74 protein-coding genes, 2 pseudogenes and 1 riboswitch (1 of these 77 only partly in view) are annotated in these 110,134 nt (G+C 72.8%); of the genes and pseudogenes, 30 read left to right on the forward strand and 46 right to left on the reverse strand.

All coding sequences use genetic code 11. From position 1 onward, the window contains the following. The 5 genes from ACFYX4_RS21425 to ACFYX4_RS21445 all read right to left on the reverse strand — a co-directional run. A protein-coding gene (locus tag ACFYX4_RS21425) for a DUF2264 domain-containing protein (protein WP_389335381.1) crosses the window boundary here: on the reverse strand, nucleotides 1-789 show its beginning. 1,236 nt of this gene lie to the left of the window's left edge; only the first 789 of its 2,025 coding nucleotides appear in the window; its start codon is at nucleotides 787-789; its stop codon lies beyond the left edge, outside the window. Nucleotides 790-802: 13 nt separating this feature from the next. Then, nucleotides 803-1,867 carry a LacI family DNA-binding transcriptional regulator gene (locus ACFYX4_RS21430; RefSeq protein WP_389335384.1) on the reverse strand — a complete coding sequence of 355 codons (1,065 nt, stop codon included), beginning with the start codon at nucleotides 1,865-1,867 and terminating at the stop codon, nucleotides 803-805. Between the two features lie 99 nt (nucleotides 1,868-1,966). Continuing rightward, nucleotides 1,967-3,634, reverse strand: a complete 1,668-nt coding sequence (locus ACFYX4_RS21435) for a sugar ABC transporter substrate-binding protein (protein ID WP_389335387.1) — start codon at nucleotides 3,632-3,634, stop codon at nucleotides 1,967-1,969. A 76-nt stretch (nucleotides 3,635-3,710) separates the two neighbouring features. Further along, entirely contained in the window at nucleotides 3,711-4,571 is an 861-nt protein-coding gene (locus tag ACFYX4_RS21440) for a carbohydrate ABC transporter permease (protein ID WP_389335390.1), read from the reverse strand. A gap of 71 nt (nucleotides 4,572-4,642) precedes the next feature. Continuing rightward, complete coding sequence (locus ACFYX4_RS21445; RefSeq protein WP_389335393.1) at nucleotides 4,643-5,497, reverse strand: ABC transporter permease; 855 nt, start codon at nucleotides 5,495-5,497, stop codon at nucleotides 4,643-4,645. A gap of 316 nt (nucleotides 5,498-5,813) precedes the next feature. Here ACFYX4_RS21445 and ACFYX4_RS21450 point away from each other — a divergent pair, with 316 nt between their 5' ends. Then, on the forward strand, nucleotides 5,814-6,740 hold the full coding sequence (locus ACFYX4_RS21450) for an alpha/beta hydrolase (RefSeq protein WP_389335396.1): 927 nt from the start codon (nucleotides 5,814-5,816) through the stop codon (nucleotides 6,738-6,740). 52 nt (nucleotides 6,741-6,792) lie between these two features. Here the strand turns inward: ACFYX4_RS21450 and ACFYX4_RS21455 are convergent, their stop codons facing one another. Next, nucleotides 6,793-7,707: a DMT family transporter gene (locus tag ACFYX4_RS21455; RefSeq protein WP_389335922.1), complete on the reverse strand. Its 915-nt coding sequence runs from the start codon at nucleotides 7,705-7,707 to the stop codon at nucleotides 6,793-6,795. A gap of 197 nt (nucleotides 7,708-7,904) precedes the next feature. Between ACFYX4_RS21455 and ACFYX4_RS21460 the strand changes: the two genes are divergently transcribed. Next, nucleotides 7,905-8,792 (forward strand): LysR family transcriptional regulator, encoded by an 888-nt coding sequence (locus ACFYX4_RS21460; RefSeq protein WP_389335399.1) that lies wholly within the window; start codon nucleotides 7,905-7,907, stop codon nucleotides 8,790-8,792. Nucleotides 8,793-8,883: 91 nt separating this feature from the next. Here the strand turns inward: ACFYX4_RS21460 and ACFYX4_RS21465 are convergent, their stop codons facing one another. Continuing rightward, a complete protein-coding gene (locus tag ACFYX4_RS21465; RefSeq protein ID WP_389335402.1) occupies nucleotides 8,884-9,345 on the reverse strand; it encodes a PPOX class F420-dependent oxidoreductase in 462 nt (153 codons plus the stop codon). 104 nt (nucleotides 9,346-9,449) lie between these two features. On the opposite strand from ACFYX4_RS21465, the gene ACFYX4_RS21470 reads away from it, so the two are divergent. Then, nucleotides 9,450-10,115 (forward strand): hypothetical protein, encoded by a 666-nt coding sequence (locus ACFYX4_RS21470; protein WP_389335405.1) that lies wholly within the window; start codon nucleotides 9,450-9,452, stop codon nucleotides 10,113-10,115. A gap of 178 nt (nucleotides 10,116-10,293) precedes the next feature. Here ACFYX4_RS21470 and ACFYX4_RS21475 read toward each other — a convergent pair whose 3' ends face one another. Continuing rightward, nucleotides 10,294-10,950: a maleylpyruvate isomerase N-terminal domain-containing protein gene (locus tag ACFYX4_RS21475; RefSeq protein ID WP_389335408.1), complete on the reverse strand. Its 657-nt coding sequence runs from the start codon at nucleotides 10,948-10,950 to the stop codon at nucleotides 10,294-10,296. 123 nt (nucleotides 10,951-11,073) lie between these two features. Here ACFYX4_RS21475 and ACFYX4_RS21480 point away from each other — a divergent pair, with 123 nt between their 5' ends. Next, complete coding sequence (locus ACFYX4_RS21480; RefSeq protein WP_389335411.1) at nucleotides 11,074-11,556, forward strand: hypothetical protein; 483 nt, start codon at nucleotides 11,074-11,076, stop codon at nucleotides 11,554-11,556. Between the two features lie 5 nt (nucleotides 11,557-11,561). Beyond that, a pseudogene (locus ACFYX4_RS21485) lies at nucleotides 11,562-12,511 on the forward strand (IS5 family transposase). A gap of 19 nt (nucleotides 12,512-12,530) precedes the next feature. Here the strand turns inward: ACFYX4_RS21485 and ACFYX4_RS21490 are convergent. Both ACFYX4_RS21490 and ACFYX4_RS21495 read right to left on the reverse strand, forming a co-directional pair. After that, nucleotides 12,531-13,211 carry a response regulator gene (locus ACFYX4_RS21490; protein WP_389335414.1) on the reverse strand — a complete coding sequence of 227 codons (681 nt, stop codon included), beginning with the start codon at nucleotides 13,209-13,211 and terminating at the stop codon, nucleotides 12,531-12,533. Then, a complete protein-coding gene (locus ACFYX4_RS21495) occupies nucleotides 13,208-14,329 on the reverse strand; it encodes a sensor histidine kinase (protein WP_389335417.1) in 1,122 nt (373 codons plus the stop codon). The genes ACFYX4_RS21490 and ACFYX4_RS21495 overlap by 4 nt, the downstream gene beginning before the upstream one ends. A gap of 187 nt (nucleotides 14,330-14,516) precedes the next feature. Here ACFYX4_RS21495 and ACFYX4_RS21500 point away from each other — a divergent pair, with 187 nt between their 5' ends. Continuing rightward, nucleotides 14,517-15,161 carry a hypothetical protein gene (locus tag ACFYX4_RS21500; protein ID WP_389335420.1) on the forward strand — a complete coding sequence of 215 codons (645 nt, stop codon included), beginning with the start codon at nucleotides 14,517-14,519 and terminating at the stop codon, nucleotides 15,159-15,161. Then, a complete protein-coding gene (locus tag ACFYX4_RS21505; protein WP_389335423.1) occupies nucleotides 15,154-15,702 on the forward strand; it encodes a hypothetical protein in 549 nt (182 codons plus the stop codon). Before ACFYX4_RS21500 ends, ACFYX4_RS21505 begins: the two co-directional genes overlap by 8 nt. A 148-nt stretch (nucleotides 15,703-15,850) precedes the next feature. On the opposite strand, the pseudogene ACFYX4_RS21510 reads toward ACFYX4_RS21505, so the two are convergent. The 4 genes and pseudogenes from ACFYX4_RS21510 to ACFYX4_RS21525 all read right to left on the reverse strand — a co-directional run. Continuing rightward, nucleotides 15,851-16,261: pseudogene (locus ACFYX4_RS21510) on the reverse strand (LuxR C-terminal-related transcriptional regulator); the annotation flags it as partial. A gap of 31 nt (nucleotides 16,262-16,292) precedes the next feature. Next, nucleotides 16,293-16,820, reverse strand: coding sequence for a hypothetical protein (locus ACFYX4_RS21515; RefSeq protein ID WP_389335426.1), 528 nt, complete (start codon nucleotides 16,818-16,820; stop codon nucleotides 16,293-16,295). A 193-nt stretch (nucleotides 16,821-17,013) separates the two neighbouring features. Further along, nucleotides 17,014-18,132, reverse strand: a complete 1,119-nt coding sequence (locus ACFYX4_RS21520) for a sensor histidine kinase (RefSeq protein ID WP_389335429.1) — start codon at nucleotides 18,130-18,132, stop codon at nucleotides 17,014-17,016. After that, nucleotides 18,129-18,791: a response regulator gene (locus tag ACFYX4_RS21525; protein WP_389335925.1), complete on the reverse strand. Its 663-nt coding sequence runs from the start codon at nucleotides 18,789-18,791 to the stop codon at nucleotides 18,129-18,131. The genes ACFYX4_RS21520 and ACFYX4_RS21525 overlap by 4 nt, the downstream gene beginning before the upstream one ends. A gap of 301 nt (nucleotides 18,792-19,092) precedes the next feature. Here ACFYX4_RS21525 and ACFYX4_RS21530 point away from each other — a divergent pair, with 301 nt between their 5' ends. Next, on the forward strand, nucleotides 19,093-20,397 hold the full coding sequence (locus ACFYX4_RS21530; RefSeq protein WP_389335432.1) for a DUF418 domain-containing protein: 1,305 nt from the start codon (nucleotides 19,093-19,095) through the stop codon (nucleotides 20,395-20,397). Between the two features lie 176 nt (nucleotides 20,398-20,573). On the opposite strand, the gene ACFYX4_RS21535 is transcribed toward ACFYX4_RS21530, so the two are convergent. From ACFYX4_RS21535 to ACFYX4_RS21545, 3 genes are all read right to left on the reverse strand, one after another. After that, nucleotides 20,574-22,055 carry an APC family permease gene (locus ACFYX4_RS21535; RefSeq protein WP_389335435.1) on the reverse strand — a complete coding sequence of 494 codons (1,482 nt, stop codon included), beginning with the start codon at nucleotides 22,053-22,055 and terminating at the stop codon, nucleotides 20,574-20,576. Further along, on the reverse strand, nucleotides 22,052-23,623 hold the full coding sequence (locus ACFYX4_RS21540) for a GMC family oxidoreductase (protein WP_389335438.1): 1,572 nt from the start codon (nucleotides 23,621-23,623) through the stop codon (nucleotides 22,052-22,054). The genes ACFYX4_RS21535 and ACFYX4_RS21540 overlap by 4 nt, the downstream gene beginning before the upstream one ends. An 80-nt stretch (nucleotides 23,624-23,703) precedes the next feature. Then, entirely contained in the window at nucleotides 23,704-25,170 is a 1,467-nt protein-coding gene (locus ACFYX4_RS21545; RefSeq protein ID WP_389335441.1) for an aldehyde dehydrogenase family protein, read from the reverse strand. Between the two features lie 309 nt (nucleotides 25,171-25,479). Here ACFYX4_RS21545 and ACFYX4_RS21550 point away from each other — a divergent pair, with 309 nt between their 5' ends. From ACFYX4_RS21550 to ACFYX4_RS21595, 10 genes are all read left to right on the forward strand, one after another. After that, nucleotides 25,480-33,219 carry an amino acid adenylation domain-containing protein gene (locus ACFYX4_RS21550; protein WP_389335444.1) on the forward strand — a complete coding sequence of 2,580 codons (7,740 nt, stop codon included), beginning with the start codon at nucleotides 25,480-25,482 and terminating at the stop codon, nucleotides 33,217-33,219. An 88-nt stretch (nucleotides 33,220-33,307) separates the two neighbouring features. Beyond that, nucleotides 33,308-34,912, forward strand: a complete 1,605-nt coding sequence (locus tag ACFYX4_RS21555) for an argininosuccinate lyase (protein WP_389335447.1) — start codon at nucleotides 33,308-33,310, stop codon at nucleotides 34,910-34,912. Further along, nucleotides 34,912-36,069, forward strand: a complete 1,158-nt coding sequence (locus tag ACFYX4_RS21560; RefSeq protein ID WP_389335450.1) for a kinase — start codon at nucleotides 34,912-34,914, stop codon at nucleotides 36,067-36,069. The genes ACFYX4_RS21555 and ACFYX4_RS21560 overlap by 1 nt, the downstream gene beginning before the upstream one ends. A gap of 2 nt (nucleotides 36,070-36,071) precedes the next feature. Beyond that, on the forward strand, nucleotides 36,072-38,348 hold the full coding sequence (locus ACFYX4_RS21565; RefSeq protein ID WP_389335453.1) for a pyridoxal-phosphate dependent enzyme: 2,277 nt from the start codon (nucleotides 36,072-36,074) through the stop codon (nucleotides 38,346-38,348). Between the two features lie 105 nt (nucleotides 38,349-38,453). Further along, entirely contained in the window at nucleotides 38,454-38,678 is a 225-nt protein-coding gene (locus ACFYX4_RS21570) for an MbtH family protein (protein ID WP_389335456.1), read from the forward strand. Then, nucleotides 38,671-40,509, forward strand: coding sequence for a condensation domain-containing protein (locus tag ACFYX4_RS21575; RefSeq protein WP_389335460.1), 1,839 nt, complete (start codon nucleotides 38,671-38,673; stop codon nucleotides 40,507-40,509). The genes ACFYX4_RS21570 and ACFYX4_RS21575 overlap by 8 nt, the downstream gene beginning before the upstream one ends. Continuing rightward, on the forward strand, nucleotides 40,506-43,763 hold the full coding sequence (locus ACFYX4_RS21580) for an amino acid adenylation domain-containing protein (protein WP_389335463.1): 3,258 nt from the start codon (nucleotides 40,506-40,508) through the stop codon (nucleotides 43,761-43,763). Before ACFYX4_RS21575 ends, ACFYX4_RS21580 begins: the two co-directional genes overlap by 4 nt. A gap of 62 nt (nucleotides 43,764-43,825) precedes the next feature. After that, a complete protein-coding gene (locus tag ACFYX4_RS21585; protein ID WP_389335466.1) occupies nucleotides 43,826-47,170 on the forward strand; it encodes an amino acid adenylation domain-containing protein in 3,345 nt (1,114 codons plus the stop codon). Between the two features lie 233 nt (nucleotides 47,171-47,403). Continuing rightward, nucleotides 47,404-49,080, forward strand: a complete 1,677-nt coding sequence (locus ACFYX4_RS21590; protein WP_389335469.1) for an amino acid adenylation domain-containing protein — start codon at nucleotides 47,404-47,406, stop codon at nucleotides 49,078-49,080. Nucleotides 49,081-49,148: 68 nt separating this feature from the next. Beyond that, on the forward strand, nucleotides 49,149-50,465 hold the full coding sequence (locus ACFYX4_RS21595; protein ID WP_389335472.1) for an MFS transporter: 1,317 nt from the start codon (nucleotides 49,149-49,151) through the stop codon (nucleotides 50,463-50,465). Here the strand turns inward: ACFYX4_RS21595 and ACFYX4_RS21600 are convergent. Next, a complete protein-coding gene (locus ACFYX4_RS21600; protein ID WP_389335475.1) occupies nucleotides 50,459-50,692 on the reverse strand; it encodes a response regulator transcription factor in 234 nt (77 codons plus the stop codon). The genes ACFYX4_RS21595 and ACFYX4_RS21600 overlap by 7 nt on opposite strands. A gap of 272 nt (nucleotides 50,693-50,964) precedes the next feature. Here ACFYX4_RS21600 and ACFYX4_RS21605 point away from each other — a divergent pair, with 272 nt between their 5' ends. After that, nucleotides 50,965-51,981: a LuxR C-terminal-related transcriptional regulator gene (locus tag ACFYX4_RS21605; protein WP_389335478.1), complete on the forward strand. Its 1,017-nt coding sequence runs from the start codon at nucleotides 50,965-50,967 to the stop codon at nucleotides 51,979-51,981. Nucleotides 51,982-52,150: 169 nt separating this feature from the next. Then, the gene (locus ACFYX4_RS21610; RefSeq protein ID WP_389335481.1) at nucleotides 52,151-52,720 is read left to right on the forward strand and encodes a hypothetical protein; all 570 of its coding nucleotides are present in this window, start codon (nucleotides 52,151-52,153) and stop codon (nucleotides 52,718-52,720) included. A 154-nt stretch (nucleotides 52,721-52,874) separates the two neighbouring features. On the opposite strand, the gene ACFYX4_RS21615 is transcribed toward ACFYX4_RS21610, so the two are convergent. The 5 genes from ACFYX4_RS21615 to ACFYX4_RS21635 form a co-directional block, all read right to left on the reverse strand. Further along, nucleotides 52,875-53,087, reverse strand: coding sequence for a hypothetical protein (locus ACFYX4_RS21615; RefSeq protein ID WP_389335484.1), 213 nt, complete (start codon nucleotides 53,085-53,087; stop codon nucleotides 52,875-52,877). A 136-nt stretch (nucleotides 53,088-53,223) separates the two neighbouring features. Continuing rightward, on the reverse strand, nucleotides 53,224-54,552 hold the full coding sequence (locus ACFYX4_RS21620) for an MFS transporter (RefSeq protein WP_389335487.1): 1,329 nt from the start codon (nucleotides 54,550-54,552) through the stop codon (nucleotides 53,224-53,226). Nucleotides 54,553-54,645: 93 nt separating this feature from the next. Beyond that, the gene (locus ACFYX4_RS21625; protein WP_355999330.1) at nucleotides 54,646-54,846 is read right to left on the reverse strand and encodes an MbtH family protein; all 201 of its coding nucleotides are present in this window, start codon (nucleotides 54,844-54,846) and stop codon (nucleotides 54,646-54,648) included. Between the two features lie 98 nt (nucleotides 54,847-54,944). Beyond that, complete coding sequence (locus ACFYX4_RS21630; RefSeq protein WP_389335491.1) at nucleotides 54,945-65,630, reverse strand: amino acid adenylation domain-containing protein; 10,686 nt, start codon at nucleotides 65,628-65,630, stop codon at nucleotides 54,945-54,947. After that, nucleotides 65,627-73,765 carry an amino acid adenylation domain-containing protein gene (locus ACFYX4_RS21635; RefSeq protein WP_389335493.1) on the reverse strand — a complete coding sequence of 2,713 codons (8,139 nt, stop codon included), beginning with the start codon at nucleotides 73,763-73,765 and terminating at the stop codon, nucleotides 65,627-65,629. Before ACFYX4_RS21635 ends, ACFYX4_RS21630 begins: the two co-directional genes overlap by 4 nt. Before the next feature lie 420 nt (nucleotides 73,766-74,185). Here ACFYX4_RS21635 and ACFYX4_RS21640 point away from each other — a divergent pair, with 420 nt between their 5' ends. Then, a complete protein-coding gene (locus ACFYX4_RS21640) occupies nucleotides 74,186-74,494 on the forward strand; it encodes a hypothetical protein (protein WP_389335496.1) in 309 nt (102 codons plus the stop codon). A 148-nt stretch (nucleotides 74,495-74,642) separates the two neighbouring features. On the opposite strand, the gene ACFYX4_RS21645 is transcribed toward ACFYX4_RS21640, so the two are convergent. From ACFYX4_RS21645 to ACFYX4_RS21725, 17 genes are all read right to left on the reverse strand, one after another. Further along, entirely contained in the window at nucleotides 74,643-75,038 is a 396-nt protein-coding gene (locus ACFYX4_RS21645; RefSeq protein ID WP_389335499.1) for an Imm7 family immunity protein, read from the reverse strand. 29 nt (nucleotides 75,039-75,067) lie between these two features. Beyond that, a complete protein-coding gene (locus ACFYX4_RS21650) occupies nucleotides 75,068-75,892 on the reverse strand; it encodes a DUF1684 domain-containing protein (protein ID WP_389335502.1) in 825 nt (274 codons plus the stop codon). After that, on the reverse strand, nucleotides 75,889-77,094 hold the full coding sequence (locus ACFYX4_RS21655) for a homoserine O-acetyltransferase (RefSeq protein WP_389335505.1): 1,206 nt from the start codon (nucleotides 77,092-77,094) through the stop codon (nucleotides 75,889-75,891). The genes ACFYX4_RS21650 and ACFYX4_RS21655 overlap by 4 nt, the downstream gene beginning before the upstream one ends. Further along, a complete protein-coding gene (locus ACFYX4_RS21660) occupies nucleotides 77,095-78,453 on the reverse strand; it encodes a bifunctional o-acetylhomoserine/o-acetylserine sulfhydrylase (RefSeq protein WP_389335508.1) in 1,359 nt (452 codons plus the stop codon). 395 nt (nucleotides 78,454-78,848) lie between these two features. Beyond that, entirely contained in the window at nucleotides 78,849-80,075 is a 1,227-nt protein-coding gene (locus ACFYX4_RS21665) for a serine hydrolase domain-containing protein (RefSeq protein ID WP_389335511.1), read from the reverse strand. A gap of 147 nt (nucleotides 80,076-80,222) precedes the next feature. After that, complete coding sequence (locus ACFYX4_RS21670) at nucleotides 80,223-81,518, reverse strand: acyltransferase family protein (protein ID WP_389335514.1); 1,296 nt, start codon at nucleotides 81,516-81,518, stop codon at nucleotides 80,223-80,225. A gap of 157 nt (nucleotides 81,519-81,675) precedes the next feature. Next, nucleotides 81,676-82,743: an LLM class flavin-dependent oxidoreductase gene (locus ACFYX4_RS21675; RefSeq protein ID WP_389335517.1), complete on the reverse strand. Its 1,068-nt coding sequence runs from the start codon at nucleotides 82,741-82,743 to the stop codon at nucleotides 81,676-81,678. Nucleotides 82,744-82,756: 13 nt separating this feature from the next. After that, a complete protein-coding gene (locus tag ACFYX4_RS21680) occupies nucleotides 82,757-84,508 on the reverse strand; it encodes a dipeptide ABC transporter ATP-binding protein (RefSeq protein ID WP_389335520.1) in 1,752 nt (583 codons plus the stop codon). Then, complete coding sequence (locus ACFYX4_RS21685) at nucleotides 84,505-85,425, reverse strand: ABC transporter permease (RefSeq protein ID WP_389335928.1); 921 nt, start codon at nucleotides 85,423-85,425, stop codon at nucleotides 84,505-84,507. Before ACFYX4_RS21685 ends, ACFYX4_RS21680 begins: the two co-directional genes overlap by 4 nt. 5 nt (nucleotides 85,426-85,430) lie before the next feature. Beyond that, nucleotides 85,431-86,390 (reverse strand): ABC transporter permease, encoded by a 960-nt coding sequence (locus ACFYX4_RS21690; RefSeq protein WP_389335523.1) that lies wholly within the window; start codon nucleotides 86,388-86,390, stop codon nucleotides 85,431-85,433. 3 nt (nucleotides 86,391-86,393) lie between these two features. Further along, a complete protein-coding gene (locus tag ACFYX4_RS21695) occupies nucleotides 86,394-87,941 on the reverse strand; it encodes an ABC transporter substrate-binding protein (protein ID WP_389335931.1) in 1,548 nt (515 codons plus the stop codon). 393 nt (nucleotides 87,942-88,334) lie between these two features. Beyond that, nucleotides 88,335-88,451: a putative leader peptide gene (locus tag ACFYX4_RS21700; protein WP_389335526.1), complete on the reverse strand. Its 117-nt coding sequence runs from the start codon at nucleotides 88,449-88,451 to the stop codon at nucleotides 88,335-88,337. 32 nt (nucleotides 88,452-88,483) lie between these two features. Next, nucleotides 88,484-88,597, reverse strand: a riboswitch (SAM riboswitch). 51 nt (nucleotides 88,598-88,648) lie between these two features. Further along, nucleotides 88,649-89,725 (reverse strand): phosphotransferase enzyme family protein, encoded by a 1,077-nt coding sequence (locus ACFYX4_RS21705; protein WP_389335529.1) that lies wholly within the window; start codon nucleotides 89,723-89,725, stop codon nucleotides 88,649-88,651. Continuing rightward, entirely contained in the window at nucleotides 89,722-90,483 is a 762-nt protein-coding gene (locus ACFYX4_RS21710) for an ABC transporter ATP-binding protein (protein ID WP_389335532.1), read from the reverse strand. Before ACFYX4_RS21710 ends, ACFYX4_RS21705 begins: the two co-directional genes overlap by 4 nt. Next, complete coding sequence (locus ACFYX4_RS21715) at nucleotides 90,480-91,241, reverse strand: ABC transporter permease (RefSeq protein WP_389335535.1); 762 nt, start codon at nucleotides 91,239-91,241, stop codon at nucleotides 90,480-90,482. The genes ACFYX4_RS21710 and ACFYX4_RS21715 overlap by 4 nt, the downstream gene beginning before the upstream one ends. Then, nucleotides 91,238-92,269, reverse strand: a complete 1,032-nt coding sequence (locus ACFYX4_RS21720; RefSeq protein WP_389335539.1) for an ABC transporter substrate-binding protein — start codon at nucleotides 92,267-92,269, stop codon at nucleotides 91,238-91,240. Before ACFYX4_RS21720 ends, ACFYX4_RS21715 begins: the two co-directional genes overlap by 4 nt. 111 nt (nucleotides 92,270-92,380) lie before the next feature. Further along, the gene (locus tag ACFYX4_RS21725) at nucleotides 92,381-93,283 is read right to left on the reverse strand and encodes an ABC transporter substrate-binding protein (protein WP_389335542.1); all 903 of its coding nucleotides are present in this window, start codon (nucleotides 93,281-93,283) and stop codon (nucleotides 92,381-92,383) included. 391 nt (nucleotides 93,284-93,674) lie between these two features. Between ACFYX4_RS21725 and ACFYX4_RS21730 the strand changes: the two genes are divergently transcribed. Together ACFYX4_RS21730 and ACFYX4_RS21735 are read left to right on the forward strand one after the other, a co-directional pair. Next, nucleotides 93,675-94,556 (forward strand): sulfurtransferase, encoded by an 882-nt coding sequence (locus ACFYX4_RS21730; RefSeq protein WP_389335545.1) that lies wholly within the window; start codon nucleotides 93,675-93,677, stop codon nucleotides 94,554-94,556. Between the two features lie 57 nt (nucleotides 94,557-94,613). Further along, nucleotides 94,614-95,066 (forward strand): hypothetical protein, encoded by a 453-nt coding sequence (locus ACFYX4_RS21735; protein WP_389335548.1) that lies wholly within the window; start codon nucleotides 94,614-94,616, stop codon nucleotides 95,064-95,066. A gap of 16 nt (nucleotides 95,067-95,082) precedes the next feature. Here ACFYX4_RS21735 and ACFYX4_RS21740 read toward each other — a convergent pair whose 3' ends face one another. Further along, the gene (locus ACFYX4_RS21740) at nucleotides 95,083-95,655 is read right to left on the reverse strand and encodes a hypothetical protein (RefSeq protein ID WP_389335551.1); all 573 of its coding nucleotides are present in this window, start codon (nucleotides 95,653-95,655) and stop codon (nucleotides 95,083-95,085) included. A gap of 280 nt (nucleotides 95,656-95,935) precedes the next feature. Here ACFYX4_RS21740 and ACFYX4_RS21745 point away from each other — a divergent pair, with 280 nt between their 5' ends. Together ACFYX4_RS21745 and ACFYX4_RS21750 are read left to right on the forward strand one after the other, a co-directional pair. After that, a complete protein-coding gene (locus tag ACFYX4_RS21745; RefSeq protein WP_389335554.1) occupies nucleotides 95,936-98,950 on the forward strand; it encodes a family 16 glycoside hydrolase in 3,015 nt (1,004 codons plus the stop codon). A 207-nt stretch (nucleotides 98,951-99,157) separates the two neighbouring features. After that, nucleotides 99,158-100,573 carry a DEAD/DEAH box helicase gene (locus ACFYX4_RS21750; RefSeq protein WP_389335557.1) on the forward strand — a complete coding sequence of 472 codons (1,416 nt, stop codon included), beginning with the start codon at nucleotides 99,158-99,160 and terminating at the stop codon, nucleotides 100,571-100,573. Nucleotides 100,574-100,648: 75 nt separating this feature from the next. Here ACFYX4_RS21750 and ACFYX4_RS21755 read toward each other — a convergent pair whose 3' ends face one another. Next, nucleotides 100,649-100,894, reverse strand: coding sequence for a DUF5302 domain-containing protein (locus tag ACFYX4_RS21755; protein ID WP_389335560.1), 246 nt, complete (start codon nucleotides 100,892-100,894; stop codon nucleotides 100,649-100,651). A gap of 226 nt (nucleotides 100,895-101,120) precedes the next feature. Between ACFYX4_RS21755 and ACFYX4_RS21760 the strand changes: the two genes are divergently transcribed. Both ACFYX4_RS21760 and ACFYX4_RS21765 read left to right on the forward strand, forming a co-directional pair. Beyond that, nucleotides 101,121-101,570 (forward strand): spore-associated protein, encoded by a 450-nt coding sequence (locus tag ACFYX4_RS21760; RefSeq protein ID WP_389335563.1) that lies wholly within the window; start codon nucleotides 101,121-101,123, stop codon nucleotides 101,568-101,570. A gap of 206 nt (nucleotides 101,571-101,776) precedes the next feature. Continuing rightward, the gene (locus ACFYX4_RS21765) at nucleotides 101,777-102,376 is read left to right on the forward strand and encodes a lytic transglycosylase domain-containing protein (RefSeq protein ID WP_389335566.1); all 600 of its coding nucleotides are present in this window, start codon (nucleotides 101,777-101,779) and stop codon (nucleotides 102,374-102,376) included. A gap of 36 nt (nucleotides 102,377-102,412) precedes the next feature. Here the strand turns inward: ACFYX4_RS21765 and ACFYX4_RS21770 are convergent, their stop codons facing one another. After that, a complete protein-coding gene (locus ACFYX4_RS21770; protein ID WP_389335568.1) occupies nucleotides 102,413-102,691 on the reverse strand; it encodes a DUF397 domain-containing protein in 279 nt (92 codons plus the stop codon). 185 nt (nucleotides 102,692-102,876) lie between these two features. Beyond that, a complete protein-coding gene (locus ACFYX4_RS21775) occupies nucleotides 102,877-103,533 on the reverse strand; it encodes a hypothetical protein (RefSeq protein WP_389335571.1) in 657 nt (218 codons plus the stop codon). A 638-nt stretch (nucleotides 103,534-104,171) separates the two neighbouring features. Between ACFYX4_RS21775 and ACFYX4_RS21780 the strand changes: the two genes are divergently transcribed. Beyond that, on the forward strand, nucleotides 104,172-105,032 hold the full coding sequence (locus ACFYX4_RS21780) for an alpha/beta fold hydrolase (RefSeq protein ID WP_389335934.1): 861 nt from the start codon (nucleotides 104,172-104,174) through the stop codon (nucleotides 105,030-105,032). A gap of 833 nt (nucleotides 105,033-105,865) precedes the next feature. On the opposite strand, the gene ACFYX4_RS21785 is transcribed toward ACFYX4_RS21780, so the two are convergent. Beyond that, a complete protein-coding gene (locus ACFYX4_RS21785; protein WP_389335573.1) occupies nucleotides 105,866-106,051 on the reverse strand; it encodes a hypothetical protein in 186 nt (61 codons plus the stop codon). A 102-nt stretch (nucleotides 106,052-106,153) separates the two neighbouring features. Beyond that, entirely contained in the window at nucleotides 106,154-106,918 is a 765-nt protein-coding gene (locus ACFYX4_RS21790; protein ID WP_389335576.1) for an SDR family NAD(P)-dependent oxidoreductase, read from the reverse strand. Between the two features lie 558 nt (nucleotides 106,919-107,476). On the opposite strand from ACFYX4_RS21790, the gene ACFYX4_RS21795 reads away from it, so the two are divergent. Continuing rightward, entirely contained in the window at nucleotides 107,477-108,289 is an 813-nt protein-coding gene (locus ACFYX4_RS21795; RefSeq protein WP_389335579.1) for an HAD family hydrolase, read from the forward strand. An 831-nt stretch (nucleotides 108,290-109,120) separates the two neighbouring features. Beyond that, on the forward strand, nucleotides 109,121-109,768 hold the full coding sequence (locus tag ACFYX4_RS21800) for a ScbR family autoregulator-binding transcription factor (RefSeq protein ID WP_389335581.1): 648 nt from the start codon (nucleotides 109,121-109,123) through the stop codon (nucleotides 109,766-109,768). Nucleotides 109,769-110,134 lie beyond the last annotated feature (366 nt).

The following is a 110,134-nucleotide window of genomic DNA, read 5'->3' on the forward strand; positions in this document are numbered from 1 at the left end:
CACGGACGGATCTGCCCTGGCTCCGGCGATTCTCGCCCACAGCACCGGGTAGAGGTGCAGCGCCCAGGCGTTGTAGTAGTCGAACTTGCGGCCGTCGCCGTCCGTGTACCAGCCGCCGCCCCGGTACCAGTCGTCCAGACGGGCCAGTCCCGCTTCGATTTCCGTACGGCTGTGGGGCGCGTCGACGGAGGCGAGGAACTCCTCGGCGACGACCTGGAACAGCCGCCAGTTGGAGTCGTTGACGTCGGCCCCGATGAACCCGCCCAGCCATGCCGCCACGTTCTGCCGCACGGTGTCGGGCAGCCGGTCCCAGATCCAGGGGCGCGTCTCGTGCATGGCGACGGCGACGGAGGCCGCCTCGACCATGGGCTGGCCGCGGTCGGTGACCGGCGGCCAGTGCTCGGGGTGGCCGGGGTCCGTACCGGCGGCGAGGCCGGTGGCATAGCGCTCGATCAGATCGCCGACGACCGTGCTGCCGGGTGCGTCGACGCCGCCGGCGCCGGCGATGCGGAACGCGGCGAGCAGGAACGAGCGGGCGTACCCCTCCACCCCGTCGGACCACTCGCCGGAGTAGCCGGTGCGCCCCGCCAATCGGTACTGGGCCAAGTGGGGGGTGGCGTACGGGAGGAGGGCGGTGAGCAGACGGTCCGCGGCCGCTTCCCAGTGGGCGCGCGTGTAGCCGGTGTACGGCGACAGTCGCCGGTCGGCCGGGGGGAGTTGTGTGGTGGAGGCGAGGCGGGTGGCGGGTCGCGGGTGGCCGGCGTCGGCAGGGAGGTGCGGCGCGGACATACGGAGTGGGTCCTCACTTCGGTCGGTGGGCGCGCTCCGGTCGGGGAGCCGCCACGCTGTCGCGTACGACGATGTGGGTGCCGAGCAAGTGGTATGCCCCGGCAGCGTGTTCGGGATCGCGCAGGGCCAGGCGCACGGCGGCGCGGCCGAGTTCCTCGGAGGGGGTGCGGACGGTGGTCAGCGGGGGGTTGAAGTCCTCGGCGAGCGGGATGTCGTTGTAGCCGACGACGGAGACATCGCCCGGGACGGTCAGGCCGGCCTCGGCGACGGCGCGGATGACGCCGGCGGCGACCATGTCGTCACCGGCCACGACGGCGGTGAACTCCCGCGTCTGTGACAGGAGTTCCGTCATGGCTCGATGCCCGGCGGCGCGGCCGAGGCCGCAGTCGACGACCCGTGCGGCCTCGGGCGGCAGTCCGTGGTCGGCCAGCGCTGCCCGGTATCCGGCGACCCGGGCGTCCAGGGCGGTGTTGCCGGGCAGGCCGCCCAGGAAGACGATCCGGCGGTGACCGGCCGAGAGCAGATGGCCGGTGACGGCGCGGGCGCCCGCCTCGTTGTCGAACTCGACCACGAGCGCCGGGAGTCGGGGCTCGGGAGCGGGCCGGCCGCACAGCACGAGTCGTGCTCCGTCGGCGTCGAGGGCCTGGGCGTAGTGGGCGACGCGCTCACGGTACGCGTTGTCCTCGACGACACCGCCGACCAGGATGACCAGCCGGGCGCCCTCCTCCCGCATCAGCTGCACGAACTCCAGCTCCCGCGCCGGATCGCCGCCGGTGGCGCCGACCACGCACAGCCAGCCGCGTTCGGCCGCCTCCGCCTCGACGCCCTCGGCGACCTGCGCGTAGAAGGGGCTGGTGACCTGGCGCAGGACGACGGCCACCATCTTGCGGCCGCCGCCGACCAGGGCACGGGCGTGGGCATTGGCGACGTAGTCCAGGGCGTGGGCGGCGCGCAGAACTCGCGCCCGAGTGGCGGGCGGTACCGGGTAGTTGCCGCTCAGCACGCGGGAGACCGTGGCGACGGACACCCCTGCCCGCTCGGCCACCTCCCGGATCGTGACCCGTCCCTTTGCCGTCATGACGCTCCTCGTCCCTGCCGCCGTGTTCCCGTACCGCCGTCCGGCGTCCGCCACGCGCCCGGTGTTCACCGCGCCCGGTGTCCGCCGTGTCCGGTGGCGTCACGAGTTGGCGGCGTGCTCCTTGGCGTATTCCTCGGCCATTTTGTCGCCGCCGCGGGAGCGCCAGGTCTTCACGGCGGCGTCGTAGTCGGACATGGGGGCGCGACCTGCGATGACGGCGGTGACCGTGTCGTCCATCAGGGCCTTCAAAGTCGTGCCCTGGCTGGTGTAGGTGCCGGACTGCAATCCGTAGGAGGCGTTGCGGACGGCGTGCGGCACCACCTTCTGCTGCCAGGCGTGCAGGGCCCGTACGGCGTCGGGCCGGCCCGGCACGAAGAGTACTTGGGGGCCTTCGGCGAGGTACCGGAACGGCAGGTTGGTGATGTTCTCGACGTCGCCGAGTTCGTTGGACGCGGGGGAGCCGTCCTGGGCGCGGGTGAAGTGGGTTCCCTCGACGCCGTGGTGGAGCAGTTCCCATTCCTTCGACCCGAAAGGCGCGGCCAGATGGTCCAGCACCCGCAGCAGCAGTTCGACGCGCTCCTTCTTGGCCTTCTTCAGGATCGTGTAGCCGAAGGATCGGCGGGCCGCGACGATGCCGCCGGGCTGCCCGCCGACGCCGTACGGCAGGGCGGGCGCGGGGGACATGAGGCCCTCGGAGTCCGGATAGAGCGACGTGTAGGCGCCGAAGCCCTGCTGCATGGAGCCGACCGTCCCGTTCAGGAACAGCGTGGTCAGGTCCGGTGAGGACAGCGAGGTGGCGTCCGGATGGTACGAGCCGTTCTTGCGCAGCTGCGCCTGGAAGGCGACGGCCGCCTTGTAGCGCTCATCGGTGAAGTGCGCGCGGAAGGTGCCGTCGTCCTCCACCGCCCAGGCGTTCGGGGCCCGGTGGGCGGCGGCGTGCACGGCGTTGCCGAAGAGGGAGCCGGTGGCGGCTCCGAGCGCGTACCGCTTGCCGCTCGTGCCCTTCCGAACGACCGCGGCGAAATCCTGCGAAGTCCATCCCTCGCGCATCCCCGCGCCGGCGAAGAGGTCCTCGTTGACGTACAACGTCGAGCCGGGCAGCGGGCGTTCGAGGGGGATGCCGTAGACGCGCCCGGCGATGCGGCCCATGTCGCGCCAGGCGTGGGTGGGGATGCCGGCCAGATTGGGGTAGGCCGTGACGGCCTCGCCGGACAGGAACGGGGTGAGGTCCTCGGCGCGCTTCTGCACGAACTGCGCCTCGCGGGGCAGGGCGACGCCGGTGAAGATGTTGATGATGTCGGGCAGGGAGTCGGGGTCGCCCGCCATCACCGTGGCCATCTTCTTCTGGTAGTCGGCCTGCGAGACGACGGTGAAGTCGACGGAGACGCCGAGGGCCTGCTCCACGGCCTTCCAATACCGGTTCTGGGCACGCCCCTTCGGGGGAACGCCGAAGGTGACCGACAGGACCTTGACCGTGGAGCCGTCGCCCGGGGTGCGCGCCACCGACGTGATCAGGTCCGCGGGATAGGCGGTGTAGCCGGCCTGGACGCCGTCGGCGGTGGGGGCGAGGTCCGGCTTCGGCCCGGCGACCGCCCGGTAGGCCGGCCAAGGGGCCAGCTTCTTGCCGGAGTTGGAGACATCGCTGCCGCCGCTGCCGCTGGAGCACGCGGTGAGCGCCCCGGGGGCGGCGAGCGCGGCTCCGCCGACGGCGACGGAACGCAGCAGGGTGCGCCGGGACATGGACGGTTTCGAGGGGGTGGAGGACATGAGTCGACCGACCTTCTTGAGGGCACGGCTGCACGCGAGCCGTGACACGCGGCTCTGGACGAGGACCGGGTGGTGATCAGCTCTTGACGGCGCCGGTGAGCACGCCCTTGGTGAAGTACCGCTGGAGAAAGGGGTAGACGAGCAGGATCGGCACGGTGGCGATGACGAGGACCGCCATCTGGATCGTCTGCGGCGCGTTGACCCGCGCCTCGCCGACGGTGGTGTCGGTGAGTCCGGACCCGGCCACCACGTAGGTGCGCAGGACCTGTTGGAGCGGCCAGTGCTCGCTCTCCAAGTAGAGCGAGGCGTAGAACCAGGAGTTCCAGTAGGCGACGGCGTAGAAGAGGCCGACGACGGCGAGCGCCGCTTTGGAGAGGGGCAGGACGACCGACCACAGGACGCGCCAGTCGCCGGCGCCGTCCAACCGGGCGGCCTCGTACAGCTCTTCGGGGATGCCTTGGAAGAAGCCGCGCAGCACGACCAGGTTGAACACGTTGACCAGCACGGGCAGGACGAGCGAGGCGTACGAGTCGAGCAGGCCGAGCTCCTTGACCAGCAGGAAGCTCGGGATCATGCCGGGCGGGAACAGGAACGTGAACAGGATCAGCAGCAGGAGGGGCTTGCCGCCGAAGACCCCTGGGCGGGACAGGGCGTAGGCGAGGGCGACGGTGCAGGCGAGGCTGAGGAGCGTGCCGACCAGGGTCACGCCGGTGCTGACACCGAGGGCGTGGGTGACGATGCCGCCGTCGAGGATGTCGCGGTATGCCTTGAGCGTCGGGTTCTCGGGCCACAGGACCCAGCCGCCGTTGTCCACCACCTCCTGCTGGGAGGCGATCGACGTCGAGAGGATCACGAGGAAGGGCACGCACACCAGGGCCACGACCGCGACCAGGGCGAGTGCCTTGGCGGCCTGGGTGACGGGCTTGGGCTTCTCCATCCAGCGGGGCCGGTCTTGCGCTCGGGGCCGGATGCTCGCTCGGCGCCGGACCTGCGCTCGGGTGCGGGCGCTCACCTGTAGACCCCCTGTTCGCCGAGACGGTGGGCGACCTTGTTGGCCGCGAAGACGAGGAGCGCTCCGATGACGCCCTTGAACAGGCCCGCGGCGGCGGCGAATCCGTAGTCGCCGCCGACGATGCCCTGGTAGTAGACGAAGGTGTCGAGGATCTCGGCGGCCTCCGGTCCGACCGCGTCCCGCTGGAGCAGCATCTGCTCGAAGCCGACGGAGAGGATGTCGCCGAGCCGCATGATGAGCAGGAGCACGATCACCGGGCGGATCGCGGGCAGGGTGATGTGCCAGAAGCGCCGCCAGGGGCCCGCTCCGTCGATCGCCGCGGCCTCGTACTGCTGCTCGTCGACCTGGGCGAGCGCGGCGAGGAAGATGATCGTGCCCCAGCCGGCGTCCTTCCAGATCACCTGGGCGACGACGAGCGGCTTGAAGGCGTCCGGGTTGCCGACGACGTCGACGGTGTGCCAACCCATGTCGTCCAGCGAGGAGTTGAGCAGTCCGGTGTCGCCCAGCACCTGCTGGAAGAGGGCGACGACGATCACCCACGAGATGAAGTGCGGCAGGTAGGCCACCGACTGCACGAACCGGCGCACCGAACTCCAGGTGAGGCTGTGCAGGAGCAGGGCGAGCGCGAGCGGAACCGGGAAGTAGAAGGCCAGTTGGAGGATCGCGATCCACAGTGTGTTGAGCACGGCGTCCCAGAAGGCGCCGTCCTCGAACATCCGCCGGAAGTTCCCCACGCCCACCCAGGGACTGCCCCAGATCCCGTCGAAGGGGACGTACTCCTTGAAGGCGATGAGGTTGCCGAGCAGGGTGCCGTAGTGGAAGAGCAGGAAGTAGACCAGGCCCGGGAGCATGAGCAGTAACAGCGTCTTGCCGCGTCGTTCGTTGAAACGTTTTCGCTCGGCGGTGGCACCGGGTGGTCGGCGAGAAGAGTGGTTATCCGCCGATTTTCCGGAGCGCTCACGTATCAGCACGGCCACGAAGCCTCCTCGGCTGTGGATGCGGCGTCAGGTGAAGTTAAAACGTTTTCAGTGACGGGTCAACAGTTTTGACATGCCTATGTCGAGGTGTGATCCGCGGGGTGGAGGCGTCGGGCATTGCGTGATGCGCGCCGAGGTCTCATTATCAGGAAACCTGTTATTTTAAACTTGCAGCGATAGGGGTCGGCCCATGCTCTTCAGTCCCGGCGTCCAGGCCAGAGGCATTCAGTTGCTGCTCAGCGGAATGATGACCCGCGTGCACGAGGAACTGCGGTTCACCGACATCCCCGCGCACACCGAAACCCTCCAAGTGCCCACGAGCGCCGGCCCGGTGACCTGCACCGTGTACCGCCCGCCGACCGCCGGAGGGGCGACCTCCGCCCCCGACTCCGCCCCCACCCCCGACCCCGCACCGGTGTACGTCAACTTCCACGGCGGCGGATTCATCGTGGCCCGCCCCGAGCAGGACGACCACATCTGCCGCTACATCGCGGCCCACGCCGGCTGCGTCGTGATCAACGTGGACTACGCCGTCGCCCCGCAGCGGCCGTTCCCCGCTCCCGTCACCCAGGCGTACGAGGTCTGCGCGTGGGTCGCCGACAACGGTGCTGCGGGCGGCTGGGACGGTGCGCGACTCGCCGTGGGCGGGCACAGCGCCGGAGCCAACCTCACCGCCGCGGTGTGCCGCACGGCCCGCGACCGCGGCACCTTCACTCCCCGGCTCCAGATCATCGACTCCGCACCGCTCGACCAGGCGGCCGACCCCTCCACCAAGCTCTCGCCCATCGCCAAGCCGCTGCTCAACCCCCGCTTCATCCGGATCTTCACCGCCGCCTACGTCCCCGCCCAGGCCGACCGCACGCACCCCCTGGTCTCACCCGCACTGGCCGACGACCTCGCCGGTCTCCCGCCGGCGCTGGTCATCACCGCGGAGCACGACCGTCTGCGCGACGAGGGCGACGCGTACGCCAAGTCCCTGGACGCCGCGGGCGTTCCGGTCACCCACCGCGTCTTCGAGGGCGTCGACCACTACTTCACGCACACCGGGCCGGTGCCCGCCGCGAAGGAGGCGATCGAACTGATGGCGTCCGCCTTGCGCACCGCGCTCCAGGCGTGAGGTCGGCGGGCGACCAGCAGCAGGGCCGGCGGGGTGCGGCTGCCGTCGGGTCCTACGACGGCGAAGACGAAGGCGAGGGTGACGAGGGCGAGGGTGACGACGTCGAGGACGACGGTGACGGCAAGGGTGAGGGCGAGGGCGAGGACGGGTGAGCAGCCCGGCCTCTGGGTGAAGTCGCCGTGACGGCAACGGCGTTGGAGCCGACGATCACGCAGACGGCAGCCCAGGCAGCCGCGTCGAGACGCTCGTCGAGCACGAGGAAGCCGACGACGGCGGCGAAGACCGGGTTGACGCTCATGAACACGCCGAAGAAGTGCGCCGGGACGCGTCGCAGCGCCAGCAGATCGGCGAGGAACGGCACCGCCGAGGACAACGCCCCGGCCGCCAGCGCGCAGGCGAGGGCGGTCAGGGTGGGCGGACGCTGCCAGAGCACCACGGCGCCGACCGGGACGTAGAGGACACCGGAGACGGCCGCGGCGGCGGCCGAGCCCTCCAGGCCGGGCAGGCGGCGGCCGACGGTGCGGTTCAGCAGGATGTAGCAGCCCCAGCACGTCGCGGCCAGCAGCGCCAGGCCGATGCCCAGGTAGTCGGTGGCAGGGGAGGGGCGGGTGAGCACGACGACGGCCGCCGCGGCGGCCAGCGCGCACACCGCGTCGATCCGGCGGCGGGAGCCGGCCAGGGCCACCGTCAGCGGGCCGAGGAACTCCAGCGTGACGGCCAGTCCGAGGCCGACGCGGTCGATGGCCGTGTACAGGGACAGGTTCATCACGGCGAACACCAGCGCCAGCCCCAGCACCGGCCGCCACTGCGCCGCGGTGAAGGACCGCAGGCGGGGCCGGCCGGCCGCCCACAGCACCACGGCGGCCACCCACTGGCGGACCGCGACCACCCCCACCGGGCCGATCACCGGGAAGGCCAGCGCCGCCACCGATGCCCCGACCTGGTTGGACAGCCCGCTGCCCAGCATCAACGCCACCCCGGCGCGGCGACTCCAGCCTCGGGTGCTGCCACCCCGGTGGCCCCCGCCCCGGCCCGGTGTGTCGCCGTCGGCGGCGAGGGCTTGCCCGGCGTCCTGTGAGGTCGTCTCCATCACCATGGCCTCACCGTGGGGCCTCCCCGCGGATACGCAAAATGCATCCACAGCGCTGTCTATACGCTGAGCGCATGGACGGACGCCGAGGAGAACCTACCGGACTGGAGCTGCGACACCTGCGCTGCCTGGTCGCCATCGTCGACACCGGCAGCTTCACGGACGCGGCGCTCGAACTGGGCATCTCCCAGGCCGCCGTCTCCCGGAACCTGCTCGCCCTGGAGAAGATCCTCGGAGTGCGACTGCTGCACCGCACCAGCCGCATGGTCGCTCCCACCACGGCCGGCGTGCAGGTTCTCGCCCGCGCACGCCCCCTGCTCTCGAGTGCCGACGAACTCGTCACCGAAGCCGCCGCCGGCCACAGCCGCCTGCACATCGGCCACGCCTGGTCCGCGTTCGGCCGTCACACCACCGAGTTCCAGCGGCGCTGGCACCGCGACCACCCCGGGACCGAGCTCCGGCTCATCCGCCACAACTCCTCAACCGCCGGACTCGCCGAAGGACTGTGCGACCTCGCCGTCGTCCGTGCCCCGCTCGATCTCAAACCCTGGTCGCACGCCGTCGTCGGCCAGGAGCATCGCTACTTGGCCCTGGCCTCCGACGACCCGTGGGCCCGCCGGCGCAGCATCCGCCTGGCCGAAGTCGCCACGCGCACCCTCGCCCTCGACCGCCGCACCGGCACCACCACCGTGAACCTGTGGCCCGAAGACCAACGGCCCGACGTCGAGTACATCCACGACATCGACGACTGGCTCGCCGCCATCGCCTCCGGCCGCTGCGTCGGCGTCACCCCCCAGGCCACCGCCGCGCAGTACCGCCGCGACGGCATCACCTATCGCCCCCTGCGCGACGCCGCCCCCGTCCCCGTCCACCTCATCTGGCGCGCCCAGGACCCCCACCCGGCCACCCACGCCGCGGTCGCTCTCGCCATCGACCTGTACCGCGAGGACCGAGCACGATGAGACGTCGGGGACGCCACCTACGGGCACCCCGAGGCCGACGCACCGCAACCAGCACAGCCGACACTGCCGGCACAGACGGACCGGATGCCGACTACGCGTCGTCGACGTCGAGTGCCGTCCCGTACAACCGGTCCACCTTCAGCCGGACGACCACCCGCCGTTCGGCGACCAGCCGCTCCAAGAACGCCTCCTCGTCCTCCGGCTTCGCGGTCTCCGGGACGATCCCGAGCAGCTCCCGCCCGACCGCGTCACCCGCGACCGCCGTGACCTCGGAAACCTCGGCCTCTCCCTCGGCGACGGCGAACGACCACACATCACCGCCCAGCACGTGCAGCGCCGCACGCGGATCGCGGCGCAGGTGCCTGACCTTGACCCGGTCGGCCGTAGTCGAGAACCGCAGCACACGGGCTTCGGCGTCCCAGCTGTAGACCATGGTCGTCAGATGGGGCCGCCCGTCACGCTTGACGGTGGCGAGGGTGCCGAACTGCTGCTCACCGAGCAGACGCGAGAGAGCTTCGTCGGACAAGGGGCGAGGTGCCGGTCCTTGAGTCATGACCGGCTCAACATCTTTACGTGGCCCGGGAATTCCCCCACAGACGCCGAGTTCCGAAACAACCGCCCGCGGTGCTCCCCAGCCTTGTCACTAAACTCCGTGCCATGACGACCGCCCCTCGCGCTTCGACGATCCCCGTTGCGCCTGCCGGCTTGAGCGACAGAGCCAAGAGGTTCGTCGAGGTGGACGGCATCAGCCTTCCCAGGCAAGAGATACGGCGTCACCGCGACGCGTGGCTCGGACACGGGATTCCGGCCGCGGAGATCGATCGTGCCGCGGCCTTTCAGGACCGCTGGGGCGGCCTCGCCCTGCCACCCGCGCCCGTCTACGAGGGCGGTCCACGCGTCCTGGCCGCCGACTGTCCGAAGGGCTCGGCCGATGGTGGCTGGTCGTTTCCCGCGGGGAGTTGCCGGGTGTCCATGGCCTACGGATTCGTGATCGGCCCCGACGGCGCGTTCGGGATCGACGCCTACCGCTGGACGCCCCTGCATGCCAGCACAGACGGATGGGTGGAGTCCTTGGCACTCGCCGCCCATGCCGGGCGCTGGGCCAAGACCGTCACGAGGATCAAGGGCAGGGCCGTCGAGTCGGTGGACCTCAACGGCTACGAACCCGTGCCTGAAGTGCAGGGTCTGACCGACTCCTGGTGGCGCGGCAATGACTCGCTCATCGCCCTGTACCGAGGCGAGGCCACGGGCCTTGACGCCCCGCAATGCCTGGAAGCCCATATCTACGGCGGCCTCGACGAGTGGGGTCTTCACGGCGACTGAGTCACGAGCACCGGATCGGATGGCGTGGGACAGTTCGCGGGTGAGGAACGTCGTCGCGGTGATCGTCAGATCGGGAGCGGGCACAGCAAGCATCCGCTGGGGCGGCCGACCGATCTCAGCAGCAGCCTGACCAGCCAACTCCGGCCGAGCCTCTCCTTCGCTGCGGAGGGGCCTGGGCCTATGGCCGGGGTGTGCCGTCCCAGCGCCATGTGGTGAGACGAGGGTGTCCGGGTAGTGCGGCGCGCCCGGTGGCCCACAAGAGGGTGGGCCAGGGATCCGTGGACGCCGGTGCGTCCGGAAACAGCCGGACGAGCACCCGGGAGCACAGATCGGCAGGCGGGCTCCATGCGAGACCGAGCCCGTGTGCCAGGTCGTGCGTGTGCACCAGGGTCTCCACGATTCCCATCGCGGCGAAGCCCTCGGGGTCCGAGACGCCGAAGACGTGGTGAGCGCGGGTCTGCGGAGGCGTCGTGCGCACCATGGCGACCAGCAGCGCACCGCTCGCTTCCAGGACCTGCAGCAGGCCGGCGGGCCCCGCCTCGCGGTTCGCGTGAATGGCGTTCGCCGGGCCGCCGGGCCGTCGCCTCTCCCACACGAAGGGCACCTCGCCATCCAAGGGCGGTGTTCTGGGGCCCAGTTGTGCGGCGTAGGCGAAGAGGTCGTCGCAGAGGTGCTCGACGGTTTCCCAGCAGTCCCATTCGAGCGAACCGGCCTTGCCCTCCCAAGCCGCTGGGGGCACCTCGCGAAGGACTGCCACGGCGAGTTGCACGGCGAGGCCGAGGTCATCGGCGGTGACGGGTGGCTGGGAGAGGTCAGTATTTGCTGATCGGGACATGGCAGGACCGTACCGCGACCGGAAGGAGCCACCCCGCACCTCGGTCGCAGCCGGTTGGGGACAAGAAGGGTGATGAGCACGGCTCCGGGTCGTCGGAGCGGCTTCGAGCATCTGCTTTCAGACATGAGGGGGATCACGTTGGAGCGACGGAAGCTGTTCGGGATCGGGGCGGGGCTGGCGGTCCTACCCGCCTGGTGGGCCCTGCGTCAGGTGGCGAACGGCGCAAAGCGTGACTGGCACACCGACACCGCACCGCTGGAGCGGGCATTCCCGCTGCTGGGCCCGCTCACCGACGCCAAGTGGGTGAGCAGCAGGGACGAGGACGACCGGAGCGTACCGTCGCCGGAGTTGGTGATCTCGGGCTTCGCCCGGCTGGCACCGGGGAAGCTTGCCGAGCTGACGGCGGCCCACGCCTTCGTCTCCGAGGGTCCGGCCGATGACTTCTCCTCGTCGTTCGAGAAGCCACTCAAGGGTGAGGGGCCGGAGAACCCGCAATGGATCCGGTCGCACAGACTCGACCGCGACGGCAGCGGCTACTCCACCAACCTGTGGTTCGACCGTCGCACCGACACCGTCCGCTTCTGGGCACTCAACCCGTACGGATAGGGGATGTGACGCGAGTACAACTGACAGACAGCGAATGGAAGTTCATCGAGCCGTACCTCCCAGATCGGCGACTACGGCCCGTACCCGGAGCGTCTGCGGCAGCAGTTCGAAGGCGTGTTCTGGCGGTTTCGGGCGGGCAGCCAGTGGCGGGAGATGCCGCGGGAGTTCGGTGCCTGGTCGACGGTCCACATATCGCGGAGGCCGCGAAGCGGGGTGAGGTGGACCTGTCGCTGGTCAGCGTGGATTTCACCACCGTCCGGGCCCACCACGACGCCGCTGGGATGCACCTCGCCCCAGACACGCTCGCCGACTTGGAGAAGGCCGTCGAGGAGGCGGAAAGGCCTGGCAAAGGGGGTGACCGGGACAGGCAAGACGGGCAGGACACCGCACACGACCCCCCGAACGGGAAAAGCGGCGACGTGTCCGACGTGGGCGCAAGCTCCGCCTGAAGGCCGCCCTGCTCGGGCGCTCCGGAGGCGGTCAGACCAGCAAGGTCCACATCGTCGGCGAGCGCAAGTGCTGCCCGCTGGTGCTCGTTCTGACCGCAGGACAGGCCGCCGACAGCCCCCAGTTCATCCCCGTGCCGGAGAAGGTGCGGATACGCGGGCCGGTCGGCCGCCCCCGCACCCGACCCGACGCGGTCGCCGGAGACAAGGCCTACTCGTCCCGCGACAACCGCGCCCACCTGCGCAAACGCGGCATGCAGACAGTCATCCTGGAGAAGAAGAACCGGGCCGCCAACCGGAAGAAGAGAGGCTCCGCAGGCGGCCGGCCCGTCACCCACGACGCCGACCTCTACAGGGAGCGGAACACCATCGAGCGCCTGATCGACAAACTGAAGGCCTGGCGAGGCATTACCACTCGCTACGACAAGACCCCCGCGAGCTACCTCGCCGGCCTCCACCTTCGCGGCGCGATGCTCTGGATCAAGGACCTCACCAAGACCGCCCCTTGATCACGACCGAATGCTCGCCCTATTGCTCAGGGGTGAGGCCGGGGAGATTGTTCCTCCAGGCCCAGGCGGCGATGCCGACGCGGTTGCGGGCTTTGAGTTTGGCTTGGATGTTGGCGATGTGGGTTTTGGCGGTGCCTGCCGAGATGAAGAGCTTCTCGCCGATCTCGGCGTTGGTGAGGCCTTCGGCGACCAGGCGGGTGATGTCGAGTTCTCGGGTGGTGAGGGGTGAGGAGAGGGCGGGGGTTGCCGGGGCGGGGGTGGGGGCGGGAGTTCGGAGGAGGCGGACGGTGATCTGGGGGCTGATGAGGATGTCTCCTGCCATCGCCGCTCTCACGCCCTCGATGAGCAGCGTGGGGCCTGAGCGTTTGAGGAGGAAGCCGCAGGCGCCGTCATGGAGTGCGGTGCGTACGTAGTCGTCGTGGTCGAAGGTGGTGACGACGAGCACCCGGATCGGGTCGGGTGCGTCGGGGCCGGCGAGGCGGCGGGTGAGTTCGAGGCCGTCCAGGCCCGGCATGCGGATGTCGGCGAGGACGAGGTCGGGCTTGAGGGTGTGGGCCAGGCGGAGCGCGGTGAGGCCGTCGGCCGCCTCGCCGATGACGGTCATGTCGGGTTGGCTGTCCAGGATGAGACGGAAGCCGCTTCGGACGTCGTCCTGGTCGTCGGCGATGAGGATGCGCGTCGCGGCGGAGGCGGCGGTCACGGTGTCTCCATGGTGGGTGTGGTGGGCAGGACGGCGGTGAGCTGCCAGCCGCCGTTGCCGTGCGGGCCCGCGGAGAGCGTCCCGCCGAGGGCTCGGGCATGTTCGGTGAGGGAGTTCAGGCCGAGGCCGCCCGGGGTGGCGCGTCGGCGCGCCGGGGCGGTGCGGGCGCCACGGTCGTTGGTGACCTGGATTCTCACCGTGGTGGCTGTCGGCGTGAGCACGACGGTGGCTCGGGGGGCGGCGGGGGCGTGTCGGCGGATGTTGGTCAGCGCCTCGACGACGATGCGGTAGGCGACCGCGCCCGCCTCACGGGTGAGTGCCTGCGCGGTCTCGGGCGGCATGACCAGCTCTGCTTCGGTTGCTCCTGCGGCGGTGAAGTCCGCTATCAAAGTAGGGAGTTGGGAGATGTCGGGGAGTGGCGCGGTGGCGTGTGCCTCCGGGCCGTGCAGCATCTGCACCGTGCGGTCCATCGCGGCCAGGGCGTTCAGGCCCGCCTTCTCGATGCGTTCCAGGGCGAGCACGGCATGGGAGGGGTCGGTGGCCGCCACGAAGCGGGCCGCCTGGGCCTGGACGACGATCCCGCTGACGTCATGGGCGACGAAGTCGTGCAGATCACGGGCCAGTTGCAGACGCTGGGCGCTGCGGGCCTCCGTCACGGCGTGCCGGCGACGCAGTTCCTGGCGGCGGGGGTAGGCGCCGGCCGCCACCGCGGCGACGGCGGGAAGCAGCCAGAAGGCTGCGATGCCGACGGCTTCGAGGAAGGACTCGCCCGTCACCAGGGGCAAGGGCCACAGGGCCACCGCGAGGACGATCAGCGCGAGGGCCGCTGCGAGTTCGCGCGGTGGTGACCAGCGGGTGATCGCGGACAGGAGGAGCAGGAGGAGAGCGACTTCCGCCAGTTTCCATCCGGCGTCGACCCCGGTCGCGGGCGCGGTGAAGCTGGTGACCAGGGAGAGGGCCGCGCACGCTGCGGCCGGGCGACCGAGACGGCTGAGATGGTCGCGACGCCGACGTGAGTCACCGCGGTGGCGGGCGACCGCCCACACCAGCGTGCCGGCTGCCGCCAACGTCGGTAGAGCTCCAAGTGCGGTTGCGATAAATCCCGTTGATGCCCCCATGGTGATCAGCCTACGGGCGGTCGGCCCGTCGGGGATCTCTGCCGAACGGCATAGGGGAGCGGTGCGGCGGCATGTTTCTGTGCCGATCGGCGGATGGGATCGCGAGGGTCGTCAGGGCGAAGCTTGAGCCGTTCAGCCGACCACGGCAGCAAGACCCCTTCCCCCCTTCCAGACAAGGGAGTTCATCATGCGCAACACCGTCATAGGCGCCGCGGCAGCCCTCTCCGTCCTCGTCGGGCTGATCGGTGCTGCGGGGCCTGCCCCCGCAGCACCGACCCCCGCCGCCGAGAAGAAGCCGGCGAAGACGGCGAGCGTCCACGGGGCGGCGCGCGTCTGGTACGTCGAGTCGCCCGACCATGACATCCGCTTCACCATCCACGCCGAACAGAAGCCGTTCACACGGCCGTTGCCCCCTTCGGCCCCCTCGGGACTGGCCACGGACGCCGTGGGCACGCTGAAGATCTCCCACACGCTTCCCGGGGGAGAGGTGGGATGGGCGGACGGGCAGGTGAACTGCCTGGTCACCAGCGGCCGGACGGCCACCCTGACCGCGGTCGTGACGAAGTCGAACATCTACCGGACCGGCGACCGGCTGGGCATCAGCGTCCAGCAGGGCGCCGGGGGTGAGCCGGACCGGCTCGGCTTCTCCTGGGGAGTGGCGAACGTCGACCCCGGCCTGGTGGACGAGGACGGCTATCTCGTCAGGCCGCAGGCCGGTACGTGCATGGCCCCCGCGCCCTTCACGACGGTGATCAGGGGTGGCTACGAGGTCGTCCACGCCGAGATCACGAAGTCTCCCGAGCAGCCCGAGGCGGCGGTCCGCCGTGGCTGACACCCTGATCGTCGGATCGTCCGCGCCGGCCGCCGCGCCGCAGGTGTCCGCCGCCGTCCGCCTGGCGGCGCACCTCGCCGCCCTGACCCCGCTGCCGTCCGGGCTGTGGCGTATCGCGCTCGCCCTGGGCTGGGACTCCGGCTTCACCGACGAGGTCCTGCGACCCGAGAACTTCCCCGGCGAGGGGTCCGCGTATCTGATCGGGCTCAGTCTGATCGCCGAGGCGCTCGGGCTGCTCACCCTGGGCCTCGTCCACGGTTGGGGCGAAAGGCTCCCCCGGTGGGTGCCGATCCTGGGCGACCGGAGGATTCCGGTACCGGCCGCGGTGATCCCCGCCTCGCTCGGCGCGGCGTTCGTCACCCTCATCACGTTCACCGGTGCCTTCGGCTGGAACGACGCGGACAACATGGGCGCCGCCGGATCCCCCGACGGCGGCCGGTACTGGGTGATGACCGGCTGCTACATGCCGCTGCTGGCCTGGGGACCGCTGCTCGCGGTGGTCACCGTGGCGTACTACCGGCGCAGGCGCCGGGAGCGCTGAGCGCGGCCGAAGGAGCGAACAACTGCCTGGCCGGACGGGTCGGTCGACGCCCCGGTCTCCAGGGTCCCTCACCGGCTTGCTCTTCGTGTCCACGCGCGTTCTCCCGAGTTCTCCAAGATTCTGTCGCCGGAGTCTCTCCGGGGCTGGTCTACGTCGGGGGCGTGACGTGGACGAGGCGGGTCTGGGAGGCGATGACGACCAGTTGGGCGCGGTCGCGGGCGCCGAGTTTGGTCATGGCCCGGTGGATGTGGGTGCGGATGGTGAGAGGGGTGAGGTGGAGCTCGCCGGCGATGTCGTCGTTGGTGAGGCCTTGGGCGGCGAGGGCCATGACCTCGCGTTCGCGGGTGGTGAGCGTGGCGAGCTGTTCTGGGGCGGTGAGGGGGTTGTGCGGGGTCGGCGTGGTGAGGAAGCGGGTGATGAGGGTGCGGGTGGCGGTGGGGGAGAGGAGGGAGTCGCCGGCGGCGATGGTGCGGATGGCGTCGAGGAGCGCGTCGGCGGTGACGTCCTTGCCGAGGAAGCCGCTCGCGCCGCCGCGCAGCGCCTGGGCGACGTACTCGTCGTTCGAGCGGTCAGGCGGTCGGCGCGCGCGTTCAGGCGGTGCGGCAGAGTGCCGCCGGGTCGACGGGCGCGGCGCCGCGGATCACGGCCGTGTGCACGGCAGGGCTGGTACGGCGGGCTGCCGCCGTGCCCTGCGGGCGCTTCAATGCGAAGACGACGAGGCGCAGCACCACGAACCGCGCGCCGCCGGCGAGCGCGGAGGCGGACAGGTAGACGACCTGTTCGAGCATCGCGCCCGGCGCGTCGACCGACTGCCGCAGGACCAGCATCGCCACGCAGGTCACCGCGTACGCGGCTGCCGCGGACCCGGCCGACTGCACATGCTGGCGTGAGGTCGCGCGCCCGCCCGCGCCGAAGGTGAAGCGGGCGTGCAGCTCGGTCGCGAGGAGCGTGGAAGCCACCGTGACCAGGGCGTTGGCCAGGGCCCAGGGAATCCAGGAGGCGAGCGCCGCCACCGCGAAGCTGGAGGCGATCCCCACCCCGCCGCCGCACAGCACGAAGCGGGCGAAGGCGCCGAACGCGCCGGGCGCCGCCTGCCGTCTGCTCTGCGCTGTCTCCATGATCCCCGTCCCCCTCGATCGCCCCTTTGTTTCCTACATTCGAAACGCTACGTTGCGTTCACGGATTGGGCAACTCATTTATTGCGAAGATGGAGTGTTCATGCAGCTAGACGCCGTAAAATCGTTGCAACGATCGCCATTCAACGCAACAACCGGAACCTGGCTTGTTGCAATAAAGGGACGTCTCCGTGTGTCAGTCCGTGTGGGTCGGGATGCGGAGGCTGACCTCGTAGCCGCCGTCGGCGGTCGGGCCGGACGCGAACGTTCCGTGGAGGAGTTCGGCGCGTTCCTTGAGCCCGACGAGCCCCTGGTGGGAGCCGGGCAGGGCGAGGGACGGGCGGGTGGAACGCGTGTTCGTCACCGTCACGCCGAACGCGTCGTCCGCATGCCACAGCCGTACGGTCGCGCGGGCGCCCGGCGCGTGCTTGCGGACGTTGGTGAGTGCTTCCTGAACCGTGCGGTAGAGGGCGCGTTGCGCGGGCGTGCCGATGTCCTGCGGGAGTTCGCCGGTCAGCTCGGTGTCGATGCCGCTGGTCGCGAGGAGCTGGTCGAGGTCGGCCAGGGTGGGCTGGGGGGTGAGTTCGGTGGAGCGGCCACCGGAGGCCCGGAGCAGGTTGACCATATGGCGCAGCTCGTCCAGGGTGGCGACGCTGAGGGCGCGGATGGTGCGGGCGCCCGCTTCGAAGTCGGGTTCCCTGGCGGCGACTTGGAGGGCCCCGGCCTGTACGGCGATCAGGCTGACCTGGTGGGAGACGACGTCGTGCATCTCGCGGGCCAGCTGGGCGCGTTCGCGCGCGAGGACGGCCTGGGAGTGCAACAGGCGTTCGTGCTCCCGCGCTTCCTCGATTTCGACGAGACGGCGGGCCAAGTCACGTCTCGCCTGGAGGAGTTGGCCGAGCAGCACGGGCGCCGCCGCGGCGGCGAGCGTGTAGAAGAAGTACACGGCCGTCCAGGTGCGCTCATGTCCGGTGAGGTTGTTCAGCGGCCAGGGGGCGGCGGAGGCCAGCGCGGACGCCACCGCGCACGCGACGAGCAGACGGCGGTCGCGGGAGCGCTCGGCCAGTGTGAACAGCGCGGCGAACGGGGCGAAGACGATGTCCAGCATCAGGCTGGCGGGGAGGGTGAGCAGGAAGACCGGGAGGGGAAAACGCCGGCGCACGGCGAGCGCGGCGCAGGCCAGCGCGCCCATGGCCTTCGCCACCGGCCCGGAGTCCTCCAGGTTGAGCAGGACGTCCCCGAGGGCGACCACGACGACCACGGCGTCGACGACCGGGGCGGGGATCCGCTCCCACCGGACCCTCGCGGCGGTCATCGCCCGGACCCCGAGGGCCGCGGCCCGCCGTCGAGCAGTCCCGCCCGCTGCGCGAGCAGCGCGGCCTGGACCCTGCTGCCCACCCGCAGCTTGGTGAGGATCGCGCTGACGTGGTCTTTGACGGTGCCCGCGCTGAGGTGGATGCGGGCGCCGATGTCGGCGTTGGACAGGCCTTCCGCGATCAGGACGAGCACGTCGCGTTCGCGTTCGGTGAGCCGTCCGACACGGGCGGCCTCCTCGTCGACGGGCGCGGTCGCCCCGGGGTGGCTCTGCCAGACGGCCCTGGACGCCTTCGGTGACATCACCACCCCGCCCGCGGCCAACGTCCGCACCAGCTGGGCGAGTTGGTCGGGCTCGGTGTCCTTGAGCAGGAATCCGGCCGCGCCGGAGCGCAGCGCGGTCAGGACGTACTCGTCGGCGTCGAAGGTGGTCAGCATCGCCACCACCGGCGGCACGGGCAGGGCGCGCAGCTGCCTCAGCACGGTCAGGCCGTCGACGTCCGGCATCCGGATGTCGAGCAGCACGACGTCCGGAGCCGCACGCCGCACGGTGTCGACGGCCTCGGCGCCGGTCGTGGTCGCGACGACCTCGATGTCGTCGGCGGCGCTCAGGATCAGCTTGAAGCCGGAGCGCACCAACGCCTCGTCGTCCACCACCATGACCCGGATCACTCGCGTCCCGCCTCGCCGTCGCTGTGGGTACGGCTCCGGCCGCACGTCGATGTCGATTGTCACCGTTCCGACCGTAGATCGGGGGATGTCGTCCGGGGCCGGGTGGCGGGCGGGTCCCGCCGGTCGGGGGGAGGGTTCCAGCCGGACGGGGGGGGCCGGGGGCCGCGGACACGGGCCGCTCACCGGGTAGGTCACCCGGCAGAAGCGCCGTCCCACCCCGCCGGGTGGCGGGGTGGAAGTGGACACCTGCCGGATACTGCCCGCCCGGCGAGTTTTCCAGCCTGGAAGCATGCAGCAGCACGCAGACCGCACGGCGCTCGTGGCGCCCGCCGCCACCGGCGGCCCCGAAGACGTCCGGAGAGCCGTCCCGACAGCCGTCCCGACAGCCGTCCCGACAGCCGTTCCGACAGCCGTCCGGCGAGAACGGTCCGACGCGGCGGAGAGCGGACGGTCCTCGGGGGGACGCCTGATCGGCGCGGACCTGGCGCGAGGGCTGGCGGTCCTCGGCATGTACGCGGCCCACGTCGGACCCGACCCCTCACGGGGCGGCACGATCGGCTTCCTCCTGGAACTGTCGCACGGCCGGGCCTCCGCGCTCTTCGCCTTCCTGGCCGGCTTCTCGATCATCCTGATGACCGGGCGCGGCGCGCCGAAGAAGGGCCGGGCGGGCCGCCAGGCCGTCGCCAAGATCGTGATCCGGGCGCTGGTGCTGCTGGCCGTGGGCACCGCGCTGACCATGACCGGCACACCGGTCGAGGTGATCCTCGCCTTCTACGGCCTGTTCTTCCTGCTGGTCCTGCCGCTGTACCGGCTCGCCGCCCGCCCCCTGGCGATCATTGCCGTGGCCGGCGCCCTGGTCCTGCCGCAGGTGCTGTACGTCGTCCAGCACGCGCTGCCCGCCGAGGGCGCGGAAGGCGTCTGGGCCTGGCCCGCGGACGCCGACGGCATCGTCTCGCTGCTGTTCACCGGCAGTTACCCGGCCCTGACGTGGCTCCCCTTCGTCGTCGCCGGCATGGCTGTGGGCCGCCTCGACCTGTCCGCGACCGCCGTCCGCACCCGCCTGGCGATCACCGGCGTCGGGCTCGCCGTGCTCGGCTACGGCGGCTCCTGGCTGGCCCTGCACCTGGTTCCGGGCGCTCTGACGGCGCTCAGCTCCTCCGTCCACGACGGTGGCGGTTCGGCGTCCTCGACCTGGTGGTCCGACACGTGGGGTTACCCGAGCGGCGACACCCCGGCCGGCCTGCTGATCGCCTCCCCGCACAGCGAGACCACCCTGTCCATCCTCGGCAACACCGGTGTGGCGATCGTGGTTCTCGTGGCCTGCCTGGCCGCCGTCGACGCCTTCCCCCGCTTCCGCCGCCTGGCCCGCCCGGTCATCGCGGTCGGCACGATGTCCCTGACCGCGTACGTCCTCCACATCGTCGGCATTCACCTGCTCGGCATCGATGAACTGCCGGGCGCGTCGCTGCGGGTTCTCGTGGGCTTCATCGTGGCCGTGACCGTGTTCGCGACGCTGTGGTCCCGCTTCTTCCGCCGAGGCCCCCTGGAGTGGCTGCTCGGCAAGGCGACGAAGCCCGCAGCACTGGTGCGCTGAACGGCTGTCCTGATCCGGTTCCGGGGCTCCCCGACGGTCCGCCGTCAGGGCAAGGCAGGCCTCGACCCCGTCCTGGCGGGCCGGCTGTGGGACGCGACCGCCGACCTCGTCGGGCGGGCTTCCGATGAACAGCCGCCCGTCGTGGTGCGCGGTCGCCTCCCACACGCCGGCGGTCGCTACTCCTTCCGCGCGGCCCCGTGCTCCGGCACCGCGTCGCCCGCGGGTGCGTCGCTTCTGCCGTAGTGGTGGGTCGTGAACATGTAGAGCAGGCCCGTTCCGACCACCACCGCTCCGCAGAGCAGGACGATCCAGTTCTCGTACCACGGCTTCTCCGGGCTGCGGGCCCAGCAGATGTTGACGATGGCGAAGATGCCGTAGGCCAGCGCCGCGATGTTCACCGCGAGGCCCCGGCGGCCGAGGGTGAACTCGCCCGCCGGACGCCAGCCCTTGAGGCGGGCGCGCAGTGCGGCCAGGACGACCATCTGGAACGAGCCGTAGATGCCGAGGATCGCGAACGACACGATGTTGGTGAGGGCGTCCTCGGAGAGCAGCGAGGCGAAGGCGATGAGCAGCGGCACCGCCGCGGACACGAACAGCGCCCAGCTGGGCACCGCGCGGGCATGGGCGAACCGGCGCAGCAACCGGTGGCCGGCGATCATCTCGTCGCGGGCGTAGGAGTAGATGAGCCGCCCGGCCGCCGCCTGGAGGCTGATCGTGCAGGACAGGAAGGAGATCAGCACCACGGCCATCACCATCCTGGCCCCGGTCTCGCCCATGGCGTCGTACAGCACGGTCACCACCGGGTCGGCCTGCTCGCCCGAGATGATCGCGTTGAAGTCGGTGACCGACAGCAGCAGCGACATACAGGTGAACGTGGCGGCGGCGCCGCCGATGTAGATGGTGCGGCGCATCGCGCGCGGGATGACACGGCCCGGGTGGGCGACCTCCTCGGCGGTGTCGCCGCACGCCTCGAAACCGTAGTACTGGTAGAAGCCGATGATGGCCGCTGCCAGGAACGCGGGCAGGTAGGAGCCGTCTCCCTGGGTGCCGTAGGTGTCGAAGACGATGCTCAGGTTGTGGTGACGGTGGGTCGCCAGCAGGTAGATGCCGACGACGAGGGCGCCGATGAGTTCGCCGGCGAAGCCGATGATGGCCGCCGCCGACAGGGCCTTGGTGCCCATGTAGTTGATGAGGACGGCGACGACGATGAGCACGGCGGTGCACAGCACGGTGGTGTGCACGGTGGGGTCGAAGCCGAAGAGGATGGCGATGTAGGGGCCGGCGCCGTAGGCGACGGAGGTGATGGTCACCAGCAGCGCCCACATGTACACCCAGCCTGTCATCCACGCCCAGCGCTTGCCCCACAGCCGCCGGGCCCAGGGGTAGACGCCGCCGGCGATGGGATACTGGGCGACGATCTCCCCGAAGACCAGCGCGACGAGGAACTGGCCGCACCCGGCGAGCACGAACGCCCAGACCATCGGCGGTCCGCCCGCCATGATCGCGGTGCCGAAGAGGGTGTAGGTGCTCACGACCGGGGAGAGGTAGGTGAAGCCGAGGGCGAAGTTGGCCCAAGGACCCATGTCCTTGCGGAACTCCGAGCCGGGCTCCCCTCCCGGCGCGCCGTCGGCCGGTGCGGGAGGCTGCGAGCCGGTCACTGTCCAGTCCTCCCTTCCGCGGCCCCCGTGCGGCCGCTGATCAGGTCGGCGGCGCGTTCGGCGACGAGCAGCACGGTCACCATCGGGTTGATCGTCGGCATCGTCGGGAGCACGGACGCGTCGACGATCCGCACGCCCTCGAAGCCCCGCAGTCTCAACTCCGGGTCACAGACGGCCATTCGGTCGTCCGGGGCGCCCATCCGGCAGGTGCCCGCCGGGTGGTAGACGGTGTGCGCCGCGCGACGGCCGTACTCCGACAGCTCGGCGTCGGAGGCCACCTCCGGGCCGGGCGCGACCTCGCGGACCAGCCAGTCGCGCAGCGGGGCGGTCGCGGCGACCTCGCGGGCGATCCGCAGACCGTCCACGATGGTGCGCTCGTCATGGCCCTCCGGATCGGTGAAGTACCGGAAATCCAGGGCGGGATGCTCGGCGGGGTCTGCGCTGCGCAGCCACATGCGGCCGGTGGAACGGGCGCGCGGCACGTTCGGCGTCATGCACACCCCGTGCCGCGGCACGGGGTAGCCCAGCCGTTCGGTGTTGACGGTGAACGGCACTTGATAGAAGTGGAACATCAGGTCGGGCCGCGGCTGGCCCTTGTCGAGACGCAGGAACAGGCCGGCGTCGGAGTCCATCGCGGAGTTGGGCGGCAGCGGGCCGTCGGTCTCCCACACGATCACCGACTCCGGGTGGTCCAGCAGATTCTCGCCCACGCCGGGCAGATCGGCCCGTACGTCGATGCCCAGGCCGCGCAGGTCGTCGGCCGGCCCGATGCCGGAGAGCATCAGCAGACGCGGGGTGTCGATCGCCCCCGCGCACAGCAGGAGTTCGCGTTCGGCGCGCACGGTGGCGGGCTGCCCGTCGGCGCCGCGCACGGCGACCCGGGTCAGCCGCCCCGCGTCGTCGGTGAGCAGCCGGTGCGCCCAAGTCTCCAGCAGGAGAGTGAGGTTGGGCCGGTCCAGGATCGGGTGGAGGTAGGCGACGGACGCGGAGGAACGCAGGTTGCCCTCCGGTTCGTAGGCCAGCGAGAAGAAGCCGGCGCCGTCGGCGAAGGGCTCGGCGTTGAAGTCGTCGACGACGGGGACGCCGAGGGCGCGGGAGGCCGCGGCGACGAAGTCCTTCGCGATGGGATTGCGGTCGGCCTCGGCCACCGGGACGATCCGCGTGCGCAGCCGGTCCCGGTAGGGGAGGACCGTCGCCGGGTCCCAGCCGGTGCAGCCCCGGGCCACCCAGTCGTCGAGGTCCTGCGGCAGCGGCAGAAAGCTGATCAGCGTGTTGTGGGAGGAGCAGCCGCCGAGCACGCGGGCCCGTGAGTGCAGGATGTGCGAGTTGCCGCGCGGCTGTTCGACGGTGGTGTACCCGTAGTCGAGGTCCGAGCCGAGCAGGTTGATCCAGTTGCGCAGCCGCAGGACGCGCTCGTCGCCCACGTCGCTGGGGCCGCCCTCGATGACGCAGACACGGCAGTCGGGATCCTCGCTCAGACGGGCGGCGAGCACGCAGCCTGCGGTGCCGCCGCCGACGATGACGTAGTCGTAGGCGGACTCGGCGCCGTGCGCGGAGGTGGGGGCCATGCGGTGCCCTGCTTTCTTGTTCTCTTCTCGTGCTTCTGTGTCGCTTCGAACGTTTCGCTGCCGGGGGTCAGCGCCGGGGGTCAGCCCTTGAACCAGCCCGACGGGGCGGGGGCCAGGTTCTGGTAGATGTGCTTGGCCTCCTGGTACTCGCGCAGCCCCGTCGGGCCCAGCTCGCGTCCCACGCCCGAGCGGCCGAAGCCGCCCCACTCGGCCTGCGGCACATAGGGGTGGAAGTCGTTGATCCACACGGTGCCGTGCCGCAGCCGCTGCGCGACGCGCTGGGCGCGGCTCGCGTCGGAGGTCCACACGCCGCCCGCCAGGCCGTAGCGGGTGTCGTTGGCGAGTTCCACCGCCTCGTCCTCGGTGCGGAAGCGCTCGACGGTGACCACCGGGCCGAAGACCTCCTCCTGGACGATCCGCATCGACCGGTCGCAGTCGGCGAAGATCGTCGGCAGCAGGAAGAAGCCGTCGCTCAGGGCCGGATCGTCGGGGCGCGCGCCGCCGGTGACGAGCCGGGCGCCCTCCTCCCGGGCGACGGCGATGTACCGCTCGACCTTCTCGCGGTGCTCGGCGGAGCTGAGCGGACCGCTCTCGGTGCCCTCGTCCAGCCCGTTGCCCAGCCGGATCGCCCGCGCGCGGTCGGCGTAGGCCTCGACGAACCGGTCGTGCAGCGAGTCCTGGACCAGCAGCCGCGAACCCGCTGAGCAGACCTGCCCGGAGTGCAGGAACGCGGCGTCCAGCGCGTAGTCCACGGCGGCCTCGAAGTCGGCGTCCGCGAAGACGATGTTGGGGTTCTTGCCGCCCAGTTCCAGGGCGATGTTCCGCGGCCCCTCGGCGGCGCTCGCCATGATGGACCGGCCGGTGCTCAGGCCGCCGGTGAAGGACACCAGGTCGACGTCGGGATGGCTGGTCAGGGCCGCGCCCACGGTCGCCCCGGAGCCCAGCACCAGGTTGGCGACGCCGGGCGGCGCGCCCGCCTCCTCGATGAGCCGGACCATGGCGATGGTGGTGAGCGGTGTGATCTCGCTGGGCTTGAGGACGAAGGTGTTGCCGGCGGCCAGCGCCGGGGCCACCTTCCAGGAGGCTTGGAGCAGCGGGTAGTTCCAGGGGGCGATGAGCGCGCACACGCCGATCGGCTGGTAGACGACGCGGCTGAGGACGTCGGGGCCGACGTCCACGACCCGGCCGCCGTCCTTGCCCGCGAGTTCGGCGAAGTAGCGGAAGGCGTTCGCCACGTCCTCCACGTCGATGCGCGCCTCGGTGAGCGTCTTGCCGGTGTCGAGGGTCTCCGTGCGGGCGATGTCCTCACGGTCGCGCAACAGCAGGTCGTGCACGCGCAGCAGCAGGTCGGCGCGGCGGCGGGAGGGGGCGTTCGCCCAGTCCTCCTCGGCGAAGGCGCGGCGGGCGGCGCGCACGGCGCGGTCGACGTCGCCGGCGTCGGCCTCGTCGACGGTGGTGACGACGGAGGCGTCGTAGGGGTTGACCACCTCCCGCCGCCCACCGGCCGCCGCCTGCGTCCACTCGCCGTCGATGTACAGCTCACCCACCGCGGGGCCTCCTTCGTCTCCTGCCGGCGCCGATCGGCTCGACGGTCAGCAACATGGCCCATCAGACGACGGACGGCCACATGGCGCACCGCCGCGACGTCTTCCGGGCGGCGCAGAGGACCCGGGTGGGTGATTCCGCCCGGAGGTCGGGGCTGTCCGGGCGTGCGGCGGTCCGGGCGTGACTTCCGTGCGCCACGGGGGGTGTCACGGGTTCCGGGGACCGACAGGTCGGGACTTATCCGAAAGTCGGTGCGCGCATAGCGTGGGATTCGCACAGCAGGGGAATCGGTGCCGCGCGTCAGAAAAGGCGTGACGGTCGAGGGAGTCGTCTTGGCCACTCACGTTCCGGTAATTCCGGCTCTTCCGGAAGAACCGTCCACAGAGCCGTCCATAGGACCGTCGGCAGAGTCGTCCGGGGAGTCGTCCGGGGAATCCGCTGTCGCCGTCTTCCGTGCCTCGCGGGCGCAGCAGCGGATGTATTTCCTCCAGGAGATGGAGGGGAGCAGGCCCACCTACCACATGCCGGTCTTCTGCGTGTTCGACGCCGGCGTGGACGCGGACCTGATGCGGGCCTGCGCGCAGCGGCTGCTGGACCGGCATGAGGCACTGCGCACCCGATTCGTCCTGAGCAACGGGGAGTTGGCGCAGTGCGTGGACTCCTCCGCGCGGCTCGACTGGTCGGTAGACGTGGTGGACACGACGGAGACGCCGGGGGCTGGGGACGGCGACGGTGCCGAGTGCGTACGGCGCTGGATGGACGCGCAGTACCGTCGGCCCTTCGATCTAGCCGCCGGCCCCCTGTTCCGGGCCGCTCTGCTGCGCCGCCCGGGAGGATCCGCCGGCGCCGTGCTGGCGCTCGGAATGCATCACATAGTCGGTGACGGATGGTCCGCGGGAATCCTGCTCCGGGAACTCCTCGGGGAATACGCCGCTGGATCGGTCGACGGGGAGGATATCCGCGCAGAGGAGCCGGAATTCCATTACGCCGACTTCTCCGAATGGCAGGAGGAATGGCTGCGCGGTCCGGCCGCCGAGCGGCAGCTCGCCTATTGGGCCGGGCAATTGGGCGGTGAGCTGCCGACCTCCGCGATCCCCGCCGACCACCGGCCGGCGGCCACCCCCGACCTCGCCGCCCACGGCTCCGCCGCCCCCGCTTCCGGCCTCGCCGCCCCCGCCCCGCGCAGGGCCGCCACCTACGAGGTTCCGCTGCCGGACGCCGTGCTCGGGCGGCTCGACCAGGTCTGCCGGGACACCGGAAGCACCCGCTTCATGGCGATGCTCGCCGCCCTCCAGGTCGTGCTGGGCCGCTACTCCGGCAGTGAGGACGTACTCGTCGGCACGCCCGTGGCCAACCGGAACCGCAAGGAGTTCGCGGACACGGTCGGCCTGTTCGTCAACACCCTCGTGATCCGCTCGGACTTCTCCGCGGATCCGCGGTTCCGGGACCACGTGACCGAAGTGCGGGACACCGTCGCGGACGCCCAGGACCACCAGGACCTGCCGTTCGAGCGGATCGTCGAGCACCTCAACCCCGGCCGCACCACCGAACGGGCCCCGTTCTTCGACGTCCTCGTCGGCTTCCACGACGAGGACGAGACCACGGCGGAGCTGCCCGGCCCCCGCGTCCGGCTGCTCGAAGGTCCCTCCGACAGCGCCAAGTTCGACCTGACCTTCGACATCGTGCAGGCCGGCGGCGGTGTACGCCTCCGCCTGGAGTACCGGGCCGACCTCTACGAGGCCACCACCGTCGAGCGGTTCACCCGGCACTACCTGCGGCTGCTCGACGCCGCCGTCAGCGGGCCGCACCTGCCCCTGTCCGCGCTGCCGATGCTCTCGGACGACGAGCGACTGCCCCTGACGTCGGAGCCCGCCCCCGCCGCAGCGACCGCAGCCGCCGTCGGCCCCTCGCCCTGCGCCCACGAGGTCTTCGCCGAGCACGCCGCCCGCACTCCCGACGCCGTCGCCGTCACCGACGGCGAGCGCCGCCTCGGCTACGGCGAGCTCGACCGCCGAGCCAACCAGGTCGCCCACCGCCTGCGCGCCCTCGGTGTCGTCCCCGGCACCCTCGTCGGCCTGTGCGTCCCCCGCTCCGCCGAACTGGTCGTCGGCCTGCTGGGCATCCTCAAGGCGGGCGGCGCGTATCTGCCCCTCGACCCCGACAACCCGCCGGAGCGCCTGCGCCACATCGTCGGCGACGCCGGTCTCGGCCACGTCGTCGGCACCACCGGGACCCGCCCGCTGTGGGACGCGCCGGACCTGCGCGCCGTCGACCTGGAGGCCGACGCCGCCGAGCTGGACCGGCTGCCGGACACCGCCCCCGACAGCGGCGTCACCCCGGACGACCTCGCCTACGCGATCTACACCTCCGGTTCCACGGGACTCCCCAAGGGCACCCTGGTGCCGCACCGCAACATCACCCGGCTGTTCTCCGCGACCGACCACTGGTTCGGCTTCGGCGCCGACGACGTCTGGACCCTCTTCCACTCCATCGCGTTCGACTTCTCCGTGTGGGAGCTGTGGGGCGCCCTGCTGCACGGCGGCAGGCTCGTCGTCGTGCCGTACGCCGTCAGCCGGTCCCCGGAGGAGCTCCACCGGCTGCTGCGCGACGAGCAGGTGACCGTCCTCAACCAGACGCCGTCGGCCTTCTTCCAGCTCGACCGCGTCGACGAACGGAGCCCGGAGAGCGGGCGACTCGCCCTGCGTCAAGTGGTGTTCGGCGGCGAGGCGTTGGACGTCGGCGCGCTGCGCGGCTGGTTCGGGCGGCACGGCGACGCGTCGCCCCGCCTGGTGAACATGTACGGCATCACCGAGACCACCGTGCACGTCACCTACCGTCCGCTCACCGCCGCGGACGCCGAGGAGGGACGCGGCAGCGTCATCGGCGTGCCCATCCCCGACCTGCGGCTGCACCTGCTGGACGGCCGGGGCCGCGCGGTGCCCCAGGGTGCCGTGGGCGAACTGTACGTCGCCGGGGCGGGGCTCGCCCGCGGCTACCTCAACCGCCCGGAGCTGACCGCCGAACGCTTCCCCACGGTCGAGTCGGGGGAGCGGCTGTACCGCACCGGCGACCTCGCCCGGCTGCGCGCGGACGGCGAACTGGAGTACCTCGGCCGCATCGACGACCAGGTCAAACTGCGGGGCTTCCGCATCGAGTTGGGCGAGATCGAGGCGGCCCTCACCGCCCACGCCGGGGTCGGCGCCGCCGTCGCCCGCGTGCTCCCGGACGCCACCGGCAACCCGGTCCTGACCGGGTACGTCGTACCGGCCGCGGAGTCCGCCATGGCCGGGGAGTCCGCGGCCGTGGCTGGGGAGCCCGCCCCGAACGCCGCCGCCCCCCTCACCGTAGACGCGCTGCGCGCACACCTCGCCGTCCGGCTGCCCGAGTACATGATCCCCGGCGTCTTCGTCACCCTGCCGGCGTTCCCCTTGACCGCCAACGGCAAGGCCGACCGGCGTGCCCTGCCGGCCCCCGGTGCCGAAGGGGCGACGGTCCTGGGGTCCGCCGCCGGCCACGAGCCGGTGAGCGGGCCGGTCGAGACGGCGCTCGCCGACATCTGGCAGGAGGTCCTCGGCCACGAGCGGATCGGCGCGCTCGACAACTACTTCGCCCTGGGCGGCGACTCCATCCGCTCACTCCAGGTGCTCGCCCGCGCCCGCGACCGCGGACTGCGCTTCGCCGTCGCCGACCTGATGCGGCATCAGACCGTCCGCGGTCTCGCCGGGGCGGTCGTCCGGGACGCGGACACGCCGTCCGGCACTACGTCCGGCACGCGGTCGGGCACTCCGTCCGGCACGACGGCGTACCGGCCGTTCTCGCTCCTCGCCGACACCGACCGGGAGGCGCTGCCCGCCGGGCTGGAGGACGCGTACCCGATGACCCGGCTCCAGGCCGGGATGCTCTTCCACAGCGACCTGCCCGCCGGGACCGGCCGGGTGTACCACAACGTCGCCTCCTACCACGTCGAAGCGCCCTGGTCGGAGCGGGCCTGGCGGCGCACGGTCGACGAGGCCGGGGCCCGGCACGAGATGCTGCGCACCTCCTTCGACCCGCACCGATACGGCGAGCCCCTCCAGCTCGTCCACCGCGACGCCCGCCCCCGCATCACCTTCGAGGACCTGCGCGGGCTGGACGAGACCGCGCGGGAAGCCGCCGTCGCCGCACGCTACGAAGCCGAGCGCGCCCGCCCGTTCGCCTGGGACGACGCGCCGCTGATCCGCTTCCACGTGCAGCGCCGCACCGACACGACGTTCCAGTTGTTCATCGCCGAGCACCACGCGGTCATGGACGGCTGGAGCGAGCGCTCCCTCCTCACCGAACTCGCCTCCCGCTACGTCCAACTCCGCGCCGAGGAACAGGACTTCACCCGGGCCATGTCCGCCCCTGCCCCCGCGCCGCGCTCCCGCTTCGCTTCCTTCGTCGCACTGGAACGCGCCGCGCTCGCCGACCCCGCCCGGCGGGACTTCTGGGACGAGGTGACCCAGGGCGCTCCTGTGACCCGGCTGCCGCGCGGTACCACGGCCGGCGGACCGCCCCGGATGACCTGGCACCACGCACCGCTGCCCGCCGGCCTGCACGAGCGGCTGTCCGCGCTCGCCGCCGAACTCGGCGTGCCGCTGCGCATCGTCCTGCTCGCCGCGCACACCCGCGTCATGGCCCTGATGGGCGGCGCGGACGAGATCACCACCGGCGTGGTGCTCAACGGCCGCACCGAGGAGCCCGACGGCGACAAGGTCGTCGGCGCGTTCCTCAACACCCTGCCCTTCCGGCTCGCCCTCGCCTCCGAGAGCTGGCGGGACCTCGTGCGCCGCGTCGCCGACCTCGACCTGCGCGTGCACGACCACCGGCGCTACCCGCTCGCCGAGGTCGTGCGCCGCAACGGCGGGGCGGCGCCGTTCGAGACCTTCTTCAACTACACCCACTTCCACGTCGAGCAGGGCGGGCCGTCCGGCGAGGCGTTCACCGTCCTGGAGGAGACCGGGGAGGCCGCCACGGACGTCGCGTTCGGCGCGGAGTTCTCCCGCACCCCCGACGGCCGCCTGCTCGAACTCGGCCTGCGCTACGACGCGGCGCGCTTCACCGCCGAGCGGATCGCCGCGGTGCACGCCTCCTACACGGCGGCGCTGCGGGCCCTCGCCGACGCGCCGGGCCAGGACTGCTTCACGGCCGACCTGGTCCCGCCACGGGACCGCAGCCGCCACGCCGCGTGGAACGACACCGCCAAGCACTACGAAGAACCGCACACCCTCACCGAATTGATCGACCGTCAGGTACGACGGACGCCGGACGCGACGGCGGTCCGCTTCGAGGGCGCGGGGCTCGACTACCGGCAGCTCGACGAGGCGTCCGAACGCCTCGCCGCCCGCCTTCGGGCCCTCGGCGCCCGCCCCGGCGCCTTCGTGGGCCTGCTGATGGACCGCTCGCTTATGCTGCCGGTGGCCCTGCTCGCGGTGCTCAAGTCCGGTGCCGCGTATGTGCCGTTGGACCCCGATCATCCCGAGGCGCGCACCCGGGCGCTGCTCGCGGAGGCCGGCATCCGCCTGGTCGTCGCGGACGGCTGCCGGGCGGAGGCGTTGAGGGAGTCGGAGGCGCTGCGGGAAACGGGGGCGCTGCGAACGTCGGCGACGCTGCGGGAGTCGGAGACGCTGCGGAAGGCGGGGGCGGGCGGCCCAGGCGACGCTCCCGGCGTCCCGGGCCTGACCGTCGTCGTCGCGGACGAGCCGTGGCCGGACGCGGGAGCCGAACCCGCCCCCGAAGCCGCCGCCGGTCCTGACGACCCCGCCTACATGATCTTCACCTCGGGCTCGACGGGTACGCCCAAGGGCGTGGTGGTCTCCCATCGGGCCATCGCCAACCGGCTGTTGTGGATGCAGGACGCCTACGGGCTCGTCCCCGGCGAACGCGTCCTCCAGAAGACGCCGTACACGTTCGACGTGTCGGTGTGGGAGCTGTTCTGGCCCCTGCTCACCGGCGCCGTGCTCGTCCTCGCCCGGCCCGGCGGCCAGCGCGACCCCGCCTACCTGGCCGGCCTCGTCCGGGAGGAGGGCGTCAGCACCGTGCACTTCGTGCCGTCGATGCTCGGCGTCTTCCTCGACGACCCGCTCGCGGTACGGCTCGCCGCCGGTCTCACCCGCGTCGTGTGCAGCGGCGAGGCCCTGCCCCACGAGGTGCAGACCCGCTTCTTCGACCTGCTGCCGGGCGTCGAACTGCACAACCTGTACGGCCCGACCGAGGCGGCCGTCGACGTCACCGAGTGGCGGTGCCGGCCCGAGGGCGGGGACTCCGTGCCGATCGGCCGGCCCATCGCCAACATGCGCACCCACGTCCTGGACGCACGCCTGTCCGAGGTGCCGACGGGCGTCACCGGCGAGCTGTACCTCGAAGGCGTGGGACTGGCCCTCGGCTACCACGGCCGCCCGGACCTCACCGCCGAGCGGTTCGTCGAGCACACAGGTCCCGACGGCGTCGCCCGCCGCCTCTACCGCACGGGCGACCTCGCCCGGCACCGGGCGGACGGCGCGCTGGAGTACGCGGGGCGCACCGACCACCAGATGAAGATCCGCGGCTTCCGGGTCGAGCCCGGCGAGATCGAGGCCGTGCTCGCCGAGCACCCCTCGGTCCGCGCCTGCGCGGTCCTGCTGCGCGGCGAACGCCTGACCGGCTACGTCGTCGGCGTCGTCGGCGGTGTCGCTGAAGAGGCCGGCGCGGCGGACGAGGCCGCGGCCGGCGCGGAACTGGACGCGTACGCCCGCACCCGGCTCCCGGGCCACATGGTGCCCTCGGCATGGGTGCTGCTCGACGCGCTGCCCCTCACCCGCAACGGCAAGCTCGACCGGGCGGCCCTGCCCGCCCCGGACCCGGGCCACACGCTCCGCCGGGAACCGTCCCGGCCGCCCCGCGGCGCGACCGAGATCCGCCTCGCCGGCATCTGGGAGCGGCTCCTCGGCACCGGACCGGTAGGCGCGGACGACGACTTCTTCGCCGCGGGCGGGCACTCGATCGACGCGCTGCGCCTCATCGGCCGCATCAACGAGGCCTTCGGCGAACGCCTTTCGGTGTCCACCGTGATGGAACACCCCACCGTGGCCCGCCAGGCACAGGCCCTGCGCGCCCGGCGTCGGCCCGACCACCCGGACACCGTCGTCCGCATCCGCCCGGACGGCGACCTCGCCCCCCTCTTCCTGATCCACCCCGTCGGCGGCAACGTCCTCTGCTACCGCGCACTCGCGACGGCACTGCACCCGGGCCGCCCGGTGTACGGCCTGACGGCACCCGGCCTGACGGCAGGGAACCCGGCAGCGTGGGGCTCGGTGGCCCCGGGGTCACAGGCCCCCCGTAACCCCGACTCCGCCCCCGACCTTGATTCCGACCCCGCCCCCGCCACCATCCCGGTCCTCGCCGCCGTCCACGTCGCCGCTCTGCGCGAAGTCCGGCCGCACGGTCCGTACCACCTGGCCGGCTGGTCTCTCGGCGGGCTGCTCGCCTACGAGATGGCTCACCAACTGCGGTCCCACGGTGAGGAAGTGGCGACCCTCACGCTGCTCGACACCGCCTACCCCGGGACCACGGACGTGCCCGCCGACGAGGCCGCCCTGCTGGAGTGGTTCCACGACGACCTGGCCCGGTCCGCCGGGGCGGACCCCGACGACGCCGCGCGGGACGCCCTGCGCGTCGAGCTGCTCGTGGCCGCCGACACCTTCGCCCGGCTGCGGGCCGTCGCCGCCGCACTCGCCGCGGACGGCTCCGCGCCGGCCTTCGACACCGCCGAACTCGTCCGCCACTACGACGTGTTCCGAACCGGGCTGGTCGCCGCCGCCCGTTACGAGCCGCCCGTCGTCACCGGCCCCGTGCACTTCCACCAGAGCACCACCGGCGCCGCCCTGCGCTCCGCCGACCGATGGGCCGACCGGACGCCGGACGGTCTCGTACGGCACGACAGCGACGCCGACCACTACGCGCTGGTGCGGGCCCCCTACGCGACGGCCGTCGCCGCAGCCCTCGACGCCGCCCTCGACCAGGAAGCCCGGCCGGACGGGCACCGCCGGCGGTGATCCCCCACTACGCACCGGCCGACCCGCCCTGCGCACCACCCTCCCGCACCGCACGACCACCTCACACCACAGAACGGACACCGTCACCGTGACGAGCCAGCCACCGGCGCCCGCCGCCGAACTCAGCGGCCGCATCCGCGGCGGGCCGAGCGACCTGCTGCACGAGGAGCTGCTCGCCCCGCAGTTCCGGTTCGAGGTCCGCCACCTGCTGGACCACTACATCGCCATCGAGAAGACCCTGGCGGCTGAATACGCCCGCATGGGCCTGCTCACCACGGCCGAGGCCCGCTCCGTCGCCGTCCTCCTGGACGAGGCGGGCCCCGAGACCCTCACCGCCCGCCCCGACGCCAACATGTCGGACATCGCCTTCGCCCTCGAACGGCACGTCACGGCCGGGCTGCCGGCCCCACTCCCGCGCTGGCACGTCGACCGCAGCCGCAACGACCTCCAGGCTTGCGCCCAGGCGATGTTCGGCCGCGACCAGATCGCCCGGCTCGCTGCGGCCCTGCTGGACCTTTGCGCCGTCGTCCTCGAACGCGCCGAGGAGACACGCGAGTTGCCCATGCCCGGCTACACCCACTTCCAGGCCGCGCAGATCATCACCCCGGGTTTCCATCTTGCCGCCCTCGCCGAGCAGTTGCTGCACACCCAGCGCCGTCTGCTGCACGCCTACGACGGGATGAACGCCTGCCCGCTCGGCGCCGGGGCGATGGCCGGACAGGAACTGCCCTGGGACCGCGCCCGGATGGCCCGCATGCTGGGCTTCGACCGCCCCCAGCCCAACGCCCTCACCGCGGTCGCCTCCCGCCGCTGGAGCGCCGAGGCCACCGCCGAACTCAGCCTGCTCGGGTCCGCGTTGAGCCGCTTCGTCACCGATCTGCTCACCTGGGGCGGCAGCGAGCACGGCTTCATCGAGCTGCCCGACGAGCTGTCCGGCATCTCCTCGGCGATGCCGCAGAAGAAGAACTACCCCGTCCTGGAACGGATCCGGGGACGCACGGCCCACCTGACCGCCTTCCACGCCGATGTCCTCCTAGGCCAGCGCAACACCCCCTTCTGCAACCTGGTGGAGGTCTCCAAGGAGGCCGGCACGCACGTCCTGACCGCGTTCGACTCGGCGCACGGCACGGTCCGGCTGCTCACCGAGGTGATGCGCCGGGTCGGCTTCCGCGCCGAGCGCATGCGCGCGGTGTGCGAGCGCGAGTACCTGGGCGGCTTCAGCCTCGCCAACGCCCTCACCCTCACCGAGGGGGTGCCGTGGCGGACCGCGCAGGTCGTCGCCGGGAAGTACGTCGTGAGCGCCGCGGGGGCCGGGACACCGCCCCACCCCGGCGAGCCGGACCTCCTGGCCCGGGCCGCCGCCGAGCACGGGCTGACCCTCGCCGACCCGGCCGCACTGCTCGCCGACGCCTTCGACGTGGACCGCGGCCTCGCCCGCCTGTCCTCCGCCGGCTCCGCCCACCCCGACGCCGTACGGGAGGCGCTGCAAGCCCAGCGGGCCACCCACGAGGAGCTGCGCGCCGCGTGGGACCACCGCGCGGAGGCCGTACGCACGGGCGCGTCCGAGACGGCCCACGCACTGGAGCCGACCCCGCAGGAACAGGTCTCGCAGGACCTCGCCCTTCTGGGCCCGGTCCCTCAGAACTCCGCCGACGCGGGATCCGGCCCCCGGCCGGGAACGGGGGAGCGCTGATGCCCCCGGCCCCGCTGAGCGGCCCGGCCGCCGCCCCCACCACCCCCGCCACATCCGCCGTCCTCGTCGCCCCCGCCCCCGCCCTCGCCCCCGTCGCTCCCGCCCCCGCCACTCCCGTCACCGCCCCCGCACCACCCCCCGGCACCGGGCACGCCTTCGGCACCTTCGGGGAGTTGCTCCAGGGCGCCCTGCCCGCCCCCGACAGCGACTTCCTCGTCACCTTCCCGCTGGCCCGCTGGGCCACCGCGCTCTTCCGGCCCGCCCCCGAGGCGCGGGAGGTGCGGGTCGTGCCCGGGCACAAAGGCAAGTCCCGGCGCGTCGCCGAGGCCGTCCTCGCCGCGCTCGGCGAGAGCGGCGGCGGACTGCTGGAACTCCGCGGCGACCTCCCCGAGGGCAAGGGCATGGCCAGCTCCTCGGCCGACCTCGTCGCCACCGTGCGGGCCGTCGGCGCCGCGTTCGGGCGGACGTTCACCCCGGCGCAGACCGAGGCGTTCCTGCGCGGCGTGGAGCCGGCCGACGGCGTCATGTACGACGAGATCGTCTGCTTCCACCACCGGGCCGTGCGGCTGCGCCGCCGACTCGGCACGCTGCCCCCGCTCGCCCTCGTCGCCCACGACGAGGGCGGACAGGTCGACACCGTGACCCACAACCGGACCGCGACGGCCATCGGGACGACCGAACGGCATGAGTACGCAAGGCTGTTGGACCGGCTGTCCGACGCCGTCGCCACGGGCGAACTGCCCGCGGTGGGCGAGGTCGCCACCCGCAGCGCCGAACTCAACGGCCGCAGACGCGCCCGCGCCGGGTTCGCCGAACTGCGCGCGCTGTGCCGCGAGGTCGACGGCCACGGACTGGTCCTCGCCCACAGCGGCACCCTGCTCGGCGTCCTCCTCGACGCCCACGATCCCGAACTCGACGCCAAGGCGGCTTATATCCGCGCCGGTTGCACCCCGCTCGGCGGCGAGGTGTCCGTCCACCGCGCCCTGGGCGCCGGGGACCACTGGGCCCCCGGCCCACACCTGGCGGCATCGGCTGTCGGCGACGACTGGGCCCCCGGCCCGCACCTGGCGGCATCGGCTGTCGGCGACCACTGGGCCCCCGGCCCCCACCCGGCGACGCCCGCCACCCCCCTCACCACCCACCGACTGGAGATCTGAGCATGCTCTTCGACACGCTGACGGACGCGATCGGCCGCACGCCGCTCGTCCGGCTGCGCCTCGGCGCGGAACGCGGGGTGGAGGTCTATGCCAAGCTGGAGCTCCAGAACCTGTTCGCGATGAAGGACCGGGTCGCCCGCAACATCGTCCTGGAGGCCAGACGGCTCGGCACCCTGCGCCCCGACGCCCCCGTGGTGGAGAGCTCCTCCGGCACCATGGCGCTCGGCGTCGCCCTCGTCGGCCGCTCCCTCGGCCACGAGGTGCACATCGTCACCGACCCGCGCATCGACCCCGTCACCCTGGCCAAACTGCGCGCTCTGGGCTGCCGCGTGCACATCGTCGAGGCGATGACCAGCCACGGCTGGCAGTCCGCCCGGCTGGAGCGGCTCGCGGAGCTGATGGCCGAACTGCCCGGCGCCTTCTGGCCCCAGCAGTACACCAACCCCGACAACCCCGGCGCCTACCGCGACCTCGCCCGTGAACTCCTCGACGATCTGGGCCACATCGACGCCCTGGTCGGCGCGGTCGGCAGCGGCGGCTCGCTGTGCGGCACCGGCCGGGCGCTGCGCGAGAGCCTGCCCGCCGTGCGCGTCGTCGGCGTCGACTGCGTCGGCAGCGCCCTGTTCGGGCAGCCCGACGTGCCGCAACGGCTCCAGAGCGGCCTCGGCAACAGCCTGCTGCCGAAGAACCTCGACCGCTCCCTCGTCGACGAGGTCCACTGGCTCAACGACCACGAGGCGTTCGCCGCCACCCGCGAACTCGCCCGCGAACAGCAGATCTTCGGCGGCAACACCTCCGGCTCGGTCTACCGCGTCCTCGGCGACCTGGCCCGGCGCGCGGAACCCGGCTCCCGCGTCGTCGGCATCCTGCCCGACCGGGGAGACCGCTACGCCGACACCGTCTACAGCGACGAGCACTGGGACGGCCACGCCCTGCGCGACCTTCCGGCGTCCGGCCGCCCGGCCGTCGTACCCGCCGGGACCGCCGTCACGAGCTGGTCCCGCCAGTCCTACGCCGCCCCCGACGACCTGCGCCGGCACCTCGTCTTCGTCGAGTCCAACACCACCGGCACCGGCATGCTCGCCCTCGACCTCGCCCGGGACCGGCTCGGCGCCGCGCCCGTCCTGCTGACCGGCGACCCCGCCCGCTACCGGGGGCTGGAGGCCACCGGAGCCGAGGTGATCCGCTGCGACACCAACTCCGACGCCGCGCTGCGGGCCGCCGTCCAGGACCGCTTCCGCCGCGAGGAGATCGCCGGGATCACCACCACCAGCGACTTCTACGTCCCCGCCGCCGCCCGGCTGGCCCGCTGGCTCGGCCTGCCCGGCAACCCGCCCGAGGCCGTGACCGCCTGCCGCGACAAGTCGGCCCTGCGCGCGCTGCTGGCGGACGCCGGGGTGCGCCAGCCCCGGTACGCGGTGGTGCGTGAGCCCGGCGAGGTCGCCGCGGCCGTCGCCCGGACCGGACTGCCGTGCGTGGTCAAGCCCGCCGACGACTCGGGCTCGGTCAACGTCCTGCTCTGCGCCGACGAGGCCGAGGCCCTCGCCCAGACCGAGCGGATCCTCGCCGTCACCGTCAACGCGCGGGGCATGCCGACCGCGCGGACCGTCCTCGTCGAGGAGTACCTCGACGGCCCCGAGTACAGCGTGGAGACGTTCAGCCGGGACGGCCGCGCCGAATGCGTCGGCATCACCGCCAAGTCGGTCACCGGCACACCCCACTTCGTGGAGCACCGCCACCTCTTCCCCGCCCCGCTCCCGGCCGCCACGGCGCAGCAGGTCACCGAGACGGTGACGGCCGCCCTGGACGCGGCCGGCATCCGGTTCGGCGTCGCCCACACCGAGGTGAAGCTGACCGCCGGCGGACCGGCCGTCGTCGAGATCAACCCGCGCCCCGCGGGCGGCATGATCCCCGAACTCGTCCGGCTGGCCTGCGGCGTCGACCTGCTCGAACAGCAGCTCAAGGCCGCGATCGGCCTGGAGCCCGACCTCAAACCCCTCAACGGGGCCCACGCGGGCATCCAGTTCCTGCTCACCGACGCCGACGGCGTCCTCGACGCCGTGGACGGCGTACCGCACGCGGCTGCCGTGGACGGCGTCGAGGCGGTGACCGTCACCGCCGCGCCCGGCGCCGTGATCCGGCGCGCGCGCAGCGCGGGCGACCGGATCGGGCACGTCATCGCGTGCCGTCCGGGCCCCGACGAGGTGACGGCCGCGCTGGACGAGGCACGGGCTCTCATCCGACTCACGATCACCGACCTACCGGCTCAACAGCCCTGATTCCGGGCGGCTCTGCCCGCCGAACGACCCCGGCCAGGGACCCCTTTCCGCCCGACGTCGTACGGACCCGTACGACGTCCCCACCACCCCCTCCAGGAGAACGCCATGAGCAACCCCTTCGAGAACGACGACGCCGTCTACCTCGTCGTCCGCAACGACGAGCTCCAGCACTCGCTGTGGCCGGCCGACCTCCCCGTCCCGGCCGGCTGGACCACGGTCCACGGCCCGGACGCCCGCCAGGCCTGCCTCGACCACGTCGAGCGGCACTGGACGGACATGCGCCCCGCGTCCCTGGTCGCGGCCCTCGCCGAGGACACGGCCCGTGCCTGACCCCGCACGCCTCCTGCCCGCCCCCGGCCGGCCGGCCCCGCCGCCGGCCGGGGCGGCCCAGGAGGGCTCGGCCATGGCCGTCCCCCTGGACGCCCTCCGGCGACTCGTCGCCCAAGTGCTGGGCCTGGCCGCCGACTCCGTCCGCCCGGACCACGGCTTCACCGAGCTCGGCGGTGACAGCATCCAGGCCATCCAGGTCGTCAGCCGCGCCCGTGCGGCCGGGCTGCTGCTCACCACCCGCGACGTCCTGCGCAGCGACAGCGTCGCCGCGCTCGCCTCCGCCGCCCGCACGGCGGACGGCCCCCCGGCGAACGAGGGACCCGTCGAACCCCCGCGCCGCACCGGCCCGTTGGCCGCGACCCCGATCATGGCGTGGCTCGGCGAACTCGCCGGCCCCGTCGACACCTACCACCAGTCGCTCGTCGTCCGCACCCCCGCCGGATTCCGCGCCGAACACGCCGTGCGCGTCGTGCGGGCCCTGCTCGACACGCACGACGTCCTGCGGCTCACGGTTCCCGGCGGGGCGCACTCCGCCGCCGCGGGATGCTCCATTCCGCCGCCGGGCAGCGTCGACGCGCACGCCCTGGTCGAACACGTCCGCGCGCCCGACGCCGACGACGCCGAACTGCCCGCCCTCACCACCGACCGGATCCGGGCCGCCCGACGCCTGCTGTCCCCGGCGGACGGCGTCATGCTGCGCGCCGTGCTCGTCGACCGAGGCCCCGGCCGGCAGGGCCGACTCGCCCTGATCGTGCACCACTTGGCCGTCGACGGCGTGTCCTGGCGCATCCTCCAGGACGACCTGCGCACCTGCTGGGCGCGGCTCACCGCCGGCGAGGACCCCGTCCTCGAACCCGCGCCCACGCCGTTCGCGCACTGGGCGGACCTGCTGCGCGCCGACGCCACCTCCGGCCGCCGTATGCGCGAGGCGGCACGCTGGACCGAGTCGTTGCGCCCTGCCCCCGAACCCCTCGGCGGCGTCAGCCCGTTGACCCGGCTCGACGCCGAGACCGCCGGCCACCGCCTCACCCTCACCCTGCCCCCGGACGTGGCCGGGCCGCTGCTCACCGTCGTGCCCGGCGTCGTCAACGGCACCGTCAACGACGTCCTGCTCACCGGGCTCGCCCTCGCGGTCCTCGCCTGGCGGCGTCCGCTGACGGGCCCGGCGGACGGCGGCACCGTCCTCGTCGACGTCGAGGGCCACGGCCGCGAGGACGTCGCGGGCGCCCCCGACCTGTCCCGCACCGTCGGCTGGTTCACCACCGTGTACCCGGTCCGCCTCGACCTCGGCCGGCCCGACCTCGACGACGCCCGCGCGGGCGGCCCCGCCGCCGGCGCGGTCCTGCGCACCGTCAAGGAGACCCTGCGCGCCGTCCCCGACCACGGCATCGGCCACGGCCTGCTGCGCCACGGCAACACCCGCACCGGCCCCGCCCTCGCCGCCCGCGGTGTCCCCGAGATCGGCTTCAACTACCTCGGCCGCTTCCCGATGGGCGACACCGCCGACTGGGCCGCCGCACCCGGGCACGACTTCGCCCTCGACGAGGCCGACGACGGCCTCGCCATGGCCCACGCCGTGGAGGTCAACGCCGCCGCCCACGAGGGCCCCGACGGCCCCACCCTCAGCGCCACCTGGACCTGGGCGGGCAACGCCCTCGCGGCCGACCGCGCGCACGCCCTGGCCCACGAGTGGTTCGCCATGCTGCGCGCCCTCGTCCGGCACGCGGCACTGCCCGGCGCCGCCGGACTCACCCCGTCCGACGTGTCCCTGCCCGGCCTCGGCCAGGCCGAACTCGACGACTTCGAAGCCCAGTTCGGAGAACTGCTGTGATCCCCCTGTCCCACGCCCAGCGCCGCCTGTGGTTCCTGTGCCGCGACGGCGACCCCGGCGGCCTGCACAACATCCCCGTGGGGCTGCGCCTGCACGGTGACCTCGACCGCGTCGCCCTCACGGCCGCCCTCACGGACGTCACCGACCGGCACGAAGCCCTGCGCACGGTCTTCCCCAACCATGACGGCGTCCCCCACCAGCACGTCCTCGACCCGGGCACCGCACCGCCCTGCCCGGTCACCGTCGTCCCGGCCGGCGAACACCCGCGCCGCGCACGGGAGACCGCGGCGTCGCCGATCGACCCGGCCACCGAACCGCCGCTGCGCGCCCACCTGTTCACCGACGGGGCGCGGGAGCACTACCTGCTGCTCGTCCTGCACCACATCGCAGGCGACGGCGCGTCCCTCGACGTCCTCCTGCGCGACCTGGCCGCCGCCTACACCGCCCGGCTCACCGACACGGAGCCGGACTGGCCCGAACTCCCCGTCCAGTACCCGGACTACGCCCTGTGGCGGCACGACGTCCTCGGCGACCCGGACGACCCGGACTCCGAGCACTCCCGGCAACTCGGCCATCGGGCCGGCGCGCTCGGCGGCCTGCCCGAGGAGCACACCCTCCCCACCGACCGGCCCCGCCCCGCCGTCGCCTCCCACCGCGGCGCGGTCGTCACCGCCGAAGCCGGGGCCGCCGCGCACACCCGTCTCGCCGGCCTCGCCCGCGACCGGCGCGCCACCGTCTTCATGGCCGTCCAGGCGGCACTCGCCACTCTGCTCACCCGCCTCGGCGCGGGCACCGACCTCGCCCTCGGCTGCCCCGTCGACGGCCGCGACGACGAGGCGCTGGAACACCTCGTGGGCCTCTTCGTCGACACCGTCGTGGTGCGGGCCGACACCTCGGGCGACCCCGCCTTCACCGACGTCCTCGACCGGGTCCGCGACGCCGCCCTGGACGCCCACGCCCACCGGGACGTGCCCTTCGACGCCCTGGTGGAACGGCTCAACCCGCCCCGCTCGCCCGGCCGTCACCCCCTGTTCCAGATCGCCGTCGCCGGCCGCCGGGACACGGGCGGCGAACCGGTCCTCCCGGGCCTGCGGGTCCGCACGGAAGCCGTGCGCACCGCCACCGCCAAGTTCGACCTGACCCTCGAGGTCGATGAGCGTCACTACCCCGACAGCGGCCTGCCGGCCGGGATCGGCCTGGCCCTCGAATACGCCGCCGACCTGTTCGACGCCGCCACCGCCCAGCGGCTCCTTGACCGGCTGACCCTGCTCCTCGACGCGGTCGCCGCCCACCCCGCCGCCCCCATAGCCGCCCACGACCTGCTGACCCCCGAGGAGCGCGCCGCCGTCACGGACGGCTGGCAGGGCGCGCCGGCCGTGCCCCACGACACCACCGTGCACGCCCTGTTCGCCGAACTGGCCGCCGCCCACCCGGAACGGACCGCGGCCGTCAGCGGCGAACGGGAGGTCAGCTACGGCGCACTCGACGCGCTCTCCGACCGGGTCGCGGCCCGGCTCGCCACCCTCGGGGTGCGCCCCGGCGCGACGGTGGCCGTCCTCATGGACCGGTCCGTGGAGCTGATCGCCGCCTGCCTCGGCGTGGTGAAGGCCGGGGCGGCCTATCTGCCTCTCGACGCCCGTGCGCCGCAAGCCCGTTCGGCGTCGGTCCTCTCCGCCGCCGGCGCGACGGTCCTCGTCACCGACCCGGGCACGGACACCGCCGGCCTCGGCGCCCGCCACACGCTCCGCCTCGGCGACGACCTCACGGTGGACTACGGGGACAGCGACGGGCGTCACGGTGACGCGCCGACGGACGACGGGCGTCACGGTGCCGCATCGACGGACGACGGGCGGACGCCCCGCACCCACGGCCATCCCGACGACCTCGCCTACGTGATGTACACCTCCGGCTCGACCGGCACACCCAAGGGCGTCGCCGTCGCCCACCGCGAGGTCGTCGCCCTCGCCCTGGACCGGCGCTGGCGCGGCGGCGCGCACGACCGCGTCCTGCTGCGCTCCCCGCACGCCTTCGACGCCTCCACCTACGAACTGTGGGTGCCGCTGCTGAACGGCGGACTCGTGGTCGTCGCCCCGCCCGGCGACCTGGACGTGCCCGGCCTCGCCCGGCTCATCGGCGAACAGCGCGTCACCGGCACCTTCCTGACGGCCACGCTCTTCAACGAACTCGCCGACCGCTGCCCGGAACGGCTCGGCACGCTGCGCGAGGTGATGACCGGCGGCGAGGCCGCCTCCCCGGCCGCCGTCCGCCGCGTCCGCGAGCACTGCCCGGACACCACCGTGACCAACGCGTACGGGCCGACGGAGACCACCACCTTCGCCGTCCTCCTCCCCCTCGCCCCCGGGCAGGAGATCCCGGCCGGACAGATACCGATCGGACGCCCCCTGGACGGCACCCGCCTGCACGTCCTCGACGACCGCCTCGCCCCCGTACCGCCCGGCGTCACCGGCGAGTTGTACATCGCCGGGGCCGGTCTCGCCCGGGGCTACCTGGGACGCCCCGGGCTCACCGCCGAACGGTTCACCGCCTGCCCGTCCGGTCCGCCCGGCGCCCGGATGTACCGCACCGGCGACCTCGCGCGCTGGACGGCGGACGGCCGGATCGAGTACCTGGGCCGCGCCGACCGGCAGACCAAGATCCGGGGCCTGCGCATCGAACCGGGCGAGATCGAGAACGCCCTCGCGGGCCACCCGGACGTGGGCCGGGCCGCGGTCACCGTCGTCCCGACCCCGGCCGGACCCGTCCTCGCCGGCTACGCGGTGCCCGCCGAGGGCAGGCGTCCCGACCCGGTGGCGCTGCGCGAGCACCTGCGGACCCAACTGCCGGACTGGATGGTCCCGTTGACGGTCACCGTACTCGACCGCTTGCCGGCGACCCCCAACGGCAAGATCGACCTGGCCGCCCTCCCCGCCCCCGGCCCCGCCGCCGGGGAACGGCCCTACCAGGCCCCGAGGAACGACACCGAGCGCGCCCTCGCCGCCCTGTGGGAGCGGATGCTCGGCGCCGAACGGGTCGGCGTCCACGACGACTTCTTCGCCCTGGGCGGCCACTCCCTCCTCGCGACCCGCCTCCTCGCGGAGATGCGCTCCCTGCTCGGCGTCACCGTCACCGTCCGCGGCTTCTTCACGGGCCCGACGGTCGCCCAACTCGCCTCATCCGCAACGTCCGTTGAAGCGACCGCCCACACCGACGACCCGCCGGTCGTACGCCGAGTGCGCCGCCCCAGCCCCGCCTGACCGAGCCCGCGCCCACGCCCCCGGCCCCGCCCACGCCCGCCCTTTGACCACAGGAACCCACCGTGAGCCGTACCCCTGCCCCCGCCCCTGCTCCCGCCCCCTCAACGCCGGCCGCGCCCCCCGTTCCCGCGCCCGCCTCCAAAGTCGAGGACGTCCTCCCGCTCTCCCCCCTCCAAGAAGGCATCCTCTTCCACGCGTTGTTCGACGAGCGGGAGCGTGACGTCTACGTCGCGCAGCTGCTGCTCGACCTGTCGGGGCCGCTGGACGCCGGACGGCTGCGCGCCGCCGCCGACGCCGTGCTGGTACGCCACGCCAACCTCCGGGCAGGCTTCCTGCGCCGCGCCTCCGGCGAACCCGCGCAGGTCGTCCGGCGTGACGCGCGGGTGCCGTGGGAGGAGCGGGACCTCTCCGCGCTCGACGAGGACGAACAGGCCGACACCGTACGGACGTTGCTGGCCCAGGACCGGGCCCGCCGCTTCGACCTGGCCCGGCCGCCGCTGCTCCGCCTCACCCTCCTGCGCACCGGACCACTCAGCCACCGGCTGCTCCTGACGTACCATCACATCCTGCTGGACGGCTGGTCCTGGCCCGTCCTGGTCCGCGAACTGCTGGCCCTGCACGACGCGGGACCGGATGCAGGTGGAGCGGACGCCGCCGGACCGCACGCCGCAGGACCGGACGCGGCCGGATCGGGTGACACCGGACCGGACGCCGCCGTACTGCCCCCGGTCACGCCGTACGCGTCCTTCCTGGAGTGGCTCGGCGCCCGCGACACCGGCGCGGCCCGCGACGCCTGGGGCCTGGCCCTGGCCGGGCTGGCCGGCGGCAGCCGCACCGCGCCCGTCTCCACCGGCCCCTCCGCGCTGCTGCCGCACCGCGTCGAGACCGCCCTCACCCCCGGCCTCACCGAGCGGCTCACCGCCCTCGCCCGCGCCCACCGGATCACCCCGGGCACCCTCCTCCAGGGCTCCTGGGCCCTGCTGCTCGCGAACCGGCTCCGCTCCGACGACGTGGTCTTCGGCGCCGTCGTCAGCGGACGTCCCGCCGAACTGCCCGGCGTCGCCGACATCGTGGGCCTGTGCATCAACACCGTGCCGGTCCGCGTCCGCGTCGACCGCACCGAGCCGCTCGTCGGCCTGTTCACCCGGCTCCAGGACGAGCAGGCGCGGCTGATCGAGCACCACCACCTCGGCCTCACCGAGATCCAGCGCACCGCCGGGGCCGGCGAACTGTTCGACTCCTGCGTGGCCTACCAGAACTATCCGGTCGACGCCGCCGGCCTCGCCGCGCTCTCCACCGGCGAACTCCGCGTCACCGCCGTCGACCCGCACGACGCGGCGCACTACCCGCTCACCCTGACCGCGATCCCCGGCGACCGACTGCGTCTCCAGATCGACCACCGGCCGGACGCCTTCGACACCGCCGACGCGCAGGCCCTGCTGGACCGTCTCGTCCGCCTCCTCGAAGCCGTCGCCGACGACCCGACCCGCCCGGCCGGCGCGGTGGACCTGCTGTCCCCGGCCGAACGGCGGCGCGTGCTGGCCGAGTTCAACGACACCGTCCGCGACGAGGACTACGCCGAGGTCACCGACCGGGTGCGGCGCCAGGCTCAACTGCGGCCCCACGACGTCGCGGTGACCGACGACACGGGCCGCGCCCTCACCTACACCGAACTCGTCGCCCGCGCCGACGCGCTCGCCGAGCGGCTGCGCGCGGAAGGCGTCGACGACGGCGGCCTCGTCGCGGTCCTCGGCGAGCCGACCGCCCGGACGCCCGTCGCCTTCCTCGGCATCCTCGGCGCCGGAGCCGCCTACGTGCCGCTCGACCCCGTCGGCCCGGTCGCCCGTACCGCCGCCCTGCTGACCGCCGGGGGAGTGCCGTGGCTGCTCACCGCGCCCGAACAGCGGGCGCGCGCCGCGGAGATCGTGGCGGCGGCCGGACACCCCGTGCGTGTGCTGGTCCTCGACGACGCCGACACCCGCCCGACCGGAGCGCCGTCCCGGGACGGCGGCGGGCGCGACGCCCTGGCCTACGTGTGCTTCACCTCCGGATCCACCGGCCGCCCCAAGGGCGCCATGGTGCACCGGCGGGGCATGAACAACCACCTGCTCGCCAAGCTCGACGACCTGGAGCTCACCCCCGACGACCGGGTGGTGATGAACGCGCCCCTCACCTTCGACATCTCCGTCTGGCAGATGCTCGCCCCGCTCATCACCGGCGGCCGGGTCCACCTCGTCTCCCGCGACACCGCCCGCGACCCGGACGCCCTGTTCGCCGCCGTCGCCCGGCACGGCGTCACCGTCATGGAGACCGTCCCCTCCTTCGTGCGCGCCGCCCTCGACCTGTGGGACTCCGGCGTCCCCCGGCCCGAACTCCCGGCGCTGCGCTGGTTCGTCGTCAACGGCGAGGTCCTCCCGCCGGAACTGTGCACCCGCTGGTACGACCACCACCCCGAAGCGGCGATCGTCAACGCCTACGGGCTCACCGAGTGCTCGGACGACAACACGCACGCCTTCATCGGCCGCCGGGACGTGACCGACCTGCTCGAACACGGCCGGCTGCCCGTCGGCAGGCCGCTGCGCAACAACCGGCTCTACATCCTCGACCCGTCGCTCGCGCCCGTGCCGCCCGGCGTCCCCGGCGAACTCTTCATCGCGGGCACCGGCGTCGGGCCCGGCTACCTGGGCGAGCCCCGCCGCAGCAGCGAGCGCTACGTCCCCGACCCGTTCGCCGCCGAGCCCGGCGCCCGGATGTACCGCACCGGCGACCTGGCCCGGCTGCGCGCCGACGGCCAACTGGACTTCCTCGGACGCCAGGACCACCAGGTCAAGATCCGCGGCAACCGCATCGAACTCGGCGAGGTGGAGACCGCGCTGCGGGCCGTGCCGGGCGTCGGGGACGCGGTGGTGACCGTGGACCGCGACGGCGCCGGACAGCAGCGGCTCGTCGGCTGGTTCACCGGAGAGGCGGACGCCGACGGCATCCGCGCCGCGCTCTCCCAGAGCCTGCCGAACTACATGGTGCCCTCGCTGCTGTTCCCGCTGCCCGCGCTGCCGCTGACCACCAACGGCAAGATCGACCGCAAGGCCCTGCCCGACCCGGCGGACCTCGCGCGCCCCGCCGGACGCGCCCCGGCGAACGCCGCCGAAGAGGCCGTCTGCGCCCTCTTCGCGGCCGTCCTCGGCCTCACCGCCGCCGGACCCGACGACGACTTCTTCGCCCACGGCGGCCACTCCCTCCTCGCCACCCGGCTGACCGGACGGCTGCGCACCGAACTCGGCGCACACCTCACCATCCGCGACCTCTTCGAGACCCCCACCCCGGCCGGCATCGCCGCCCGAATGTCGGCCGCCGCCCCCACCCCCACCCGCCCAGCCCTGCGCCCACGCACCCGCGACCGTGCCTGACACCCACCACCCCGCCCCGGCGGCACCGCCCGCCCCGGCGGCACCACCAGTACCGCCCGTATCGGCCGCACCGTCCAAACCTGCCGCCCCGGCCGCCCCGGCCGTATCGGCCGTACCGCCCAAACCGGCCACCCCGCCCGCGCCGCCAGCGCCGCCCAAACCGGCCACCCCGCCAGCGCCGCCCAAACCGCCCGCCCCGTCAGCCCCGCCCGCCCCGACAGGAGACAGACCCCATGAGCCCCGACGACATCCCTGTCCCCCTGCGCATCGCCCGGCAGGCGGAGCGGACCCCCGACGTGACGGCCGTGATCGCCCCCGACGGTGAGCTGACCTACCGTCGGCTCGACCGGCGGGCCCGTGCCGTCGCCGGGGAGCTGCGCGCCGCCGGCGCGGGCCCCGAGGACACCGTGCTCGTCGGGGTGGGCCGGGGCGCCGACTGGGCCGTCGCCCTCCTGGGCGTCTGGTACGCCGGCGCCGCGCCGCTGCTCGTCGACCCCGCGGCCCCCGACGAGCGGCTGCGCGCCCTGCTGGCAGCCGCCGGCACCCGGCACGCGGTCGTCACCGGCCACGCCGCCGCGGCCCGCCTGCACCGCCGCTGCGACCAGGAGCTGTTCTGGGCGGGAACCCGGGGCGACGCACTCGACACGGAAACGAGGGGCCACGGCCCCGAACCGGTTGCCGTCGCCCTGGCATCGCTCGCCTACGTCCTGTTCACCTCCGGCTCGACCGGCAGGCCCAAACCGGTCGCCGTCGCCCACGCGGGCCTCGCCCGGCAGACCGGCGTGCTCGCCGGGCGCTACGGCCTGACCGCCGCGGACCGGGTGCTCCAGTTCGCCGCGCCCGCCTTCGACGTGGCCCTGGAGGAAGCCCTGCCCACCTGGTGCACGGGCGGCACGGCCGTGTTCGTCGACGACAACGTGGTCTCGCCCGCCGAACTGGAGCCCTTCCTCACCGAACGGGCCGTCACCCTCGTCAACCTGCCCACCCCGTACTGGTCGCAGTGGGCCAAGGACGTGGAACGCCGGCCCCGGCCGCTGCCGCCCGCCCTGCGCCACGTGGTCATCGGCAGCGACGCGGGCCGCACCGCCGACCTCGTCCGCTGGTACGCCGCCGGCGGCCCGCCCGTGACCAGCGCCTACGGCCTCACCGAATCCACGATCACCGCCACCTGCCACGAGGCGCGCCCCGCGACGCTCGCGGACGCCGCCGACGAGGTCATCCCGCTCGGCGTCCCGCTGCCGGGAGTGCGCGCCTACGTCCTGGACGAGGCCCTGACGCACACGGCCGACGGCGAGGCCGGCGAGCTGTACCTCGCCGGGTCCTGCCTGGCCCGCGGCTACCACGACCGCCCCGCCCTGACCGCCGAACGGTTCGTCGCCGACCCGTTCGCCGCCGGGCCGGGGGAGCGGATGTACCGCACCGGGGACCGGGTCCGGCGCGCCCCGGACGGCACGCTGCGCTTCCTCGGCCGCACCGACGACCAGGTCAAGATCCGCGGCCACCGGGTGGAGCTCAAGGAAGTCGAGGCCGCCGTCGCCGCCCACCCGGACGTCGTGGACGTCGTCGCCCGCGCCGTACGGCACCGGGGCGAGCCCCAGGTGGCGGCCTACGTCGAAGCCGCTCCCGGACGGCCGCTGGACGGCGGCGAGTTGCGGCGGCACGTGGCCGCGCGGGCGCCGGGCCATCTCGTCCCGGCCCGGGTGTGCGTCCTGCCCCGGCTCCCGCGCACCCCGGGCGGCAAACTCGACGTACGCGCCCTGCCGGACCCGTTCCCCCCGGAGACGGGGGATCCGCTGCCCTCGGAGACGGCGGACCCGTTCCCCCCGGAGACGACGGTCCCGTTTCCCCTGGAGACGGCGTTTCTCCCGGAGCCGGCGGTCGTGGAACCGCCGCTCCCTGAGCCCGTCTGAACCACCGACCGCCCGGACGGGTCCGCCCCGCCGGACCCGCCCCGCCCACCAGAGAAGGACCCCGCCCCGTGTCCCAGCCCACCGCCGCCCCCGATCCCACCGCCGGGACCGACCCCGCCCCCGGTGAGGAGACGACCACCGGTCCCGAGCCGTCCCCCCGGCAGCGGCGCGACTTCCGCCGGTTCATGGGCTCGCACGTGTGCAACGAACTCGGCAACAGCATCACGTACGTGGCCCTGCCGCTCACCGCCGTGCTCACCCTGCACGCCTCCGCGTGGGAGGCCGGTCTGCTCGCCGCCGCCGAGAGCGCCGCGTTCCTGCTGCTCGGACTGCCGGCCGGGGCCTGGGTGGACCGGATGCGACGCCGCGACGTCATGATCGCCGCCGACCTGGCGCGGGCCGTGCTGCTCACCGCGGTGCCGGTGGCCTGGCTGCTGGACGCCCACTCCATGCCGCTGCTGTACACCGTCGCCCTGCTGCTGGGCTGCGCGCGGCTGTTCGGCGACGTGGCCGACCAGAGCTATCTGCCCACCCTGGTCGGCCGGTCGACGCTGATCGAGGGCAACTCACGCCTGGAGAGCGTGCGTTCGGGCACCGAGCTGGCCGGCCCCGGCATGGCGGGCTTCCTCGTCCAACTCCTCGGACCGGCCGGCACCCTGGCCGGACAGGCCGTCACCTCCCTCACCTCCGCGGCCCTGCTACGCCGCATCGAGGCACGGGAGGAACGGCCCGCCCCGGCGCCGTCCGGGCGCGGCGGCCTCCTGCCGGAGATCAGGGAAGGACTCCACCACGTCCTGCGCCACCCCGTGCTGCGGATGATCGCCCTCAGCACCGCGTCGGTGAACCTCTTCCTCAGCGGCGCCTTCGCCCTGGAGACGCTGTTCCTGACCCGCACCGTGGGCCTGCCGCCCGCCGCGGTCGGCTGGGTGCTCGCCACGGCCGCGCTCGGCTCGGTCCTCGCCTCGCTCGTCACTCAGCGGCTCTCCCGGCGGGTGGGCGCGGCCCGGCTGACCTGGCTGTCCCTGCTGGCCGCCATGCCCTTCGGCCTGCTCCTCCCGCTGGCCGAAGACGACTGGCGGCTGGGCCTGTTCGTCCTGGGCGCGCTGGTGCAGGCGGCGGGCGTGACCACGTACAACATCTGCCAGGTCGCCTACCGGCAGACCGTCTGCCCGCCGCACCTGCTCGGCCGGATGACGGCCACCATGCGGTTCCTGGTGTGGGGAGTGATGCCGGTGAGCGGCCTGCTGGCCGGCGTCCTCGGCGAACTGGTCGGTGTGCGCGGCGCGTTGTGGATCCTGACGGCCGGGCTGACGCTCACCCCGCTGGTCCTGCTGTGCTCGCCGCTGCGGCGGATGCGGGACTTCGACGAGGCACCGGCTCAGTAGCCGGGGCCGTACCCCAACTGGAAGGCCAGGTGCGCCAGTTGGATGCGGTTGACCGAGCCGGTCTTGCCGCGCAGCCGGCGCACATAGGTGTCCACCGTGTGCGGACTGAGCCCCATACGGCGGGCGATGATCCGATAGGTGCACCCCTGCGCGAGATACGCCAACACCTCCTCCTCACGGGGCGAGAGCGAGGCGGGACGCAGGGTCGGATGGGCGGACTCGGACACGGCGGACTCCGATGCGGTGGGTGCGGGCTCCCGGGCAGGGACGGGAACTGTTGCGGCTGAAATCGCTCTCGACGCGGTTTTCTTCGTGGAAAGGCCGGTGTTCACTCTGCTCCTTCACGTATCAACGACGGCGTCATGTGAGTCGACTCGCCGCCGAAGCTGCTCATCAACAGCCTTTCCGCTTGCTTATGCTGACGCCAGGGGGAGGGCGCCTCACCAAGGTGCCTGGCAGCAAAGCGACCCGGGGTGAAGGCATGCAAAGTGGGGCAAGGGTGCTATCGGATCTCAAGGACGTGGACCTCGACGTCTACAGCTGGGTGCTCCAGCACCGCACGATCGAGGTGGACACCGTCGCAGCCGGCACCGGGCACGCTCCGCAGGAGGTGCGGCTCAGCGTGGAGCGGCTGCTCGACGCCCAGTTGCTGCACCGCAGTCCGGAGGACGACTCCGTGGCCTTCGCCGTCGCGCCGGACACCGCCGCCTCCCGCCTCGCCGCACCGCTGGAGGAGGAGATCCGCACACGCCAGCGCGAGATCAGCGGCATCCGCGAGGACCTCGGGCGCTTCATGCCCCACTACCTCCAACGCCGTTCCGCGGGCGAGGCGTTGGAGGTGCTGGGCAACGTCGAGGACGTGCGCGGCGCACTGAACGCCGCCTCCGACCGCTGCCGGCGCGAGGTCCTCACCAGCCAGCCCGGCGGCGGCAGCCGGGTGCCCGAGGCGATGCAGGAGGCGCTCAGACGGGACGAGGCCATGCTGCGCAGAGGCATCTCCATGCGCAGCCTCTACCACCACACCGCCCGGTTCAACGGCCCCAGTCAGGCCTACGTCGCCGCCGCCTCGGCGCTCGGCGCCCAGTACCGCACCGCGCACGAACTCTTCGGCAGGCTCATCGCCTTCGACCGCGAGCTGGCGTTCATCCCTGTGCCGGACGGCAGTTGGGGCGCGGTGGTGATCCGCGAGCCCTCCACCGTCGCCTACCTCTGCGACATCTTCGACCAGACCTGGGACCACGCCACCCCGTTCTCCAACGCCGTCGGCCAGGGGCTTGAGGAGGTCGCCCGCGAGATCCACGAGACGATCATCCGGCTGCTCGCGGCCGGACTGAAGGACGAGGCCATCGCCCGGCGGCTCGGCATGTCGCTGCGCACCGCGCGCCGGCACATCGCCGACATCATGGAGGAACTCGGCGCGGGAAGCCGCTTCCAGGCGGGAGTCGCCGCCGCGGCCCGCGGCCTGCTGGACGACCCCGCGGCCGCGAAGCCGGCCCAGGAGGCCACCGCGGACTGAGCGTGGTCGCGCCCCCGGTCGTGTCACGGCTTTCGGGGAACGTGTTTCCGTGGCTGGTATGCACCCTGCGGGATGAAGGATGCTTCCCCGACGGGGTCGCGGTACGCGGCCCGGCGCGCACGGCTGTCGCGGTGCGCCGGCGAGCCAGGCACAGACTGAGGGGCGCACGATGAACATGCCGTTCGACGGGCCGACGGCGGGATCTCCGAAAGGCCCGCCGCGGGCCCGGCCCGTCCAACGCCCCGCCGGCCCGGCGGGGGAGCACCTGCGGGAGGTCGCCCTCTTCGTCGCGCTCCACCTGGGCCGCGCCCCGGGCGTCCTGTGGCCGGAACACGACCATCCGCTCCTCGGCGACGGCGACGGCGACGGTGCTGGTGTCGGGGCTGGTGTCGGGTCGGACCACGGCACGAACGGTGGCACGGACGACGGCGCGACCCCGACGGCGACGCCCGACCTGGACGCGCTCGCCGCCCAGATCGCCGCCGCGACCGGCCTCGCGGCCCGCCCCGCCCCCGTCGGCGTCCCGCCCGGCCATCTGCTGGTCCATCAGATCGCGGGCGCGGCCACCTGGAACATCGCCGGCGCCGGCGACGACGGCCAGGACGCCTCCCTCCGCTACCGCCTGCGCGCGGGCGAGGTGCTCTACGTCCCCGCCGGCTGGGCGCGTACCGCCGAACCCGCCGCCGGCGCCCGCTGGACGGTCGTCGTCCTCACCCCCGAGGGGCCGCTGACGGGCTGAAGGCAGGACCCCCTGCCCGAGCTCGCACCCACCACGCCCACATACGCACACGCTCACACAGACGCACACGCCCCCACGTACGCACACGCACATACGGAACGAGGCGCCCCGCGGGGCGCCTCGTTCCGTGCGTTCACCGGACGCCGCGCGCCGGTCAGCCGCCCCAGGAGGTGTCGGTCGGGGGCTTCGGGCGGCTCGAGCCGCTCGTCGCCGTGCCGGTCGTCGCCCTGACGTCGACCACGGGCCGGTCGCCCGCCGTGATCCGGGTGGCGCCCCCGTCGGCCGGCGCGGTCGCCGCGGTCCCCGTCAGGACGGCCGCGAAGGCCGCGGCGACGGTGCAGACGGCCAGTGCGAGACGCTTCGTCATGGTGTTCCCCCAGCAGGTGGATGAGCCGGCCCGGGGGTGATCTCCCGGGCCGTTCGGTCGTTGTCTTGCAGGACCAACCCTGCCGCCGCGACCGCCCCACATCGATCCATCCGGCGGCTCATCAAGCTGCCTGACTCTAAAGTGAGGGGCGGCAAACCTCCGCATTCGGTGCGGATCGGTCGGCGATCGGGGCGCTTCGGGGTGGTCTCACGTCCAACTCCCGCCACACCCGGAACACCAGGGGCGTCAGAGTGACCCCGAGATAGACCACGCCGGTCGCCAGCAGCGCGGGCGTCAGACCCCAGCCGTCCAGCACCGGTCCCGCCCCCAGCATCCCCAGCGGTGTGGCCGCCAGGGCGCAGGCGGTGAGCATGCCGAACACCCGGCCGCGCACCTCCTCGGGCACCCGCTCGTAGGCGACGGACATCATCAGCGGGGCGAGCGCCCCCGACCCCAGCCCCGACAGGGCGAGCAGCGACAACAGCGCCCAGGGCGGCGGTTCGGCGGCGAGCGCAGCGCAGCGCACCGCGCCGACCAGGAGGAACGCGCCGACGAACAGGGCCCGGCGCGGCAGCCGGCGCCCGACGCGGCCGTACAGGGCCGCCCCCAGCAGGGCCCCCGCCCCGATCGCGGTCACCATGGCCCCGAACAGCGCGCTGCTGTCCAGCACCCGCGTCCCGTACGCCGGGTACAGCACCCCGTTGAGCGCGCCGTCCAGCGCGTTGGTCACCAGGAGCACGGCCGTCACCGCCCGCACCGGCCGGTCGCCGTTCAGGTAGGCCCAACCCGCCCGCAGGTCCGCGAGATACGACGCCCCCGACCCGCCGGAGTCGCCCTTGCCCGGGGGCCGGGGCGCGGCCGGCACCAGGGCCGCCACCAGCAGACAGCACAGCAGCGCCGCGCCCACGTCCGTGCACAGGGTGCGCACCGGCCCGACGACGGCGATGAGCAGGCCCGCCAGCGGCGCCCCGGCCATCAGACCGATCCGGCGCGCTGCCTCCACCGAGCCGGTGCCCGCCTCCAGGGCGACCCCCGCCCGCTCCATCGCGTCGGGCAGCAGCAGCTGGCGCGCGGTCTCCGCGGGGCCGCGGGCCGCCCCCACCACGAAGACCAGCACGACCAGCACCGGCAGCGCCAGCGCGTCCACGGCGTGCAGCGCGGGGATCAGGGCGAGCGCCGACGCGGTCAGCAGATCCGCGCCGAGGCTCACGGCCCGCGCCGGCAGCCGGTCGACCACCGGTCCCGCGAGCACCGCCGAGCAGAGCAGGCCCGCGGTCTCGGCCGCGGCGACCAGCCCGGTCCAGGTGCCGCTGCCGGTGCTGTGCAGCACGAACCAGGGCACGGCGACCAGGGTCGCCGCGAGCCCCAGCGCGGACACCCCGGCGACGGCCACGAGGGCCAGCAGCGGCGCGGTCCGCCAGGCCCGGGGGGCCTGGGGGGTCCTTAGGGGCGTTCGTAGATTCATCACGGTCCGTCCATTCCTCGCGGGAACCGCGCGCCGCCCGGCGCTCCACGGGCGGCGGAGCGCCGGGCGGCGCGGTTCCCTTCGGTCGTCGGGTCAGCCGGCCATGCTCAGCCGCAGGCTGAGCGGACGCATGTCGGTCCACACCCGCTCGATGTGCGCCAGGCACTCCTCGCGCGAGCCCCGCACGCCCTGCGGGTGCCAGCCGGCCGGGACGGGCCGGCCCGCCTCCCAGAGGGAGTACTGCTCCTCGTCGTTGGCCACGACCAGGTACTGCCGCGTCGTCTCGTCACTCATGGTGCTTCTCCTCGTTCATCGGTTCGTTGGTTCGTCGGTTAGTCGGTCAGTCGATTGGTAAGTCGGTCGGTCGGTCGGTTCGATTCGGCGGTGGTCGGTCAGTCGCCGGAGCCCGGCCGGGGCGTCGCGTCGGCGATCGCCCGTGCGAGCCGGTCCGCCAGCACCGCGCTGTGCGGGGGGTCCACCAGCGTGTGGTGGTCGCCGGGGATCGCGAGGTGACGCACCGCGCTCGCCCGCGCCCGCCAGGGCGCCGGATCCACCAGCGGGGTGGCGAGTTCGGCGTGCACCTCGGACACCGTGAACAGATGGACCGGGGTGTCCAGAACCGCCTCGGTGCGGTACCCGGCCGCCGCCGTGCCGTTGGCCGAGGCGACCCGCAGCATCCGGCGCAGCGCCTGCGGGGCACAGTGCCTCGGGAGGCTGCCGTTGTCGCGCCCCTTGCGGACCAGGGCGTCGAGCAGGGCCTCCTCGTCGAGCGCGCGCGCCTCGGCGGCGTCCAGGCCGGCCGCCAGTCCGTGGCGCAGCAGGTCGTCGTCCCCGGGATCCGGCTCGGCCCCGGCGCGCGGGCCGGGAGCGGCGGAGTCGATCAGGCCGAGGAAGGCGACCCGCTCGCCGGCGGCCTCGAGCCGCGCCGCGATCTCGTAGGCGACGGTGCCGCCGAACGACCAGCCCGCCAACAGGTAGGGGCCGGACGGGACTTCCGCGCGGATCGCCGCGAGATACCGCTCCGCCATGGCGGACACGTCGTCGAGCGGAGCGTCGTCGGTGTTGCAGCCCACCGCCTCCACACCGAGCACCCGCCGGGAGCCGTCGGAGGTCTTCGCCAGCTCCCGGACCAGGTCCAGGTAGCAGACGACGTCGCCGCCGCGCGGATGGAACAGGATCAGCGGGGGACGGCCGTCGCCGCCGTCCGCACCGTCGGAGAGCGGTACCAGCAGCCGGCCGGACGCGGCTGCCGCCTCGGGCAGCGCCTCGCACAGCAGCTCCACCGTCGGCCTGCGGAAGATCAGGTTCAGGGGGAGTTCCACCCCGAACTCCGCGCGCACGGCCGACATCAGCTCGAACGCCTTCAGCGAGTGGCCGCCCAGGGCGAAGAAGTCGTCCCTGACGCCGACCGGTCCGGTGCCGAGCACCCCCTCCCACAGCCGGGCCATCCGCAGCTCGGCCGCGTCGCGCGGAGCCACCCGCGGCGCGTCGGCCGCACGGTCGGCGCCCGGCGCGGGGGCGGGCAGGGCCCGGCGGTCGAGCTTGCCGTTCGGGGTGAGCGGCAGCCGCTCCAGCGCGGTCAGCACGCCGGGCACCATCGGGGCCGGCAGCTCCTCCCGCAGGAAGTCGCGCAGCGCCGCCGGATCGCCGTCCCCGTCCCGCCAGACCACATAGCCGACGAGGACCGCGTCCACACCGCTCCCGTGCACGGCGGCGGCAGCCGCCGCGACCTCGGGACGGCGGGCGAGCGCCGCCTCGATCTCGCCCAGCTCGATACGGTGGCCGCGCACCTTGACCTGCCCGTCCGCCCGGCCCCGGTACTCCAGGCCGCCGTCGGCGAGCCTGCGCACCAGGTCACCCGTGCGGTAGAGCCGGCCGCCGTCGTCGAACGGGTCGGCGACGAACCGCTCCGCGGTCAGGGCGGGCCGGCCGTGGTAGCCGCGGGCCACCCCGTCCCCGCCGATGTACAGCTCGCCGAACACGCCCACCGGCAGCGGTCGCAGCCGCTCGTCGAGCACGTGCAGCCGGGTGTTGGCGAGCGCCTCGCCGATCGGCGCGGGCCCGTCGGGGTCCTCGGGGGAGAGCCGGTGCGCCGTCGACCAGACGGTGGTTTCCGTCGGCCCGTACACGTTCCATACGACGCCCAGGGCGGACCGCATCCGCGCGGCGAGCGCCGTCGGCAGCGCCTCGCCGCCGCACAGGGCACGGACCCGCGGGCTCTCCCAGCCGGCCTCCATCAGCTGGTGCCAGGTGGCGGGCGTCGCCTGGACGACCGTGGCCCCGGCCGAGTCCAGCTCCTTGGCCAGCAGCCTGCCGTCCCGGGCGGTCTCACGGTCCACGACCCGTACCCGCGCCCCGCAGGTCAGCGGCACCAGCAGTTCGAGCACGGCGATGTCGAAGGACGCGGTGGTGACGGCGGCGACGACATCGCCGGGGCCCGTCTCGAGCCTGCGCACCATGTCGTGCGTGAAGTTGGCCAGCGCCCGGTGCGACACCATCACGCCCTTGGGACGGCCGGTCGAGCCGGACGTGTACAGCACGTACGCGAGGTCTTCCGGGTGCACCGGGGCCGACGCCGCCTCGGGGGCGGCCGTGCGGTCGTCCACCAGGTCGGCGACGTTGAGCACCCGCACCGGACCGGAGACCGGCGGTGCGCCGACCGGGCCGTCCGAGGCGATCAGCAGCCGCGCGCCGCTGTCCGACAGCATGTGGCCGATCCGCTCGGCCGGATATCCGGGGTCGACCGGGACGTACCGGGCGCCGCTGCGCAGGACGCCGAGCAGGGCGACCGGCAGCAGCACGGACCGGTCGACGCTCACGGCGACCGCCGTGCCGGGGCCCGCGCCGAGCGCGGCCAGCCGGTCGGCGACCCGGCCCGAGAGGTCCCACAGCCCGGCGTAGTCGAGCCGGCGACGGCCGTCGTCGACGGCGACCGCGTCCGGCGTACGGGCCGCCTGCTCCCCGACGCGCTCGTGCAGCGGCGCTTCCGGGACCGGCTGGGCGGTGTCGTTCCACCGGGCGGCGAACTCCTGCTCCCGGCCCCCCGGGAGCAGCGCCAGCGAGCCGACGCGGGTGTCCGGGGCCGCCGCGGCCGCGGACAGCAGCTCCAGCAGGGCCGCCGTCAGCCGGGCCACGCTCGGCCGGCCGAAGAGGTCGGTGGCGAACACCGCCTCGCCGCGCAACTCGCCCTCCTCCTCCGTGAAGTAGAGCGACAGGTCGAACTTCGAGGCGCTGCTGTCCAGTTCGAGGGGCTCGGCGGTGATCCCCGCCGGCAGCCGCGGCGGCGCGGGCTCCTCGTTGAGGACCAGCATCACCTGGAACAGCGGGTTGCGGCTGAGGTCGCGCTCCGGGCGCAGCTCCTCCACCAGCCGCTCGAACGGCACCTCCTGGTGGGCGTACGCCTCCAGCGCCGTGTCCCGGGCCCGGGCGACGAGATCGGCGAAGGCGGGGTCGTCGGAGAGATCCGCGCGCAGGACGAGGTTGTTGACGAAGAAGCCCACCAGCGGCTCCAGTTCACCCCGGTCACGGCCCGCGACGGGCGAGCCGACGGCCACGTCGTGCGTGCCCGCCCAGCGGCCCAACAGGGCCTGGACGCCTGCCAGCAGCACCATGAAGAGGGTCGCCTCGCGGCCCCGGCCGAGGGCGCGCAGCCGCTCCACGAGGGGCGCGGGGACGGTGAACGAGTGCCGGTCGCCGCGCCCCGAGGGGGCGGCGGGACGCGGGCGGTCCGTGGGCAGTTCGAGCGGGGCGAGCCCCGCGAGCCGCTCCCGCCAGTACGCGAGCTGCCGCTCCAGCAGCTCGCCGCTGAGCCGTTCACGCTGCCAGGCGGCGAAGTCGCGGTAGGAGACGGTGAGTTCGGGCAGCGGCTCGTCGCTGTCCCCGGTCCGCGCGCGGTAGGCGGCGAAGAAGTCCCGCCAGAAAACCCCGGCCGACCAGCCGTCGAACGCGGCGTGGTGGGCGACGACCACGAGCAGGTGCTCGCGCGGCGCGGTCCGGATCAGCCGGGCGCGCACCAGGGGCGCGCGGGTCAGGTCGAAGGGCAGGGCGGCGTCCGCGCCGGCCAGTTCGAGGGCCCGTCGGTCGGCCGTCCCGGCGTCGTCGCCGGACAGGTCCGTGAAGACCGGTTCGAACACGTCGGCCGGTTCGGTCACCAGCCGGGCGGACCCGCCAGGGCCGCCCTCCTCGACACGGGAGCGCAGCACCTCGTGCCGGGCGACGACGTCCCGCAGGGCGTCGAGGGCGGCCTGCGCGTCGAGCTCCCCCGTCAGGCGTGTCGTGCCGGGCATGTTGTAGTCCGGGCGGCCCGGCTGGAGCCGGTCCAGCAGCCACAGCCGCTGCTGGCCGAAGGAGAGCGGCGACGGCCCTACGGGCAGCACCGGGATCCCCGGCTCCTCGTCCGCGCCGAGGGACGCGAGGGCGCGGGCGAAGTCCTCGGCGACGGGGTGCTGGAACAGGGACCGCATCGGGACGTCCAGGCCGAGCAGTCTGCGCAGCCGGGACACCACCCGCGTGGCCTTCAGCGAGTGCCCGCCCCGCTCGAAGAAGTGGTCCAGGACGCTGACCGGGCCGTCCCCGAGGATCTCCTCCCAGACGTGGACCACCGTCCGCTCCAGCGCCGTCCGGGGCGCGACGTGCGGCCGGTCCGCGCCGCCCGCGCCCGGGGCGGGAGCCGGCAGCGCCTTGCGGTCCGTCTTGCCGTTGGGCGTCAGCGGCAGCGCGTCCAGCACCACGACCGACGACGGCACCAGCGCGGCCGGCAGCGTCGCGCGCACGGTGTCCAGCACCTCCGCCGGACCGCCGTGCGGCGCCCCGTCCGCGTGCCACTCCACATAGGCGACCAGAGTGCGGTCGGCTCCGGTGCCGTGCGCGGCCACCGCCGTGCGGGCCACCGCGGGATGCCGCAGCACCGCGGCCTCGACCTCGCCCAGCTCCACCCGGTGTCCGCGCACCTTCACCTGGTTGTCGCGCCGCCCGTGGAACTCCAGCACCCCGTCCGCCCGCAGCCGGGCCAGATCGCCCGTCCGGTACATGCGGCTGCCGGGCGGACCGTAGGGGTCGGGCACATAGGCCGTCGCGGTGCGGCCGGGATCGCCCAGATAGCCGCGCGCCACACCGCGCCCGGCGATGTACAGCTCGCCGACCGCGCCCGCCGGCAGCAGCTCCAGACGCGGACCCAGGACGCGCACCCGCGCGCCGGGCAGCGGCCTGCCGATCGGGACGCGCCCACGGGCCACGTCCTCGTCCGTGACGACGTGGTACGTCGTGGTGTTGGTGCACTCGGTGGGCCCGTACTGGTTGACCAGCCGCAGCCGGTCCGGGACGCCCAGCGCCCGCGCCGCGTCGGCGAGCGGCGCGGTGAGCGCCTCGCCGGTCGTCAGCACCAGCCGCAGGTCCGCCGACGGGCCGGGCGACGCGGCCACGACGAGGGCCAGCATCGACGGGACGACGGACAGGACGGCCGTGACCCGCTCGGCGTGCAGCAGCCGGGCCAGCGCGTCCGGGTCGTCCGCCTCTTCGGCGGTGGCCAGCACGACGCGGCCGCCCGTCGCCAGCGGGGCGAACAGGTCGCGCACCGACGGGTCGAAGGTGAGCGCCGTCCGCGCGAGGACCGTGTCCTCCTCACCGAGACCGAACGTGCCGGTCAGCGCGGCCAGATAGCCGGTGATCGCCGCGTGCGGCACCGCGACGCCCTTCGGACGCCCGGTGGAGCCCGAGGTGTAGAGCAGATAGGCGAGGTCACCAGGGCCGGCCGCGGCGGACGGCGGCGTCGCCGGCAGCGCGTCGATCAGCGCCTGCTCCCGGTCCAGGTCCAGCACCGTCACACCGTCCGGAAGCCCGGCGGCCACGACCTTGCCGGACGACCCGTCCGTCACCGCCACCCGCGTCCCGCTGTCGGCGAGGACCGTGCGGACCCGCTCGGCCGGCTGGCCGGGGTCCACCGGCACGTACGCCGCGCCCGCCTTGAGAACGGCCAGGACGGCGGCGACCGTGCGGGTACCGCGTCCGGTCATCACGGCGACCGTCGACCCCGCGCCGGCGCCCAGCTCCCGCAGCCGCCGGGCGAGCCGGTTGGCGTCGGCGTCCAGCTCCCCGTACGTGGTGGAGCGTCCCGCGCAGGTCACGGCGACCGCGCCGGGCCGGCGGCGGGCCTGCTCCTCGACCAGGGCGTGCAGGGTCGCCGCCCGCGTGGGGAACTCCCGCCCGCCGGGCGCGTCGTTCGCGCCGAGCAGCGCGGCGCGTTCCGCCTCCGACAGCACCTCCAGCCGGGACAGCGGCGTCTCCGGATCGGCCGCCGCGGAGCGCAGCAGCCGCGCGTAGTGCCCGGCGAAACGCTCCATCGTGGCGTGGTCGAACAGGTCGGACGCGTAGCTCAGGGTGCCGGTCAGACCGCCCGGGTGCTCGGTGACGGCGAGGCTCAGGTCGAACTTGGCCGTGCCGTTCGCGGTGTCCAGCGAGGCGGTGCGCACGCCCTCCAGGGGCAGGGTGTCCAACTGCTCGGGATGCAGCTGGAAGAGGACGTCGAAGAGCGGGTTGCGGCTCAGGTCGCGCTCCGGGCGCAGCTCCTCCACCAGCCGGTCGAACGGCACGTCCTGGTGCTCGAACGCCGCCAGCGCCGTCTCCCGGATCCGGCGCACGGCCTCGCCGAACGTCGGGTCGCCGGACAGGTCGGTGCGCAGCACCAGCGTGTTCACGAAGAACCCGATGAGCGGCTCCAGTTCGGTGCGGTCCCGGCCCGCGACCGGTGAACCGACCGCCAGGTCGTGCTGCCCCGTCCACCGGGCCAGCAGCGACTGGAAACCGGCGAGCAGCACCATGAACAGCGTCGCCCCACGCTCCCGGGCGAGACTCCCCAGCCGCCCGGCCAGCTCCGGCGGCAGCTCGAAGGACAGCGTCCCGCCCGCGCCGGTCCGCGTGTGCGGCCGGGGCCGGTCCGTGGGCAGCTCCAGCGCGGGCAGGTCGGCGAGCCGCTCCCGCCAGTGCGCGATGCCCCGGTCGGCCGCGCCCTCCGCCAGCCGGCGCTGCTGCCAGTGCGCGTAGTCGCCGTACTGGACGGGCAGGGCGGGCGGCGCGGGGCGCTCACCGCGCCGCAGGGCCGCGTAACCGTCCGACAGTTCCCGCCACAGCACGGGCATCGACCAGCCGTCGCCCACGGTGTGGTGCAGGACGAGGACGAGCAGATGCTCCTCGGCGTGGACGCGCACCAGACGGGCCCGCAGCAGCGGCGCCCGGGTCAGGTCGAACGGGGCGGCGGCGTCCGCGTGCGCCAGACCGAGCGCCCGCGACCGGGCCTCGTTCGCCGACAGCCCGCCGAGATCCGTCAGGAGCGGCTCGAACACCTCGGCGGGCTCCACCAGTTGGACGGGCCCGTCCGCACCCTCGGTCAGCCGCGAACGCAGCACCTCGTGCCGTGCGACCACCGCTCGCAGCGCGTCCAGCAGGGCCTCCGCGTCGAGCGCGCCCTCCAGCCGGACGGCGACCGGGATGTTGTAGTCCGGGCGGCCCGGCTGGAGTTGGTCCAGGAACCACAGGCGCTGCTGCGCGAAGGACAGCGGCGCGGTGCTCCCGGCGGGACGCGGCACGACCCGGTCCGCGGCGGCGTCCGGCGCGTCGAGCCGCAGCGCGTCCAGCGCGGCGGCGAACCGCTCCAGCACCGGGTGCTCGAACAGCAGCCGCAGCGGCACCTCCGCGCCCAGCCGCACGCCGAGACGCGACACCGCCCGGGTGGCGCGCAGGGAATGCCCGCCGAGGGCGAAGAAGTCGTCGTGCCGGCCGACGCGGCCGGCGCCGAGCACCTCGGCCCACACCTCGGCGGCGAGCCCTTCGGTCTCCGTGCGCGGCTCCGCGAACTCGGCCCTGCGCAGGGCCTGTTCACCGGGGGCGGGCAGCGCGCGCCGGTCGAGCTTGCCGTTGGGCGTCATCGGCAGGCCGGGCACCGGCACGATCGCGGCGGGCAGCATGTACGCGGGCAGCCGGTCCGCGAGCGCGCGGTGCAGCTCCCCGGGGTCGGCGTCCGCGCCGGGGGCGGCCACCACGTAGGCGACCAGGCACGGTTCGCCCGGGGTGTCCTCGCGGACGACGACCGCGGCGCGGCCCACCCCCGGGCAGCGGGTCAGCTCGGCCTCGATCTCGCCCGGCTCGATACGGAAGCCGCGGATCTTCACCTGCTGGTCGGCGCGGCCCAGGTAGTCGACGGCGCCGTCCGGGCGTCGCCTGGCCAGGTCCCCGGTGCGGTACATCCGCGCCCCGGGCGGCCCGTAGGGGTCGACGGCGAACCTGTCCGCCGTCAGCCCCGGCCGGCCGAGGTAGCCGCGGGCGACACCGGTGCCGCCGACGCACAGCTCGCCGACCGCGCCCTCCGGCACCGGACGCCCACGCTCGTCGAGCACGTACAGCCGGGTGTCGTCCAGCGCCGAGCCGATCGGCACCCGGCCCTCCACCGCGCTGCCGTCCCCGCCGGTCAGCCGGTGCGCGGTGGCGAACGTGGTCGTCTCGGTGGGGCCGTAGACGTTCACCAGCACGGTGCCGGGAGCCGCCTCCAGGGCCCGCCGGAAGGACACGGGACTCGCGGCCTCACCGCCGGTCCACACCTCCCGCAGCTCCGTGAGCAGTTCGACGCGCTCCTCGACGACCAGGTCGAACAGGGCCGCGGTCAGGAACAGCGCGGTGATCCGGTGCTCGCGCACCAGCCGGGCCAGCGTGTCCGCGCCGATCCGGCCGGGCGGGGCCATCACCACCGTGCCGCCGGTCAGCAGCGGCGTCCACACCTCGTACGTGGAGGCGTCGAAGGCGAGCGGCGAGTGGGCGAGGACCCTGCGGTGGGGCGCGCCGAAGGCGGAGTCGCGGGCGAGTGCCGCGATGTTCCCCTGAGTCACGCCGATGCCCTTGGGCTCGCCCGTCGAGCCGGAGGTGTACATGACGTAGGCGAGCTGGTCGGGGGTGCAGACGACGGCGTCGGGCTGGTCGGGGGTGTGCATCACGGCGTCGGGCTGGTCGGGGGTGTGCATCACGGCGTCGGGCCGGGCAGGGCCGGCCTTCGTGTCGAGCGCGGAGCCCTCGGTGGCGTCGAGCACCGGCACGGGCGACCCCACGACGGCCTCGTGCCCGGCCAGGGCCGGATCGGTGAGCAGCAGGCGCACGCCGGTGCGCTCCAGCATCCAGTGCAGGCGCTGCACCGGGAAGGCCGGGTTCAGCGGTACATACGCGCCGCCCGCCTTCAGCACCGCCAGCATCGCCGCCGGCACGTGCACCGAGCGGTCCATGAACAACGCAACCGGCGTCTCGCGGACCACCCCGCCCGCCCGCAGCCGCGCCGCCAACTCGTCCGAGCGGGCGTCGAGTTCGGCGTAGCTGAGCCGGTCGTCGCCGCAGACCACGGCCGTCGCGCCGGGGGAGCGCAGGACCTGCGCGGCGAACAGCTCGCCCGGCGCGGCGGGCGCCAGGTCCTCGCGCACCGTGCCGTGGCCGCCGGCGACGAGGCGGGCGGCGGAGTCGTCACCGGGCAGCAGCTCCGCGAGCGGCCGGTCGGGGGCTTCCACGGCCGCCGACAGCAGCTCCAGGTAGTGACCGAGCAGCAGTTCGGCGGTGGCCGGGTCGAACAGGTCGGTGTCGGCCACCAGCGAGCCGGTGCAGCGGTCGGCCCCCTCGGAGACGAACACGCTCAGGTCGAACAGCGACGCGCCGAAGTCGCACGCCACGGTCTCGACGCCCACGCCCGGCAGACGCAGCGCCGCCGTCTCGTCGCTCGCCGCGGCGAACATCACCTGCACCAGCGGGTTCATGTCGCCGGACCGCTCGGGGCTCAGCCGCTCCACCAGCCGGTCGAACGGCACCTCTTGGTGGTCGTACGCGTCCAGCGACACCCATCGGACGCGGCCCAGCAGCTCCTGGAAGCCGATGTCGCCCGACAAGTCGGTGCGCAGCACGAGGGTGTTGACGAAGAAGCCGATCAGCGGCTCCAGTTCGACCCGGTCACGGCCCGCGACCGGCGTGCCGACCGCGATGTCCGTACGGCCCGACACCCGGGCCAGGACCGCCTGGAAACCGGCGAGCAGCGTCATGAACAGGGTGACACCGCGCGCCTCGGCCAGCCGGCGCAGCCGGTCGGTGAGCTCCTGGTCGAGCGTGAACGGCAGGCTGTGCCCGCCGCCGCTGCGACGGGTGGGCCGGGGCCGGTCCGTCGGCAGCTCCAGCGGCTCCAGACCGGCCAGCCGCTCCTCCCAGTGCCGCAGCCCGGCGTCCAGCGCGCCGCTCGCCAGGCGCTCCCGCTGGCGGCGGGCGTGGTCCTGGTAGGCGACGGGCAGCTCGGGGACGCGCGGCGGCACGTCCCGCAGCAGGGCCGCGTAGCCCTCGGACAGCTCCTGCCACAGCAGGGACATGGACCAGCCGTCGGTGGCGATGTGATGGACGACCAGCACCAGCACGTGGTCGTCCGCGCCGAGGCGGATCAGCAGGGCGCGCAGCAGCGGCCCGGCGGCGAGGTCGAACGGCCGACGCGCCTCCTCCCGGGCCAGGTCCAGGGCCCGCTGCTCGACGTCCGCCGCGGGGATGCCGTCACCGGCCGCGCCGTCACGGGCTGTGCCGTGTGCGCCGTCTGTGTCGTCTGTGCCGTGTGCGCCGTCACCGGCCGTGCCGAGGTCGAGCAGGGCGAGCGGCACCTCGTCGGGGGCGGGGAGCACGACCGGGACCGGCTGCCCGTCCCGCTCCTCGAACACCGTCCGCAGCGGCGCGTGCCGCCCGACGACGGCGGTCAGACTCCGCCGCAGCAGGTCCCGGCGCAGCGGTCCGCGCAGCCGTACGACCTCCGGTATCGCGTAGCCGGACGCACCGCCCCGCATCCGGTCCACCAGCCACATGCGCTCCTGAGCGAACGAGGCGACGGGCGCGGCGGGGGTGTGCGGCGGCGCGGAGCTGGTGGTCGGGGGCGTGGAGCTGGTGGTCGAAGGCGTGGCGGCGGCGGGCGTCTCGCCCGTGACCGCCGACGCGTCCGCCAGGGCCGACCGCACCCGGCGGCGCATCAGCTCACGGGCGGCGGCCAGCCGGCTGTCGGCGGCGCCCGGCGTGCTCTCCTGGATGGTCACGAGGTCTCTCCCTGCGAAGCGTGGGCCACGGAAGACGTGAGGGACGTGCTTGACGTGGGGGCTGTGGGGGCTGTGGGGGATATCGGGGACATGAGGGGCAGCGCGTCGTCCGCCGTCGAGGCGGCGATGTCGGCGAGGAGGGCGGTCTCGACCGCCACGGCGAGCGCGGCGACGGTCCGCTGTTCGAACAGCATGTGCAGGGGCAGCTCCAGGGCCAGCGACTGGCGCAGCCGCGCCGCGACCCGGGTGGCGCTCAGCGAGTGGCCGCCGAGGGCGAAGAAGTCGTCGTGGCGTCCGACGTCCTCGACGCCGAGGACCGCGCTCCACACGGCCGCGACCAGCTCCTCGATCTCGCCGTCCGGCGGTTCGTGCCCGCTCGGGGCCGCGGTCGGCGCCGGCAGGGCCCTGCGGTCGAGCTTGCCGTTCGGCGTGACGGGCAGCGCGTCCACGACGACCACCAGCGGCACCATGTACTCGGGCAGGCTCCGCGCCAGTTCGGCGCGCAGCGCCCCTGCTTCCGGAGCCGCTCCCGGTTCCGGGACGACATAGCCGACGAGCCTGCGCTCGCCCGGCGTGTCCTCGCGGACCACGACCGCGGCCCGTCCCACCCCGGCCTGTCGCGCGAGGGCGGTCTCGATCTCGCCCAGCTCGATCCGGAAGCCGTGGATCTTCACCTGGTCGTCGGTGCGGCCCAGGTACTCGACCGCGCCGTCCGCCCGCAGCCGCGCGATGTCGCCGGTGCGGTACATCCGCGAACCCGGCGGCCCGAACGGGTCGAGCGGGAAACGCTCCGCGGTCAGCGCGGGCCGCCGCAGATAGCCGCGGGCCAGCCCCGCCCCGGCGAGGAACAGCTCGCCCGGGAACCCGACCGGGACGGGTCGGCCCGCCGGATCGAGCACGTACAGCGCCGTGTTCCAGATCGGCCGTCCGATGGGCACCGGCCCCTCGTCCGCGCGGCGGCAGTCCCAGTGGGTGACGTCGACGGCAGCCTCGGTGGGCCCGTACAGGTTGTGCAGCGGCACGTCGAGCACGTCGAGGAAGCGGTTCTTCAGCTCCTCGGGCAGCGCCTCGCCGCTGCACACCACCCGGCGCAGCGAACGGCAGCCGGCGGCGGCGGGCTCCGCCACGAACGCGGCGAGCATGGACGGCACGAAGTGCGCGGTGGTCACCGACTCCCGCTGGATCACCCGCGCCAGGTACGCCGGGTCCTTGTGCCCGCCGGGCTCGGCGACCACCAGGGCGGCGCCGGTCAGCAGCGGCCAGAAGAACTCCCACACCGACACGTCGAAGCCGAACGGCGTCTTCTGCAACACCCGGTCGTCGGGCCCGAGCCCGTACCGGTCCTGCATCCACAGCAGCCGGTTGACGATCGCGGAGTGCTCGACGACGACGGCCTTGGGTTGGCCGGTGGAGCCGGAGGTGTAGATGACGTAGGCGGGATGGGACGGCAGCAGCCCTCCCGGCTCACCCGGCTCGGGTGCGACGGACACCGCGGGTGCCGCGTCCGCCGTCCCGCCGCCCCCTTCGGCGTCCAGGAGCAACCGGGGCGCCGACGCTGCGGCCGGGAGCCCGTCGGCCACGTCGGAGGTGGTCAGCAGCAGTACCGGCGCGGCGTCGGACAGCATGAACGCGATCCGCTCCGCCGGCAGGGAGGGGTCGACCGGAAGGTAGGCCGCACCCGACTTGAGGACGGCGAGCAGCGCGACGACCAGTTCGGTGGACCGGTGCAGGGCGACCGCGACGATCTCCTCCGGTCGCGCGCCCCGGGCGCGGAGCCCGGCGGCGAGCGCCTCGGCCCGGGCGTCGAGTTCGGCGTACGTCAGACGCTCGTCGCCGAACACGGTCGCGAGGGCGTCCGGGGTGCGGGCGGTCTGCCGTTCGAACAGTTCCACGAGCGTGGTCGCGGGCACGGGCGCCGCCGTGTCGTTCCACTCCGCGATCATCCGGTGCTGCTCGGCCGAGACGACGTCGACCTCGCCCACGGTCGTCGCCTCCGTCTCCTCGGCGACCGCCGTCAGCAGCCGCTGAAGTCCCTCGGCGACGCTCAGCGCGGCTCGCGTGTCGAGGACGTCGGGCCGGTGGTCGAGGTGCAGCCGCAGCCGCTCTCCCGGCAGGACGATGAGGTTGACGGTGTAGTGCGTCGCGTCCGACCCGTCGACGGCGGCCAGTTGCACTCCACCGGCCAGGTCCCGCATCTCCGCGAGGTCCAGCGGATAGTTCTCGACGACGACCGCGGTGTCGAACAGCGTGCCGAGCCCGGCCGCCCGCTGGATGTCCGCCAGCCCCAGGTGCTGGTGGTCCATCAGCGGGGCCTGCTCGTCCTGGAAGCGGGTCAGGGCGGCGAGCAGGGTCTCCTCGTCCCGCACCCGGAAGCGCACCGGCAGGGTGTTGATCAGCAGCCCCACCATGCTCTCGATCCCCGCGACCGGCGCGGTGCGCCCGGAGACCGTGCCGCCGAAGACCACGTCCTCACGGGCCGTGAGCCGGGCCAGCAGGATCGCCCAGCACCCTTGCACGACGCTGTTGAGCGTGATGCCCGCCGACCGGGCCCGCCCGGTGAGCCGAGCGGTCGCCTCCGGCGACAGCTCCACCGTGGTCCGCTCCGGCAGCGCGCCGAGCTTGTTCGGGTCCGCGGAGCCCAGCAGGGTGGGCTCGTCCAGGCCCGCCAGCGCGTCCCGCCAGGCCGCCGTCGCCGCCTCCCGGTCCTGGCCGGCCAGCCAGGCGAGGTGGTCGCGGTAGGGGACTGCCGACGCGGCGAGCGAGGAAGGCTCGGCACCGGTCAAGTCCGCGTAACCGGTGAGGAGTTCGCGCAGGAGAACGGCGGACGACCAGCCGTCCCACAGGATGTGATGGTTCGTCATCAGCAGCCGGTGCCGGTCCTGACCCGCGCGGACGAGGGTGAAGCGCACCAACGGAGGCCGCTCCAGGTCGAATCGCCGGGCCCGGTCGTCGGCGAGCAGTCGCTCCCAGACGGCGTCGCGTTCGTCCGTGGGGTGCGTGGTGAGGTCGACCGAGGCCCACGGGACCTCGACATCGCCGGCCACCACCTGCACGGGACGGTCGAGCCCACGGTCGGTGAACGCCGCCCGCAGCGCGTCGTGCCGTGCCAGCAGGGCCCCGCAGGCCTGCCGCAGGGCACTCGCGTCGAGCGGGCCGTCCAGGGTCAGGACGATCTGGCCGGTGTAGGCGTCCGTGCCGGTGGCGTCGTAGGCGGCGTGGAAGAACAGGCCTTCCTGGAGGGGCGACAGGGGCAGTACGTCGGTCAGTCCCGGGTGCCGTTCGGCGAGGCCGTCCATGTCCCCACGGGAGAGGCCGGCCGGCGCGAGGTCGGCGCGGACGGGGCTGTCCGGGGCCTCGGGAGACGACTCGGCCAGCAGGCGCAGGGCAGCGAGCCAAGCGTCGGCAAGCGCGTCGGCCTCTTCCTCGGCCAGCAGGTTCTCCGGCCAGGTCAGCACGGCGGTGAGGGACGGACCGTCCGCCCCCTCCACCGCAAGTGCGTCGATCTGGAGGCAGTGGTCGACCGGCATCGCGGGATCGGCGTGGGCGGCGAGTGCGCCCGCGCCGGGGGCCGGGCTCCAAGGCCCGTGGTCCGCGCCGTCGAAGCGGCCCAGGTAATTGAACAGCACGCGCGGCTGGGGGAGTCGGGCCAACTCACTCGCGGTCTCTGGGTTCAGACGGCTCAGCAGTCCGTAACCGGTGCCGTGGTCCGGGACGGCGGCGAGGCAGCCGTGCACCCGCCCGGCCAGCGCGGCGAGCGCGTCCCCGTCGCCCTGCCCGGCCGCGGCCAGGTCGAGCCCGCGCAGGTCGAGCCGGACCGGGTACTGGGTGGTGAACCAGCCCACCGTGCGCGACAGATCGTGCCGGCCCGTCCGGTCCGCCCGGCCGTGCCCCTCCAGGTCCAGCAGCAGCGAGTCCGGGCCGCCGACCCCGGCGACACCGGGATGACGGGCGGCCAGGGCGAGCGCCGTCAGCAATACCTCGGCGGGGCCGGTGCGGAGGGCTACGGGCACGGAAGTCAGCAGGGGCCCGGCTGTCTCCGCCGGGAGGGTCAGGGTACGGGTGCGGGTGGTGCCGATGGTGTCCCGCGCCGGGTCGGGCGCCCGGTCCCACGGCGCGGGCGTCACGTCCAGTTCCGGCGAGGGTGCGTCCGTGTTCGCGTGCGAGTCCGTGAGCGTGTCTGTGCCCGTGCCCGTGTTCGTGTTCGGTGCCAGGGTCCGTCGCCAGTAGGGGAGTTCGGCCAGCACCTCGGGGGAGACGGCCAACTCCTGGAGGTGGGCGGCCCAGACGCGGAACGGGGTGCCGGCGCCCTGCGACGGCAGCACCGCGTCACCGTCACCGGCCGCCGAGTCGCCGTCACCAGCGACCGCATCCCAAGCGGCGGCGAGATCGTCGAGCAGGATGCGCCAGGACACGCCGTCCACGGCCAAGTGGTGCACGCACAGCAGCAGTCGGTCCGGCAGACCGTCGCCGCCGCACCACCGCACGGCCCGCACCTGCACCCCTCGGGCCGGGTCCAGCTCCGCCGCCGCGTCAGCCCCGGCGGTCTGCGCGTCGAGGGGCTCGTCCGCCCGCCGCAACACCCCGGCGGCGTCGACCGAACCGGGCTCGCCGATCACGAGGGCGGGGCGCCCGTCCGGCCCCTCGGCCACGCGCAGCCGCAGCGCCGCGTGCCGGTCGAGGACCGTCTGCAAGACGCGGACCAGCCGGGCGTCGTCAGCGCCGGCGGGCAGGGTGAGGGTCATCGACTGGCTGAAGCGGCCGATCGGTCCCGGCCCGTCGAGCAGCCACCGCATGACAGGCGTAGTCGCCGATTCGCCGAACTTCTCGACGGAGTCGCCCTGTTCGGACATGGCGTCCGGTGCGTCGAGGGAGCTGTCCATCGCGCTGCCGACCGCGCCGGCGAGGGCGGCCGGGGTCTTGTGCGTGAAGACGTCGCCCAGCGTGAACGTGAGGCCCCGTGCGCGGGCGCGGCTGACCAGGGTGAGGGCGGCGATGCTGTCGCCGCCGAGGGAGAAGAAGTTGTCGTCGGGCGCGACGGCGCGGCCCAGCACGTCAGCGAAGAGCGCGCACAGCGTGCCCTCGGGGCCCGCCGCGGGCTCGCGCGCCGGCGTGTCCGGTTCCGGCTCCTGGTCCGGTCCCGGCGTGGGCAGCGCCCGGCGGTCGACCTTCTTGTTGGCCGTCAGGGGCAGCGCGTCCAGGGCGACGAAGATGTGGGGCACCATGTAGTGCGGCAGGAACTCGGCCAGATGCGCGGCCAGTTCGGCCGAGGGCGCGACCACTCCGCCGGGTTCCGGTGCGACGAACGCGACGAGACGCCGCCCGCCGCCCGGGGCGGGCCGAACGTCGACCGCCGCCTGCCGCACCGAGGGGTGACGGCCCAGAACGGTCTCGATCTCGCCCAGTTCGACGCGGTAGCCGTTCACCTTGACCTGCTGGTCGATACGGCCCAGGTACTCCAGGTCCCCGTCCGCCGACCAGCGCACCAGGTCGCCCGTGCGGTACATCCGGGCCCCGGGGACGTCCGAGAACGGGTCGGGCACGAAACGATCGGCGGTCAGTCCCGGGCGTCCCGCGTACCCCTGCGCCAGACCGGCGCCCGCCACGCACAGCTCGCCCGCCGCGCCGGGAGGCAGCAGCCGCAGCCGCGAATCCACCACGTAGGCACGGTGGTTGACCATCGGCCGGCCGATCGGCGGCACCCGGCCGCCGTCACCGGGCGCGCAACGGTGCATGGTCACCTCGACGGTGGCCTCGGTGGGGCCGTAGCCGTTCCACACCTCGCGGCCCCCGGCCGCCCAGCGCGCCACCGCGTCGGCCGACGGGGCCTCGCCGCCGGTGGACAGGAAGCGCAGCGCGGGAAGCGCGCGGGGGTCCAACAGGGGCAGCAGCGCGGACGGCAGGTCGGCGACTGTGACCTTCTGGCGGGCCATCAGCGACTGGAGCCGGTCCAGGTCGGTGCGTTCCTCGTCGGTGGCCAGGACCAGCGTGCCGCCGCTCAGCAGCGCGCCGAACACGTCGAGCACGGACACGTCGAAGGACAGCGCCGCGAACCCGAGGAACCGCTCGCCCCCGCCCTGACCGGCCCCGACCTCCGCCACCGCGAGATGGGCGTGCACGAAGTCGACCGCGGCGGCATGCGGCACGACGACGCCCTTGGGCTCGCCGGTGCTGCCGGAGGTGTAGAGCAGATAGGCAGCCGAGAGCGCAGGCACGACCGCACGCCCGGCACCACCCCGGCCACCGGGACCATCCGGTCCATCCGGGACGACCACGGCACCCGCGCCCCGCACATCCCGCAGATCCCGTACATCCCGCACCTCCCCCTCCTCCCGCGCCCGCCGCACCGGCACCACAGCCGTACGCTCCGGCAGCAGCCCCCCACCGCTGTCCGCCGCATCGACGACGACGGCACCGATCCCGGCTCGGTCCACCACATACGCGACGCGCGCGGCGGGCAGCGCCGGGTCGAGGGGCACGTAGCAGCCACCCGCCTTGAGGACACCGAGCAGCGCGGCGACCATCGCGGGCGAGCGGCGGACACGCACCCCGACCGGCCGTCCCGGCCCCGTCAACGGCCGCAGTAGGCAGGCGAGTTCGTCCGCCCAGGCGTCGAGAGCGCCGTACGTCACCTCCTCGCCGTCGCAGACGACGGCGACGGCGTCCGGGGTGCGGGCAGCCTGCTCCTCGAAGAGCTCGTGCAGACAGCGGTCGGCGGGCGCGTCGGCCGCCCCGCCGTCCGCGAAGACGGCGAGTCGGCGCTCGTCGTCGGGCGTGAGCAGGCCGAGTGAGTCGACGACGGCGTCCGGCCCGGCGGCGGCCAGGCCGGCGAGGAACCGGGTGAAGCGCTCGCGGTGGGAATGCGCCTCGTCGGCGTCCATCTCACCGGCAGCCGCCTCGACCTGCACGGTCAGCGGGCTGTCGCCGCCGCGGTCGTAGACGTTGAGCGTGAGATGGTCGACGGGGCCGACCGTCAGGTTGTGGACGGTGGACGGGGCCCCGCCGAAGGCCAGCCCGTAGTCGAAGGACATCAGATTGACGGTGGCGTCCCACAGCCGCGCTCCGCCGTGGGCCTCCTCGATACGGTACCGCTGATGCCGCAGCACGTCCTTGATGCCGGCCGAGGTGCGGCGCACCAGCTCGCCGAGGGTCGTCGTGCCGGTGACGGCCAGACGCAGCGGCAGGACACGGGAGAACATGCCGGGCGTACGACGGGCGGCGGCCGTGGCGCGCCCGGTCACCGGCAGCCCCAGCACCACGTCCTCGGAGCCGTTGACCCGGTGCAGGTAGGCGGCAGCCGCCGCGATGACGAGGGCGGACCACCGTGTCCCGTACGTCCGGGCGGCCTCGCGCAGCATCCGCGCGTCGCCGTCGGGCACGTCACCTCTGACCCGCACGACGTCGCACATGGCCGCGACGGAACCGCCCCCACCTTGCTGCCCCGACTGCCCCGACTGCGTCGGCTGCCCCTGCTGCCCCTGCTGCCCCGGCCGCCCCGCGAACCCGACGGGCTCGGGGAGGTCGGCCAGCACGCCCTGCCAGAACGCCCGGTCGGCCTCCCGCGCCCCGGAGGCGAGGTAGGCCTCCTCCTCGGCGACGATCTCCCGCCACGGCACGGCATCGGTCGGCGGCACGCTGCCGCCGGCGACCAGCGCGGAGTAGTGTTCGGCGACCCGGCGGGCGAGGAGCGGCCCGCTCACACCGTCGGCGACGATGTGGTGGTAGCCCTGCATCCAGCAGAACACCTCGGGCCCGGTGCGTACCAGCAACTGCCGGTGCACATCACCGGAGGCCGGGTCCATCGGCCTCGCCAACTCGGCCCGCATCCGCGCCTCGGCGGCGGCGACGGGATCGGGAGCACCGCTCACGTCGACCGTCTCCAGCCGGAACGGCGGCAGCCCGGCCGCCGGCCGCTGCCACACCGCCCCGTCGCTCTCCCCGAAGCGCATCCCGAGCGCCTCGGTCTCCGCCAGCATCCGCCGCAGCGCCTCCTGGAAGAGCTCCGGATCCAGGGCTCCGTGGATCTCGAGATACTCGCCGATGGCGTAGTCACGACGCAGGGGGTCCAGTCGCTGCGCGAACCAGACACCGGCCTGCGCCGAGGTCAGGGGCAGCGACCCGTGGTCATCAGTGGGCATGGGGACGAAACTCCTCGGTTCGTTCGACGACGACGCGAGGATCACCTTCCGCGATACCCGACCACCGCAGTAGTCACCAGAATTCGCCTCTTGACACCCCCCACCCCACTACCGCCCGTTCCCGGTCACGAAAACCCGTGACGCCGGGGAGCACCGCGACGGGCGGTACCCTCGGCAGTTCGACGACTGCCGTTGAGAGTGGGGGCATTGATGGCGCGGTGTTCGTCCCGGGCTTCGTTGCTCGCAGCTGTGCTGCTTGCTCTGACGGTGTCGTCCTGCGGAGGGCCGGAGAGGAGCAGCGATGCCGCTGACGACTGCGCGGTGCGGCGAGAGATCGACCAGATCACTTCGCGGTTCCCGTCGTTCGGGCAGCTGGAATCCACGGCATGGTGTGGAATCGTTCCCGGAGGCGACTCGCGCGTGCCCGGTCCGACCGACGTCCGACTTGTGGGCGTGCTCGACGTCGCGGACGACGAGGTCGTGCGGGCGGAGCTCGCCGATTCCGCGTTGTACTTCCAGCCTCACTCGCCGCGGGACCTGCCTGCGGAGATCGCGGATCTGCTGCCCGCGGGGGCGGAGTGGGTGATGAGCGAGCGGGTCAACCAGCGCATCACCGAGGATCTGTACCCTGGCTACTTCGCCTACGACAGGCGGAGCGGGCAGGTGCTCTTCGACTGCTGGAACCCTCACCGCGAGGACGGACCGCCGCCCAGCCTGGTTGCCGGCTGAAGAACCTGAGCGAGGATCGGCCCCCGCTCCAGTCGGGCGAGGGACGCCCGTGCACCCGACCGGGACAAGCGAGTCTCCGTCTTCCACGGCACCGTCGCGGTGACCGCGATACGCCTCTGGCTCCGAGCATGATTCGCCGAAGGACGCCTCAGTCGGTGAAGGGATCTTCTACCGTCGGGATGCACGGAGACAGCAGCGCCTCCGTGTGCTGCGTGACCACGCCCCGAGCGAGCCTGAGCACGCGTACCTCGTTCGCGTGGCCCGGTTCCTCGTCGTCGCGGACGTGGAGGAGCCCGTAGGAGCCAGGGGCGACTACGGCCACATGCTCGAACAGTTCCACGACATCGGGCGACGAACGGTGATTGGAGCAGCCGCCGAGGTGGATGAACGGCTCGCCGTTCATCCACCTGAGGTCAAGCAAGTACGGGCTGTCCATCTCGGCGATGTGAAGCTCGAGTTCATCGACGATGCGCCGCAGGCCGGCCTCATCGTCGTCATCCGCTGGGGTTTCCCTGACCGTGATCCAACCGTGGTACTCGAACATTCCGTGATCGTAGTGCGACGGGCCGTGGCTCAGGACGCCTGTCGTTCGTGGGGGATCTTCTGGCCGGCCTCGATCGCCACGGGCAGCCGGTTCTCGGCCGGGGGCAGGGGGCAGGTGGCCAGGTCGGTGTAGGCGCACGGCAGGTTCGTAGCCCGGTTGAAGTCCAGGACGACCGTGCCGTCGGCGGCGGGCGGGTCGAGGGCCAACGCTCGGTTGGCGGCGTAGGTGGTGACCCCGGAGGTCGCGTCGGTGAAGAGCACCAGGAGAGAGCCCGGACCGCCGCCGGGGAACGCGGTGAGCGCCAGCGGGCGGCCGTCCAGCTCGAACTCGACCCGGCCCGGGGCGTCGTACACGTGCTCCAGGCCCTCGACCGCCGCGCCCACGGTCGTCGGCCGCGGTTCGGCGAACGCGGTGTAGCGGCCCGTCACCGCCCAGCGGGGATGCGGGTCGTAGGCGGGCGTGCCGGTGAACGCGGTGCGCAGCGGGGCGTCCGGATGCCGGGGACGGACGATGTCCTGTCCGCCGCGCTTGGCCACCTCGATCACGGCGTCGCCCCAGACCGCGTCGACCCCGCCGCGCTCCGGCAGCACCCCGAAGCGATGCTCGCCGTGGACGGGGGTGCCGTCCACGATCAACTCCTCGCCCTCGCCGAGGACCACGACGACCCCGTCCGGCCCGGTCGACCAGGCGCCCGGGGCGTCCGGGAAGCGCTGCGGCTCGGCGTCGAGCCAGTGCAGGCCGGTGATCGCGAGGAAGCCGTGCGGGTGGGCGAGCCGCTCCTGCTGCCTGGTGTGCCACTCCTGCCAGTCGCGGGTGAACGCGGACGACTGGGCGGCGGTGTCCTGGACGGTCATGCGTGCTCCTTCGTTTGCGGTGACTCGGGCGCGGCCGTGCGGTGACGGACGCGCGGGACGGCGTCGGGAACGAGCTCCGACACGAGCGCGGCGACCTGCTCCGTCTCGATCAGGAACCCGTCGTGGCCGTAAGGGGATTCGACGACGCGCGGGGCGTCCGCCGTGGGGATGCCGGCCGCCAGTTCCGCCTGCTGGGAGAGCGGGTAGAGGCGGTCGGAGTCGACGCCGGCGACCAGGGTGGGCGCGGTGACCCGGCGCAGGGCCTCCCGGACGCCCCCGCGGCCTCGGCCGACGTCGTGCGCGTTCATGGCCTCGGACAGCACTGCATAGCTGCCGGCGTCGAAACGCCGTACCAGCTTGGCCGCTTGATGGTCGAGGTAGGACTCGACCTGGTACCGGCCGCCGGCCAACGGGTCCTCGGCGCCCTGCGGCAGCCGCGCGAAGCGGACTTGCAGCTCCGGCTCGCTGCGATAGGTGACATGGGCCAGACGGCGGGCCAGGCCGAGTCCGGCGTGCGGGGCGTGACCGGTGTCGTGGTAGTGACCGCCGTGCCAGTGCGGATCGGACCTGATCGCGCGCAACTGGACGCCGGCCAAGGCGATTTGCTCCGCGCTCGCCGCCGCGGCGGTGGCCAGCAGCAGAAGCGCCCCGGTGCGCTCCGGGCGGGACACGGCCCATTCCACCGCGCGCATGCCGCCCATCGAACCGCCCACGACGAGCGCCCACCGCTCGATGCCCAGCGCGTCGGCCAAGTCGGCCTCGGCGACGACCTGGTCGCGCTGCGTCAGGAACGGGAAGTCCCCGCCCCAACGCCCACGTCCGTCGGGCCGCAGCGCGGCCGGTCCGGTGCTGCCCTGGCAGCCGCCGAGGACATTCGGGGCGACGACGAACCAGCGCTCGGTGTCGAGACCCCGGCCGGGCCCGACCAGCCCGTCCCACCAGCCGGAAGTGGGATGACCGGGCCCGGCCGGGCCGGCGACATGGCTGTCGCCGGTGAGGGCGTGCAGGACGAGCACGGCGTTGGAGCGGTCCGGGGCGAGCCGCCCCCAGGTCTCGAACGCCAGCCGCACGCCCGGCAGTTCACCGCCCGCCTCCAACGGCAGCGGCCCCTCGGGGTAGTGCCACCGCCGACGGCCGGGCGGGTCCCCCTCCCGCCAGCCCCCGGTGGGCGGCGGAAGAGGAAGCCCGGACAGGTCACTCACCTAAGCGCCCTTGGCCGCGCGGAAACCCGCCTCCAGGTCGGCCTTGAGATCGGCGAGGTTCTCGATGCCGACCGACAGCCGCACCAGCCCCGGCGCGGTCCCGGTCGCCGTGAGCTGTTCCTCGTCGAGCTGGCTGTGCGTCGTGGAGGCGGGATGGATGATCAGGCTGCGTACGTCGCCGATGTTGGCGAGGTGGCTGAACAGCGTGACCGCGTCCACGAACCGCTTGCCCGCCTCGACGCCGTCCCGCAGCTCGAAGGAGACGATCGCGCCCGCGCCGCGCGGCAGGTACGTCCGGCCCGCCTCGTACCACCGACTGGAGGCCAGCCCCGGGTAGTGGACGGCGGCGACCTCGTCGCGCTGCTCCAGCCATTCCGCGAGCGCGAGCGCGTTGGCGGAATGGCGTTCGATCCGCAGGCTGAGCGTCTCCACGCCTTGCAGCAGCAGGAAGGCGGAGTGCGGGGACAGCGCCGGGCCGAGGTCGCGCAGCAACTGCACCCGCAGCTTGATCGCGAACGCGCCCGGTCCGAGCGCCGGCCAGTACCGAAGCCCGTGGTAGCTCGGGTCGGGCTCGGTGAAGTCGGGGAACCGCTCGGCGTGCGCCCCGAAGTCGAAGGTGCCGCCGTCGACCACCACACCCGCGACGGCCGTGCCGTGGCCGCCGAGGAACTTGGTCGCCGAGTGCACGACGATGTCGGCGCCGTGCTCAAGTGGCCGCAGGAGATAGGGAGTCGGGACGGTGTTGTCCACGATCAGCGGCACACCCGCGTCATGCGCCACGTCCGCGACCGCGCGCACGTCCAGCACGTTGCCGCGCGGATTGCCCAGCGTCTCCGCGAACAGCGCCTTGGTGGTGGGCCGGACCGCCGCGCGCCACGCCTCGGCGTCGTCGGGATCGTCCACGAAGGACACCTCGATGCCGAACTTGGGCAGGGTGTGCCGGAACAGGTTGTACGTGCCCCCGTACAGCGACGTGCTCGACACGATGTGGTCCCCGGCGCCCGCCAGCGTCAGGATGGCGAGGGTCTCGGCGGCCTGCCCCGAGGCCAGCGCCACCGCCGCCACCCCGCCCTCCAGTGCGGCGACGCGCTGCTCGAAGACGTCCTGGGTGGGGTTGTGGATGCGGGTGTAGATGTTGCCCGGCTCGGCGAGCGAGAACAGGTCGGCGGCGTGCTGGGTGTCGCGGAACACGAACGACGTCGTCTGGTAGATCGGGGTCGCCCGGGCGCCGGTCGTCGGGTCGGGGGCGGCCCCCGAGTGGACCTGCCGGGTCTCGAACGACCAGGCGGGGGCGTCGGATCCGGCGGGCTGCGCCTCGGGCGTGTGACCGGCGGTGACGGAGTCGATGGGCTGGCTCATGGGTCTCCTCGTGCGAAACCGGCGCACGGGCGCACACATATGCGGTCATACGTGGGCCGTGAATGCGGCAGAGGTGGAGAAAGAAGGGAAGGGAGAAGAAGAGCAAAGGGGGAGACGGTGATACGCGGGCCGGAGCGGAGCGTCAGCTCTCGGCGCGACAACCCGTGGCGGTGACACGCACGTAATCGACGTGGCGGCGGGTCACGAGCACGGTCATGGGGACAGAGAATCACACCCGGGGCGTCTCGCACCAGCATTTCGTGGGGTGGGACTTTTCAGCGCACCGCTCGGGCGACCACACCAGGCCGTCCGTCGGCCGTCCGCTCGCCCAACTCTCCGCCACAAATAGGTGTTCCCGGCGGTCCGGTACGGACACGCCGGGAACGAGGGCCTGTTCAGAGGATCGGCATACGCTGTGCCGCGCTCCGATCGCCCGTGGTCGCGGGCACGGTCCCGCAGTACTCGGCCTCCACGACGGCGATCGGGTCGCCGGCCCAGTCCCCGTTGAGGTTGAGGGCGAGCGAGTGCCCGCCGTCACGCGTGGTCATCGCGACGGACAGCGAGCCGTGGATGCCGCCGGTGTGCCCCCAGAGCTCCTTGCCGCAGGAGAGTTTCACCTTCATCAGCCCGAGCCCGTAGGTCGCGGAGCCCGGCGGCTGTTCCTCCCCGGCCGGAACGGTCGTCGTCAACTCCTCCAGTTCCGCGGGGGGCAGGAGCCGGCCGCGGACGAGGGCGGAGGTGAAGGCGTTGAGGTCGCTGGAGTTGGAGATGATCTCGCCCGCCGCCCGGGCGATGGACGGGTTGAGCTCGGTGACGTCGTACGTCGGACCGGCCGGGTCCTGGAGGAGCTTCGAGTAGGCGCGACCAGCGGGCCGCGGCATCCGGGGGTCGGTGCCCGGCACGGTCGTCGACCGCAGGCGCAGCGGCTTGACGATCCGGTCGCGGACCTCCACCCCGTACGGCCGGCCGGTCACTTTCTCGATGACCAGCCCGGCGAGCACGTAGTTGGTGTTGGAGTACGACCAGTCGGCGCCCGGCGGGAAGACCGGCTCGTGGTCCATCGCCAGCCGCACGAGCCGGCGCGCACTCCAACTGTCGTAGCGGTGCTGGAGGAAACCGGGGCCGAACACCTTCTGACCGAACTCGGGCGTCTCGGTGTAGTTGTGGATGCCGCTGGTGTGGTTGAGCAGCTGCCGGACGCTGATCTTCCTGCCGTCGTGCCCGTTGCCCCTGACCACCCCCGGCAGCCAACGCTCCACACTGTCGTCGAGGTCCAGTCGGCCCTCGGCCTGTAACTGGAGCAGCACGGTGGCGACGAACGTCTTGGTGATGCTGCCGATCCGGTAGCGGTCCTGGCCCTTACGGGGCCGTTCGGTCACGATGTCCGCCACGCCCGCCGTACCGGTCCACACGCCGTACCGGTCGACGGCCTGCCCCGTCACCCCGGGGACGCCGTCCGCGACGACGGCGTCCATGGCCCGCTGGGTCTCGCCGTGCCGCCCCGGCCTGCCGCTGTCGCCGGTTCCGCCGGTGTCCGCGACGGCAGCGGCTGTCGCGGTGCCCAGCAATCCGGCCAGGGTCAGTGCGACGACTGACGCCCGCATCGATCTGCGGTTCGACATGGTCCTGCGTCCCTGTGTCAAGGGAACCCCCTGGTAGCCGAGTTGAGCCTTCAGCCACAAGGACGACGCCGGGACACGACGAGTTGCCCCCGGCGCACCGGTCGTCCGTCAAACCATGCCTTCGGACGATTGAGGAGCCCTGCGTCCTTAGGGAGCGGGCGCGGCGCGTTCGGCACGGCGTCGCACACGCCGTGCCACCTTGCGACCCCAGGCCTGTGCCGGCGTCTCGACGCACCGGTAGGTCAGCAGGCACACGGGCAGCAGCACAGCGAAGAAGGCCACCGTCAGGGCGACACTGTCCTGCCGCCGTCGGCCGATCGTGCCGTCGATCACCGCCAGCAGCACCGGATGCACCAGATAGACCGAGTAACTGATCGTCCCCAACCCGGTCAGCAGCCGCGGAACGCGCCGGCGGCGCGACAGCAGCCCGACGCCGAAGGTCAGCACGGCGAGCAGGAACGCGACGATCCAGCCGCGCCGTGTGAAATGGCTGTCGTCGCCGTGCGCGTACGCACTTCCCACGGCGCAGACGACCGTCACGACGGCGGCGCCGGCCGCGTGGCGCCAGGTGCTCTGACCGTTCTCGGCCCGGTGGACGGCGGTGCCGAGGAACATCACGGCGAGAATCACCAGCCCTTCCCACAGGGGGACCGTGCCGTTGAACGGGACCAGGGCGAGCGCCAGCACTCCGCCCAGCACACCCCCGAACACCCGCAACACGGGTGACGTGGCGCTCGCACAGCAGATGGCGATCCCCATGGCGATCGAGGCGAGCGCGATCAGCGGCCCGGTGCCGACCAGGCCGGACAGCGCGGAGGCCGGCAGCGCCGCCCCCGCCGCCACGCTCACAGCGGCGAGCACGGCCAGGACGACAGCGACCGCCGCGGACCGCCGATGAAGACGGACCGTGAAGAGACCCACGACCAGCAAGTAAAAACACATCTCGTACGAGAGCGTCCACAGGACGAGCAGCAGATTGGGTGTCCCCAGCAACTCCTGGAGCATGGTGACATGAGCGACAGCCACGGCCACGGCGCTCTGCCCGCCGAAGTCCCGCATCTGCGCGAAGCCCAGGAGATCGAGGGCGAGGAACACCAGCACGACAGCCGCCCACAGCGGGTACACCCGGGAGAGCCGCCCGACCCAGAACGTCCTTACGCAGCCCCGGCGTTCCAGCGACGCGGGGATGATGTAGCCGCTCACCAGGAAGAACACCATGATGCCGTAACGGCTGGTATTGAACTGCGGCATCAACTCCCGCCGGAACTCCGCCATAAAGGTGTACGACGAGTGGTCGAACACCACGACGAGCGCGGCGATCCCCCGCAACGCGTCCAGCCACCCCAACCGCGAGGGACCGGCCGACGTGAAGACGTTGAGTAATCGTGAAGTGACTCCATGTAATCGCTTCGGAGTTGCGGGGGCGAGGAGCACGGATTCCATGCGCGGAGAGCCTCTTCGGTGAGGTAGGCGAGTGTTCGTCGAGGACGCGTTCACGGGGCATGTGATCCCCGCGCCGCTCACACTACCGAGTTGACCGGTCGCGGTACTGTTCGGCGGCACAGTACCGGGGCCTGTCACGGCTGCGGACCGCGAGCCCTCACCGCGCCGCCTCCTGGACCGCCGACGAGGCCGGCGACGAGGATGCCGGGCGCCAGCCCAGTTCGGGTGCGACGAGGTGGCGTACGTCGTGCAGGATCTGCTCGTACTCCTCCCGCTGGAATTCGTAGGGCAGTTCCAGGCGAAGTTCCGACACCTCGGCGATCACCGGATCGGCGGTGAGCCGTTCCAGGATCTGCTCGGCGGTGCCCACGATGTCCGGGGCAAACAGGGTGCGTCGCGGGCCCTGGGGTGCGAGGGTGCGTTCGTGGCGGCTCGTCGCGTAGGCCAGGTAGCGGGCGCGGGTGGCCGCGTCGGCGCTGTCGAGAGGCACGATCACCCGGCCCAGGGCCACGCGCGCCGGACGGTCCCCGGAGTACGCGCGCCGGTACTCGGCCAGCAGGTTCGACTGGGCCGTGGTGAAGTCGTCGGTGCCCTCGCCGGTGACGATGTTGCCGGACAGGAGACCGAGTCCGTTCTCCGCGGCCCAGCGGACCGAGCGCAGGCTGCCGCCGCCGTACCAGACGCGGCGCGCCAGCCCGGGACTGTGCGGTTGCAGTCGGGGCCGCTGGACGTTGCCCGGCGAGTGGATGACCGTGTCCGGGCCGCCGAGGTAGCCGCCCCGCAGGTTTTCCACGACCCGGGCGATCCTGCCGTACGACAGGTCGAAGTCACGCCAGTCCCCGTCGTGCACCAGATCGCCGAGCAGGTCGGCGTGCGGCATCCCGGTGCTGAAACCGACCTGGAGCCGGCCCCCGGACAGTACGTCGGCCAGCGCCAGGTCCTCGGCCAGGCGGAACGGGTTCTCGTACCCGATGGGGATGACGGCGGTACCGAGCTCGATCCGCTCGGTGCGCTGGCCGGCGGCGGCGAGGAACACGGCCGCCGAGCCGACGCCGTGTTCGAGGTGGCGCTGTCTGATCCAGGCGCCGTCATAGCCCAACCGCTCGCCGTACTCGAAGAGTTGAAGGGTCTCCTCCAGGCCCGGGAGCGGGTCGTCGTCTGCGAAGTTGCCGGGCGTGAGGAAGGCGAGTGAGGCGATTGTGGGAGGGATCGGGGGGTTGCTCATGGGATGCCGGTCCTCAGTTCGTGGTCGTTCGAGCGAGGGCGGAGGGGAGTCGGCCGCCGGGGATCGCGGCGAGTAGCTCGCGCGTGTACGCGTGGCGGGGGCCGGTGAACAGGTCCTCGGGCGGGCCCGTCTCGACGACGCGTCCGGCCCGCATGACGGCGACCTCGTGCGCGATCTGGCGCACGACGGCCAGGTCGTGGGAGATGAAGAGGTACGCCACTCCCGTGTCCGCCTGCAACTCGGCCAGCAGCTCCAGTACTTGAGCCTGCACGGACACGTCGAGCGCGGAGACCGGCTCGTCGCACACCACCAGGTCGGGGGAGAGGGCGAGGGCGCGGGCGATGGCCACGCGCTGACGCTGTCCGCCCGACAGCTCCGCCGGGCGGCGCTCCAGGGTCGAGGCGGGCAACGCGACCCGGCCGAGCAGCTCACGGGCACGGTCCAGCCGCGAGACGCGGTCGCCGACCTTGAACGCCCGCAGCGGCTCGGTGATCACCTCCCCGACGGAGAAGCGCGGGTCGAGCGAGGCGTACGGATTCTGGTAGACCAGTTGGGCGCGGCGGCGCAACTGCCTGACCCGGGCGCCCTTGGCGGTGGTGATGTCGGCGCCGTCGAAGAGGACCTGTCCGGAGGTCGGGTCGGCGAGGCGGAGCACCATGCGGGCGGTGGTGGACTTCCCCGAACCCGATTCCCCGACCAGGGCGAGGGTCCGCCCGCGCCGCAGGGTGAGGCTGACGTCGTCGACCGCGCGAACCGTACGGGCCCCGCCGCCGGCGCGCGGCAGCCTGAACTCCTTGACCAGGTTGCGCACTTCGACCAGAGGAGCCGCGGCGTCGACCGCCGCATCGACGGTCGATACGACCGCCGCATCGACCGTCGTATCGACGGCCGTATCGATCGACGCACCGGTCCGTGCGGCGGAGGCCGGGGTACGGGGGCGCGCCGTGGTCAGGCTCGGCGCGCTGGCCAACAGACGTCGTGTGTAGGGGTGTTGCGGGTCGGCCAGCACGGCACGGGTCTCGCCCTCCTCGACGACCTTGCCCTGCTCCATCACCACCAGGCGCTGGGAGCGGTCGGCCGCCACCCCGAGGTCGTGGGTCACGAGCAGGATCGCCGTGCCCGACTCCTCGGTGAGACGCTGGAGATGGTCGAGGATGACGCGCTGCACGGTGACGTCGAGTGCGCTGGTCGGCTCGTCGGCGATGATCAGCCTGGGTTTCGCGGCGATGGCGACGGCGATCAGCGCCCGCTGCCGCATCCCACCGGACAGTTCGTGCGGGTACTGCCGGGCCCGGACGGCGGCGTCGGGCAACCCCGCCCGGTCCAGCACGGCGACCGCCTCGGCCGCAGCCGAACGGCGGGTCGCCAGACCGTGGATGCGCAGCACTTCGGCGACCTGCTCGCCGATCCGCTTGACGGGGTTGAGCGAGACCGTCGGATCCTGCGGCACCAGCCCGATCCGCGCGCCGCGCACGGTGCGCAGTTCGGCCTCGGACAGCGTGGCGAGGTCGTGCCGGCCGAAGCGGACCGTGCCCGCGTCGATCCGGCCGTTCGCCGCCAGCAGCCGGGTGACGGCATGCGCGGTGGTGCTCTTTCCGGAGCCGGACTCGCCGACCACGGCGGTGACTTGCCCGGGCCACACGTCGAGGTCCACACCCCGCACGGCCGGTACCGCGCCGCCGCGGGTGCGGTACGACACGGACAGTCCGCGGATCTCCAGCAGTGGTGCCGTCACGTCCTCACCGCTCTTCTGTAGGTGGGTCATCGCCACGACCATTCGCCGTCCAGGGCCCTGGCGACGCGGTTGGTGGCCAGCACGGTCGCGGCGATCGCCAGACCGGGCAGAGCGGTCAACCACCACGCGTTGGCGAGGTAGTTACGGCCGTCGGAGATCAACGTCCCCCATTCCGGGGCGGGTGGCGGCGCGCCGTAGCCGAGGAAGCTCAGCGCCGACACCGCCAGGATCGACGCGCCGAAGTCCAGCGTGGCCAGGACGATCACCGGGCCGGCGGCGTTGGGCAGGACGTGCCGTCCCAGCACCGAGTACCAGCGGGCCCCGCAGGAGCGGGACGCCTCGACGTACACCGCCTGCCGGATCCGCAGGACCTCGGCGCGCGCCACCCGGGCGAACGAGGCGACGCTCGCGATGCCCACCGCGACCGCCACCTTCACCGTCCCGTACCCGAGCGCGGTGACGAGGGCCAGCGACAGGAACAGCGCGGGGATGGAGAGCAGGACGTCGACGAAGCGCATCAGCACGTCGTCCACCCAGCGGCCCGTGAACCCGGCGACCACGCCGAGCAGACCGCCGACCACGAACGCGACCAGGACCGCGATGAGGGTTGCCTTCAAGGACAGTTGGGCGCCATGGACGACCCGGGAGAACACGTCGCGCCCCAGTTCGTCCGTGCCGAACCAGTGACTGCCGCTCGGACTGCGGAAGTTCTGGGCGGGCGTCCCCGTCAGCGGGTCCTGCGAGGTGAACAGACCCGGCCAGAACGAGGCCAGCACCACCAGCACGAGGACGACCGCCGACAGCAGCAGACCGGGACGGCGCAACAGGAAGCGCGGCAGCCGCCGTATGCCGGCAGTCCGGCCCGGCGCGGCGGGGGGACCCGTCTCGACCGGTCGGGCGAGGCCGAGCGCGGCCTCGGCCGGGTCGTCGACGAGACTCTGACCCATCTGACTCATGTGAAGCTCGCCCTCCTGCCCGAGGTCACCACGATCCGCGGGTCCAGCAGCGGATAGACCAGGTCGACCACCAGATTCGTCGCCACGAAGATCAGCGCCCCGAACATCACCACGCCCTGGACCAGCGGGATGTCCTGAGCGGTGACCGCCGCCGCGGTCACCCTGCCGAGGCCGTCGCGGGAGAACACCGTCTCGACCACCACCGAGCCGGCGATCAACTGGCCGACCAGCAGCCCGACGACCGTCAACGCGGGCAGCGACGCGTTGCGCAGCGCGTGCCGCAGATGCACCCGCCACCGGCCGGCGCCCTTGGCGCGCGCGGTCTCCACATAGGCCTGGTCCAGGGCGGTGAGCAGGCTCTTGGCCAGCACCTGGGCGATCTGCGCGCCGGTCGGGACCGCCAGCGTGAGCGCCGGCAGCACCAGGCCCCGCAGCCCGTCGTTGCCGAACGCGGGGAACCAGTGCAGCCGGAAGGAGAACGCGTCGACGAGCAGCAGCCCCACCCAGAACGTCGGGACCGACACCCCGAGCGGGGGCAGCGACAGCAGCAGCTGCCGCAGCCACCGCTGTGCGGTGTACGTCGCCACCACCGCGAGACCGCCCCCGAACACCACCGCGAGCAGCAGCGCGGCACCGGTCAACTGGAGCGTCTGCGGCAGCGCGTCGGCCAGGGTGGAGGTCACCGGACGGCCCGTGGAGACCGCGTCGCCGAAGTCCCCGCGCACCGCCCGGCCGAGATAGTCGGCGTACTGAGCCAGTACCGGCTTGTCGAAGCCGTACTCGTGCCGCAGTGCGGCGACTCGCGCCGGATCGACTTCCCCCGCGTCCATCCCGGCCCCGGCCATCGCCGTGACCGGGTCACCCGGCAGGAAGTCCAGCACCAGGAAGGACACCGTGTAGGCCGCCCACAGCACCCCGACCGCCTGCGCCAGCCGTTTGATCACGTAGAGGCGCACGGGCTAGCCGATCCAGGTGTCGTGCAGCTGGATCCGGCTGCCCGAGTCGAAGGCGAGACCGTGCACCTTCTTCGACACGCCCAGCTGGGTCTGGAGCTCCACCACCGGCACGTTGTACGCGTTCTGCACGATCGACTTCTGCGCCTCGCCCACCAGTCGACCGCGCTTGGCGGTGTCCGTGGTCGCGGCCTGTGCGGACAGAGCCGTGTCCAGTGAACCGGCCGGAAGGTGGTAGAAGTTGGCCAGCCGGGTGGAGAAGGAGCTGCGCAGGATGTCCGGGTCCGAGCGGGTCACGTTCCCCCACACCACGTCGAAGCCGCCCGACTGGAGCGTGGTGGAGAACTGGCTGACCTGGAGCTGCTTGAGCGCCACGTCCACTCCGACAGCCTTCAGTTGCTGCTGCACCAGCTCCAACGCGGGCTGGTTGGTGGCCGCGTTGGGGAACCAGGTGATGGTGAGGCTCAGCTTCCTGCCGTCCTTGGCGCGGAGTCCGTCAGCGCCCGTCCGCCAACCGGCGGCGTCCAGCAGCGACTTCGCCTTGTCCGCATCGAAGGCGAGGCTGGAGGAGAGGTCGGTGTAGTCGGGCGTAGTGTGCGCCAGGACGCTGGTCGCCGGGCGGGTGCCGGTCGGGAACACGGTGTCGGCGATCTGCTTCCGGTCGATGGCGGCCAGGATCGCCTGGCGCACCTTCGTGTCCTTCAGGACGGGCCGCTCGTTGTTGAGCCCCAGGCCGAACACCACACCGGGGTTGGCCCGGCTCTGAAGGGTGACCTGGCCGCCCTTGAGCGCCGCCTCGTTGGCCCTGCCGACGCTGCTGATGGCGTCGACCTGCCCGGACTGGAGACTGCCGGCCCGGACCCCCGCCTCGGGAACGACCTTGAACACCACACGGTCCAGGTAGGCCTCGCCCTTCTTGGACCACAACGAGGAGCCCCAGCCGTAGCCGGTACGCTTGGCCAGGGTGACCGACTGGTTCTGCGCATACTGCTTCAGCACGAACGGCCCGGACCCGATCACGCCGTCACTGCACTTCTGCTGCGGCGACCTCTTCACGCTCGCCGACGACTCGATGCCCAGCGAGTGCGTCGAAGTCGCCTGAAGGAACTGGGCGTTGGGTTCCTCGAAGGCCACCTCGACGGTCAGCGGGTCGACCACGGTGGTGCTCTTGACGCCGCTCAGATAGCCCTGCGCGAGGGTCCCCAGGGCGCCGAGCTTCGGCACCGCGTCGAAGTTGTCCTTGACCACCTGCGCGGTCAGCGGGGAACCGTCGCTGAAGGTCACCCCCGGTCGCAGATGGAAGGTGAACGTCGTCGCGTCGGCGTCGACGTCCCAGCTCTTGGCCAGCCACGGCACGATCTTCCCGGTGGTGGGGTCCTGGTCGGTCAGGGAGTCCACGATCTGGCGCACCGAGTAGATGCTGTCGTTGCTGCCGACCTGCTGCGGATCCACGCAGCCGGCGTCGGAGCCCACCGCGAAGGTCAGGGTGCCGCCGGACTGCGGCCGGCCGCTGCCGCCGCCGGAGCCGTCACCGCCCGACCCGCAGGCGGTCAGGAGGACACCGGTGGCGAGGAGGGCGGCAAGGGGGGCCCGTCGGGAAAGCCCCGAAGCCGGTCGGGAGGGCCTGAAAGCCGGTCGGTCGGGTCGGAACGCCGGTCGGGAGAGTCTGAAAGCCGAAAACGTTGTCACGGAGGGGCTTCTCCTACTCGTGTCACCAGGCACGGTGCCGCGCGAGGCACCACCGCGCATGGGCGTGCGACCCCGGCCGGCTCGACGCCGGACGCGGGGGAGCGCTGCACAGACGGGGGTCAGGGGACGACACCGAGAGCGGTGGCGAGGGGAAAGACGCAAAGGAGCCGGGGCCGACGAAGGGACGTCAGCCGAAGCCGGCGAAGGGGCGCCGGCCTGGGCCGGCGAGCGGACGTCAGCCGACGCCCGCCCGGCTCGTCAGGCCCGACAGAGGCAGCTGGTCGAGCGCTTCAGATCGATGTGGCGTCGGCGCGAGAGCCGGGAGAACGGCGTGGCATCGGCGAAGGAGGCAGCCGGGTCACCGCAGTGCCTCATGCCGATCCCCCTCTCTCCGGCCCCGTCACGGGGCCACGCGCTTGCGGGAGTCGTCGCTGACCCCGCCGGGCTTTCACCTGGAGCACCCCACCGCGCGGGAGGGTTGCCGGTCAGCGAGCCAGGGCTTGACGCTGACACTCAATGCCATTCGTGATGTTAGGGAGCCGATTCGGCGTACGTCAATGCCGCCACCGTCGTCAGCCGCGCACGGACCCCGTGATCCGGTCGAGGAGACGGCGGCCGTTCGCGCCCGTGAACCATTCGGCGTGGCCGACGTAGTACTCGTACGCCAGCCGCGTGTTCTCCGCCGAACGGGTCACTCCGTGGAAGTAGCCGAGTTCGGACAGCGCGAACTCCGCGTGCACCAACGGGAGAAGCGCGGGCAGCGCGGCCGACTCCGCGGCGCTGAGCGGTCGTACGGACCGGTAGCCGTCGAGGAGTGCCGCGGCGTCCTGCTCGCGCACCGGACGGCCGGGCCGCAGCCACTGCACGGCGTTGCGCTCGATCGCCGTGGCGAGGTCGTGCACGGCGGTCGTGCGATCGCTCATGCCGAAGTCCAGGACGGTGGAGACCCGGCCGTCGGCACCCCACAAGAGGTTCGAGGCGTGCCAGTCGTTGTGGGTCCACAGGGGTTCGAGAGCGGCGAGGTGGGGAGCCAGCCGCTCGTGCAGGGGGAGCAGTACGCGCTCGGTGTCCGCACGCCAGGAGAAGTCCCGCAACGCCTCCGCCAACGCCGGACGCTCCGTGACGTACCGCTCCAGCTCTGCCCGCGGGTCGTGCGAGGCGAAGACGGTGAACGAGGCGACGAGCGGCTGCACTTGGCGGCGTGGCGCGTCGAACCCCCGCGCCGCCAGGTGCGTTCGGGCCAGCGCCTCGCCCGCCGCCCGCGCGTGACCTGCGGAACGGAACGGCGACCAGGACAGCGCGTCCCGGTACAGGTCCGTCCCCGCGCCGACCGAGTGGACTTCGTACGTCCACGCGTCGCGCGCCACCGCGTCCAGCACCTCCACCACCGGCGCCCCGCGCAGCCGCAGGTGACGCAGGAACGCGTGCTCCTCCGCCAGCCCCGGCAGGGTCCGTACGGAGTGGTGGTGACGTTTCACGAACAGGCGCCGCCCGTCCTGTTCCACGAGGGCCGCCGCCGACAGCGGGCGCGGGCTGCGCCACACCACCCGGGCCGGCCCGACGACGTCCGTCACCTCCGTGTCGGTGAGCGGCGCCCAGTCCGGCTCGACCGGTTCGGTGCCCAGGCCGTGGGCCAGAAGTGAACTCACGCCGTGCCCACCGCCGTTGTGCCGCGCAGAGCCTCCAGGACCCGGCGCTCGGCCGCCGCGAACTCGGGCGCCGTGAGGTCCTCCACTCCGCGCGGGCGGGGGAGCGGCGTCTCGATGCGCTCGACCACCGTGGCGGGCCGCGGCGACAGGACGTGCACGGTGTCCGCGAGCAGCACCGCCTCACGTATGTCATGGGTGACCAGGACGACCGTCCAGCGGTGCCGCTGCCACATCCCGGCCAGCCACAGCTGCATCTCGGTCCGGGTCAGCGAGTCCAGCGCGCCGAACGGCTCGTCCAGCAGGAGCACCGGACGCTCCAGCACGACGGTGCGCAACAGCGCGGCCCGCTGCCGCATCCCCCCGCTGAGCTGGGAGGGGTACGCCTTCTGGAAGCCGTCGAGCCCGAAGTCGGCGAAGAGCGCGTCGGCCCGCGCCCGTGCCTGCTTCTTCTTCACGCCCTGGGCCTCCAGCCCCAGCGCCGTGTTGTCCAGCACGGTCCGCCACGGGAACAGCAGGTCCTTCTGCGGCATGTAGGCGACCTTGTCGGACTCCACCGAGGCCGGCTCGCCCTCCACGACCACCTGCCCCGACGTGGGCCGGTCGAGACCGGAGACCAGGTTGAACAGGGTGCTCTTGCCGGAGCCGCTCGGGCCGATCACCGCCGCGAACTCGCCCGGCTCCACCCGGAGTTCGAGGTCCCGCAGGACCTCCAGCTCACCGAAGGACTTGCCCACGCCCTCGATCCGCAGGCTGCTCACTTCCCCACCTTCCGCTCCCACGGCAGCACCAGTCGCTGCAACAGATACGTGGCTCCGAACAGCGCCACGCTCAGCGCCGCCGTCACACCCACCGCCGCGAACACCAGGTCCGTGCGGAACGCGCTCTTCTGCGCCTGCATGTAGATCCCCAACCCCGCCTCGGCGCCCGCGTACTCGGCGAAGACGGCGCCCACCACGGCGTACGTGATGCTGACCCGCAGCCCGGCGAAGAAGTACGGCATCGCGCTCGGCACCCGCACCAGGCGGAACGTCCGCCACCGGCCGGCGCCCAGCGACCGCAGCAGCCGCATCGCCTCGCGGTCGGTGGCGGCGAACCCGGCGGCCAGGTTGGCGGCCAGCGGGAAGAACGTCGTCAGCGTCACCACCAGCATCTTGGGCAGCAGCCCGAAGCCGAACCAGATGATGAGCAGCGGCGCCACGGCCACGATCGGGATGGTCTGCGAGGCGACGAGCAGCGGGTACAGGCCCCGACGGGCCGCCGAGGAGAAGTCCAGCAGGACGGCGACCAGCCAGGCCGCCGCGAAGGACAGCGCGAAGCCGAGCAGGGTCTCCTGGAGGGTGGGCAGGGTCTGCGCCCACAGCTCCGCGCGGTTCACCCAGCCCTGCTCGATCACCCGGGCGGGCGACGGCAGCGTCGTCGGGTCGACCCCGGCGGCACTCACATACAGCTGCCAGCCGCCGACCACGACGGCCAGCACCAGCAGCGGCGGCCACAACGAACGGAACAGCGACCTCACTTGGCGGCCGGGAGGTAGTCGTTGGTGAAGAACTCGGAGGCGTCGGGGGCCTTCGTGAGCTTCTTGCTGTTCGCGTCGACGAGCAGTCCGGCCTTGTACTCGAAGTCCGCGAACGCCTGCCAGCGCTCGGCGCTCTGGACGCCGATCGTCCCGTCGGCCGTCTTGTAGTACTCCTTCGCCAGCAGCGCCTCGCTCTTCTTCACCAGCTCGGTGTTGGTGAGGACGCTCCTGTTCTGGGAGATCAGCAGGTCGGCCGCCTTGTCGGGATGCTGGGCGGCGTAGCGGTAGCCCTTGTCCACGGCCGCCAGGAACTTTCTCGCGACCGCGGGGTTCTTCTTCAGGAACCGGTCGGAGGACGCGACCAGCGTGGAGTAGATCGCGGGGAAGCCGTAGTCGGACAGCTGGAAGTTCTTCAGCGGCTTGCCGCTCAGCTCGGCTTCCAGACCCTCCCACGTCGGCATCGGCATCGCGAAGTCGGCTTTGCCGGCGTAGAGCGCCGCGTACGCCGAGGTGTTGAGGGTGATCTGCCGGAAGTCGCCCTTGCCGCCCGCGTTCTGGATGACCGTCTTCAGCAGCGGCTTCTCGTAGGGGGCGCCGAAACCGGCGTAGGTCTTGCCGTCGAGGTCCCTCGGCGAGCTGATGCCGCCCCGGTCGGCGCGCACCGCGATGGTGACGTTCGTCTTCTGCGTGACGGCGTAGACGGAGGTGATGTCGGCGCCGGCGGCCCGTGCCGTCGTCACGCCCTCCTGGTAGGAGATGCCGAAGTCGGCCTTGTGGGCCGCGATCAGCGTCTCGGGCGCGGTCGAGCCGTAGGGCACGATCTTCAGGTCGATCCCGGCGTCCTCGAACCAGCCTTCGGCCTGGGCGACGTAGATGCCGGTGTGGTTGGTGTTGGGCGTCCAGTCCAGGGCGAGGGTGACGGTGGTGAGGCCGTCCTTTGTGGCGGCCGAGGAGTCGGCGGAGCAGGCGGTCGTGACGGCGAGCAGGGAGGTCGCGGCTATCGCGGACAGGAGCGAGCGGCGGCGCATGACAAGGTCCTTCGTGCGGAGGGAGGTTCGGCGGCGAGGGGCGTGATCAGGCCCGACACAGCGCGCTGTCCACCCGCTTGAAGTCGACGGCCAGGCGTCGGGTCAGGAAGGTCACGCGGCCACGTCCAGCAGCCCGTTGGTGAAGGACCGGTCCCAGTCGAGGTCGTGGGCGAGGGCGCCGTTGTCCGCGAGCCAGTGCGCGTACGGGCCCATCCGGGACGGGTCGATCACACCCCAACGCCCCTCCGTGTCCGTCCACGTGGGGGCGATCAGGGCGAGCGAGCGGGCGATGAGCGGGCGCGGGAAGTACGGGATCACGTCCTCCAGCAGTTCCAGCGTCCGGTCCTGCTCCTGGGCCGCGAGTGCGTAGCCCTGCGCCGTGACTGCGAGGAAGTCCCGGACCAGGGACGGCTGTTCGGCGAGCAGCCGCTCACTCGTGCCCAGCAGGTAGCTGTGGTAGCGCGGTGCGCCGATCTCGTCCACCGGCCAGGTCAGGCGCCGCTCCTCGGGCAGGTCGCCGCGCAGCGCGTCCCAGGACCAGTAGTTGCCGAACGTGGCGTCGGCCTCGCCCGCCTCGATGTCGTCGACGGTCAGCTCACGGGTGCCCGCGTCCACGGTGATCACCGCGTCCGGGTCGCCGCCGTCGGCCGCGACCAGGTGGCGGACCAGGGCACGGCCGCGCGGGGTCGGATTGAAGGCGATCCGGCGGCCCGCGAGGTCACGGGGCCGGGTGATGCCGGTCGACGTCGTCGTCTGGATCGCCTCCAGACCGCGGTGGTTGACGGCCGCCACCGCGATCAGCGGCTGTCCGTGCGCCGCACGCCGCGCGAGCAGCCGGTTCGGCGGGAAGATCCCGAAGTCCACCTCGCCCCGGGCCAGGTACTCCAGCGTGTCACCGCGCCCGGGGTCCTGCACCGCCAACTCCACGTCCAGGCCCGCCTCGGCGAACCGGCCACGGGCGCGAGCGACGTACAGACCTGCTGAATTCGGCCAAGGATGGAAATAGTCCAGCATGACCCGGATATGCGGCATGGGGGTGCTCCGAAGGAGGTGCGCGACAGCGCGGTGAACGGTGAGAAGGAGGAAAAGAGCGTCAGCGACGACAACAGGAGCCGGGCGCCGGGGCGTTGGACACCGGGTGCTTCGGCTCGACTGCTGCGGACACATGAACTCCTACGCGGGGCGCTGCACAGCGCGGTTGGTGCGGTCGGCGTCCCCATGGGGACCGGACTCGAAGGACGAGCCGATCCCAGACGCCCTCTCAGCCCAGCCGGGGAGGGGCTCCCGCGTAGATGGCCGAAACCATAACGGCATGCCCGGGACGCTGTGCAAGCCAGGTCCGAAATATGGGACGCCGCCACTCGACGTGTGAGACGCCCAGCTCACGGGCGTACCATCGGCCGCCATGACCTCCCAGCTGCCCGGCCCTCTCGTCGACGACGTCTGGCTCGCCGCACACCTCGGCGACCCCGGACTCGTCGTCCTCGACGCCACCGCCCTGCTGCCCTCGCCCCGGCACGACGGCGACCACCGGTGTGCGAGCGGTCGCCCGGCATGGGCCGAACGGCACCTTCCCGGCTCCCGCCACGCCGACCTGACGGGCGACTTCTCCGACCGCGACGCGCCGTACCACTTCACCGCGCCGGCCCCCGAAGCGCTGGCCGCGGCCCTCGCCCGGCTCGGCGTGGGGGAGGGGGACGCGGTCGTCGCGTACGACAGCGCCGGCGGCATCTGGGCGGCCCGACTGTGGTGGATGCTGCGGGCGATCTTTGTACCGGCGGCCGTCCTGGACGGCGGCCTGGAAGCCTGGGAAGCGGCCGGACATCCGCTGTCCTCGGGCGTGGACGCCGATCCGCCGCCCGCCGTCACACCCGTCACCCCGGTCCCACGCCCCGAACTCTGGTCGGACATCGACGAGGTGACCGCCATCAGCCGCGGCGAACGCCCCGGCACCCTGGTGTGCGCCCTGCCGGCCGCCGGCTTCGAGGGCACCGCCCCCACCCGCTACAGCCGCCGCGGCCACATCCCCACCAGCCGCAGTCTCCCGGGCCGCGAACTGCTCGACCCCACGGGCCGCGTACTGCCCGACTCCGAACTCACCGCCAGGGTCGACGCGTTGCTCGACAGCGCCGACTCGCCGGTCGTCCTGTACTGCGGCGGCGGCATCTCCGCCGCGGCCACGGCACTCGCCCTCACCCTGCTGGGGCGGGAGGACGTCTCGCTGTACGACGGCTCCCTGGAGGAATGGTCCGAGGACCCGGCGCGCCCGCTGCGCCTGGGAGCCTGACGCCCCGAGATCCGCCCGCGGGGGTTGGGGCGGTGCGCGCCTGAGCAGAGTAGAGGGGTGGAATTCGTCGGACTCGTCAGCACCGTGGTCGGTGCGCTCATCGCACTCGTCGCGACCGCGGGCGTCGAGCGGCGTCGCTGGCAGCGGGAGAGCGAGCAGCGCACCCGGGACGAGCTCCGCGCCGCCTACATCGGGTTCCTCAGCGCCACGGCGGCGGCGAGCGAGACCCTCGTCAACGTCGCACGCGGCCACGACAGGGACGACTCCGCGTCAGCGCGCGTCGGCAATGTGCTGAGGGACAATCATGTCCTCACCCGTCGGCTGGAGTTGACGCTGATCGCCGACGACACCGTCGTCGAGGAGGCCGGCCGGATGGTCACCCGGTTGCGCGCCTACCGCGAAGTCGTCGAGCGGGGCGTGCCGTTCGACACCGAGGAGTTCCAGCGCGCCCGGACCGCCGTCCACGACCAGCGGGACCTGCTGACGCGGTTGATGCGTGACTCCCTGTGAAGAACTCCGCTGACGATCACGGCTGAGCGTTCGACGCAGTACCGCCGGCCAGCTTCGTGCGCATGGCGCGCAGCCGCCGGTGCCGGCGGCTGCCGTACAGCACGAGCCAGCCCAGGAAAGCCCCGCTGAACAAGGCCATGCCGATGGTTTGCCGCGTACTCGCGGTCACGGCCGCCAGTACCACGACAGCGCAGAACATGACGGCGAGAAAGACCTGCGCCGCGACGCGGTGACGTGAGCGGCGCAGACGCTGCTCGACCAGATCCCGCATGGCCTGCCGTTCCTGCGGAGCCGAGGGCACGACGCCCCGGCGCAGCTTCCGGTCCAGCGACACGAGCCGGTCGGCCGACCCTCCGGCCGCACGCTGCTCCCTGCGCCGCACCAGGACCATGACGGCGATCCCGCCGAGCGAACTGACAGCCACGCGCACCACGACCCCCAGGACCGATTGCCCCGGGAACAACAGCAGGAGCACGGCGCTGGCGACGGCGATCGAGAGGACGACCTGGAGGCACGGACGCTTGCCGAGAAAGGAGTCGGGTTCTCCGAGCGTGGACGGGGACGGCTGCGGTGCCTGCTCTGGCGTCATGGGTCATCCCTCCGGGTGCATGCGCCTGGACACCCCCGGTACCCCTTGCCCGGTGCGGCAAGCAGTCAAGTTCCGTCTGTGAAAGGCGAGATGGGCTTCCGGTTACCCGCCACGTCCGTCCGGAACTTTTAACTCACCGATGACAAAGTATGGACACGCCCATCGAAAGTCTCCTACCTTGGCGGCGCAACTCCAGCGCCACATGCAACAGAGCAGCGCCATACCGCAGCAGACCGGAGCGAAATCCGGCACGGTCCGGTCCCCGCCTTGTGGAGGACCAATGTCGCAACGCCAGTTCCCGCGCGCCCGAAGACACCTCATCCCCTTAACGGCCGCCAGCATCCTGGCCGCCGGCGTCATGGCCGCACCGGCGTCCACCGCCGTTCCCTCGGACATCCCGCCGCAGGAACCCGGAGTCACCCTGCGGGTGTTCGACGTCCAGACGCCACTGAGCGAGCTGTGCACCCTCAAGCCGGGCCAGACCCCCAACCACGACCGGCGGATGGAGTCGGTCGACTGGTCCACGACCGCCGACTTCGGCGGATTCTCCGACAACTTCGTTACGGAGGCGTCCGGTTACCTGGTCGCGCCGCGCGACGGCACCTACGTGCTCCGGCTCACCAGCGACGACGGCTCACGGCTGACCGTCGACGACACCACCGTGATCGACCATGACGGCCTCCACGGCGCGGAACCGAAGGACGGCACGGTCCACCTGACCGCGGGACCGCACCCGCTGCGCATCGACCACTTCGAACGCGACGGCGGGCAGCGGTTGCAGCTCGCCTGGAAGCCGCCGGGCGACAGCGACTTCACCGTCGTACCCCGCGAAGCGCTGAGCACCGACGCCGGCGTCGTCCGGGTGACCGCGCCGGGCCGCAAGGAGTGCGAGGAAAGCGACGACACCCCGGGCGACGGCCTACCGCTCACCTCGGTACGTCCCGACCTCACCCTCACCGACCTGCGCCCCGACGGCTTCGAACCTCAGGTCAGCGGCATGGACTGGCTGCCCGACGGACGCCTGGCGATCAGCACCTGGGGCGGCGGCGACGGCGCGGCCGGAGAGGTCTACCTGCTGGACAACGTCACCGGCCGGACCAGCCGTGACAAGGTCACCGTCAAGAAGGTCGCGAGCGGGCTGCGCGAACCCATGGGGATCAAGTACGTCGACGGCTCGCTGTACGTATCCCAGAAGCACGAACTGACCCGGCTCGTCGACGGGAACGGCGACGGGGTGACCGACCAGTACCGCACGGTCGCCACCTGGCCGTACGGAGGGAACTTCCACGAGTTCGCCTTCGGCCTGCTCTACCGCGACGGCTACTTCTACGTGAACCTCTCCGTCGCCATCGACCTCGGCGGCGCGACCACCACTCCGCAACCCGCGCCCGGCCGCGGCACCACGTACAAGATCAGCAAGAAGACGGGCCGGATCACCCCTGTCGCGGGCGGCCTGCGCACCCCCAACGGGATCGGCTGGGGCCCGGGAGGCGGTATTTTCGCCACCGACAACCAGGGTGGATGGCTTCCCGCCTCGAAGCTCGTTCAGATCGAGCAGGACCGCTTCTTCAACCACTACACCGAGCCCGCCGGCCCCTTCGAGGGCTCGCCCGTCACCGAGCCGGTCCTGTGGCTGCCGCAGAACGAGATCGGCAACTCGCCTTCCACGCCCCTGTACTTGAAGAAGGGCAGGTTCGCGGGCCAGATGCTGATCGGCGACGTCACCTACGGCGGCCTCCAGCGCGCCTACCTGGAGAAGGTGAAGGGCCAGTACCAGGGCGCCGTCTTCCGCTACACCCAGGGCCTGGAGGCCGGGGTCAACCGCATCACCCTGGGTCCCGACGGAGCGGTCTACGCCGGCGGCCTCGGCGCCGGGGGCAACTGGGGGCAGGAGGGCAAGCTCAGGTTCGGCCTGCAAAAGCTGACGCCCAACGGCGGCAACGCCTTCGACATCCAGACGATGCGAGCCGTACCGGGTGGCTTCGACCTGACGTACACCCAGCCGGTCTCGGCGGAGACCGCCGCACAGCTCGCCGGCCGCTATCGGGCCGAGCAGTGGCGCTACACGCCGACCTCCGCCTACGGCGGCCCGAAGATCGCTGAGGAACGGCTCTCCGTGCGCTCCGCGACGCTCTCCAAGGACGGCCGTACCGTCCGGCTGCGGCTGGACGGCCTGAAGCCGGGCCGCGTGGTGCACGTACGTTCCCCGCGCCCGTTCGCCTCGGCCTCCGGCGAGTCGCTGTGGAGCACGGAAGCCTGGTACACGCTCAACCGGATGCCCGGCAAACAGTCCCCTCCCGCCACCCACGGGACGTACGAGGCGGAGGAGGCACGCCTCACGGGCACGGCCGGCGTCAACACCGACCATGTCGGCTACTCCGGCAGCGGCTTCGTCGACCGCTACGCCACCGAGGGCAAGGTCGCGACGACCTTCGACGTGACGGTCCCGAAGGCGGGCGCCTACGACGTGAACCTGCGCTACTCCAACGGCCCGAACCCGTTCCAGGGCACCAAGTCCCTTTCCCTGTACGCCAATGGGAAGAAGGTGCGACAGACGAAGCTGGCCTCCACCGGCGACTGGAACTCCTGGTCCACCCAGACCGAGAACCTGGTGCTGCGCGCCGGACACAACACGGTCTCCTACCGCTACGACCCCGGCGACACCGGCCACGTCAACCTCGACCTGATCACCGTCCATCCGCACGGCGCCCGCGTCGCCCTCTTCGACGGCACCGCCGCCTCACAGGCCCAGTGGCAGCACACGGACGGGCGGCGCACCGCATGGCCGCTCTCCGGCGAGGAGTCGATGGAGGTGTGCTGCGGCGACATCCGCACCAAGGACGCCTACCAGGACTTCGCGCTGCACCTGGAGTTCCGCGTTCCGCTGCTGCCTCCCGACGTGACCGGGCAGAACCGCGGCAACAGCGGCATCTTCCTCCAGGACCGCTACGAGCTCCAGATCCTCGACTCCTACGGCGACACGTCACCGGCCACCGACGAGGCGGGGGCGATCTACCTGAAGAAGGCGCCCGACAGGAACGCGGCGACGGCCCCGGAGACCTGGCAGACGTACGACATCGTCTTCCGCGCGGCTCGCTACGACGCCGACGGCCGCAAGACCGCCGACGCCCGCGTGACGGTGATCTGGAACGGCGAGAAGGTCCACGACGACGTCGCCCTCGACGGCCCCACGGCCTCGGGCAGGCCGGAGACGCCTGCCGCGGGAGCGATCAGGTTGCAGGACCACGGGAACAAGGTGCGGTTCCGCAATGTCCGGGTGGAACCGCTGACGTGATCCGAGGGCCGGGGCGACCGGGTGTCTGGCGGCCGGGCGTCCCGTCGGTCAGGTGGCCCCCGGGCCGGGCGGCCGGGTGGGGACGGCCGGGCAGCCGGGTGCCATGTGCCCGCTGGTAAAATGACGGCACGCTTCGACACCGCCAGGGCCCGTACCGAGGGGTACGGGCCCTGGCGCGTTCCGGAGACCCGACCAGAAAGGCTCCCCATGGACGCGAAGCAGCCGCACGCCACGAACCCCCGCCTCGACGACGCCCCGCCCCCGCATGCGGATGCCCCGACCCCGCGGACGGAGTCCCAGACGGCCTCCCGGGGCCTGCCGCCGGCCGCGTCCTTCGAAGCCCTCGGGCTGCCCTCGGCGCTGCTGGAGACGATGAGCGGACTGGGCGTGACGGAGCCCTTCCCGATCCAGGCGGCGACCCTGCCCAACGCGCTGGCGGGCCACGACGTCCTCGGACGGGCGCGCACCGGCTCCGGCAAGACGCTGGCATTCGGCCTGGCACTCCTCGTGCGGACGTCGGGCCTGCGCGCGGAGCCGAAGCGTCCGCTCGCCCTGGTGCTGGTGCCGACCCGGGAGCTCGCCCAGCAGGTGAGCGACGCGCTGGAGCCGTACGCGCAGGCGCTGAAGGTGCGCCTCACGACCGCGGTCGGGGGGCTGTCGATCAACCGGCAGCAGGCGGCGCTGCGGGCGGGCGCCGAGGTCGTCGTCGCCACCCCCGGCCGGCTGACCGACCTGGTGTCCCGCCGCGACTGCCACCTGAACCACGTACGGATCACCGTGCTCGACGAGGCCGACCAGATGTGCGACCTGGGCTTCATGCCGCAGGTCTCGGACCTCCTGGACCAGGTCCCCGCCGACGGGCAGCGGCTCCTGTTCTCCGCCACGCTCGACCGCGACGTCGACCAGCTGGTGCGCGGCTACCTGCACGAGCCGGTCGCCGTGTCGGTCGACCGGGTGGCGGGCTCGGTCGCCACGATGGAGCACCACGTGCTGAACATCCATGCCCCCGACAAGTACGCGACCGCCACCGAGATCGCCGCGCGCGACGGCCGGGTGCTGATGTTCCTGGACACCAAGGCCGGCGTGGACCAGTTCACCCGCCATCTGCGGGCCAGCGGCGTCCGTGCCGCCGCCCTGCACAGCGGGAAGTCCCAGCCGCAACGCACCCATACCCTCGCCCAGTTCAAGGAGGGCGGGATCACCGTGCTGGTGGCGACCAACGTCGCCGCGCGGGGCATTCACATCGACGCGCTCGACCTCGTCGTCAACGTCGACCCGCCGGCCGACGCCAAGGACTACCTGCACCGCGGCGGGCGTACGGCGCGCGCCGGGGAGTCCGGGAAGGTGGTCACCCTGGTCACTCCCGACCAGCGGCGCGACGTGAACCGGATGATGTCCGAGGCCGGGATCCGGCCCACGGTCACGCAGGTGCGTTCCGGCGAGCAGAAGCTGACCGCCATCACCGGGGCGAAGCGTCCGCCGACCGGGACGAAGTCCGGCGGCAGCGCCCCCTTCCGCGGCCTCGGCGCCCGCCCGGGCCGCGCCAAGGAGTCCCGCAAGGCCGCCGAGGCCCGAAAGGCCGCGGAGGCCCGGGCGGCGGCACGGGTGCGCAAGGGCCGCTGACGCCGAACGGTGACGCCTCGCGCCCGCGGGCGCGAGGCTCCTCAGCCGGGGTTCTTGCTCAGCCCCCGCTCTTTTTCAGCCTCCGCTCTTTCGACGGAACGACCGCTGACTCGCGGCCGGGCCGTGCGCGCCGTGGATCTTCGACGAGTCGGTGTTCGCGGCGAGTTCGGCGGCGTCCGCCTGCTTACCGCGCTTGCGTGCCAGAGCCTCCCGGAACTTGCGCTTCAGGTCGTACTGGCCGTCGTCGTCAGGCGAGAGCGAACGGCTCTCACCGTCAACGGGCTCCGAGCCTTCGGGCGACGGTGAAGACTCTGCTGCCACGGTGTCCTCCTGGGACTGGGGGGTGGAGAGCACAGCTTGTCACGGCGGACGCGGCCGTGGGCAGCTGCGACGCGCACCGGCCCTGCCCTGCTGGTTGCGCCCCAACTCGGCCAAGCACGCCGTCAGTTATGACTGAAAATACCAGTAACTCCGGCACAACCATCCGAAGTCCCCGCCCGTCACATAAGGCAGGAGCAACCAACTCCTAAGTACACAAGGGGGAAATATGCGCTTCAGTCACACCATGGTCGGCGCCGCCGCGCTGGCCGCTCTGTCGGTGGGGGCCACCACCGCCCTGGCGACGCCAGCCTCCGCCGCACCCAACACCACCCCGCAGAAGGTCTGCGGCAGCGGCTACAAGACCGTGAACTCCGTTCCCGTCGGCTCGCTGGGGACCATCTACCTCACCTACAACTCCGGCAACGGCAACAACTGTGTCGTCACCATCCGCAACAACCCCGGCGCCGCCGTGACCATGTCCGCCTGGATCTACGTCCCCGACACCAACGAAGGCGACAACGACAGCGGCAGCTACACCTCGTACGCCGGCCCCTCGTACGTCATCGGCAAGGGCTACTGCGTCGACTGGGGCGGCGGCATCGCCAACACCTACGTCCAGGTGACCGGCTCCAACTGCGCCTCCCTCAAGGAAAAGCGGACCACCTACACCCGCTGACCGACCTGCGGCGGCCCCCGTATGACGGCTCTGCTTCCGGGACGAAGGCGGAGGCCGTCGTACGGGTGGTGCGCGCGCCTGCCCGCACGACTGTCGAGGTGCGCTGGATTGAGGCCGACCCGCGCGGGCACGCGCACCTCGGGACGGCGGACGTCCTGCTGTTCAGCCAAGGGCCGGGGCAGGTGGCAGGGGAGAGGTGAGCTGGGATGGCCGAGCGGCCGACGGCGGCATCGAAGCAACGGTCGCAACCGGCGGACGGTGGCGGTGCCCGCACGCCACCACTGCGACCCGCCGGTTACGATCCGGCCGACTACACCGAGTACGCGGTGCGCAGCGCGAGGGAGGCCGGGGTATCGCCCCTGCTCGTGATGACCGTGCTCCACAACGAGGCGTACAAGCCGCACCACCCGCTGCTGGAGCGGCTGTGGCAGTGGTGGAAGCCCGAGGCGTCCTTCGGAGTGGCCAACATGCACCGCGCGACGTTCGAGGAGGTCCGGCGAACGCACGGCCTGTCCGAGCGATGGCAAGACCTGCGCGACGACCCCGCCTTCGCCGTCCACGCGGCGGCCCTCCACCTGAAGGACCTCGACCGCACCCTCCCGAAGCGCCACACCCGCCGCTACACCCGCGACGAACTCCTCGCCCTGGGCTACAACGCGGGCGAACGCAACATGCGAGCCTTCGCCCGAGGCGTCCCCCCGGGCCCCATGGCACGGTCATACCTGCGCCGCTTCCGCACATACCGGAGCCGAGCCGCCGAGATCCTGACGGCCCGCGGCAGGACCGAAGACGCTGTGACCGGTTGAGCCGCCGGGGTCGAGCAGCTTTCCCCGGCGACTGGATCATGCAGCCCGACTGACGCTCCGGCGATGACGATGCCCCGTGACTTGGTCGGTGCGAAGTGTTCTCAGGAACGCGCGCCATGCCTGGCCGGAGGCGGTGAGCGGGCGAAGGCCGCGGTCTTTGGTGTCGCGAATGCGTACGCCGCGGTCGGGCCCGTCCACGGAGGCCTCCACGCAGGCGTCTTCGAAGTCGGTGCTGTAGCTGCTCTTATGCCAGCCGGTGAGCGGAAGCGGCATGGAATCCATCCTGGCAGTGGTACGGAACGAGGCGCAGAACATCCGTCCGTCCCCCCGACGTCGCCTGGGCCCTCGTCACGACGGCGGGACTCGACCAAAGCCCCGCGGATCAGGGCGTGTTCAGTCCCGCACAGGTGCCGGACCGCCACGAGGGCATGCGGCCCGGCACTTGAGCCCCGTAGGAGTGCCGCACCGAGACGCAGCACGGACCCGGGTGTTCGCGGGTGCTAGAAGTGCCGCAGACGCAGCAGGAATTGGCAGCCGCCGGAGCGGCCGTCGGCGTCGATCTTCACCGTGACCGGAGTGCCGACGAAAGCCGAGCGGTACTGGCCCGCGGGCAGAGCGTCCGGGCACTGGCCCGCGTCGCCGTCGGGGTAGAACTGGACGTCGAGGACGACGTTGCCCGTCACGGAGAAGGTGAGGTCGCACCAGCCCGGCCGGCCGTCGGTGTCGACCCTGACGGCCTGCCCGAACACCTGGATCGGCAGGATCGGCATCGAGTAGGTGCTCTGGTAGTTCCCGCACTGACCGGCGTCACCGCCGGCGCTCGGCCGAAGTGAGTAGCTGACGGAGGCACCCGCGAGCGCGCGGTCCGGATCGTAGACGCCGAAGGCCAGTTGGCAGCCGCCGGAACGCCCGTCGGTGTCGAAGCGGATGGCCTGCGTCCAGTCCGGCGAGGCGGCCCACTGCTCCCCGGTCCTCCCACCGCACTGGCCCGCATCACCGTCGGCGTTGAACTGGACGCCGAGCTGCGGAGCGGCAGCGAGCGGGGCCGTTTCCGAGGCGTGCGCCGCCGTACTGGACAGCCCGGCGACCATGAACGCACCCGCGGCCAGGACGCGGGCCAGCGATCTGAGACGTCCGGTCACCCGTAATCCACTCATACGAGAGTCTCCTCGAGATTCGTGGGCGCGACGGCTGATCCCGCCGCACCGCTGTCGTATGCCGACCAGCCGGCACGCCCGGCTGGCCCAGACCGCAGTATGGGCGCTGACACCTCGCGCGTATCTCCGTGAACACGCCAATCTTCGGGCCCGGCCGAAAGGGGAGTAACGTCCGCGTATTCGGGCGGTGTTGACGCCCGCGACCGCCAGCTCCCGGCCGCAGCCGGACACGTCCAGCACGGCGGTCCGGGTAGCGCGGCCGACCCCCTCTCCAGTGCGGCCAAGACGGACTGGGCCATCCCGGGATCGTCTGGTGCCTGGCATCGCCGCGTCCGCCGCTGTGTCCGAACGAGCGGTCCGCGGCGGTGGTCAGGACGTCGGCGTCGGGCAGGTGGCGGCGTCCGGCCACAGCCACGGCGAGACGTCCACAGCCAGGACCAGGCGGCGGTCGCCCGCTTCAGCAGCGTCAGCCCCGACAGTGCCCACCGCAGCCGGGCGACGCCGACGCGGTCATGGTTCAACCCGCCGTACAGGGATCCTTGCGGTGCGCCCTTGACCGGAGCGACCACGTTCGCTGAGCTTGCTCTTCAACCTTGGCGGGACTGAGCGATACGGGTAGGTTCTCCGCGGTGACCTTGATGCAGACGCGGGGCCTCACGGTGATGACCGACGAGGCGCAGTTACGTTGGCTGGCACTGGGGGACACGACTCGGAGGCCTGCCGTGGTCATGCTCCACGGTGGTCCGGGTCTGCCGGATTATCTGGGCGATGTCGCCCCCATGGTCGCGGACCTCGCGCCTGTGTACCGCTACGACCAGCGTGGCACGGGTCGATCCGTCTGGCGGGGGCACCATTCCTTCGCCCGGCATGTCGACGATCTCGTCGAATTGCTCGACACATGGGACGTGCCCAGAGCTGTGCTGATCGGGCACTCCTACGGTACTGACCTGGCGAGCCGGTTCTGCCTGACGCATCCTGACCGGGTTGCCGCGATGCTGCTGATGTGCGGGCCGTTCGTCGGTGATTGGCGTACCGGGTACCGAGCTGAGCGAGGCCGCCGGATGTCCGCAGCGCAGTTGGAGAGGCTCCGCGCATTGGAGGAGTTGCCGCACCGCACGGAGGAGCAGGAAGTCGAGCTGCTCACGCTGGCCTGGTTCACCGACCACGCCGATCCCGAACTGGGTTGGCACTGGGCCGCGCAGGGTGCCCGCCGGCGTCGTCCCGTCAACTGGGCCATGAATAGCGAGCTTGGCAGGGCAGAGCGCGCGGACCCGCTTGATGAGCATCTTGCCGAACTGCATGCATGCCTGCCCGCGCGGACGGAGCTTCTGGGTGGGGCCGACGACCCCCGCCCGATGTCGGCTCTTGAATCATTCGCGCTCAGGCTCGATGTTCCGCTGACGCGGGTCGAAGGCGCCGGGCACGAGCCCTGGTTGGAGCAGCCCGACACCGTGCGTGCGCACCTTCGGCGATTCGTGCAAGGCACGGCGGCCTCATAGGGCTTCGACCGGACTGTCGGCCGGAACTCATGCCGCGCCGCGGGCAACGCGGCAGGGCCGGTTGCGTGCCCTGGCCGTTGATGTGGCCATGAGTCAGTCTGATCGCGCTCCGACTCACTCGCGGAGCCGCGGTCGATCTCCGCCGGCGGCCCGTGCGCCGAACCCCTCACACGCGAAGCGACGAATGGGTTGGTCGGTGAAACTGGTCCGGGGAGGTGTGAGCAGCGTCTACGTCTCCACGGCCAGCGGTGCCCGCGTCGTGTACGAGGCGCCCCACAGGGTGCGGCGACAGGGGAGAATGGGGTCATGGCGATATGCAAGAAGTGCGGTGCGCGAAAGCGTAGTTGGCCCCGTTCCTGCTCTCAGTGCCGCTCGGAGCCGGACCGGACGTCGGCAGCCGGGGAAGCCGCTGATGTAGCTGTGGCGGGCGGACTGTTCGAGTGGGTATGGCGAGGAGTCAGCGCAGTGGTGCGGTTGGTGGTGCGGACGCTCAACTGAGTCGTTTCTGCTGATGGGGTGTGAGGGCCGGGGGTCAGGATGGCCCTGGTGGGGAAGCCGGCCTTTTCAGCAGCCCTCTTGGAGGAGTTGCTGGCGCATTTCGCCGAGGAGATCGGGCTGCTCTCCTACGCCGTCCGCACGCACCGGTGCGGTGGGTGGCAGCACGGCGGCTCACCGAGCATCGGCAGGCGGGGGTCTCCGGCGAGGTGTACCGGATCTTGGCCTCCGTGCGACGTCCTGGCAAGCGTTCTCCGGTCCGTTCCATCGTGAGCACGACGCGGGGCCGGCTCGGAAGCCTCCGAACCGGCCCGCGTGCCGGAGTCGCGGAACTCGCCCTACTGACTGGGCGCTTCCTCGAGGAGTTCGATGTTCGACCACAGGCCGTCCAAGCCGAACTTGGCCAGGTACTGCTCCAGGATCAGGAACGGCGGGCCTGCGTGCGGCTCTCGGTCCACCCACACGGTGTCGCACTCGTGGCACAGGAGGAAGGTCTCGGTCTCTCCCGGGACACGGGCGCGCACGACCCAGCCCTGGTCGCATCGTGGACACCGGATCACGGCTTTTCCTTACAGGTGCGGATACGCAGGTCTACAAGGTACGGGCAGTGTTGTGGTGGTGGGTTGTTAGAGGTGGGTGCCGCCGGAGGCGTCGATGGTTTGGCCGGTGATCCAGCGGGCGTGGTGGGAGGCGAGGAAGGCGACGATGTCGGCGATGTCGGTGGGGTGTCCCATGCGGCCGAGGGCGGTGTGGGTGGTGTGGGTGGTTTCTTGTTGGGGGGTGTTCCAGCGGTGTTTGTTCATGTCGGTTTTGGTGTAGCCGGGGGCGACGGCGTTGACGGTGATGTGGCGGGGGCCGAGTTCTTGGGCGAGGGTGCGGGTGAGGGCGTTGAGGGCGCTTTTGGCCATGGTGTAGGTGAGGGCGGTGGTGAGGGCGTGGCGGGTGGCGGCGGAGGTGATGTTGATGATGCGGGCGCCGTGGGGGAGGCGGGGGAGGGCGTGTTGGATGAGGAAGAGGGGGGTTTTGGCGTGGATGGTCATGAGGCGGTCGAAGTCGTGGGGGGTGACGTCGGTGATGCCGCCGCGGATGTTGTAGCCGGCGTTGTTGACGAGGATGTGGAGGGTGGGGGGTTGGTTGAGGTGGTGGAGTGCGGTGTCGAGGCGTTGGTAGAGGGTGGTGGCGTCGTCGGGGGTGCCGAGGGGGGCGTGGAGGGGGAAGGCTCGTCCGCCGTGGTCGGTGATGAGTTGGGTGGTGTGGCGGGCTGAGGTTTCGTCGTGTCCGTAGTGGACGGCGACGAGTGCGCCGTCGTGGGCGAGGCGTTGGGCGATGGCGCGGCCGATGCCGCGTCCGGCGCCGGTGACGAGGGCTGTTCTGTTTTTGAGGGGGGTCATGGTGTTCTCCTGGTGGGTGTGGTGGTGGGGTGGGTTGGTGGGTGGGTGGGGTGTGGTGGAGGGGGGCGCTCGTGCGGGGTGCGGTGTGGTTGGCGGGTGGTGTGTGTGCGGCTGTCCGCGGGGTTTTCGTTCCCGGTGTGGGTTTGCGTGTGGGTTGCGGCTTCGCGCGCGGTGTTGCGCGCGGTTGTCTTCAGGGGCTCTCTGCGCGGCTTTGGGCGCGGTTGCGTGTAGAGGCTGTTTTCCGTGGGGCTTCCCGCGCGGTCGCTCGCGGGGCTCCGGTGCCCGCGCAGTGGTAAGTCGCGGGTTTGGGCACGGCTTCCTGCACGGTTGTCCGTACGGCGTCCCGCGTGGTTGTCGGTGTGGCGGGGGTTTTGCGGGGTTGCGTGTGGGGGTTGGGGAGGGCGGGCGGGTGGGTGGGTGGGTTGGTGGGGGAGGGTAGCGAAGAAACCGCGTACCCGGTTTAATATGGGATGCCGCGGCGGTGTGTCGTGGTTCGTCCTGTGTGTTCTTCTGGCGCTGTGCGCGGGTGGGCGTGCGGCTTGACGGTAGGCGGTCTGTATGGCGTTTCGGCAGGTGCGTCTGGTGGCGGTGAACATCGACGGGGTGTTGCTGAGCGATACGTTCAGTCCGGTCATTCATCGGTTCGTGGTGGGGCGTGGGGGTGTGTACAGCGCGGAGTTGGAGCGGGCGGTGTTGTCGCAGCCGCAGTTGCGGGCGGCGGCGGAGTTGGGGGTGGGGGGGACGCCGGAGGAGGTGGTGGCGGCGTATTTCCGGGAGCGGGCGCGTTATCTGCGGCGTCATCCGGTGCGGGTGCTGGAGGGGGCGGGGCGGTTGCTGGGGAGGTTGCGGGCCACGGGTGCGTCGGTGGTGTGTTACGGGGGGTTGGGGCGGGCTCATTTCGAGCGGCATCTGGCTGGGTTCGCCGGGTGTTTCGACGGGCCGGGGTATGTGTGCACGGACGGGTTCCGTCCGGGGGTGCGGGAGATCGCCGAGGATGTGTTCGGGGTGGGGTGTGAGCGGGCGCTGTTCATCGACGACGTGGCGCGGGTGGGGGAGGCGGCGCGGAGTCTGGGGGCGGCGTTCATCGGGCATCCGAGCGGTTACGAGCACAGTTTCCAGCGGCAGTTGATGCGGGAGGCGGGGGTGCGGCATGTGGTCGGCTCGCTCGACGCGATCGACGAGTGGCTGCTGGGGGCTGTGGACGCGGAGGCCGCGGAGGCCGCCGGAGCGGCGGAGGCGGCCGGGGCGGCGGAGGCGGCCGGGGCGGCGGGGGCGGCGGGGGTCGCGGGGGCGGACTCGGGGCCGCCGGCCGCGCGGGCGGGGGAGGCGCCGGCTGGGCGGGCCGGGGGGCGTGTTGCCGTGCACGCCTGACCCGGCCCGACCGGCCCGGCTGCCGCGCGAGGCCCGCCCTGCCCGGCCGGCCCGGCTGCCGCGCGAGGCCCGCCCTGCCCGGCCGGCCGGGCGGCCGCGCGAGGCCCGCCCTGCCCGGCCGGCCGGGCGGCCGCGCAAGGCTCGCCCGGTCTGCCCGGCCGGGCCTGCTGCGGCGGCCCGCCCGGCCCGCCGTACCTGCCGTACCTGCCGTACCCGCCCGACTCGCCCGGCCTGCCTGGCTTGCCCGGCCGGGCCTGAGGCGGTGGCCGTCCCGGCGTCCACGGCCTGTCCGGCGGGGCTTGCTGCTGGGGCGGCCCGCCCGGCCCGCCGTGCCCGCTCGACCCGCCCGGTCTGCCTGGCCGGGCCTGCGGGGGCGGCCGTCCCGGCGTCCACGGCCTGTCCGGCCTGCCCGGCGGGGCCTGCTGTCGTGATGGCCCGCCGGGCCTGCCGTGCCCGCCCGGCCCGCCCGCTCTGCCGGGCCTGTCTGGTGTGCCTGGTGGGGTGTTGTGTGGGGGTGGGGTCGGGTGGGGGAAACCGGCGTGGTGCGATGTTTCGGTGGGGGGCGGGGGTGTCGGTGGGGGGTGGGTCCGGCTGGTCTGTGGGGGTGTCGTGGGGGGTGGTCTGACCGGTGTGGTCGTCGGTGGTTTCTGCTGTGGGGGCTGGTGTGTCCGGTGTGGGGGCGGGTGTCCGGGTGCGGGGGCGGGGAGGGGCGGGGAACGGCGGGGAGGCCTGGCGTAGTTCCTGATTGATGCGTAAGGTACCTTCCAGACGGTTTTTTATTCGCTGGTCCGTGGTCTGCTGAGGAGTGCGGTCGACTGAAGGGGGGGTCCCGTGGCCCGACAGGAGCGGGCGGTCAGGACCCGCCGTGCGGTGCTGGAGGCGGCTGCGGAGGTGTTCGCGGAGCACGGGTACACCGCGGCGACGGTGACGGACATCCTGCGGACCGCGGGGGTCACCAAGGGGGCGCTGTACTTTCATTTCGACTCCAAGGAGGCGCTGGCGCGGGGTGTTCTGGAGGTGCAGACGGAGCAGCCGCTGCCTGCGCAGGAGATCAAGCTGCAGGAGATGGTGGACGTCGCGATGTCGGTGGCGTACCGGCTGCTGCACGATCCGGTGCTGCGGGCGGGCGCCCGGCTGTCGGCGGATCCCATCGGGCGCAAGCACTACGGGAGTGCCTGGCCGCTGTGGATCGACGTGCTGACGGAGATCGCCTCCGAGGCGCGCCGGCGGGGGGAGACCCTGTCGCATGTGATGCCGCGTGAGGTCGCCGAGCTGGTGGTGAGCGCGTTCAACGGCGTGCAGCTGTACTCGCTGCTCGAGTACAACCTCCAGGACGTCGAGCAGCGGGTCTCGGTGCTGCTGCAGTATCTGCTGCCGGCCATCGCCTCGCCCGCCGTCCTGATGCGTCTGGACGTGGCGCCGGACCGGGGTGCGCGGCTGGTCGGCGAGGCCCGGCGCGCGGTGCCCGAGCCGGTCTGACGCGACCCGCCCCCGCCGGCCCGCACCGGTCTTTTCCTTGCCGGCGTCGTCCGGTGCCCGCCCGCGCTCTCGTCCGCTTGCGCCGGTCTGCCGCGTCGGCTCCCGTGGATGTCCGCCCGTGCCCACGCTGGCCTGACGCGTCGGCGTCGCCCGGTGTCTGCCCGCGTCCTTGTCCGCTTGCGCCGGTCTGAGACGGCCGGTCGGCGCTGGAGTCCGCCCCGCCGTTGTCGGTTTGCTCCGGTCTGACACGTCGGCCTCCGTGGACGTCCGCCCCTGTCCGAGCTGGTCCGGCACGCCCCCGCCTGCGCCGGTGTGCGCCCGCGTCGGCCTTTGCCGGTGTCTGCGCCGGTCTGACACGTCGGCCCC

The organism is Streptomyces sp. NPDC002328, from assembly GCF_042890065.1.
In the GTDB taxonomy this organism is placed as follows: domain Bacteria; phylum Actinomycetota; class Actinomycetes; order Streptomycetales; family Streptomycetaceae; genus Streptomyces.

Coding starts and splice junctions, on each gene's coding strand:
- ACFYX4_RS21445 (WP_389335393.1), bottom strand. CDS start 5,497: ATGCTCCCGGGCCTGGTCTACTTCCTGCTCTTCCACTACGGCACCCTG.
- ACFYX4_RS21520 (WP_389335429.1), bottom strand. CDS start 18,132: ATGACCGCCGCGAGGGTCCGGTGGGAGCGGATCCCCGCCCCGGTCGTC.
- ACFYX4_RS21760 (WP_389335563.1), top strand. CDS start 101,121: ATGCGCTTCAGTCACACCATGGTCGGCGCCGCCGCGCTGGCCGCTCTG.
- ACFYX4_RS21515 (WP_389335426.1), bottom strand. CDS start 16,820: ATGGAGACAGCGCAGAGCAGACGGCAGGCGGCGCCCGGCGCGTTCGGC.
- ACFYX4_RS21530 (WP_389335432.1), top strand. CDS start 19,093: ATGCAGCAGCACGCAGACCGCACGGCGCTCGTGGCGCCCGCCGCCACC.
- ACFYX4_RS21475 (WP_389335408.1), bottom strand. CDS start 10,950: ATGTCCCGATCAGCAAATACTGACCTCTCCCAGCCACCCGTCACCGCC.
- ACFYX4_RS21495 (WP_389335417.1), bottom strand. CDS start 14,329: ATGGGGGCATCAACGGGATTTATCGCAACCGCACTTGGAGCTCTACCG.
- ACFYX4_RS21430 (WP_389335384.1), bottom strand. CDS start 1,867: ATGACGGCAAAGGGACGGGTCACGATCCGGGAGGTGGCCGAGCGGGCA.
- ACFYX4_RS21660 (WP_389335508.1), bottom strand. CDS start 78,453: ATGAGCCAGCCCATCGACTCCGTCACCGCCGGTCACACGCCCGAGGCG.
- ACFYX4_RS21720 (WP_389335539.1), bottom strand. CDS start 92,269: ATGCGCCGCCGCTCGCTCCTGTCCGCGATAGCCGCGACCTCCCTGCTC.
- ACFYX4_RS21565 (WP_389335453.1), top strand. CDS start 36,072: ATGCTCTTCGACACGCTGACGGACGCGATCGGCCGCACGCCGCTCGTC.
- ACFYX4_RS21740 (WP_389335551.1), bottom strand. CDS start 95,655: ATGACGCCAGAGCAGGCACCGCAGCCGTCCCCGTCCACGCTCGGAGAA.
- ACFYX4_RS21460 (WP_389335399.1), top strand. CDS start 7,905: ATGGACGGACGCCGAGGAGAACCTACCGGACTGGAGCTGCGACACCTG.
- ACFYX4_RS21455 (WP_389335922.1), bottom strand. CDS start 7,707: ATGCTGGGCAGCGGGCTGTCCAACCAGGTCGGGGCATCGGTGGCGGCG.
- ACFYX4_RS21765 (WP_389335566.1), top strand. CDS start 101,777: ATGGCCGAGCGGCCGACGGCGGCATCGAAGCAACGGTCGCAACCGGCG.
- ACFYX4_RS21675 (WP_389335517.1), bottom strand. CDS start 82,743: ATGAGCAACCCCCCGATCCCTCCCACAATCGCCTCACTCGCCTTCCTC.
- ACFYX4_RS21470 (WP_389335405.1), top strand. CDS start 9,450: ATGACGACCGCCCCTCGCGCTTCGACGATCCCCGTTGCGCCTGCCGGC.
- ACFYX4_RS21620 (WP_389335487.1), bottom strand. CDS start 54,552: ATGAATCTACGAACGCCCCTAAGGACCCCCCAGGCCCCCCGGGCCTGG.
- ACFYX4_RS21645 (WP_389335499.1), bottom strand. CDS start 75,038: ATGTTCGAGTACCACGGTTGGATCACGGTCAGGGAAACCCCAGCGGAT.
- ACFYX4_RS21450 (WP_389335396.1), top strand. CDS start 5,814: ATGCTCTTCAGTCCCGGCGTCCAGGCCAGAGGCATTCAGTTGCTGCTC.
- ACFYX4_RS21590 (WP_389335469.1), top strand. CDS start 47,404: ATGAGCCCCGACGACATCCCTGTCCCCCTGCGCATCGCCCGGCAGGCG.
- ACFYX4_RS21625 (WP_355999330.1), bottom strand. CDS start 54,846: ATGAGTGACGAGACGACGCGGCAGTACCTGGTCGTGGCCAACGACGAG.
- ACFYX4_RS21615 (WP_389335484.1), bottom strand. CDS start 53,087: ATGACGAAGCGTCTCGCACTGGCCGTCTGCACCGTCGCCGCGGCCTTC.
- ACFYX4_RS21500 (WP_389335420.1), top strand. CDS start 14,517: ATGCGCAACACCGTCATAGGCGCCGCGGCAGCCCTCTCCGTCCTCGTC.
- ACFYX4_RS21775 (WP_389335571.1), bottom strand. CDS start 103,533: ATGAGTGGATTACGGGTGACCGGACGTCTCAGATCGCTGGCCCGCGTC.
- ACFYX4_RS21780 (WP_389335934.1), top strand. CDS start 104,172: ATGCAGACGCGGGGCCTCACGGTGATGACCGACGAGGCGCAGTTACGT.
- ACFYX4_RS21440 (WP_389335390.1), bottom strand. CDS start 4,571: ATGGAGAAGCCCAAGCCCGTCACCCAGGCCGCCAAGGCACTCGCCCTG.
- ACFYX4_RS21650 (WP_389335502.1), bottom strand. CDS start 75,892: ATGACCGTCCAGGACACCGCCGCCCAGTCGTCCGCGTTCACCCGCGAC.
- ACFYX4_RS21465 (WP_389335402.1), bottom strand. CDS start 9,345: ATGACTCAAGGACCGGCACCTCGCCCCTTGTCCGACGAAGCTCTCTCG.
- ACFYX4_RS21480 (WP_389335411.1), top strand. CDS start 11,074: ATGAGGGGGATCACGTTGGAGCGACGGAAGCTGTTCGGGATCGGGGCG.
- ACFYX4_RS21725 (WP_389335542.1), bottom strand. CDS start 93,283: ATGCTGGACTATTTCCATCCTTGGCCGAATTCAGCAGGTCTGTACGTC.
- ACFYX4_RS21795 (WP_389335579.1), top strand. CDS start 107,477: ATGGCGTTTCGGCAGGTGCGTCTGGTGGCGGTGAACATCGACGGGGTG.
- ACFYX4_RS21770 (WP_389335568.1), bottom strand. CDS start 102,691: ATGTTCTGCGCCTCGTTCCGTACCACTGCCAGGATGGATTCCATGCCG.
- ACFYX4_RS21665 (WP_389335511.1), bottom strand. CDS start 80,075: ATGTCGAACCGCAGATCGATGCGGGCGTCAGTCGTCGCACTGACCCTG.
- ACFYX4_RS21525 (WP_389335925.1), bottom strand. CDS start 18,791: ATGGTGGTGGACGACGAGGCGTTGGTGCGCTCCGGCTTCAAGCTGATC.
- ACFYX4_RS21435 (WP_389335387.1), bottom strand. CDS start 3,634: ATGTCCTCCACCCCCTCGAAACCGTCCATGTCCCGGCGCACCCTGCTG.
- ACFYX4_RS21570 (WP_389335456.1), top strand. CDS start 38,454: ATGAGCAACCCCTTCGAGAACGACGACGCCGTCTACCTCGTCGTCCGC.
- ACFYX4_RS21790 (WP_389335576.1), bottom strand. CDS start 106,918: ATGACCCCCCTCAAAAACAGAACAGCCCTCGTCACCGGCGCCGGACGC.
- ACFYX4_RS21745 (WP_389335554.1), top strand. CDS start 95,936: ATGTCGCAACGCCAGTTCCCGCGCGCCCGAAGACACCTCATCCCCTTA.
- ACFYX4_RS21685 (WP_389335928.1), bottom strand. CDS start 85,425: ATGGGTCAGAGTCTCGTCGACGACCCGGCCGAGGCCGCGCTCGGCCTC.
- ACFYX4_RS21750 (WP_389335557.1), top strand. CDS start 99,158: ATGGACGCGAAGCAGCCGCACGCCACGAACCCCCGCCTCGACGACGCC.
- ACFYX4_RS21635 (WP_389335493.1), bottom strand. CDS start 73,765: ATGCCCACTGATGACCACGGGTCGCTGCCCCTGACCTCGGCGCAGGCC.
- ACFYX4_RS21730 (WP_389335545.1), top strand. CDS start 93,675: ATGACCTCCCAGCTGCCCGGCCCTCTCGTCGACGACGTCTGGCTCGCC.
- ACFYX4_RS21680 (WP_389335520.1), bottom strand. CDS start 84,508: ATGACCCACCTACAGAAGAGCGGTGAGGACGTGACGGCACCACTGCTG.
- ACFYX4_RS21670 (WP_389335514.1), bottom strand. CDS start 81,518: ATGGAATCCGTGCTCCTCGCCCCCGCAACTCCGAAGCGATTACATGGA.
- ACFYX4_RS21540 (WP_389335438.1), bottom strand. CDS start 23,623: ATGGCCCCCACCTCCGCGCACGGCGCCGAGTCCGCCTACGACTACGTC.
- ACFYX4_RS21560 (WP_389335450.1), top strand. CDS start 34,912: ATGCCCCCGGCCCCGCTGAGCGGCCCGGCCGCCGCCCCCACCACCCCC.
- ACFYX4_RS21610 (WP_389335481.1), top strand. CDS start 52,151: ATGAACATGCCGTTCGACGGGCCGACGGCGGGATCTCCGAAAGGCCCG.
- ACFYX4_RS21700 (WP_389335526.1), bottom strand. CDS start 88,451: ATGAGGCACTGCGGTGACCCGGCTGCCTCCTTCGCCGATGCCACGCCG.